This is a genomic window from Acidovorax sp. 56, assembly GCF_002749705.1.
Lineage (GTDB): Bacteria > Pseudomonadota > Gammaproteobacteria > Burkholderiales > Burkholderiaceae_C > Acidovorax.
Genome location: NZ_PEEV01000001.1, coordinates 172,091 through 285,485, shown reverse-complemented (window position 1 = coordinate 285,485; position 113,395 = coordinate 172,091). Strand labels below are relative to the sequence as shown.

Here is a 113,395-nt window from a genome sequence, read left to right as displayed (position 1 = left end):
GGTTGCCGTTTTTAAAGGCGAGGATCAGGTCGCGGTATTCCTGCGCAGACTGCAGCTGGTCGTTGGCGTCGATGGTGGAGGCGCGCGCGGGGCCGTCAAAGCCGCCCTTGGCCTGCTTGACGTTGGCCGCTGCGATGGCGCTGCGCACGTCTTCCAGCGTGAGGCCCAGGTTGGCCAGCGCGGTCGGGTTGGCCTGGATGCGCACCGCCGGGCGGCGCCCGCCCGCAATGGCCACCAAGCCGACGCCATTGACCTGCGAGAGCTTGGGCGCGAGGCGGTTTTCCACCAGGTCGTTCAAGCGAATGACGGGCAGCGAGGGCGAGGTGATGGCCAGCGTGAGCACAGGCGCATCGGCCGGGTTGACCTTGCTGTACAGCGGCGGCATGGGCAGGTCGCTGGGCAGCAGGTTGCTGCCCGCGTTGATGGCCGCCTGCACCTGCTGCTCGGCCACGTCCATCGACATATCCAGCGCAAAGCGCAGCGTGATGACCGAGGCCCCGCCCGAGCTGGTGGAGGACATTTGCGACAGGCCCGGCATCTGGCCAAACTGGCGCTCCAGCGGTGCGGTGACGTTGGACGTCATCACATCGGGGCTGGCGCCGGGGTAGAGCGTGGTGACCTGGATGGTGGGGTAGTCCACCTCCGGCAGTGCCGAGATGGGCAGCAGCCGGTAAGCCAGCAAGCCCGCGATGAGCAGCGCCACCATCAACAGCGAGGTGGCGATGGGGCGCAGGATGAAGAGGCGGGACAGGTTCATGGCGACAAGGGCAATGGTGGCAGCGGCAACAACTGGGCCTGCGCAGCGCGGTGAGGGAAGGCGCGCGACCGGTCAGTGCGAGGCCGCAGAGGCCGGAGCGGTGGCCGCCGAGGCCGGTGCACTGGCGCGGGATGCCCCGGTAGCCGGTGCAGCCGGTGCAGGGGCCGCAGCACCGCTGGCCGCCCCTTGCGGGCCTGCGGGCGCCTGTGCACGCCGGTTGCGGAAGAAGGCCCGGCGCTCTTCCTGCGACATCTTGGCAACCTGCTCACGCTCCTGCGGGGTCAGGCTGGCCATCAGGGCGGCGCGGCGGGCGCCCGCGTCCTGCGCAGCGGCGTCGGCACGGGTGGCCACGGCGGCGTCAATCACGGCCACCTTGGCGCCTTCGCGCAGGCGGTCAATGCCATCGGTCACCACCTGCTCGCCGTCTTGCAGCTCGCCCTCCACGCTCACGCGGTCGCCATCGGCCACGCCCACGCGGATGCGCCGCTGCGTCACGGTGCCATCGGGGCGCACCAGGTACACGTAGTTGTTTTGCACCGCCGTGCTGGGCACCGTGAGCACGTCCTTGAGCAGGTTGACCTGCAGCTTCACGTTGACGAACTGGTTGGGGAAGAGCAGGCCCTCTTCGTTGTCGAACGCCGCCTTGGCCTTGATGGTGCCGGTGGTGGCGTCGATGGCGTTGTCTACCGCGCCCAGGCGGCCCCGCGCCAGGCGCTGCTTCTGGTCGCGGTCCCACAGCTCCACCGGCAGGCTGGCGCCGCTGGCCAGCCGCTGGTTGATGGCGACCAGTTGGGCCTCAGGCACCGAAAACACTGCATCCATCGGACGCACCTGGTTGATGGTGACGATGCCCGTAGCGTCTGACGGGCCGACCACGTTGCCCCGGTCGGCCTGGCGCAGGCCCAGCCGCCCGCCGATGGGTGCGGTGATGCGGGTGTAGCTCAGCTGTAGCTTGGCCGCATCCACCTGGGCCTGGTCGGCAGCCACCGTGCCTTCCAGCTGGCGCACCAGGGCTTTTTGGGTGTCGACCTGCTGGCTGGCAATCGAGTCTTTGGCCAGCAGGTCCTGGTAGCGCTGCAAATCGAGCTGTGCGTTCTTGAGTTGGGCCTGGTCGCGCTGCAAGTTGCCTTGCACCTGCGTCAGCGTGGCATGGTAGCTGCGGGGGTCAATCTCGGCCAGCAGTTGCCCGGCTTTGACCTCGTCACCTTCTTTGAACTTGATGGACAGCAGCTCGCCACTGGCCTTGGCGCGCACCACAGCGGTGGCGCGGGCGCTCAAGGTGCCAATGGCGCTGACCATGACGCGCACATCCTGGCGCTGCACCACGCCCACCGACACGGGCTGCGCGCCCCCTGCCCCGCTGAACCGCCCCGGCGCCCGGGCCGCACCGGCAGCAGGGGTGCCAGCGGCAGGGGCCACAGGGGCTTGCTGCTGCTTCCACCACCAGCCGCCTGCACCGGCCAGTGCGACCAAGACCAGCAACACAAACCACCACAGGGCGCGACCAGTTTGGCGCGCAGCAGAAGGGAAACGGCGAAGGAAGGATTGGGCAGGCATGAAGGCGCAGCAAAGTGAAAACCGGAGCCGTATGGTAGCCACGCACTCCAATTTGCCCCCAGGCAGAGGGCTGGATTTACCAAGGCTTTACGAAGGCCCCGCATGCACGCGCGGGGCCTGCAGGGCTTCAGCGCTGAGAGGCCAGCAGCAGGCCGCCCGCCCCCATGAAGAAGCCGCCTGTGGCCTTGTTCAAACGCACCACCCCACGCGATGTGCGGATGAAGCGGCGAATCTGGCGCCCGCCGGTTGCATACACCGCCGTCGAGACAAATTCAGACATCAAATAGATAGAGCCCAGCACCAGAAACTGGGACGCTGCGGGCCGCGATGGGTCGATGAATTGCGGGAAGATGGCCGCAAACAGCACGATGGCCTTGGGATTGGTGATGCCCAGCAAAAACTCCTGGGAGATCAGGGCTTTGAGCTGGACGGGGGCCTGGGTTGGCGCCACCTCACCGTTGTCCAGCATTTGCAAGCCGCCAAATTCGCGGCTGCGCCAGGCGCGCCAACCCAGCCAGAACAGGTAACAAGCGCCCACCCATTTCACGACCGTGAAGGCGGTTTCAGACGCCAGCAGCATGGCGCCCAAGCCCACCGCAGACACGGTCAGAAAAATCGCAAACGCGGCCACACGCCCCAGCGTCGCAATCAACGCAGCGCCCACCCCGGCGCGAATGCCGTTGTTCAGGCCGCAAAAATTGTTGGGGCCGGGCGTGAGGGAGATGGCAATCGCCACCGGAACAAAAAGCAGGGCATCCATGCGGTAAATCTCCAGGAAGAGTCTGCCCACGATCACCCCGGGGCCGCGCACCGGTCTTTGCGGGATCGTAAACAGGCTCAGAGTGTAGGCCCGCGCACCCAGCCCTGCAGTGCGGGGACATTGTGGGCGGCGACGTGACCCACAGATCATTCGCGCGGGGGCAACTCCAGCACCTTTGCCCACCGCACCCCAGGCAAAGGCGCGTAGTGGGCCACCACCACGGCACGCTCGGCCCCCTGGCAACTGCGGCCCAGGGCCTGGGCCAAATAGACCACCGAGGGCTTATCCAACCCGGCAATAGGCTCGTCGATCAAGGTCAGCAGCGCCTGGCTGGCCAGGGCTGCGGCCATGCAGACCTTGCGGCGTGTGCCGGTGGACAGGGCGTAAAAGGTTTTGTCCAGATGCTCTGCCAGCGCAAAGCCCTGGATGTGCAGCGCCAGGGCGTCAGCATCCCAGCCAGGGTAGCGCCGGGCCTGGGCGTCCAGCCAGGCCTGTGCGGTCCATGGCTCGAGGGTGTCAGAGCGAGGGTCGGCGTGGAATACCTGGGCGCGATACGCCTCAGAAGACTGCCCTGCACTGATGCCATGCAGCGTGAGGCGCCCTTGCTGGGGCGTCAGCTCTCCCGCCAGCAAGCGCAGCAGGGTGGTCTTGCCCGTGCTTTCGTCCCCACACACCAGCACCAGACCGGCCCCAATGCGGGCTTGGAAGCCTGAAAAAACAGGGGCGCTGGGATAACCGAAATGCAGATCGTCGATGGACAACAAAGGGCTGGCGGATGGCATGGTGACAAGCAGATGAAGGTGGCGAGAGCCGGGGGTTGGGTGGCGCATTGTGCTCCGCCACCACCGCGACAAGCCGCACAATGCCTGCCCTAAGCGCCCGTTCCAGCCACCATTGCACCCCACCGACCATGACACTCAGCTACCTTGATTTTGACTACAGCGAAGACTATGAAGGCGTCGGCACCTTTGACGCTATGGCCAGTGTCAGTCCCCAGCAATGGCCGACATTGCAATCCGAGGTGGCCCAGGTGCTGACGTGGTGCCAACAGCAGTTCCCGCAAGGCCCGGCTCCCTTGGAAGACGGAGGCGACTGGGACTACGACCTGCAAGGCAGCGAGGAAACCGTTGCACCATTGGCGTTGCAATTCAACGCCGCTACAGGCGCCATTGAACGCAGGGCCGGAGCCCCAGGTGCGCCCCGCATCACCCTCACCCTGTCCATCAGCGGCAGCCCGTCGTTTTGCCAGGCCCTGCGCAGCGCGTTTGACCTTACGTAAAAGCGCTCGCAAACCCCCTTGAGGGCAAGGGGAAAAGCATCGGCGCAGCAGGCCCCGCGGCCCAAAGCTACAGTCCGAAACTTAACGGTTTTTAAATGACTGGAGAGTATCGATGCTGAAACGCCGCCAATTTCTGGGTGCCGGCCTGGGCGCATGCGCCTACGCCGCTGGCTCGTTTGTGCCTGTGTGGGCCCAAAACGCGCCGAACTTGGGTACCCCCGCACTGCCCTCGCCGGGCTTTCGCCGCACCAAGGTGGGCGATGCCGAAGTCATTGCTGTGATCGACGGCATTGCCCGGCGCCCGCTGGGTGAAGAGTTTGTCAAAAATGCTCCCTTGGCCGAAGTGCGCGCTCTGCTGGCGACACAGGGCCTGCCCACCGACTACATCGATGTGCCCTTCACCCCCTTTGTGGTGATCACAGGCGGGCACAAGGTGCTCATTGATACCGGGCTGGGCGATTTTGGTGGCCCTACCGCAGGCAAGTTGCTGGAGAACCTGCGCGCAGCGGGTGTGCCCGCATCTGACATCGACACCGTGCTGATCAGCCACTTCCATGGGGATCACATCAACGGTCTGCGCAACAAGGCAGGTGAGCTGGCGTTTCCAAAGGCCAAGGTGATGGTGCCTGCGGCTGAATACGCGTTCTGGATGGATGACGCCCGCATGGCCGCGGCCCCCGCTGGGCAAAAAGGGGCTTTCGAAAATGCACGCCGCACATTCAACGGCATGGCGCCGGACATGCTGGTGCAGTTCGCTGCGGGCAGCGAGGTGCTGCCGGGTGTCCGTTCTGTGGCGGCCTACGGTCACACCCCTGGGCACACGTTGTTTGAAGTGGCATCTGCCGGCCAGAACTTCTTTTACCTGGCCGACCTGACCAACGTGCCTGCCCTCTTCGCCCGCAACCCCGATTGGGCAGTGACCTTTGACATGGATGCCGAAGCGGCCCGCAAGGTACGCCGCGAAGTCTTTGCGCGGGTGACCGCGAGCAAGGCACTGGTGGGCGGATTCCACTTCCCGTTCCCGGCTTTTGGCAAGGTGGCCGCTTCGGGCAATGGGTTTGCCTTTGAGCCTGGCGTGTGATGACCTTGAGTCCCATGCTCCATCGGCCCACCCGGCGCACTCTGCTGGCGGCAGGCCTGGGCATGGGAGTCCTCCCCGCTTGGGCCGACGGCGATGTGCAGGCCCTGTTGCGGGCAGGCGGCGTGGTGATGGCATTTCGGCACGCCACTGCGCCTGGCACCTTCGATCCACCGCAGTTTCGCCTGGACGACTGCGGCACCCAGCGCAACCTGAGCGAGGCGGGGCGATCGCAGGCCCGGCGCATGGGTGACTGGTTTACGCAGCGCCAGTTGCAGCCAGCGCAAGTCAAATCCAGCCCTTGGTGCCGGTGCATCGACACTGCTGCACTGGCCTTCAGTCCACCCCAGGTTTGGAACGCATTGGGCTCCCCCCATGGGGCAGTGGAAACCACCAGCGCCAACCACTTGCGCGAACTGCGCGGTGCGCTGCAAATGGCGTCGCAGCGCACTGGGCAGTTCGAGGTTTGGGTGACCCACATGTTCGTTTTGCAAGACTTGGCCCAGACCAACACCCAGTCGGGCGAAGGGCTGGTGCTGCAAGCGCAGGCATCTGGTGCGGTGCGCGTCCTTGCGCGGCTGCAGATTGCATAGCACAGCGCGTGTATCCGAACCACTCACCGAAGACTTCAAATAGCGCTACTCAAAGGCACTGAAGCACGCGTGCGACAACCTTTTTTTGGTGGTGGCCCGCGACCTATGGCCTAATATCTGTTTTCCACCATTTTTCCAGAGACCTTCCATGGGCAACAAGATCGTTACCGAAGCAGACCGCAAGCGCACTCCCCGCCCCACGCCCGTGCCCGGCTACACATTGGCCACCCCAGGCCGTGGCCAGCGCGTGAGCCTGGAGCGCGGTGTTGCAACCCGCAGCAAGAAGAACCCTGGCAAGCGCTCCAAGAAGGGCGGCTAAAGCCTGCTGGGGTCCGTCGAGGGCCTCAGAACAAAAAAAGCCAACCGTTCGGTTGGCTTTTTTCATGGCCGATGCGCAACCGCCGTCACAGTGGAGCGGGTTGTGTCTCGGAGAACCCGCGAGCAGGCAGGACGATGTGGAATGACGCGCCTTTGGGTGACAAATTGCGGGCAAATATCTGCCCCCCCATGGCTTCGATGATTTTGCGGCAGATGGCCAGACCCAAGCCCGTACCGCCCGAGCCGTCCTTGGTTTTGCTGGACTGAACGAAGGCCTCAAAAATCGTCTCCAGCTCCGCCTCGGGCACCCCGGGGCCTTCGTCACGCACTTCCAGGTGCACCTGCCCTTGCGAATCCACGCGCCCCAGCAGCCTGATGGCCGAGCCTTGGGGCGAGAACTTGATGGCATTGGCCACCACGTTGCGAATGACCTGCTGCAACCGCAAAGGATCGACCTTGGCGACCAGGGGCAGGTCGGACATTTGCACGTGCATCGATTGTTGGTTGCGGGTGAGCAAAGGCTCCAGCTCCTGCACCACCGGGTGCACCAGCCCCCGCAAGTCGATGCGCTCCAGATGGAATGTGCCCACCGTGCTTTCGAGCTTGGAGACCTCCAGCAAATCATTGACCAGGGCCAGCATGCGCTGCCCGGCCGAGTGAATGTCTTCAAACATACCCGCCAGGCGCGGCTCCGCGCGTCCACGCAAGGCGCCCAGCTCAGCAAACCCCAGGATCGATTGCAAGGGGGTACGCAGTTCGTGGCTCATGTTGGCAACAAACTCGGACTTGGCCCGCGATGCCTCCTCGGCTGCTTGCCGGGCCTCCTGAGTGGCACGCTCGGCTTGACGGAATTCACTCACGTCCACAAAGATGGTGAGCACACCCGAGGCCTTGCTCTGCACATCGGGGATGACAGCCTTGATGACACGCGTTTCACGCCGCGCCCCATTGCCATGGAGCACCTTGGTCTCATAAAAGGTCTGCCCGCCGCAAGCCACCAATTGCCGGTTGTGCTCTTGCTCTTCCTGCGCTTCGTTGGCGGGTAAAAAGCCGCTCAACCGGCGCCCCACCACCATGGCCCGCTCCAGGCCTTTGTACTCTTCCCACGCACGGTTGACCTGCACCACCACCCCATCGGCCTGGGTGACCGCAATGGGCAATGGGTTGGTATCCAGCAGCAGGTTCTGAAACGCGATCTGCTCCTGTAAACGGCGCTGTGCGGCCCAGCGCTCGGTCACATTCACAGCGCTGCCGGCAAACCCCACAAAACGCCCTTCAGCCTGCAAGGCCACCAGGGCCACGTCGAACTGCAACTCACGCCCGTCACCCAGGCGGACCATGGCTTGGCAGTTTCGCACCCCTGCGGCGGCCAGCGGGTCCAAGGCGGCCGTGACGGCACTGCGGCTGGCGGGATCGACGATGTCTTGCAAGCGCTTGCCAATGGCCTGCTCGGCCGGGCTGCCGCTGAAAGCAAGCCAATGGGCATTGACGTAGGTGATGACCCCATGCACGTCGGTGCGGAAGATCAGCTCTTGCACGCTGCGCATCAGCACGCTCAGTTCGCGCTCGCTCTGGGCAATGCGCTGCTGCGCACGGTCTGCGGCCAGGCGGGCCGACTCACGCAGCCGCACCGTTCGCCAAATGGCAAAAGTAAGCCCAACCACCAGCAGCACCAGCACGCCGCCCACCCCCAACAATGCGCTGGCACTGTAAAACCAATTCCAGGCGGCATGGCTATACGACTCTTCCACAATCACCACCAGCGGCTTGGTGCCAGAGGTGCGAAACGCCAGGATTTGCCGCTCGCCCAGGGCGCCCTTGCCGATGTAAGAAGCATGCTCGCGCGCAGGCAGAAAATTGGTAAACACTGGGATGCTGCCCACGCTGGAACCCACCAGGCGTGCGCCTCCCCGAGACCCTGCCAGCACGCCGCCCCGGTAGGTGGTGATGACGGAGTCATAGCTTTCGGTCTCCAGCGTCAGGTACTGGAAGTTGGAGAACGCATCCGGATTGGCCAAGCCCACCAGCACCAGGGGCCGGCCAGCCTCGGTCACAAAAGACTGCAGCAGTGGAAGGAAGGCCAAGCCTTGGGGTACCTCTTGCGCGGCCCCTGCGGCACGTATGGCACCCAACCCACGGCCCATGATCAACGGCCCAATGCTGCTGCGCCCCACGGGGCCTCGCGGTCCGAGCTGGTCCATATTGATGCGCATGCCCGCTTCGCTGCCATTGGTGCCGGCGACCACATTGCCATGCACGTCCACCACAGCAATCGCTCGCAAAAAGGGCAAACCCAACAGCGCTTGGTTCAGCGCAGCCTGCATGCGCTCAGCGTCTGGTGCAGAGGCTCGCAAAACAGGAGATGCCGACAGCGCATCCAGCGCCATCTCACCCGACTCCAGCGTGCGCGTGGCTTGGTCTTCCAGCACCCGGGCCAGCAATGCTGCGTGGGCTTGGTCTGCGGCAATCGTGCTGCGAAAGTCACTCACCGCCAGCAAGACCACTGCCAGCAACGCGCCGAGCGCTGCCAGGGCCCCGCCCACCAGCACCAAGGTGCTGGCCTTCGACCACCGCCCCAGTGCAGTGGCAGAAGTGCTGGCAGGTGCGCATGTGCGGGCCATGCTTACCGCACCACGATCGGCCCCAGGCCATGGTTACCCGCCGCACGCTCCAGCCGTCCATCGCGTTTGATGCGGGCCACAAAATCGTCCACCGTGGCGAGCCACTTGGCGTCACCAGGCTTGACCGCGTAGGCGTAAGGAATCACCGAAAAGGGGGCGGGCGAGGTGATCAGGCGGGCCCAGTCTGCGTTGTCCAGCAAACGCCGGCTGTACGGATAGTCCGTCATGAACACATCCACCCGGCCAGCCACCAGCTCGCGCTCGCGGGTCGCGGGCAGCTTCACCCGCACCAGTTGCGCATGCTTGAGGCGCTGCTCCATGACGGGCTCCATGAAAGTGCCCGCCTGCACCGCCACCAGCACGCCGGGCTTGTCGATATCAGCCCACTGCCGTATGACCTGGTTGCTCTTGGTGGTGATGCCGTAGATGTCACTGCGCAAGTACGACTGGGTGAAGCGCAGCTTCTCGGCGCGCTGCTCTGTCACTCCAATCGCAAACATGGCCACGTCGCAGCGGTCTGCAGTGAGGTCCCCCACCAGTGCGGGAAAAGATGAATCCACATACTCCACGCGCACTTTCAGGTCGGACGCAAGCTGGGCAGACAACTCAATGTCTACGCCCCCCAGCTCCTGCGTGCGCGCATGGCGGTAGGTCACGCCGTAGTACTCGGGCCAGATGCACACCCGCACCACGCCACTGGCACTCACCCTCTCAAGCACCGTCTGCGCGTGGGCAGCCACAGCTGCCAGCAAGCTCCCGGCAACCACTGTGCAACGAAGCAACGATAAAAACCGCATGGCAATCGCTCTCAAAAGAGAAAGGAAATGATGAGGAGCCAACAGCACTCAGCCCCGATCGACAGGGACCCAGCGAAGCCGGGCGCGCAACCAGACCAAAGTGGTCGCACTCAACACGCAGGCAGTGATCCAAATCATGCTGCGGCCTCTATGCGGTAGATGGTTTCCAGCACTTGCAAGGTGCTGAAGGGCTTCATCAGGTAGTCGTCGGCACCGGCGGCCATGCCAGCCTCGCGATCACCGGCCTGCACGCGCGCTGTCAACAAAATCACTTTGGTGAAGCGGGTGGCGTGGTCGGCTTTGATTTGGCGGCACACTTCCAGCCCATTCAAGGTGCCGGGCATCATGATGTCCAGCAGCACGATGTCAGGACTGAGTTCCCGGCTCAAGGCCAACCCTGCATCACCAGTCGATGCTTCATGAATTTCGAATTCATCGAATTCCAGCGTCATCTTCAACAGTTTGCGAATGTCAGCATGGTCTTCAACGATCAGAATTTTTTTCATGGCATGCTCTTGCGAATTTTTTAACAATCGGCTCCACAGCGAAGCTGGTTGTCGCCAGGACCTATGCCCGACGTGGCGCAATCATATCAATCATTTGTATCAAATGCAAATCCTTTTAACGCGATAAAAAAAAGAGGAAAATGCGCAACTCATGAAATCTGAAAAAACTCCACCACCTTCTTTGGTACAGGATCACTACACCACCCTGGAAGTCGCCAGCATGCTGGGCCTGGCGGTGCGCTCGGTGCAGCTGATGGTGGACCGCAATGAACTGGAAGCCTGGAAGACCCCAGGCGGTCACCGGCGCATTTCGCGGGCCTCGGTTGAACAGTGGATCAATGCCCGCACAGGCGGCAGTGGCAAAACTGCTACGGTGCCGCAAGCAGCGGCGGATGGCAGCGCTCCAAGCGCGCCATCCACCCGCGCACGCGGCAGTGCCCAGATTCTGCTGATCGAGGACTCCATCCACTTCCAGAATCTGGTGACGCTGCTCGTCAATCAGCACTTTCCTGGCGCCGTGCTGCACACGGCCAACGATGGCATCACGGGGCTGGCCATGTACGGCCAGATTCAGCCCGACGTACTGATCGTGGACATCCTGTTGCCCGGCATTGACGGCGCCACCCTGATCACCACCCTGCGCTCGCACCCTCAATTTGCACGCAGCCGCCTGATCGTGGTGACCTCGCTGGACGAGCAGCAGCGAGAGCCTTACGCCTTTGCCTTGCAAGGCGTGACCGTCATCCACAAGCCCCAGCTGGTCGCAGAGCTGCCGGCCGCCTTGGCGCAAACCCTGCCAGCCAAAGCCGCATGAGCCACGCCGCAGCCCCCTGCGTTTTGCTGGTGGAGGACGACTCCTCCATCACCCGCTTTGTTGAGATGGCACTGGACCAGCTGCCCATTGAGTTGCTGACCTGCACCACCGTGCCTGCCGCCGTCGCGTTGCTGCAGCAACGCGATGTGAAGCTGGTCATCACCGATTTGATGCTGCCAGGCGAATCAGGCATCTCGCTGGTGAAGCGCATGGCAGCAGACCCCCTGCTGGGGCGCGATACGCGGGTGGCGGTGTTCAGCGCAGGCCTGACGCCTGCCGTAAAAGACCAGCTGGAGGACTTGAACCTCTGGCGCGTTTTGTCGAAACCCATTGCGGTGCAAGAGCTGGAAAACTGCGTGCGCGATGCACTGGCAACCCAGGACGCGGCAGACGCCTTGGCCCCAGCATCCGCTCCAGCGCCCTTTCCCCCACCGCCGGCGCCAACTCCCATCGACGCAGAGGGGTCCAGCGTGCCTTGCACGCCAGCAGAAAAACTGGCCATCACCACCCACTTTGGGGGCGATGCCCAGCTGTTCACCACCTACCGAGCCGCCTGCCTCAAGCAATTTGCCGCCGATGTACACACAGGGGACGCCGCTGCACAAGCGCAAGACTGGCCTGCCTTGCGCAGGCTGGCCCACAGCCTGGCCACCGTGCTGCTGACCTTGGGCCGTCCCGAAGACAGCCTGACCGCCCGCGCACTGGAAGACGCTGCAGCGGCCAATGCAGCACCCGCCTGCCTCACAGGCTGGGGCCAATTGCGCACCCGCCTGGGCACCAGCATCTGAAACGCAGCCCAGGCAGCGCCCATTCGCTGTCACCCACGGGATCAAGGGCGTGTGGACAAAGCGAGTAAAGCTGCTCCAATACGCCACCATGATCACCGTTCACCACCTCGAAACTTCGCGCTCGCAGCGCATCCTGTGGCTTCTGGAAGAGCTGGGGCTTCCGTACGAACTCAAGGTGTACCAGCGCGATCCGCGCACCAAGCTGGCGCCCCCGGAACTCAAGAAAATCCACCCCCTGGGCAAATCCCCGGTGATCACCGACGGGGATACCGTGGTGGCAGAGTCCGGGGCCATCATTGAATATTTGGTAGAGACCTACGCAGCGCAGGCCCCACAAGCCATGCCAACGCTGCAACCGGCCCTGGGCACGCCAGAGTATCGCCAATGCCGCTTCTGGATGCACTATGCGGAAGGCTCGCTGATGAACTGGCTGGTGATGAAGCTGGTGTTCATGAGCATCCCCAAGCAGCCCATGCCCTTTTTTGTGCGCCCCATCGCCAAGGCACTGTGCGGCACCGTGCAGCAAAAGCTGGTGGACCCGAATGTGGACACGGCCCTCGACTTCATGGAGGACCATCTGGCACAGCACCCCTGGTTTGCAGGCCCGCACCTCACCATGGCTGACTTTCAGATGAGCTTTGCGGTCGAGGCTGCGCTTTCTCGCGCCAAGCCGGGCAAGCCCCGCCCGCACCTGCTGGCCTACCAACAACGCATGCAGGCCCGCCCCGCCTACCAGCGTGGCATCGCCAAGGGCGGGCCCGTGGTGATGTCCAGCTAACTTTGAACAGGTTCTTAGCGCACCCCGCACACCAGCGCGCCTGCATCGTTGTGCAGCACTTCGCGCTCGTTCTTGGCCTGGGCCACGGCCATATCGCGGGGCAAGGTCACCCCGTTCTTGACGGCCAGGATCTCCGCCATCACGCTCACAGCGATCTCGGGTGGCGTCTTGCTGCCGATGTACACGCCGATAGGGCCACGCAAGCGCTGCAGTGACGCCTCTGTCTGCCCGAAGTGCTCCACCATGCGGGCGCGGCGCGCCTCGTTGTTGCGCCGGGAGCCAATGCCACCGATGTAAAACGCCTCAGAGGCCAAGGCCTCCAGCAAGGCCAGGTCGTCCAACTTGGGGTCGTGCGTGAGGGCCACCACGCAACTGCGCCGATCGGGCTTGAAAGCCGTCACCACGTCATCGGGCATGTCGTTCACCACCTTGGCGCCCGGCACATTCCAGCTGCCCCGGTATTCCTCACGCGGGTCGCACACCGTGACGGCAAAACCATTGAACAGCGCCATGGTGGCCAGGTACTCCGCCAATTGCCCCGCGCCGATGAGCAGCATGCGGTACTCGGGGCCAAAGGTGTTGGTGAGCTGCTGCGCGTCCACCGTCAGCTCGGCGGGCGCAGCAGCAGGCTGCAGGCTCACCGCCCCATCGGCCAGCTGCACGGTGCGTTGCACCAGCTGGCCCTGCTCCAGCTGCGCCACCAGCTGGCCCAGGCTTTGAGGCTGGGGGTCGTATTCCAGCAGCAGCTCCAGCGTGCCCCCACAGGGCAGGCCAAAGCGGTGCGCTTCGTCGGCGGTGATGCCGTATTTGACGAACGTGGGCGGGCCGCTGGGGATGGTGTGGGGCAAGCCCCGGTCAGCCCCGGCGGGCTGCGCATAGGCGCGGGTGTGGCGGTCGATCAGGTCGTCCTCAATGCACCCGCCAGACACGGAACCCACCACCGCCCCGGTCTCGCACAGCGCCATGATGGAGCCCACCGGCCTGGGGGAAGAACCCCAAGTGCGCACCACCGTGGCCAGCATGGCGCGCTGCCCGGCCACGCGCCAGCCCAGCAAAGTGCGCAGCACCATCACATCCAGGTTTTCCATACGGCCTCCGTCATCCACGCACTTGGCAACGCCGATCGCTCACTTGGCCAGCCAGAAAAGTGCCGCCATTCCCCCCGCGCCAATGGCCACCCACACCCAAGGGGGGAAAACACTGGGGGTGCTGGCGGCTGCCGCTGTAGGCAGCGCCTGCAGCGCATCGGGCTGGGTGGGGGTTTCCAGCATCACCGTGTCTTGCAACAGGGTGTCCTGGATCTGGGTGTCGGCGGCGTCTCGGGGGTAGCGGCGTTGCATTTCGTTGTCGAACCGTTTGAAAAAATCTTCCGCCATGGTCTTGGCGGCACCATCGATCAGCCGCTGGCCCAGCTGGGCAATCTTGCCGCCCACCGTGGCATGCACGGTGTAGTGCAGCTCACAGCTGGACTGCCCAGCGGCATCTGCGGGCAAGGGCACCAGCTTGACTTGCGCTTGGCCTTTGCCAAATCCGGCCACCCCACCCGAGCCATCGAAGGCAATGGTGTAGCTCTCGGGCGGCACGATGTCTGCCAGGGTGATCTTGCCGGCGAACTTGGCAGACACGGGCCCAATCTTGAGCGCCATGGCCACGGCGTACTGATTCTCGCCGCTGGCCTCTACCTTGTCGCAACCGGGGATGCATAGTTTGAGAACCTCAGGGTCATTGAGGGCATCCCAAGCCTGCTGCTGGCTGACGGCAAGGGTGCGGCTGGCTTGCATTTCCATGGTGGTTTCCTCTTGGTTTTTGGGCGGGTTGTTCTGAAATCGGTCACAGCCGCAGCACCCTGGCCAGGCTGGCCGCCAGGTCCTGCAGACGGCCCAGGTTGTGCACCGCCACCATGCCATGGGCCTGGCGATGCAGCTCGCTGGCACCCCGCGCCGTGGGGGCATAACCCTCGAAGCGCAGCAGGGGGTTGAGCCACAGCAGGCGGCCACCGTGGCGGCGCAGCCAGCCCAGCTCCTGCGCCAGCACCTCGGGCTCGCCCGTGTCCAGCCCGTCGCTGATCAGCAGCACCAGGGTGCGCCGCCCCACCAGGCGCCGGGCGTGCTGCTGCCGCAACTGCGCCAGGCTGTCGCCCATGCGAGTGCCACCTGCAAAGTCGTTGATGGCATGGCTGGCCACCTGCAGCATGGCGTCCGTGTCGGCCAGGCGGAACGCAGGCGTGAGGTCCGTCAGCCCCGTGCCAAACGCGAACACATCGCGCCGAACACTTGCGCCCATGTTGCGCGGCGCCGTGGCGGCATGCAAGAAGGCCAGCAGCAGCCGCGCATAGCGCTCCATGGAGCCCGACACATCCACCAGCACCAGCAGCGGCAAGGGTTGCTGGCGCCGCTGCAGCAGGGGCACGCGCAGCACCTCGCCACCGCTGCGCGCCGCCAGGTGCATAGCGCCCGGCCAGTGCGGGCGGTGGCCCCGTGCACCCGGCCGGGTGCGGCGGGCCGCGTAGTGCGGCAGGGGCAAGGGCACCTCGCGGGCCAGTCGCTCCACCAGCAGGTATTCGCTGGCGGAGAGCTGGTTGAAATCGGCCTGCCGCAGCCGTTGCAGGTCGCTGGCCGTCATGGCGGCGTCGAAGTCCACCTTGTCTTCTTCGCGCGGCGGCGGTGCATTGCGCGCGGCACGCACCGGGGCCAGTGCCTCGCTCACACGCGGGCGGCGCTTGGCGGGCTCGGCCTTGGACTCGGCGCTGGGCAGCATCTGTGCCAGCAGCTTCTGGGCCACGTTGGGGTTCTTGAAGTAGGCATCGAACAGCTCGCGGAACACCAGCCGGTCTTGCTCGCGGCTGACGAGCACGGCCTCCAGCGCGGCGCAAAAGTCCTCGCGCTGCAAGCCCACCAGCATCACGGCCTGCTGGGCCAGCGCCATGCGGGCGGCGTCCACGCGCACACCGGCGCGGCGCAAGGTGCGGCCAAAGCCGCTCAGGTTGTCGGCCAGTTTGCCCGTGCGGGCATCGCCGAGCTGGGAGATGGTTGCGCCTTGGGCCATGGCTGCGCCTTCACACCGCCTCAGGCTTCAGCGGGCTGCAGCAGCTGCGCCGCCATGTCGCGCGTGAGCGCCGCCACGTCTTCGCGCTGCTTGAACAAAATGCCTGCGGTGTCGGACACCACTTCGGGGTCCACCACGATGGTGTCGAGCGCGACCAGCGCCTTGGCCCATTCCACGCTTTCGGCAATGCCCGGCGCGCGCTGGAAGGCGTTGGCAAACGGCTGGCTGCGCAGGCGGCCCACAAAATCGGCCACCTGCTGGGCCAGCGCCGCGCTGGCGCCCGGCACCTGGGCACGCACGATGGCCAGCTCGCGTTCTCGCTCGGGGTAGTCCAGCCAGTGGTACAGGCAGCGGCGCTTGACGGCGTCGTGCAGGTCGCGCGTGCGGTTGCTGGTGAGGATGGTGACCGGTGTGGCCGTGGCGCGCACCGTGCCGATCTCGGGGATGCTGACCTGGTACTCGCCCAGGTATTCGAGCAGGAAGGCTTCGAAGGGCTCATCCGCCCGGTCCACCTCGTCAATCAATAGCACGGCGCCGGGCGCGGGCGCCTGCAGCGCTTGCAGCAAGGGGCGGCGGATCAGGTAGCGGTCTTGATAAACCTCGCGCTCCACCTGCGCCATGTCGGCACTGCCCTTGCCTTCGGCGGCGCGCATGTGCAGCAGTTGGGCCGCGTAGTTCCACTCGTACAGCGCCTCGCGCTGCTCCAGGCCGTCGTAGCACTGCAGGCGAATCAGGCTGCGCGCAAGCACTTCCGAGAGGGCTTTGGCCAGCGCGGTCTTGCCCACGCCGGGCTCGCCCTCAAGCAGCAGCGGGCGCTGGAGTTTGAGCGCCAGGAACACCGCCGTGGCCAGGCGCCGGTCGGCAAAGTAGCCCACGCTTTGCAGGGCTTGCACCAGGGCATCAACAGAGGCTGGGGAACTCATTGCTTCTCTTTTGATAGCTGCTTGCGCTTGATAGATAAGCGCTAGAGGCCAATTTGGCTATAAATCACTCTTCTCAATGCGGCGCCCTTGATCCTGCAAGCTCCGCCCGAACGGTTGACGCGGCCCGCGCCGCAGGCCGTAGGGTCGCCGCGCCCCCGGCTGCGTTGTCGGGTTACGCCCTTGCGGGCTAATCCGACCTACGGTGTTACGCGCCCTGCTCAACCAAGCATCTTCTGCACCGCCCGCTGGGTTTGCACGCTGATGAGGTTGGCGCGGTAGGCGGCACTCGCGTGGATGTCGCTGTTCAGGTCGCTGGCGTCGATCTGCACGGCAGCGGCGGCTTGTGGGGTGAAGCTCTGGTTGAGTGCAGCCTCCAGCCCGGCGTGGCGAAACACGCTGGTGGCCGCGCCAGTGATGGCCACGCGCACGCCGCCATCGGTCTGCGCCACAAACACGCCCACCAGCGAAAAGCGCGAAGCGGCCTGCTTGAACTTGAGGTACACCGCGCGCTTCGGGATCGGAAAGCGGATGGCGGTGATGATCTCGCCCTCCTCCAGCGCGGTGGTGTACATGCCGACGAAGAAGTCGTCGGCCTTGATTTCGCGCTGGTTGGTGATCACCGTGGCGCCCAGCCCGAGCACGGCACTGGGGTAGCAGGCCGCAGGGTCGTTGTTGGCCACCGAGCCGCCCAGCGTGCCGCGTGCGCGCACCTGGCGGTCGCCGATGTGGGCGGCCAGGTCGGCCAGCGCAGGGATGGCGGATTTCACATCCGCACTGGATGCCACGTCGGCATGGCGCGTCATGGCGCCAATGACCAGCGCGTTGCCCTCGCGGCGGATACCCGCCAGTTCGGCCACGCCGTTCAGGTCCACGATCTTCTCGGGGTTGGCCAGGCGCAGGCGCATGGACGGCAACAGGCTCTGCCCGCCCGCCAGCAGCTTGCCGCCCTGGGCGATGAGCTGCGCAGCCGCAGCAGTGGAGGAAGGAGCCTCGAAAGTAAATGCGTACATGGTCGATCTCCTTATGCCTTGGCGCTTTGGATGGCTTCCCACACGCGGTGGGGCGAGGCGGGCATGTCGAAGTCCTTCACGCCCAGCGGGCGCAGGGCGTCGAGCACGGCGTTGATGACGGCCGGTGGCGAGCCGATGGCCCCTGCCTCGCCGCAGCCCTTGGTGCCCAGCGGGTTGTGGGTGCAAGGGGTGCACACATGGCCCAGCTTGAACTCGGGGAAGTCGTCGGCGCGCGGCATGGCGTAGTCCATGAAGCTGCCGGTGAGCAGCTGGCCCGTCTCGCGGTCGTACACGCAGTTCTCCAGCAGCGCCTGGCCAATGCCCTGCACCAGGCCGCCATGCACCTGGCCTTCGACGATCATGGGGTTGATGATGGTGCCGAAGTCGTCCACGGCCGTGAACTTGTCCACGCGTGTGCTGCCGGTTGCGGGGTCGATTTCCACCTCGCAGATATAGGTGCCCGCAGGGAAGGTGAAGTTGGTTGGGTCGTAGAAGGCCGTTTCGTTGAGCCCCGGCTCCAGCTTGTCCAGCGGGTAGTTGTGCGGCACATAGGCCGTGAGCGCCACCTGGCCGAACGGGATCTTCTTGTCCGTGCCGCGCACGGTGAACTCGCCGCCGCTGAAGTCGATGTCGGCGTCGCTCGCTTCCATTAAATGCGCCGCGATCTTCTTGGCCTTGGCCTCGATCTTGTCCAGCGCCTTCATGATGGCCGCGCCGCCCACGCTGATGGAGCGCGAGCCATAGGTGCCCATGCCAAACGGCACGCGGCCCGTGTCGCCGTGCACGATGTCCACGTTCTCCACCGGAATGCCCAGGCGTGCGGCCACCACCTGCGCAAAGGTCGTCTCGTGCCCTTGGCCGTGGCTGTGCGATCCGGTAAACACCGTCACACTGCCCGTGGGGTGCACGCGCACCTCGCCGCATTCAAACAACCCGGCACGTGCGCCCAGGGCGCCTGCGATGTTGGACGGCGCAATGCCGCAGGCCTCGATGTAAGACGAATAGCCCAGGCCGCGCTTGAAGCCCTTGGCCTCGCTGGCCGCCTTGCGCGCCGCAAACCCGGCCACGTCGGCCAGCTGCTGCGCCTGCGTCATGCACGCGTGGTAGTCGCCAATGTCGTACTGCAGCGCCACCGGCGTCTGGTACGGAAAGCTGGTGATGAAGTTGCGCTTGCGGATCTCGTCCTGGCCCAGGCCCAGCTCCCACGCGCAGCGGGTGACCAGGCGCTCCAGCAGGTAGGTGGCCTCGGGCCGACCCGCGCCCCGGTAGGCATCCACCGGCGCGGTGTTGGTGAACCACGAATCCACCTCCACATAGACCTGCGGCGTGGTGTACTGCCCCGCCAGCAGCGTGGCATACAGGATGGTGGGCACAGCGCTGGCAAAGGTGCTCAGGTAGGCGCCCAGGTTGGCATCGGTGTGCACGCGCATGGCGAGGAACTTGCCGTCCTTGTCCATGGCCATTTCGGCGTGGCTGATGTGGTCGCGGCCATGCGCGTCCGACAGAAAGGACTCGCTGCGGTCGGCCACCCACTTGATGTTGCGGTTGAGCTTCTTGGCGGCCCAGGTCAGGCACACGTCCTCGGCGTACAGGTAGATCTTGGAGCCGAAGCCGCCGCCCACGTCGGGCGCAATCACGCGCACCTTGTGCTCGGGCAGGCCCATCACGAAGGCCGTCATCAGCAGGCGCTCGACGTGCGGGTTCTGGTTGCTCACGTACAGCGTGTACTCGTCATTGGCACGGCTGTAGCTGCCGATGGCCGCGCGCGGCTCCATCGCGTTGGGGATGAGCCGGTTGTTGATCAGGTCCAGCTGGGTGACATGGGCGGCGCCCGCAAAAGCGGCGTCCACCGCGCCCTTGTCGCCAATGGCCCATTTGAAGCAGTGGTTGTCGGGCGCAATGTCGTGCAGCGCCGCCCCCGCCACCGAGCCCGCAGCCGCATCGGCCACGTTGACCACGGCGGGCAGCACGTCGTAGTCCACCTCCACCAGCTCGGCCGCGTCGCGCGCCTGCTGCAGTGTCTGGGCCACGACCATGGCCACATGGTCGCCCACGTAGCGCACCTTGCCCTGCGCCAGGATGGGGTGGGGCGGCTCCTTCATAGGCTCGCCATTGGTGCTGGTGATGAGCCAGCCGCAGGGCAGGCCGTTGATGTTGTCGGCCGCCACGTCGGTGCCCACAAACACACCCAGCACGCCCGGTGCGGCCTTGGCCGCGCTGGTGTTGATGCTGTTGATGGCGGCATGGGCGTGCGGCGAGCGCACAAACACCGCATGGCTTTGAGCGGCCAGCACCACGTCGTCGGTGTACTGGCCCGCGCCGGTGAGGAAGCGGTAGTCCTCCTTGCGCTTGAGCGATTCGCCAATGTGCGGCAGCTTGGAAAAGTCGGATGCACCCATGGTTCTTCTCCTTTGTGTTTAAGCGGAAGCCATGGCCTTTTGGCCGACCTGCACTGCGCGCACGATGTTCTGGTAGCCCGTGCAGCGGCAGATGTTGCCTTCGAGCAGCTCGCGGATCTCGCCTTCGCTGGCGTTGGGGTGGTTCTTGCACAGGTCCACCGCGCTCATCACCATGCCGGGCGTGCAGAAGCCGCACTGCAGGCCGTGGCATTCCTTGAACGCCGCCTGCATGGGGTGCATGGTGCCGTCGGGGGCGGCCATGCCTTCGATGGTGGTCACCTCGGCCCCCTGGGCTTGCACGGCCAACATAGCGCAGGATTTGACGGCCTGGCCGTTGACGTGCACGGTGCACGCGCCGCACTGGCTGGTGTCGCAGCCCACATGGGTGCCGGTCAGCAGCAGGTGCTCTCGCAGCGCATGGACCAGCAGGGTGTTGGGAGGCACATCTACGCTGGCCGCACGGCCATTGACGGTGAACTGCACTTGCATCTGGCTGTCTCCTGGAGGGGGGTTGGCTGGATTCGCACACAGCATCTTGAAACGCCCCTGCCCCCGCCTCCCTAGGGAGAACCCTAGAAACGCCGAGCGCTGCACGGGATATTCTCAAAATGAAACATGCTGCACTGCACACCCGCCCAGCATGGAACGCCCTTGCCACCCAGCCTCGCACGCCCCCGCCTCCCGGCGCGCCGCAGGCCCTGCTCCGGGGACTTCGATGCTTGCTGCTTCCGATCCGCCATCCCACCGCCAGGCCCTGATCCAGAGGGCCCGGCAAAGCATGCTGCTGGGCGCGGGCGGCGAGGCGCCGCTGGAGCCGTGGATCACCCGCTCGTGGCAACGCTGCCTGGCGGCCGGTCTCAGCCCCGGCCAGCGCGTGGTGTTCGAGCCCATCACCGGCCCCACGCTGCGCCACCTGGCCGAGGAGAGCCATGCGCTGGTGCATGCAGCGCGCCCGGTGCTGGAGCAACTCACACGCGCCATCGCAGGCATGCGCTACTTCGCCATGCTCACCAACGCACGCGGCGTGGTGATCGATGTGCAAGGTGCCGTAGACCGCCAAGACCCACGCACCCGGCTGATCGGCCGCGTGGGGGTGGACCTGTCCGAAGCCGCCGTGGGCACCACCGCCATCGGAACGGCATTGAACGAGCTGGCGCCCGTCTGGCTGCACCGGGGCGAACACTTTTGCGACGACAACGGAGCCTATAGCTGCGCAGGTGCCCCGCTTTTTGACCCGGAAGGGCACTGCGTGGGCATGCTGGACTTGACGGGGGTGGACGTGCCCGAGCGGCCTGAACTGCGGCACCTGGTGGCGCGGTCTGCCCGAGCGATGGAAGACGCCCTGCTGCTGCAGCGCCCCCACAGCCTGCGCCTGCGCTTGAATTGGCCCGGCAGCCCGCTGGGGGGAGACAACGACGGCCTGGTGCTGCTGGACGCGGATGGCTACCTGCTCGGCAGCAACAGCACCGCCCGCCAGCTGATTCCCACGCCTTTGCAGCCGCCAGGCACGCGCATGCACTGCTCCGATGTGCTGGCCCTGCCCTGGGCCCAGCTGTTTGATGCAGCAGCGCGCCACCACCCTGCGCCGCTGGACTTGCCGCTGTGGTCAGGGCTGCGCTTGCATGCCCTGGCGCAGCGCCCCAGCGCCGCCGCACCCACCCCGCTGCGCGCGACGGAAGCCGCCCTGATCCACCAAGCAGTGCAAGACGCCCGTGGCAACGTGGCGCAGGCAGCACGCGCCCTGGGCATCAGCCGCGCCACGGTGTACCGCAAGCTGGGCAGGCATTAGGGCCCTCTGCATGCATCACCGCGGAGCGTGCGTCTGCGGCCTCGGGCAACCTGCGTTGTTGCCAAGCCTCGCCGCCCCTGCCGATCTGCAACGCTCACTTGCCGCCGTGGTGCGCAAAGCCCCCTGGGGCACCAAAGGTCAAAACAAAAACGGGCTCTTCTAGCGAATGCTAGTGACGCTTTAGTTTCCCATGGCCGCCGCCAGCACCAGCGCGGGCTGCAGCCCCTTGGGGCCTGATCGGTCCAACAGCCTGAACCACCCCAAATACGAATCAAGGTACTTCGTCGCAATACCCTTGAATCGTTGCAGCCACCCTCGCAGCCTGCTGACATAGGCATTGACGTTCTGCACATGCCAGGGCCCCTTTACCCGTTGGCCTTTGCTCACGTTCACCGCTTGGTGCTGCACTCCCAGAGCCCGCGCAGCGCTGGCCAGCGTGACGCTGCCATCGGTGCACAGGATGGCGTCTGGCGCCAGCAAGGGCTTGAGCGCCGCTTGCACACTCACCGCTTGGTTTGTTTGCAAGATGAAGTTTGCCGTTGCTCCAGCTCGGTCTCGCGCCATCAGCACCGGGGTGTACTCCGAGCCCTTGCAGCCCGCCAGCGCCCGACCACCACGTCTGCGAGGACGGCGCAGTAACCCCCTGTGTCCCTTGCAGGAGACCAGGAAGTAGGACTCATCTGCCTCGGCAATGCCCAGAAGTTGGCGTGCCTGCATATTCTTTGGGCAGGCCAGGAAGCGGTGGCGCCAGCGAAAGGCGGTGCTTTGCGCCACACCCAATCGCTGGGCTGTTTGGTTCAGTGAGAGCCCTTCGCCCAGGGCCTGTGCCTGGCCCATCCATTTATCCCGCAGATGCAGCCGCGCAAGCGGCGTGCCCGTCAGGGCGTTGAAGGTGCGCTTGCACTGTCGGCACTTGAAGCGTTGCAGCCCATTGGCCGAGCCGTTCTTGACGAGCCAGGAGCTGGCGCAGTGGGGGCAAGCCCGGCCATCGATGGCGTGCGCCTCAATGAGGGCACTGGCTTGGCTGCGATCCATCAGCGCCTGCAGGCAGCTTGCCAGTTGCTGGCACTGGTGGTGCGTCAGCTGGGGCAGGCTGTGGATCAAGCGCGTCATCTGTTGCTGTCGCATGGCCTTCTCCTGGGGCAGACGCTGGTGCGTCATGCTCAGGAGATGGGGGCGCAGCGCGCCTGTTAAAGACTCATCACTAGCATTCGCTAGAAGAGCCCAAAAACGACCTCCAGCGCTTATTCAACAAGCGCAAGCAGCTATTAAATAAATAGCACACCCAAGGCCGATCACCCCGCCACGGGTCACCTCTTTGCAGCCCTGCGGGACCGCCCCTGGTTGCCCCCAAACCCGCCGTGTGCCCGCAGTGCGCCCGCAGCACGTGACGCCACAGTGGATGCCTTTTGCGCCCAAGGGGCACTGGCACCGCACCACCTTGGCTGCGGTATCTTTGGCACCCAAAGACACACCAACAACAGGAAAGGGAGAACCATGCCACACCCTCTGGACCGCACCCACTGGCCGTGGTGCCAGCAGGCCAACACCGCCCACCCAGGCCGACCATGAAGCACCTGCTGCTTTTGCTGGCCATCGCCCTGGGGCTGTATGGCGCATGGCAACTGGCTGGCGCCTCTGCCCGCCAACGCACGCAGCGGCTGCTGCACACCCATGCGCGCCGCATTGCGGCCATCGTTGCACTGCTGCTGGCCCTGCTGGCACTGGCTTACTACCTGCCCGCCGTCCCCATTCTGTGAAGACCACCATGCCATCCATGAAAACCATCACCCGCCACCTGCGCACCCCTTTGCTGCTGGTTGCAGCCGCCTGGCTGAGTGCCTGCAGCCAGATCGACACCGGCAACGTCGGCGTAGAGCGCACGCTGGGCAAGGTCAGCCCTGAGGCGCTGCCCCCGGGCATTTACTTCACCCTGTTCAAGACGGTGGACGAGTTCACGGCCAAAGAGGTCAGCTTCTCGCTGGAAAACCTGACCCCGAAAAGCCGCGACAACCTGACCATGAAGGACGTGGACATCGACATCTATTACAAGACCACCCCCAGCGCGGTGCCCGGCCTGTTCACCAAGTACCAGGGCGACATGGTGCAGCACCGGCAAGTGGTGCGCGAGGGCACTGCAGACTACGTGATTGCCTACAGCCGCGTATCGCGCGAAGCCCGCGAGGCCATCTACAAGGCCATCGCCCAGCTGGACGCCACCACCATGCACACCAAGCGCACCGAGCTGGCCGAAATGGTGCGCGACGGGCTGCAAAAAGAGCTGGACGCCAACGACAAAGGCGCCTTCACCGTAACGGCCGTGAACGTGCGCAATCTGCTGACGGACCCCGCCATTGAAGCGGCCATACGCCAACGTGCCGAGACCGACCAGGCCATCGAGCGCAAGCGCAAAGAGGTGGAGCTGGCCAAGGCCGAAGCCGAGCGCCTGGTGGTGGAGGCCAAGGGCCAGGCCGAAGCCAACGAGATCATCAGCCGCTCGCTCACCCCGGCCCTCAAGGAGATCAAGCTGGCCGAGTTGCAGCGCGATGCGGCCATCGCCATCGCAGGCAAGGCGGGCAACACGGTGCTGCTCAATGGCGGCACGCCGTTGGTCAGTGTGGGCGGCAGCAAGTAACGAGGCGTGGCTTGCGGCGGGTGACGGCAGGCCCCGCACTCGCCCCGGGCCCGCAGTGAAGAGCCCCCGGCGCAAAAACTTCGACGGGCTCAGCTCAAAAAAATGGGGCCTGGGCAGCCTGAGGCATGCCAAAAATCAGAGAAAATTGGCCTCTAGCGCTTATGGAGCAAGCGCCACAAGCTATAAAATAGATAGCAAATCCATGACATGACATGCGTTTCACAGGCCCGACAGGGCCAGCACCACTGCCGTGTCTTCCACCACCAGCACCACCCGGCTGCCCACGCGCAAGCCACTGCCCGGCGCCGCAAAGCCCACCATCTGCACGCCCGTGGCACGGGTGCCCAGCATCAGCTCAGCGGCCACCTCGTCGCCCAAGGCACCGCGCACCACCCGCACCGCCTTGGCGGGCAGGCGGTAGGTGCTGGCGGGGGCCTGCGGCACGGGGGCGCCCGGCGCCGCCCGCTCTACCCGCACGGCGGTGGCCTTGCACAGCGCCTGCACCGCAAGGCCGGGTTGCAGGCCCAGCAACTCGGCGCTTTCGCGCGTGATGCGCGCGGCCAGAAAATCAGCGCCGTCGCTCCTGTCACTCTCGGGCGGCTCGCAGCCCCCCTCGCCCGCCGCAGCCAGGGCCAAGCCCAGGTGCACCAGCACAATTTGCCCATGCACTTGCAGGCCCTGCACCAGGCAAGGCCACTGGTTGCGCATGCTGGTGCGCACCGCCAAGCGGGCCACCGCACGGCCTGCATGGGGGTCGGCCTGCCAGCGTGCCAGCACGGCGCCACGCGCCTGGGCCATCGCATCGGCTGCGGTCAGCAGCTGCTGGCCCGCCTCGGTCAGCACCGCACCACCGCCGCCTGCCCCACCCACCGCGCGCTTGACCAGGGGGGTGCCCGCCAGATTGGTGAGGGTGTCCACCGCCTGCCACGCGGCCTTGTAGCTCACACCCACGGCTCGGGCAGCTTGCGAGATAGAGCCGCCCTGGCCAATCTGGCGCAGGATGTCGATGCGTTTGTCAGACAGCGCATGGCCCAGCGCGTCAGAGAGAGAAAGAGAAGCAGGCATGGGTCGATGATGCCTGAGCGCTGATTGCGCGCAGGCCTCTCCCGCAACTCATAAAGGCTTGCGCCGCGCCCCAGCCACGGGCTTCAAAGACTTCTGTTTGCGCTCCAGCGCCCCCGCCGCAGCGGCCTTGAGCAGCCGCTGGAACGACGGGCATTGCGCGTGGCTCTCGGCCGGGCAAGCCGCTGCGTGCCGCAGGCCATGGCTCATGGCCTTGAGGCGTTTGACCATCACATCGATTTCATCGGCCTTGGCCGAGAGCAATTGCCGGTCGATGCTGGGCTGGCCGCTGGGCAGGAACATGGAGCGGATCTCGTCCAGCGAGAACCCCGCCGACTGCCCCAGCGCAATCAATGCCAACTGCTCCAGCACCCCCGGGGCAAACCGGCGGCGCTCGCCCGGCTGGCCCACCGAACTCACCAACCCCTTTTCCTCGTAGTAGCGCAGCGTCGATGCCCGCAGGCCCGAGCGTTTGGCAACTTCCGAAATGTCCATGAAAAAACCTCTCAGAAATCTGTTGACTTCAAGTTGACTTGAACTTCTATAGTGAATTCATACCGTTCCTGCGTCAATGGTTTAAGGGGCTATTTATGGCTTTTCAATGGCAAGACTTTCCGCTCGCCCTGCTCATGGGCGTGGGCGCCACCGCCGTCATGGACACCTGGCTGGTGCTGCTGCGGCACCTGGGCGTGCCCATGCTCAACTTCGCGTTCATCGGCCGTTGGGTCGGGCATTTGCTGCAAGGCCGCATCGCCCATACCGCCATCGCCAAGGCGCCACCCATCTGGGGCGAGCTGGCCTGGGGCTGGTTCACGCACTACGCCGTGGGTGTGGGCTTTGCCGCCGTGCTGCTGGGCATGGTGGGCGCGGACTGGGTGCACCACCCCACCCTGCTGCCCGCGCTGGCCATGGGCGTTGTCACCGTGGCCGCGCCACTGCTGGTAATGCAACCGGCCATGGGCTCTGGCTTTGCCGCATCGCGCACGCCCACCCCACTCAAAAACTGCCTGCGCAGCCTGGCCAACCACACCGTGTTTGGCTTCGGCCTGTACCTGTCCGCGCTGGCCATCGGACTGGTTTCACGATGACCGCCATCACGCTCAACTCCCAGAAGCCCTTCAAGGAAATCACACCATGCAAAACATAGCCATCATTTTTCACAGCGCCCACGGCCACACCGCCCACATTGCGCAGCAGGTCTGCGAGGGTGCCCAAGGCGTTCCAGGCATCCAGGCCGAGCTGCTTCGGGCCGAAGACCTGGCCCTCAATCCAAATGCACTGCTGCGCTACGACGGCCTCATCCTCGGCTCGCCCACCTACCTGGGCGGGGTGTCCGGGCCGTTCAAAATCTTCATGGATGCCACTGGCGGCCTGTGGAAAACGCAGCAGCTCAAAAGCCGACTCGCGGCGGGCTTCACCGTGTCATCGCTGCCTGCGGGCGACAAGCAGTCCACCCTGCTGTCGATGTTTGTGTTTGCCATGCAGCACGGCATGGTGTGGGTGGGCAACCCCATCCTGCCTGAGCAGCATGCCGGTGTTCCCTATGACGAAGCCGCCAACCGGCTGGGCTCCTGGTCGGGCCTGATGGCGCAGGCAGGCCATGGCTCGCCCGCTGATGCGTTTGCCCCGGGCGATGTGAAAACGGCCCGGATGTTTGGCCACCATTTCGCAAAAACCCTGCAGCGCCTGGGGGCTGCGGCCACCCTGCAGCCACAAGATAAGGTCGCCGCATGATCCCCGCCCGCTATGGCCCCGTGCTGTTCAGCCTGATCCTGTCGGGCACCATGTCGCTGCTGGTGTCGGGCATTGCCACCTACCGCACGCTGCCGCTGCACCCGGGCTTTGCAGGCCTGTGGATGAACGCCTGGCTGAGCGGGTGGCTGTTCGCCTTCCCGGCGGTGATGCTGGCCGCGCCGCTGGCCCGCCGGGTAGTGGCCTGGCTCACCCGTCCAAACCCTGCAAAACCCAGCCCATAGCAATGCGCCCAGAAGGTGATTGCAGGCCAGTGCCTATACTCTCGCTATTCCATTAATGAATAGCGTTTTACGCAGCCACACCATGTTCCATCGCGTCGCGCCCCTGAACCGCCACCTTTTGTTGGCGGGGTTCACTTTCTCTGTGCTGCAGGCCGCGCACGCCGACACCGTCTCGGTTGCCGTGGCGGCCAACTTCACGGCCCCCATGCAGAAGATTGCGGCCGCCTTTGAAGCCGACACCGGCCACAAAGCCGAGCTGTCGTTCGGTGCCACGGGCAAGTTTTATGCGCAGATCACCAACGGTGCGCCGTTCCAGATCCTGCTGTCGGCCGACGACACCACCCCCACCAAGCTGGAGAAGGATGGCAAAGCCGTAGCCCAGACGCGCTTCACCTACGCCATCGGCACGCTGGTGCTGTGGAGTGCCCAGCCCGGCTATGTGGACGCCCAGGGCCAGGTCCTGCAGACCGGAGACTTCAAGCACCTGGCGCTGGCCAACCCCAAGCTGGCCCCCTACGGCCTGGCCGCCACGCAAGCCATGGACAAACTGGGGCTGACTGCCAAACTGCAACCGCGCTGGGTGCAGGGCGAGAACATTGCCCAGACCTACCAGTTTGTCGCCAGCGGCAATGCGCAGCTGGGCTTTGTGGCCTTGTCTCAGGTGATGGTGGACGGCAAGATCGCCCAGGGATCGGCATGGCAGGTGCCCGCACAACTGCACGACCCCATCCGCCAGGATGCTGCGCTGCTGTTGCCGGGCAAAAACAGCGCGGCGGCAGCGGCGCTGCTGAAGTACCTGCGCGGTGACAAGGCCCGCGCCATCATCCAGGCCTACGGCTATAGTTTCTAACCCGCCCTCCCCAGCCACCGCCCCGCTCCATGCCTTTTTCCAGCGCCGACCTTGCCGCCATTGGCCTCACGCTGCGGCTGGCGGGCACCACCATGGCGCTGCTGCTGGTGCTGGGCACACCACTGGCCTGGTGGCTGGCGCACACGCCCTCGCGCTGGCGCGGCGCCGTGTCGGCAGTGGTGGCCTTGCCACTGGTGTTGCCGCCCACAGTCATCGGCTTTTACCTGCTGGTGACGCTGGGGCCCAACGGAGCCCTCGGGCAGTTCACGCAATGGCTGGGGCTGGGCACCCTGCCCTTCACGTTTTGGGGCTTGGTGGTGGGCTCGCTCATCTATTCCCTGCCCTTTGCGGTGCAGCCACTGCAGCACGCGTTCGAGTCTGTCGGCAAGAAGCCCCTGGAGGCCGCCGCCACGCTGGGTGCGGGGCCGCTGGACCGCTTTTTTACCGTGGCGCTGCCGCTGGCACGGCCCGGGTTCATCACGGCCGCCATCCTGAGCTTTGCGCACACCGTGGGCGAGTTTGGCGTGGTGCTGATGCTGGGGGGCAATATCCCCGGCGTGACGCGCGTGGTGTCGGTGCAAATCTATGACCATGTGGAGGCGCTCGAGTATGTGCAGGCCCATTGGCTGGCAGGGGGCATGGTGCTGTTTTCGTTCGTGGTGCTGCTGGGCCTGAACCTCACCCGCCGCAAAGCCGCTGCAGCGTTTTGACCATGCAAAACCCCCACAGCCCTGCCACGGCTTCGCCCGCCCCGCCCATCGAAGTGCGCCTGCAACTGCAGCGCAGCGCCTTTGCGCTGGATGTAGACATGCAGCTGCCCGGGCGCGGCATCACCGCACTGTTCGGCCCCTCGGGCTGCGGCAAAACCACCTGCCTGCGCGCCATGGCGGGGCTGGAGCATGCGCCCCTGGGCTGGGTGCGGGTGCATGGCGAGGTGTGGCAAAACGATGGTGTGCAAGGCGCGCCCCGCATTTGGCGCCCCGCGCACCAGCGCGCGCTGGGCTATGTGTTTCAGGACTCGCAGCTGTTTGAGCACCTGGACGTGCGCGGCAACATTGGCTACGGCCTTCAGCGCAGCCCGGCCGCGCAGCGCAGGGTGGCGGTGGAACAACTGGTGGAGCTGCTCGGCATTGGCTCCCTGATGGAGCGCAAGCCCGCCACGCTGTCGGGCGGAGAGCGCCAGCGCGTGGCCATCGCACGGGCCCTGGCCACCAGCCCGCGCCTGCTGCTGATGGACGAGCCGCTGGCCGCGCTGGACGCCCAGCGCAAGGCCGAGGTGCTGCCCTACCTGGAGCGGCTGCACAGCGCGCTGGACATTCCGGTGGTGTACGTCAGCCATGCGCTGGACGAGGTTGCCCGGCTCGCCGAGCACATGGTGCTGCTGGAGGCGGGCCGCGTGCGCGCCAGTGGCCCCACGGCCGATCTGATTGCCCGGCTGGACCTGCCGCTGGCCCAAGGCGACGCCGCAGCCACCGTGGTCACCGGCACCGTCGCGCACCACGCGCCGCAGGACCACATCACCAGCGTTGCGTTTGCCGGGGGTGAGCTGCTGCTGGTCAGCCCCCAGCCCCGTGCGCCGGGCCAAACCGTCAAGCTGCGCGTGCAGGCCCGTGATGTGAGCCTGGCCCTGACCCCGCCGCAGGACAGCAGCATTCTCAACATCGTGCCCGCCACCGTGGCGGAGATGCGCGAAGACAGCCCAGGCCAGTGGATGGTGGCCCTGCTCGCTGGCGACACCCGCTTGCTGGCCCGCGTTACCCAGCGCTCGGCCCAGGCACTGCAGTTGCGGCCCGGGCTGCCCGTTTTCGCCCAAATCAAGGGCATCGCCATCGTGAACTGATGCCGGGCGGCAGGCGGCCTCGCCGCCGCTGCACAGCGGCTCGGAGCTGCCTCCGCGCCCAAACCCAACAGCCCCATGGGCCCCTCAAAAAGACCGGCGCTCTCGGCGCCACGGCCCGCCCGCGCGGTCAGCGCTTGGTCGGCATTTTGTGGATCCCTTAAAATGTCAACAAAATGTATCTTGAATGTTGCCCAGGCACCTCAATTGAAAGTCAATTGCATTCCCGTTGTACCTCAACCGTATGATGGCCGCATCAAACGAGGGTGAACAAAGGGTGGAAATAGTTTCGATCTGGCATGGCGCCACACAGGCGTTTGGGGTGGACTTTCCGCCACTCATGCACAGCCTGCTGTACTGGGGCTTTGCGTCGCTGGTCGTGCACGTGTGCCAGCGGCTGGTAGAGCACACCGCGTTTTCCGTGGACCCTTCAAGTCGGCGCATCAGCGCATCGCATGCGGCGTTGTGCACTGGCTGCATCGTCTGGGCACTGGATGTGGTGGGCCTGTTCATGTACTCCGAGCTGTCTCACCATACCCTGGAGCTGGGACCTGCGCTGGGCTGCTTGCTGGCCATGGTCTTCAGTGCACGGCTCACCATCCCTACGCTGAGCACCAGCACCAGCATTCGCCGCCTCATCCCTGCAGGCCTGGTGCTGGCACTGGGCATGCTGTCCGGGCACTTTTTGCTGGCCCGCAGCTACGTGGCCCATTTCTCCGAGGCCAATGGACTGGCCATTGCACTGGCCACAGCCACGGCCATCGGGGTGGCCTGCTACACCGCCATCCGGCACCGTGCGGGCAAGATGAGCGCACTAACGCACCGCTACAGCCCGCAAAGCTGGGGAGACAATTTGATCAGCGGTGGTGCCATCCTTGTGCTGCACTGGCTGCTGGTCAACTGCTTTCCCTTGAAGATGCCCGCGACCGGCAACCAGGCCAATGGTTTAGCGCTGTTGGCGGTGCTGCTCGTCTTCACCCTCGCGTTGGCTGTAGAGCAGTTCAGAAACATCCGCTCCGACCAGGTTCGCCAGCATCTGCAGCGGCTGGGTTTGTCGCTCATGCGCGTCACCCTGGCCCACCAGAAGCCGCCCGAGCACGACATCCAGCTGTCGCTGATTGCCGACCACCTGCCCCGGCTGCTCAACCGCAACAGCCTCACGCTGCACTTTCAGCCCATCGTCAACCTGTATGGCCCCCAGGTTCACTACGAAGCGCTGCTGCGCCTGAATGACCCGCTGCTGGGGCCCCTGAGCCCCGACGCTTTCTTTCTGGTGTGCGAGCTGCAGGGCAAAACCAGCCAGGTGGACCGGCTGGTTCTGGCCAATGCGCTGGACGCGGCCCAGGGCTGGCTGGCCCAAGGCATGCCCAGCAGCACGGTGTGCGTGAATGTGGCGCCCGTCACGCTGCTGGAGCCCGGCTTTGCCCAATGGCTGGGCGCCAAGCTCCAACGGCGCGGGCTGCCTTGGGGCATGCTGCAGCTGGAGCTGACAGAGCACGCCATCATTGCCTGCGGCGCGCACATGGTGCAGGCCATCAACGACCTGCGGACGCTGGGCGTTGGCGTGTTCATGGACGACTTTGGGGCCGGCTATTCATCGCTCGGTGTGCTCGCCGACCTGCCCATCAGTGGCATCAAGTGCGACCGGCTTTTTGTGCGCCAGCTACCACAAGACCCTCGCCGCCAGTCGCTGCTGCGCCATGTGGTGCGGCTGGCACGGGACCTGCAACTGGAGGTGGTCGTGGAAGGGGTGGAGACCGAGCAGGAACTGCAGTCCGTGCTGGAGAGCGGCATTGGCAATGTTCAGGGCTACTTCTTCAGCAAAGCCATGCCACCAGAGGCCGTGCCCCAGTGGCACAAAGCCTATCACCCCGCAGAGATCACGGTGCTGCCCCCGCGCCCCTCGGTCGCGATATCACCCTTCCTGGCGGCCCCGGCGCCCATGCCCTCCTGAGCTGCCTAGGGACCCTATGCACGAATCACCGCGCCGTGTGCATCTGCGGTCTCTGGCGGTCTGCGGCGTTGCAAATACTCGCAATAGCGATGGCTATTGCTGCGTTTTGCGCCTTGCAGCCCATCCCGATCCGCAGCGCACACTTGGCCAGCTCGATTCGAGCAGAGGATCCCTAGCAGTTAGAAAAGACGGCAAACAGAACGACCCTTGTGTCGCCCTGAACCGCAGGCCCATCCGGTCACAATTCTGGGCTGTCACCCAACCATCCCGACTTGAGCAGGAGCCCTCGATTGACCGCGATGAACGTCTTGGTGCTGGGCGGCTACGGCAACTTTGGCACCCGCATCTGCAAGGCACTGGCGGGCCATCCGCAAATCCACCTGCAAATCGCCGGGCGCCATGCCGGCAAAGCCCAGGCACTGGCAGACACACTGGGCGGTGGCGCTGAAGGTGTGGCACTGGACCACGAAGCCCCAAGCCTGGCAGCAAAGCTCAAGGCGCTGGGCGCAGGCCTGGTCATCCACACGGCAGGGCCCTTTCAAGCACAGGCCTATGGCGTGGCACTGGCCGCAGCGCAGGCTTGTGCCCATTACATCGACTTGGCCGACGGGCGCAGGTTTGTGTGTGATTTTCCAGCGGCGCTGCACAGCGCATTTGCCAGCGCTGGCCGCACAGCAGTGGCTGGCGCCAGCACCGTGCCCGCGCTGTCTTCGGCCGTGGTGGATGCGCTGAGCGCAGGCTGGCAAAGCATCGACACCATCGACATCTGCATCGCCCCCGCACAGCGGGCACCCCGGGGCGAGGCCACACTGGCCGCCGTGCTCAGCTATTGCGGCCTGCCCATCGCGGTGTGGGAAGACGGGCGCTGGCAGCACCGCCTGGGCTGGGCGCAGCCTACCCCCGTGCACTTTCTGCGCCTGCGGCCCCGCCGTGGCGCGGTGTGCGACATCCCTGACCTGGAGCTGTTCCCTGCACACTACCGGGTGGCACGGCGGGTGAGCTTCCGGGCGGCGCTGGAAGTGGGCCTGGCGCAAAGCGCCTTCAGTGTGCTGGCCAGGCTACGCCAATGGGGTTGGCTAAAGCAGCCAGAAAAACTGGCGGCGCTCATGCACCGTGGCGGCGGGCTGTTTGACGCACTGGGCACCCCGCTGGGCGGCATGGTGGTCCGCGTATCAGGGAGCAATGCGCAAGGCCAGCCCAGCCAATGCGCCTGGCACATTGCGGCAGACCACGACCATGGGCCGGAGATTCCGTGCATGGCCGCCATCTTGCTGGCGCGCCAGCTGGCCGAGGGACAACCGCTGCCGATCGGGGCCTGGACCAGCACCGGCCTGCTGCCGCTGGACGCCTTCGCCCCTGAATTTGCCAAATGGGGCATGCAGACCGATACCGTGGACGAAGCTGGCCCACATTGAACAGCGCATGGCACACCAAAAACTGACCTTCCCCATGCCCGCGCGGGCCGATCTGGCTTTTGATGCCTTTCACTACCACCACTGGCGTGCGCAGTGGGACCCGCTGGTCAGCCGCACCCACGTGCAAGATGGCGCCCCCTGCCCCAGCGTGGGCGCTATTTCTGAAAACACGGGGGCAGGCGCGCTGCGGGCCTTGTCCATGCGCACGCAGTTCGTCAGCTACGACAGGCCCATGCTGGCCGCCGCCAAGATGGTGGGGCGCTCGTTTCCGTTCACGCAGTGGGCAGCCTCCATGCGCCACCAGGCCGATGGCGCAGACCGCTCACAGCTCATCTACACCTACACCTTTGAGGTAGGCCCAGCCCCGCTGCGCTGGGTGCCAGTCCACTGAATCCTTGAAATCGACGGCGCGCCGGGGTTGCAGCGGGATGCACGGCAAGGCGCATGCTGCAGCCAAGGCTGGCCGCCATGGCAAAGCATGCAACGCAGCCGGGCGCCCACTGCAGCCCCGGCCCGCAGGGTGAGGGTCTGGCAAGGCCGCACTCGTCGTTGCCGTGCTCGCCGGGTGTCCAACCCGGCTGCGCCCGGCGCCTAGATTGCGGCCTTGCCAGACCCTCACGCACCGCTGATTTCAAGGATTCAGTGGACTAAAGCCCGTGGTGCACTGGGTGTTTGCACGCAAGACGAAGCAGCGCTTTGCACGGCTGGCGCAGTTTCTGGCCATCCATGCACAAGACATTGCAGCCTGGCAGCAGACCCAGCAGGCGTGCACGACCGCGACGGACCAGCCCTCGCCAACACCCTAGTGTCCCGAGTTGGGGGGTGAGGGCCTGGGCTGCCCCCATCCAGCGGCATCGCACTCGGGTTGTGCCGGGACAAGGCACGCCACCACCTGCGCACTATCATCCCGGCATGCTCATCGAGACTCTGGACACCGCGCGCGACCTGGGGCGCCTCAAGGAAATTCTGGGGGTGATGGTGCGCCACGGCTTTGGCGACACCGTGCGCCGCCTGGGCCTGGCCGACAAGCTCGAACGTGCGGGGCAAGCCCTGCACCGCCCCCACGCCGCAGACCTGGCCCGCATCGAGCCCCCGGTGCAGGTGCGCCTGGCCCTGGAAGAACTGGGCCCCACCTTCGTCAAGTTTGGACAAATTCTGGCGGGCCGTGCCGACCTGTTTGGCCCCGAATTCATCACCGAACTGGAGAAGCTGCACAGCCAGGTGCCCGCCGTGCCCTTTGAGGCGCTGCGCCCCCAACTGCGCGAAGACCTGGGCGGCGAGCCCGAAGCCGTGTTTGCCTGGTTCGACACGGTCCCCCTGGCCGCCGCCTCCATCGCCCAGGTGCACCGCGCACGGCTGCACGATGGCACCGAGGTCATCGTCAAGATCCGCAGGCCCGGCATTGCCGACACCATTGCCGCAGACCTGCGGTTGCTGCAGCGCCTGGCCGCCTTGGCCGAGGCCGAGCTGCCTGCCCTCAAGCCCTACCACCCGCAGCAACTGGTGCGCGAGTTTGCCCGGTCGCTGCGGCGCGAGCTGGACCTGGCGGGCGAATGCCGCCAGGCCGAACGCATTGCCGCCAACCTGCAGACCCTGCCCTGGATCACCGTGCCCCGCGTGTACTGGCACCACACCAGCGAGCGGGTCAACGTGCAGGACTTCATCGCAGGCACGCCCGGGGGGGCGCTGGATGCGCTGACGCCAGAGGCCGGGTTTAACCGCACCCTGCTGGCCCAGCGGGGTGCGCAGGCCGTGCTCAAGATGATTGTGCAAGACGGGGTGTTCCACGCCGACCCGCACCCCGGCAATGTGTTTTACCTGCCGGGCAACCAGATCGCCTTCATCGACTTTGGCATGGTGGGGCGCTTGTCGCAGCGGCGGCGCGACGAACTGCTGCAGCTGCTGCTGGGCTTGGTAGAGCAGCAGCCCCAGGCCGTGGCCGATGTGCTGCTGGACTGGACGGGCGATGGGCCGGGCACGCAACTGGGCCAGTTGGAAACCGAGATTGAAGCCTTTGTCGACCAATACCACGGCGTGCCGCTGGCGCAGCTCAGCCTGGGCCAGATGCTGGCCGACGTGACTGCCATCCTGCGCGAGCACCACCTGGGCCTGCCCTCGGACCTGGCCCTGCTCATCAAGGCCTTTATCTCGCTGGAGGGCATGGGCCGCAACCTCGACCCGGGCTTTCACATGGCGTCCGAGGCGCTGCCCCTACTGCAGCAAGTGGTCAAGGCCCGCTACCAGCCCAAGGCCGTTGCAACGCGCACCTGGCAAACGCTGCGGCGCACGCTGGCCACCGTGGAGCAGCTGCCCGACGACATCGCGCGCCTGCTGCGCAACGCCCGGCGCGGGCACTTGCAGGTGGGCATTGAACTGGCCCACCTCAAACGCGTGGGCGACCAGATCGACCGATCGGCCAACCGCCTGGCGATGGCGCTGGTGATCGCTGCGCTCATCATTGGCTCGTCCATCGTGATGACGGTGAAAGGCGGACCCACCCTGTTCGGCTTGCCGGCATTTGGATTTCTCGGCTTTTTTGGGGCAGTGGTGTGCGGGCTGTGGCTGGTGCGGGCCATCTGGCGCAGCAGCCACCACCGTGACGATGAGGCATAAGCGCCTGCGCCAAGCTGCGGTGGCCACCCAGGGCAGCGCAAACCCGGCTGCAGTCCCTTGCAGGAAAAAGACACACGCTGCACCCCACCAGGCTGGTGCAGCGTGTGCCGTACAAACCGCCTACGCCAAGCTGCGGCAAAGCGATTGAATCATCCCCACGCAGGGCGATTCAGGCCCCTTCAAGGCCGCCCAAAGCCCAGCCGCTGCAGCACGGCCTGTGCCGCTGGCTCGGTGAGCGACTGTGCAAACGCTTGGGCCTGCACCGGGGCATCTGTGCGCACCGCCAGGCCATAGGCGGCCCCCACCTGCAGCGTTGCCGGCAAGGGCACCACGCGCAGCGAAGGTACCTCGGCCTGGGCCGACACAGCGTTGGTGCAGTAGGTCAAAAACACATCGGCCTGGCGCTGCTCCATCACCCACGCGTAGGTGCCGCGCCCTGCCGGTGGCTTGGGCGAATCGGCCGCCCCCGTGAGCTTGAGCGCCTTGGCATCGAGCACCGCGTAGGCCCCTGGCTGCACCGCATCGGCCTTGCGGAAAAAGGCCCAGGCATAGTCGCCCGAGGGGTCTGCCTTGGGGGTGGAGGTGCCCAGCCGCACCTCACTGCGCAGCAGGGTGGGCAGCAAGGTGTCTGGCGCGGCATTGACGTGGGGCCCTGTCAGCGCACACAGGGCATTGCGTGTGAAGACGACGACAGGCTGCCAGCCCCCTTGGGAGGCCAGGCGCTGCGGGTGCTCGGTGTCCGCTGAAGCGAACACTTGGGCGGGCTCCCCCTGCTCGATGCGCTCGCGCAGCAAGCCAGATGCACCGAACGTGAGCCGCACGGGCTGGCCCGTGCGTGCTTCGTGGTTCCGCGCAATGTCAGTGAGCGCTTCGCGCAAGCTGCCTGCGGCGTAGACCGCAATGGGCTGCGCGTCAGCCATCGGTGCCTTGGAAGCTGGTGCGGAACATCCTGCCATTCCCAACATCAAGGCAGCCAGCGCAACGCGCGCAGACCCTACCGAGGCTGTGCTGCGGCTGGACAGGGGCTTGCATATGGGCATGGCAGATCACTTGGCTGCGTTGGGGAAGAACAATTGCTCGCCACCGATCTTGTAGGCAGCAATCACGTTCTGCCCGGCGGGTGACACCACCCAGTCCACAAACTTCTGCGCGTCTTGCGCCTTGACGTGGGCATGCTTGGCGGGGTTCACCACCATCACGCCATATTGGTTGAACAGGCGGGTATCGCCCTCGACCAGCACGGCCAGGTCAGCGCGGTTCTTGAAGTTGAGCCAGGTGCCCCGGTCGGCCAACACGTAGGCACCGCTGGAGGCGGCAATGTTCAGCGCCGGGCCCATGCCGCAGCCGCATTCCTTGTAGCCGCTGCCCTTGCTGGCCTCGGCGCCTGCCAGTTTCCAGTAGCGCAGTTCGGCAGCGTGCGTGCCGCTCTTGTCACCGCGCGAGACGAATTCGCCGTTGGAGGTGGCCAGCTTCTTGAGCGCTTCGACAATGTCCTTGCCCTTGGTGCCCACGGGGTCGGCCTTGGGGCCCACCAGAATGAAGTCGTTGTACATGACCGGGTAGCGCTTGACGGCCCAGCCATCGGCCACAAACTTTTCTTCAGCCGCCTGGTCGTGCACAAAGAGCACGTCCGCATCGCCGCGGCGGGCGGTGTCCAGCGCCTGGCCGGTGCCCAGGGCCACCACCTTCACATCCAGGCCACTGGCCTTTTTGAACTCAGGCAACAGGTGCGAGAACAGGCCCGACTGCTCGGTCGAGGTGGTGGAGGCCATGGTGATGGACTGCGCCGACGCGGCACCGCACGCTACCAAAATCATAGCTGCTAGCGCTTTATGGACGGGCGCCAGAGCACCAAAAACCTTGAAATTCTTCATACCAACTCTCCTTTGACAAACAAACGGGCGGCCTCTGGCAAGGGGCCATTGAAAAAGTCATGCACCGGCAGATCGGCCACCAGGCGCCCATGCTCCAGGTACACCACCCGGCTGGCCAGGCGCTTAACCTGCCCCAGGTTGTGGCTGCTGAACACCATGGTCACGGGCTGCGCGCTGGCGCGCATGGCGTGGCCTGGTTCGTGGCCAAGGTCATGGCTCAGAGCAAACTCGGCCATCAAGGCTTCCACCTCGCGCTTGGCATGCGGGTCCAGGCTGGAGGTGGGCTCGTCCAGCAGCAACACCTCGGCGCGCAGGGCCCAGGCGCGGGCCAGGGCCACACGCTGCTGCTGGCCGCCCGACAAGGTGCGGGCGTTTTGCAAGGCGATGGACTGCAGCCCTACGCGGTGCAACGCTGCCAGCGCTTGCGCGCGTGCATCGGCCCAGCGGCTGCCACGCAGCCACAGCGCCAGCGCCACGTTGTTTTGCGCGCTGGTGCGCAGCATGTGGGGGCGCTGGAACAGCATGGCCTGCTGACGCGCGGGCGCCGTGTGGCAGTGCCCGGCGCTGGCGGGCACCAGGCCGTGCAGCACGCGCAGCAGCGTGCTCTTGCCACTGCCATTGGCGCCCACCAGGGCCACACGCTCGCCCGGGGCAATGCGCAGCGTCACACCCGTCAGTACATGTACACGGCCAAAGCGCACGTCCACCGCCTGCAAATCCATGAGGGGCGCGGCCACAGGGGATGCCATGGCGTCCAGGGGCAAGTCGGCCATCACGCGGCCACTCCTACAGGCAGATCGGTGCTGGCACCGTCCACCCGCTCGCGCCAGCGCCGCAGCAGCGCAATCACCATGTTCAACGCCAGCACCACCGCCAGCAAGATCAAGCCCAGCGCCAGTGCCAGGGGCAGGTCACCCTTGCTGGTCTCCAGCGCAATGGCCGTAGTCATCACGCGGGTAAAGCCATCGATGTTGCCGCCCACGATCATCACGGCACCCACTTCAGAGATGGCGCGGCCAAACGAGGCCAACAGCACCGTGAGCAAGGCGTAGCGCTCATCCCAGGCCAGCAGCAGGCTGCGCAGCAACGGCCCAGCGCCCAGCGATCGCAGTTGCTCGCCATGGGCACGGTCGGCATCCTCCACCACCTGCCGCGTCAGCGCCGTGGCCACCGGCAGCACCAGCAGCGCCTGGGCCAGCACCATGGCCTTGAAGCCGAACAACCAGCCCCAGCTGCCCAGCGGCCCGCTGCGCGACAGCAGCAAATACACCACCAGTCCCACCACCACTGAGGGCACGGCCAGCAAGGTGTTGAGCACCGCCAGCACCGCGCCGCGCCCGGCAAAGCGCGCCACACCCAGCCAGGCGCCCAGCACCAAGCCCGCACCACAAGCCAACAGGCTGGCGGTGGCGCTGACAGACAGGGATCGGCCGACAATGGTCCACAAAGCGGGGTCGGCAGAGAAAGTGAGTTGCAGCGCTGTGTTCGCGCTTTCGGTAACTGTGGACATGGATTCGACTATCGTATGCACCCAGCCAATCTCCAGCGATATGAAATCCTGTGCATAGGATCCAACTCCACTACACCTTGAGCCGCGATGCGGGCGACGCCCAGATCCGCAACCCCTTGCCCGAAATGCTGGAGGCCGTGGCGCAGCAGGGGTCCATCTCTGCCGCAGCGCGCACGCTGGGCATGTCGTACCGCCATGTCTGGGGCGCCCTCAAGCGGTGGGAAGAGCAACTGGGCGGCGAGCTGATCATCTGGGGCAAGGGCCAGTCCGCCCAGCTCAGCGAGTTCGGCACCAAGCTGCTGTGGGCCGAGCGCCAGGCCCAGGCCCGCCTGGCGCCGCAAATCGCAGCCCTGCACGCCGACCTGGAGCGCGCCTTTGCCGTGGCCTTTGACGACAGTGCCCATGTGCTAACCATGTACGCCAGCCACGACGACGCGCTGGCCACCCTGCGTGCCCACGCGGCCACGCCCGGCGAGTCAGGGGCGCTGCATCTGGACATCCGCTTCACTGGCAGCGTGGACGCCATACGGGCGCTGAACGAGGGCCGCTGCACGCTGGCGGGTTTTCATACATTGGAGCAACCCGCAGCCAGCTCACTGGCCGCCCGCACCTACAAGCCGCTGCTGCAACCGGGCCTGCACAAGATCATTGGCTTTGCCAAGCGCACGCAAGGGCTGATCGTGGCCAAGGGCAATCCGCTGGGCCTGCAGTCGTTGGCCGATGTGGCCCGCACCGGCGCGCGCTTTGTGAACCGGCCCCTGGGCAGTGGCACCCGCGTGCTGCTGGAAGACCAACTGGCCCTGGCGGGCCTGACCGGGCAGCACATCACGGGCTTTGACCACGATGAGCCCTCGCACACGGCCGTGGCACAGGCGGTGGTGGCCGGGGCTGCAGACGCAGGCCTGGGCATCGAGATGGCGGCCCGCGCACGCGGGCTGGATTTTGTGCCGCTGGTGGACGAGCGCTACCACCTGGCCTGCCTCAAATCGAGCCTGGAGCAACCGGCGACACGGGCGCTGCGCGCATTGCTGCTGTCGCCCGCATGGCAACTGCACATGGCCCAACTGCCCGGCTACACGCCCATGCGCAGCGGCGAGGTTCTGGCGATGAGCAGCGTGCTGCCGTGGTGGCAATTTGCGGGTCCCAAACGCACTTCAACGCCTAGGAAGAAACCCTAATTGCTACACTTTTAGTAGCTAAAGAACCAATACAGCCATAGGGATAACACCGTCACGCAGCTGTCAGACTCGGCTTACAGTGCTCCGTAGAATCGCGCCGTTGTAAAAGTTCGTGCACCCTTTCGCCCTACCGAGACGAAAGGCCAGCGCGATGTCGGCAAAGCCTTTTTATTGGAGACACCATGCAGGCTCTATTGAAGTTATCCAGGGGGATCGACTGGCTTAACACCCAGGTCGGTAAATACGTGGTCTGGCTGATCTTGGCCTCCACGGTCATCAGCGGTGTGAACGCCGTGGTGCGCAAGGCGTTCAACATCAGCTCCAACGCGTTCCTGGAAGTGCAGTGGTATTTGTTTGCTGCCTCGTTCCTGCTCGCTGCGGGCTACACCCTCTTGCAAGGCGAGCACGTCAAGGTGGACGTGGTCTCCAGCCGCTTCTCCAAGCGCACCCAGATTTGGATCGACGTGTTTGGCTACATCGCCTTCCTCACGCCCATGTGCTTTGCGGCTCTTTGGTATGGCATTCCCTTCTTCACCCGCGCACTGGCCTCTGGCGAGATGTCCAGTAACGCAGGCGGCCTGATCCGCTGGCCCGTGTACCTGATGATCCCCATGGGCTTCAGCCTGCTGTGGCTGCAAGGCGTGTCTGAGCTGATCAAGCGCTTGGCGTTCCTCAAAGGCCTGATCGACGACCCCACCTCCAAGAAGGCAGAAAAGACAGCCGAAGAAGAGCTGGCCGAATCCATCCGCAACTTGGCCGAAGCCGCCAAGGGCAACGGCAAGAACAAGGCCGAGGCCCATTGAACGGCCCCACAAGCGGAGACATACACCATGGAATTCATTGCACACAACCTCGCCCCCATCATGTTTGCGGGGCTCATCTGTTTCTTGCTGGTGGGCTTTCCTGTGGCCTTCAGCCTGGGCGCCTGCGGCCTGTTTTTCGCCTTCATCGGGATTGAGCTGAACGTCTTGCCCGAAGCCCTGCTGCAAGCTGTGCCGCTGCGCATGTTCGGCATCATGCAAAACGACACGCTGCTGGCCATTCCGTTCTTCACGCTCATGGGGCTGATCCTGGAGCGAAGCGGCATGGCTGAAGACTTGCTGGACACCATTGGCCAACTGTTTGGCCCCATCCGCGGTGGTCTGGCGCTGGCCGTGATCTTTGTGGGCGCACTGCTGGCCGCCACAACCGGGGTGGTGGCGGCGTCAGTGATCTCGATGGGCCTGATCTCTTTGCCCATCATGCTGCGATACGGCTACGACCGGCGCCTGGCAGCGGGGGTGATTGCCGCCTCCGGTACGTTGGCTCAGATCATTCCACCATCGCTGGTGCTCATCATCATTGCCGACCAACTGGGCCGCAGCGTGGGCGACATGTACAAGGGTGCGTTTGCGCCTGGCCTGATGCTCACGGGCTTTTACGCCCTCTACGTGATCTTGCTGGCAGTGTTCAAGCCACAGTGGGTGCCTGCCCTGCCCCCCGAAGCACGCACCCTGCGTGAAGACAATGGCAAGAACGGCCTGCCCTCGTTGCTGGCTCTGACCGCTGTCTGCACGGCCGCCTCTGTCTACGTGGCCAAAAACATGCCAGCCCTGCACACATGGTGGTCTGGCGAAGTGGTGGAAAAGGTTGCACTGGATGAGACCATCGTGGTGTCCATGTGCTTTGGCGTGGCTTTGGCCTTCGTGGCCGCCAGCATCAACAAGATCACCCGCCTGGGCCTGCTCTCGCGCGTCGCAGAACGTGTGACCTTTGTCCTGATTCCACCGCTGCTGCTGATCTTCCTGGTGCTGGGCACCATCTTCCTGGGTGTGGCCACGCCGACCGAAGGCGGCGCCATGGGCGCCCTGGGCGCCACCATCATGGCCATCCTGCGAGGCCGCTTGAGCATGAGCCTGCTGACCCAGGCAGTGCACACCACGACCAAGCTGTCATGCTTTGTGGTGTTCATTCTGGTGGGCGCCACCATCTTTGGTCTGACCTTCCAGGGCGTGGACGGCCCGCTGTGGGTGGAGCATTTGCTGTCAGGCCTGCCAGGTGGCCAATTGGGCTTCCTGATCGTCGTGAACATCATGGTGTTCTTCCTGGCGTTCTTCCTGGACTTCTTTGAGTTGTCCTTCATCGTGGTGCCCTTGCTGGCCCCCGTAGCCCACAAGCTGGGGATTGACCTGATCTGGTTTGGCGTGCTGCTGGCCATCAACATGCAAACCTCGTTCATGCACCCACCGTTCGGGTTTGCGCTGTTCTACCTGCGCAGCGTAGCCCCTGCCAAGGAGTACATGGACAAGGTCACCAAGAAGATGATCGCCCCGGTGACCACGCCGCAGATCTACTGGGGTGCCATCCCCTTCCTGATCATTCAGCTGACCATGGTGGGATTGGTCATCGCCTTCCCAGGCATCGTCTCCAGCGGTTTGGACAAAGAAGAGGTCTATGACCTGGACAAGGTGCGCATGGAAATGGAAGCCACCATGCCTGACGCCATGCCCGAAGCCGCAGACCCCACTGCAGGCATGGAAGGCTCGGCCGGCACCGAACCCGCAGCATCCGCTCCAGCAGATGACCCACTGAAGGCCCTGCAAGACTCTCTGGAACAAGAGAAGAAGTAAGGCGCAACGAAAAGGGCGCTACCCAAACACCAGCGCCCATTCAAGCCCCCGAGCCCCGGCAGACACTGCGTCTGCCGGGGCTTTTTTGCGTATGGCATCCAACGGCGCATCACTCAGCCCCAACAGCACCCACAGGCTGCAACACCGCCATCCTGTGGGACATCACCTGCAGATAAAAATTGCTCAACACCTCCAGCCCGTGCGCTCCACACCAGGGCTGGAGCCCCCCCCTACTGAAGGCACTGTTGCATTGCCCCATCCACCGACGCTCCCTCAAGCGCCACTCACGGCCTTCCCAAGTCAGCGCACTGATAGTCCATTGCGCCCACCTGGGTCAGGACAACAGGACATAAAAAAAACCCACTGGCACGGAGTGCCAGTGGGTTCGGGGGCATCGGCATGCAGGGCTCAAAGCCCTGCAGCACCAGCAACCGTCAGATCTTTTGCGACGACATAAAGGTGTCGTAGCGGGCTTCGGCGAAGCGGAACCACAGGATCTGGTCACGCTGGAAGGTGCGCATGGCCGCGTAGATCTTCTTCCACTCAGGGCTCTTGGCATCGTTCTCGGCAAACACTTCCATCGAAGCCTTGAACGAGGCGTCCATCACGGCTTGCGAGAAAGGCAGCACCTTGGTCTTGGCAGCCACCAGTTGCTTGAGCGCAGTGGGGTTCAATGCATCGTACTTGGCCAGCATGTCGTTGTGGGCAACAGCCGATGCGGCTTCGATGATGGCCTGGAACTCGGAAGAGACGCCTTCAAAAGCCTTCTTGTTGATGAAGAAGTCCACCTCAGGACCGCCTTCCCACCAGCCGGGGTAGTAGTAGAAGGGAGCCACCTTGTTGAAGCCCAGCTTCTGGTCATCGTAGGGGCCGATCCACTCGGCGGCGTCAATCGTGCCCTTTTCGAGCGATTGGTAAATTTCGCCACCAGGAATGCTCTGGGGCACAGCACCCAGCTTCTGCATCACCTCGCCCACCAAACCGCCACCCAAGCGCATCTTCAAGCCCTTGAAGTCGGCGGGGGACTTGATTTCCTTGCGGAACCAGCCGCCCATCTGCGTGCCGGTGTTGCCGCCAGCAAAGCTGACCATGTTGTACCCGGCGTAGAACTCGTTCATGAGCTTGCGGCCATTGCCGTGCATCATCCAGGCGTCCATCTGGCGTGCATTGAAGCCGAAGGGGATCGCCGAGCCCAGCGCGAACGCAGGGTTCTTGCCGTAGAAGTAGTAAGGCACCGAGTGGCACATTTCCACAGTGCCTTGCTGCACGCCGTCCACAACGCCAAAGGGAGGCATCAGTTCGCCACCTGCATGCACGGAGATTTCAAACTTGCCGCCCGACATGGCCTTGACGGCCTTGGCAAACACGTCAGCGCCACCAAAGATGGTGTCCAGCGACTTGGGGAAGCTGGAAGCCAGGCGCCAACGAACGGCCGCTTGCGCGTGGACAGCGGGCGCAGCACCTGCGGCCAGCACGCCGGCAATGCCTGCGCGTTTGATGATGGAACGACGATCCATGAGGTTCTCTCCGATATTTGATTGCAAAACCCAGCATGCACGCGCGATACGCAGCCGTGCCGAGGACTTGTTTCAGCCGCATTCATTGTAGGAATATGGCCACCCCAGGCTTTGGGGGTTTTCCCGCGAAAAAGCCCCTGCTGCGAGGGGCTTTCAGGGTTCTGCAAGCAAGCTGGCGCCGCGCTGTCAGGGCGCTGCAGAAAAGGGCGCACTGAGAGCATTCCAGGCACAAAAAAAGGGGCCTGATGAACGGCCCCTGTCCATATGACCCAGGGGGTAGAACAAGGCACTCAGCCCCAGGGTCGCAAGGCTCCCGTCAGAAGAACCGCTTTTCGATCGCGGCGCGAATCCCCACAGCGTCCAGGCCTTGCAACGACAGCAGCTTGGCCGGGTCGCCGTGTTCGATGAACACATCGGGCAGGCCCAGTTGCAGCACAGGCAGCGTGATGCCAGCGGCGTTGAGCGCCTCGGTCACGGCGCTGCCTGCACCGCCCATGATGGAGCCCTCCTCCAGAGTGACGAGCGCATCGTGGCGCGAGGCCACGTCCAGCAGCAAGTCCACATCCACTGGCTTGGCCCAGCGCATGTTGACCACCGTGGCGTCAAGCACTTCGGCGGCTTCCAGCGCGGGGTACAGCAAGGTGCCAAACGCCAGGATGGCAATGCGCGGTGGGTTGCCTGCGGCCAGTCCCGAGCGCTCACGGCGCACCTCGCCCTTGCCAAAGGGCAGCCCCTCCAACGTAGCCAGGGGGGCCACGCCCGCGCCGCTGCCACGGGGGTAGCGCACGGCCACCGGGTGGTCTTGCTCAAAAGCGCTGCTGAGCAGCTGGCGGCATTCGCGTTCGTCGGCCGGGCAGGCCATGCTCATGTTGGGAATGCAGCGCACAAACGGAATATCGTAGGCGCCCGCATGCGTCGCGCCGTCGGCGCCCACCAGCCCAGCGCGGTCCAGTGCAAACACCACAGGCAGGTTTTGCAACGCCACGTCGTGGATGAGCTGGTCGTAGCCGCGCTGCAAGAAGGTGGAGTAGATGGCCACCACGGGCTTGACGCCTTCGCAGGCCATGCCTGCAGCAAAGGTCACCGCGTGCTGCTCGGCAATGCCCACGTCGTAGTAGCGATCGGGAAAGCGCTTTTCAAACTCCACCATGCCCGAGCCTTCGCGCATGGCGGGGGTGATGCCTACCAGGCGCTCGTCTTGCGCGGCCATGTCGCACAGCCACTGGCCAAACACCTGCGTGAAGGTCTGCTTGGGTGCGGACGTGCTTTTGACCAAGCCCACGGCGGGGTCGAACTTGCCAGGGCCGTGGTAGGCCACAGGGTCGGCCTCGGCCAGCTTGTAGCCCTGGCCCTTTTTGGTGACCACGTGCAGGAACTGCGGGCCTTTGAGGCCCTTGATGTTCTCCAGTGTGGGGATGAGCGAGTCAAGATCGTGCCCGTCGATGGGGCCGATGTAGTTGAAGCCGAACTTCTCGAACAGGGTGGCGGGCACCACCATGCCCTTGGCCTGCTGCTCAAAGCGCTTGGCCAGCTCCAGCAGCGGCGGCACGGGGCGCAGCACGGTCTTGCCCACGTTCTTGGCGGCGGCATAGAACTGGCCGCTCATCAGCTGCGCCAAGTACCGGTTGAGTGCGCCCACGGGGGGGCTGATGCTCATGTCGTTGTCGTTCAGGATGACAAGCAGGTTGGCATCGGTCACGCCGCCGTTGTTCAGGGCTTCAAAGGCCATGCCCGCCGTCATGGCGCCGTCGCCAATGATGGCCACCGCACGGCGGCTTTCGCCCTTGCGCTTGGCCGCCATGGCCATGCCCAGTGCGGCAGAAATGCTGGTGCTGGAGTGCGCAGTGCCAAAGGTGTCGTAAGGGCTTTCGGCCCGCTGCGGAAAGCCCGAGATGCCCCCCAGCTGGCGCAAGGTGGCCATGCGGTCGCGCCGCCCGGTCAGGATTTTGTGGGGGTAGGTCTGGTGGCCCACATCCCACACCAGCCGATCTTCAGGGGTGTTGAAAACGTGGTGCAGGGCCACGGTGAGCTCTACGGTGCCCAGGTTGGAGCTAAGGTGCCCGCCGGTTTGCGACACGCTCTCCAGCACAAAGCCGCGCAATTCTGTGGCCAGCACCTTGAGGTCTGCCCGTGACAGCTTGCGCACATCCGCCGGGTCGTTGATGGTTTGCAGCAGGGGGAAGGAGGTCGTGGCCATTTACTATTATTTTGATAGCTTCCAGCGCTTTATCTATAAGCGCCAGGGGCTGATTGAATACATATTCCAGGCGACATGCAGGGTGGGCCGCAGCGTCGCCCGGTCAGTGCGATCGGCGCACCACCATGTCGGCCAGGGCCGCCAGGGCACGCGCGTCGGGCAAACCACTGTCTGCCAGCGCTGCATGGGCGGCGGCCAGCAACTCGCTGGCGTAGGCCTGCGCTGCAGCCAGCCCCAACAGCGACACATAGGTGGGCTTGTCGCTGGCAGCGTCCTTGCCTGCCGTTTTGCCCAGCGTGGCCGAGTCGGCAATCACGTCCAGGATATCGTCGACCACCTGAAACGCCAGCCCCACGGCTGCACCGTAGGCTTGCAAGGCCGCTTTGGCCTGGGGCGGCACGCAGGCGCAGGCGGCGCCCATCATGACGCTGCCCTCCAGCAAAGCCCCTGTCTTGAGGCGGTGCATCTCGCGCAGTTGGTCTTCGGTCAACGCCAGCCCCACGCTGGCCAGGTCAATCGCCTGCCCACCGGCCATGCCGGCAGAGCCAGCCGCATGCGCCAGTTGGCGGCACAGGCTGGCCTGCACAGCACCCGGAATGCGCTCATCGTCAGGCGTGAGCAGCTCAAAGGCAAAGGCCTGCAGCGCATCGCCTGCGAGCAGGGCCTGGGCCTCGCCAAACTGCACATGCACCGTGGGCTTGCCACGGCGCAGCACGTCGTTGTCCATGCAGGGCATGTCGTCGTGCACCAGCGAGTAAGCGTGAATCAGTTCCACCGCGCAGGCTGCACGCAAGGCGGCTTCGTCAGCACCGCTGCGCTCGGCAGCACCCCAAGTGCTCTGGCGCGCACTAAGTGCGGCCTCGTACGCAGCCATCACCAGCAGCGGACGCAGGCGCTTGCCACCGTCCAGCACTGCGTAGCGCATGGCATCGCCCAGCCCGGCCGGGGCACCCTGCCCCACCCAGCGCGACAGGGCTTGCTCCACGCACTCCAGGTGTTCCCGGCTCCAGCTTCCCAGGTCCCACGCGGCGCTCATTCTTGCCCCCAAGCCTGCAGGCTGCCTTCGTCCAGCACCTTGATCTGGTCTTGCACCGCATCAAGCCGCTTGCGGCAAAACGCCAGCAGCACAGCGCCGCGCTGGTAGCCCGCCAGCATCTGGTCCAGGGGCATCTGGCCCGATTCGATGCGGGTGACCAATTGCTCCAGCTCTTCCAACGCAGCTTCGTAGCTGGTGGGCTCTTGGGGCAGTTCGGTCTTGGGGGTGGCCTTGGGCATGGGCTTGTGGGCAGTGCGCGCAGATGAAAACGGGCGATTTTAGGCGCAGCCTCTACACCGAGACAGACTACAGGGCCGTTTATTGCAAATCACGGCCCGCCACGCCATCGCAAAAACTGCCAAGACCCTGTCCTCGATCAATTCTCAATACACGTAAGGGGGCTGCGGGAATAACCCCACCGCCTATAATCCCATTCCCGTCAAGCCGGCTACCCACCCTAGCCGGTTTCTTTTTTTCCCCAGATGCGCATTCTGCGCACCTCCCGCACTTTCTCCCTGTGGGGAGTCTTTAGGTCAGGTCACCCATGTCTGATTTAAGTCTTCAACTGCAGCAGGCCGCGAGCCAACTACCAGTTTCAAGCTACTTTGACGATGCGCTGCTCCAGCGCGAGCTGGACACCATCTTCCAGCGCGGGCCCCGTTATCTGGGGCACCAATTGTCTGTGCCCAATGCGGGCGACTACTACGCACTGCCCCAGGAGGGCGAGGGCCGCGCGCTGGTGCGCAACGCCCAGGGCGGGATTGAACTCATCTCCAACGTGTGCCGCCACCGCCAGGCGGTCATGCTCAAGGGCAAGGGCTCCTTGCACACACAGCAAAAAGGCAGCGCGGGCGGCAACATCGTGTGCCCATTGCACCGCTGGACCTACAGCCCCAAGGGCGAGTTGCTGGGCGCGCCGCATTTTGCGCACGACCCCTGCCTGAACCTCAACAACTACAAGCTGCGCGAATGGAACGGTCTTCTGTTTGAAGACAACGGCTACGACGTGGCCGCAGACCTGGCTCAAATGGGCCCGCAGGCCGATTTGAGCTTTGAGGGCTATGTGCTGGACCATGTGGAGCTGCACGAGTGCAACTACAACTGGAAGACCTTCATCGAGGTCTATCTGGAGGACTACCACGTCGGCCCCTTCCACCCCGGCCTGGGCAGCTTCGTCACTTGCGACGACCTGCGCTGGGAGTTTGGCAAGAACTACTCGGTGCAGACCGTGGGCGTGGCCAACCGCCTGGGCAAGGCCGGCAGCCCCGTGTATGAGCGCTGGCACGAAGCCCTGCTGGCCTACCGCAATGGCGAGCCGCCCAAGCACGGCGCCATCTGGCTCACGCTGTACCCGCACATCATGGTGGAGTGGTACCCGCATGTGCTCACCGTGTCCACGCTGCACCCCATCAGCCCGACCAAGACACTGAACATGGTGGAGTTCTATTACCCCGAAGAAATCGCAGCGTTCGAGCGCGAATTCGTCGAGGCGCAGAAGGCCGCCTACATGGAGACTTGCATCGAGGACGACGAGATCGGCGAGCGCATGGACGCCGGCCGCAAGGCCTTGCTGGAACGCGGCGACAACGAGGTCGGCCCCTACCAGAGCCCCATGGAAGACGGCATGCAGCACTTTCACGAGTGGTACCGCCAGACCATGGGCGATGCGGGCCCCAAAGGCTGAAACAACGCCTTCGGCACAAAGCCCTGAATACGATGGCAAAACAGCGCCAATAGAACGGACGGCTGTGAATTGCTCTCATTAGAATAGCTGCCAGCGCTGGATCAACCAGCCTTGGCGGCTATTTTTACTTCAACCCTCTGAACAGGTTCACCCTCGATGCAAGCCCTCTGGATGGTGTTGGCCGCTTTCCTTTTTGCCAGCATGGGGGTGTGCGTGAAGATGGCATCGGCCCACTTCAACGCGGCAGAGCTGGTGTGCTACCGGGGCTTCATCGGCATCGCCATCCTGTGGCTGCTCGCCCGCTCGCAACGGGTGTCCCTGGCCACCCAATACCCTGGCATGCACGCCTGGCGCAGCCTGGTGGGCGTGGTGTCTTTGGGGGCGTGGTTCTACTCCATCGGTAAATTGCCCCTGGCCACGGCCATGACGCTCAACTACATGAGCAGCGTGTGGATTGCCGCATTTCTGGTGGGCGGCGCACTGATTGCATGGCGCCCCTCAGCCACCTCCCCACGGCCCGCCTTTCAGGGCTCGCTGGTGGTCACGGTGCTCACCGGGTTCGTTGGCGTCGTGCTCATGCTGCGCCCCAGCCTGGACCAAAACCAGGCGTTCGCAGGGCTCATTGGCCTCATCTCTGGCATGACGGCTGCCTTCGCCTACATGCAGGTGATGGCGCTGTCGCGCTTGGGCGAGCCTGAGTCGCGCACGGTCTTTTACTTTGCCGTGGGGTCTGCCGCCGCCGGGGGGCTGGCCTTGCTGTTCACCGGCACCTCGGCCTGGCCGGGGTGGCCCGCCCTGTGGCTGCTGCCCATTGGGGTGCTGGCCGCAGGCGGGCAGCTGTGCATGACGCGCGCCTACGCCACCGCCAAAACCCCACGCGGCACGCTGGTGGTGGCCAACCTGCAGTATTCCGGCATCGTGTTTGCCGCCATCTACAGCGTGGTGCTGTTCAATGACCAGATCCCAACCATTGGATGGGTGGGAATGGTGTTGATTGTGGGCAGCGGTATCGTGGCGACCGTGCTGCGTGCGCGTGCCGCCCCCGACAGCCCAGCGGAAGAACATTAGGAGCGGCTAACAAAACTCAGCGAAGCGGTGATGGCCAGGCGCTGCGTCGCAGGCAGTACGAGTAGTACGACAAGACGCAGCAACGACGCCAGAAGAGTTTTATTAGCCGCTTTAAAGTGCCACCCATGGAGCCTTTGCCAATGACCTACACCACCCTCATCACCCCCACCGAATTGCAAGCCCTGCAGGCCAGCGGCCAGCCATTGATGGTGTTTGACTGCAGCTTTGAGCTGATGCAGCCATCGGCCGGGGCGCAGGCGTTTGCGCAGGCGCACATCCCCGGCGCGGTGTACGCCGACCTGGACAAGCACCTGAGCGCCAAGCACGGTGCACCGGGCGCCCACGGCACACTGGTGGCCCAAGAGGCAGACCAGCCTGCCTCTGGCGGGCGCCACCCCCTGCCCAGCCGCGAACGCTTTGCGACGTGGCTGTCGAGCGTGGGCTTTGCCAATGGCATGCAGGCCGTGGTGTACGACCGCAACGGCGCCAACTACTGCGGGCGCCTGTGGTGGATGCTCAAGTGGGCGGGCCACGATGCCGTGGCCGTGCTCGACGGCGGCCTGCAAGCCTGGCAAGCCGAAGGCGGCGCAGTGACCAGCGACGACGAGCCCAGCCATTTTCAAAGCCACTTTGTACTAAAGGAGCCTCTGCGCCGCCTGGTCACAGCCACTGAGGTGCTACAAAACCTGCAGCAACCTGGGCAGACCGTGGTGGACGCACGGGGCGCGCCGCGCTACCGGGGCGAGGTGGAACCGCTGGACCCGGTGGCGGGCCACATTCCGGGTGCGCTGAACCGGCCCTTTGGCGACAACCTGGGGCCTGACGGCCGCTTCAAGCCTGCCGCCGTGCTGCGTGCGGAGTTTGAAACGCTGCTGGCAGGCCGCGCGCCAGGCTCTGTGGTGCACCAGTGCGGCAGCGGCGTGAGCGCGGTGCCCAATGTGCTGGCCATGGAAGTCGCCGGACTCGGAAAAACATCACTTTTTGCGGGCAGCTGGAGCGAGTGGTGCAGTGATTCCACCCGCCCTGTTGAACGCGGATAAACACACCGGACATGGTTGCAACAAGTTGTTAGCAGCACGCATTTACCTGGGGAGAAGGCCTTCTGGCCTTAGGTTCGTGTAAGGCAAATTCCTACAAAGCCCACCCCTAAACCAGACACGCAGCACAGTCAAAAACGGACTTAATTTTTGATTGGGGCGGTTTCACAATCCATTTCAACGGATCACGCAAAACATGCAAGCCGCATGCAACGCAAGACCCGGGACTGGAAAAAAGGAAGCCGCCATGACCAACGAACAAATCCTCGCCGAAATCCGCGAAGCCAACCTCACTTACCTGATGCTGGCCCAGAACCTGATTCGCCAGGACAAGGCCGAAGCCGTGTTCCGCTTGGGCATGAACGAAGAAGCCGCTGACATTCTGGCCTCGCTGTCTGCCGCCCAGGTGCTCAAGCTGGCTTCACGCAACACGCTGCTGTGCAGCTTCCGTGTGGACGACAACCTGGTGTGGAGCTTGCTGACCAACCACACCGCCAAGAAGGTGGGCAACGAAGCCACCAACACCTTGCACGCCAACATCCTCATGGCCAGCCGCGTGTCGGAAGTGCTCTGAGCACTGACCACCGCCGCTTCTGCCCCCAGCCCCTCACGAAAGCCCGCCATGTCCGCACCCGCCGCCACCGTCAAAAGCGTACTGAATGAATCCAAGCAGATCGAACGCGCTGCCATGCTCATCCAGATGGGTGCCCGCATGCAGGTGCTGGAGTCGGAAACCACGCTGTCGTACGAACGCCTGATTCGCCTGTACAAAGAAATCGCTGGCAAGTCGCCATCCAAGGGCCAGTTGCCCTTCTCCACCGACTGGTTTCTGACGTGGCAAGAAAACATCCACAGCTCGCTGTTCCTGAACATCTACGAATACCTGTCCAAGGGCGTGGACCTGGACGCTGTGGAACTGCTGACCAAAGCCTATCGCCTGTACAACGAGCAAGTGGCCACCGCCGAGATCGAGCCCCTGCTGTCTTTCACCCGCGCCTGGCGCCTGGTGAAGTTTGTGGACGCAGGCATGCTCACGCGCACCAAGTGCAGCCAGTGCAGCGGCCAGTTTGTGACCGAGTTGTATGAAAACCGCCATTTCACCTGCGGCCTGTGCAACCCCCCTGCACGCGCAGGCAAGAGCAAGACGGCTGGCGCCTTGATGCTGCACTGAAGCGCACGCATTCTTTCCAATAAAAATAGCTGCCAGCGTTTGATTTACAAGCGCTTGCAGCTATTATTTTTATAGCACATCATTACACCAAGAGGTGCTCCAGGTGCTCGCATGGCATCAGCGCCAGCAGCACCGGGCCACCCATCCACCCCGTCAGTAGCGCAACGCTCCGTTGGCCAGCAGCACGCGCACGTTGTCTTCCATGGGCAGCGAATAATCGTGCGCCGCCACCACGGCATTGCCCGCCGGGGTGACCAGCTTCAGGCTGATGTACAGCGCGGTGGCAGACGCAGCATAGGTACCCACCACCACGGCCTGCGCATCGTGGCTTTGGCTGACCTCTCGCACCTCGCGCGACAGCAGCAACTCACCCTGCTCACGCTGCAGCGCCACGCTGTCGCGCAGCTTCAGCTCCACCACGCGCAGTCCCCGCTGCACCATGCGCCCCGCGATCTGTTCTGAAAAAATGCGCCCCAGGCGCGACGACTCTGTGACCCGGTCCACATTGACCAAGGTGCCCACCATGATGGGGTGCTGCGCGTCCAGCGGCGCCTGCGCCAGCAAGGCATCCACCGCCCGGTGGTTGGCCTCGATCAGGTTGGTGGGAAACCACGCTGCCCCAGGCCTGTCGCCGTAGTAAAAGCTGCTGCATGCAGACAAGCCCCCCACGGTGAGTGCGGTGGCGACCACCCGGGCCGTGCTGAGGAAATGTCGGCGATTCATGGCTAGGCGCTCAAGGTTTGCTCGGAAGGTTGCGGGGGGATCAATACGGAGTCAAAGGCACAGCTGTATTGATAGGCGCCACCACGCGCCAGCTCTTGAGGGGCACGGGCTGCGCAGGCGGCGTCGGCTCTTTGGCTTGGTACAGCACAGCATCGGCGTCTTCGATGTAGTACACGTCGGCGGTGCGGGCCAGGTAGCGGTCAGCATTCTCCAGCGACGTGGTGATCAACACCTCGGTGCGTGTCGGGCCTCCGCTGGCTCCCCCTTCGGTGAGGTAACTGGTGGCATCGGCCAGCAGCGCCATCGCGCCCAGGCTGCCCGCCACCGAGGCCGCGGCGGGCGGCGCATGCACCAAGTCACGCGCCACGGCAATGCCCAGGGCCAGCCGAGTCACCGGCATTGGGGCACGGTTCAGGTTCATGGTGGCTGCCGGGTGCTGCACCACCTGCGTCTCCACCACCAGTTGCACCCCAGACGGCTGGGTCGACAGCGCCACGCCACGGTCCAGCAAGCGGGTGCTCAGCAGCTTGCGAAAGCCCTGGTTGAAGGATGCATCGCTCACGGTAGAGACATGGATGGGGTACTCCCCTGGCGGCCATTGGCGGATTTTGTCGGCAATGCGCCCCGCCACATCGTCGGCCAGCACATCCCAGTGGTGCACCGCCCGCGCCTTTTTCTGGTCGCTGGCGGGGTAGTTGTCGGCCCGTGGCACATCCAACGAGGAACAGCCCGCCAGCGCCAAGGTGGCGGCAAGTGCCAGCACAGGGCGCCAGCTCCAGTGGTGTGCGCGCAGGAAGTTCATAAAGCAGCAATCGTTCAAGTCAGGCTTGCAGGAATCGTAGCGCCAAGCCCCCAGGCCCATTGGCCGAATAAGGAGGGAGAAAGCCGCCAGACACGCCGGACGCACGTTGCGGTGTCACATTGATCTCAGCTTGCCGGAAGACAAATTTCGGCAAATATGATACAAATGGCAATGTTTTTCAAATTGCTCGCAGATTACAAACAGCTTTGGGCTGGCATCGGCAGCATGTACCAGGATGAGGGCGTGCAGGCCGGAAAAATCCGGGCCGAGCACCTCAGCGCCGTGATGCGGCTCACCCCCTATGCCATGGCCGCCAATGTGGGCAGTGCGTCGCTGGTGTTGTGGGCATTGCGCAGCCAACATGGGCCCGGCTTGTACCTGTGGTTCCTGGCCCTGGTGGCCGTCGCTGTGGCCGCAGTCCACCGCTGGGCGCAGCGCCGTGGCAAGCCTTTGCACACGGCTTCACTGCGCGCCGTCAGGCGTGCAACGCTGCAGGCCAGTGCGCTGGCCTGCCTGTGGTCTTTGCTGCCCATTTGCTGGTTCTCTACGGCATCCCCAGGACAACAGCTGGTCATTGCCACACTGTTCACGGGCATGCTGAGCGCTGGCACCTTTGTTCTGAACCCCTTGCCCAAAGCCAGCGTGGCCTACGCGTGCATCTTTTCGACGGCAGCGTGGTGGGCCTTGTGGAGCTCTGCAGACCCCATGATGGCGGGTGTCGCTGTGCTGCTCGGGTTTTACGCGCCCATGAACGTGGTGGGTGCGCTCTCGACCTGGCGCAAAGCCACAGCCTTGCTCATTTCGCGCAGTGAGGCCATTCGGCAAGAACAATTGCTGGCCGTGGTGTTCCAAGACTTTGAGCAAAGTGCCAACGAGGCGCTGTGGGAAATCGGCGCCGATGGCAGGCTGGCCCAGGCATCGGCACGGCTGAGCAGCTTGCTGCGACTGCCAAACGCGCATGCGGCAAACATCGCCTTGCCCCAGTGGATTGCGCAGCATTGCACAACGGACCCAACGGCATTTGCCCAGGCCTTGCACAAGCAAGCCCCCTTCCACAGCTTGCCCATCGCCCTGAGCGTGAACGGAGAGCCATTCCACCTGGCCTTCACCGGTAAACCCATCAAGGACGAATGGGGCCATATCTGCGGCTGGCGGGGTGTGGCGGCGGACAAAACATCCATCGTGCACGCGCAACAGCAACTGGAGCGATTAGCCCACAGCGACTCGCTGACCCAGTTGGCCAATCGCTTCTTCATGCACCACGCCATCGCCCAGGAGATGCGCGCCCACCGGCATGGGGCCCTGTTGCTGATTGATCTGGACTACTTCAAATCCATCAATGACAGCCTGGGACATTCTGTGGGCGACGCGGTGCTGCAGAAGGTGGCCCAGCGCCTGCAATCCATCACCGGGGGCGAGCATCTGGTCGCTCGGCTCGGGGGGGATGAATTCGCCGTGCTGCTGCGGCAAACCCCGGTGGCTGTGGGCTTTCTACCCTATGTCCAAGAACAAGCGGACGCTTTGGTGACTGCACTGAACCAGCCATTGTCTGTGGATGGAAGGCGCCTGCGCATTGGCGCCAGCATGGGCGTCGCACTTTTTGAGCCAGGCTCTACCGATGTCGATGCACTGCTGGTGCAAGCCGACACGGCGCTGTACGAAGCCAAAGACCAGGGGCGCGGCAGGTATACGGTCTACACACTGCAGATGGGCGAGAGAACCCAGCGCAAAGCCCGGCTGGAAAACGACCTACGCGAGGCCATTCAACGGCAGGAGCTGAGCCTGCATTGGCAGCCGCTGATCGAGATCAAGTCAGGCCAGATCGCCGGCGTAGAGGCTTTGCTGCGCTGGCAACACCCCACGCTGGGGCCCATCAGCCCTGCAGAATTCATCGCAATCGCAGAGCAGTCAGGCGCCATTGACGCACTGGGCGACTGGGTGCTGCGCAACGCCTGCGACGCGGCCGTAAGAGAGCCTGCCCTGGCGGGGCTGGACATTTCCATCAATGTGTCCACCCTGCAACTGCGCGAGGCCGACTTCGTTTCCCAGGTGCAGGCCGCCCTTGAACACTCGGGCCTTCCCCCACAGCGATTGGCGCTGGAAATCACAGAATCCATCTTTATCGAGGATGCGCCCCGGGCACTGCAGCAGTTGCATGCACTGCAAGCGCTGGGTGTGCGCATTGCACTGGACGACTTTGGCACGGGCTACTCGTCCCTGAGCTACCTGAGCCAGTTCCCTTTTCACACCCTCAAGATCGATCGCAGCTTTGTCCAAAAAGCCGTTGAGCAAACCAGCGGCCAGACCATTGTGAGGAGCATCGTGCAAATGGCATCGGCACTAGGCATGCGCACAGTGGCCGAGGGCGTGGAGACGCAGGCCCAGTGGGCCATGCTCAGCAGCATGGGCGCGACACAGGCCCAGGGCTATCTGCTCTCACGGCCCTGCACGCTGCAAGGGTTGCAGCAGTTCAGAGGTCAATGGCGAGCGAATGAACACCACGCGGCACCATCAGCCCCCACTTGAAGCCCGCATAGCCCCTATTCAATGCTTATTGAATCCAAGGCTTCACGCGCCACTCAAACTCCGCCAAGTGCCGCAGGCCAGGCCGAGCACAAAACAAACAGCCCACGTGGGCCAAAGACCTACGTGGGCTGCAAGGTGCTAACGCAAGGAATCAGGTGGGCTGGGCACCGGCTCAACCGGCACCGCCCCACTCACTCACTGGCGTCGCTGCGGCATCTGGCGCATGGCCAGCAACCCCAACAAGGCGGCCATCAAGATCAGCGCCCACTCAGACAAGGTTGGAATGCTCGCTGGTGTGAGCACCGCAATGGGTGTGCTGGCAGAGGCCGAGTTGTTGGTGGGGTCGGTATCACCCACGGCATCGACCAACGCCGTGTTGACCAGCGGACTGGCCCCCGTGTAGGGCGTGTTCAAACGCGCGTTGATGTTGAACACCACCGAAGCACCCACGGCCAACGTACCGACAGGACAGGTGACCGTGCCCGAAGCCTCCAGGCAACCTGGCGCCGAGACAAAGGACAAGCCTGCAGGCAGCACGTCCTGCATCTGGGCACTGGTGCTGACCTGGGGGCCGTTGTTGCGCACGGTGATGATGTAGTTCACCAGATCACCCGCCTTCACGGGGCTGGTCGGCCCTGTCTTGGTGATGCCAAGGTCTGTGGGCAGGGCCGCCGCATTGCGCCGTGCCGTGGTCGACTCATCCACCGAATTGTTGAGCGTCTGGGTTTCGGTTTCGTCCACAGACACCGTGGCGCGATTGAAGGCCGTGCCGCTGGTGGCACCCAGCTGGGTCAAGGTCTGGGCCCGCATCTTGTAGGTCACCGTTGCCGATTGCCCGGCATCCAGCCCCGCAAACGTGCAGCGCAGCACTCCACTGGTCACACCAACTGTGGGCTGGGTGCAGGAGCCCCCGTTGCTCACCGTGAGCGCGCCTTCGTAGCTGAAGGTGGCCGTGGGCGTGGAGCCAGGTGCTGGGAAGGTATCCACCACGACGGGATTCGTCGCATAGGACGGGCCACTGTTGGTGATAGTGACCGTGTAGGTCGTTTCGTCACCCAGGTTCACCGGGTCTGAACTGTCGGTCTTGTTGATCAACACGTCCAACTGTGCTGGAGTCACCGGGGTGGTGGTGGTGGCCGAGTTGTTGGCGGTGTTGTCTTCAGCGGTTGTGGTGGTTACCGCAACCGCGTTCACCAAATTGCCCCCGACGGCAGACAGCAGCGGACGCACTTTGTAGGTGACAGTTTGCTGAGAACCCGAGTTAATGCTGCCCCAGGTGCAACTGAGCGTTCCACCCACCGCCCCAACGGTCGGCGTCGTGCAGACGCCAGAACCAGAAGCCGTTGCGCTGATGAAGGTCGCGTTGGTCGGCAGCGTGTCCACAAGGTTGACAGCTTGAGCGGTCGAGGGGCCGTCGTTTGTCACGGTGGCCACATAGGTCAGCGGCGCGCCGGCCGGGATAGTGGTAGGACTGGCGGACTTGGCCACCCGAATGTCTACCTTGGCAGTGACGGTGCTGGTGACCGAGGCGCTGTTGTTGGTGCGGTCAGGGTCACCCACGCTCAGCGACGTGATGGATGCCGTGTTGCTGCGACTGCCCGTGGTGGCAATACTGGGGCGAACCACCACAGTCACCGTAGCGGTCGCTCCAGCGACCATGGTTCCCAGGTCGCACACCATATTTTGCGAGGTGCCACCGATAGGCGTTACCGTGCAAGTGCCTTGCGACGGGGTCATCGACTGCACGGCGCCAGCACTCACCAGACTGCTCAGCGTATCGGTCAAACGCACATCGTTTGAAACGGCCGGGCCGTTGTTAATGGCAGTGATCACATAAGTGAGGTTTTCGCCCGCAGCCACCGTAGCGGGGCTAGCGGTTTTAGACACGACTTGAAGATCGGCCTGGGTTGCCGTGGCGGAGACTGCAACGCTGCTGCAGTCATTCGCGGCGTTGTTGTCCACGGGGCTCGTGCCGCTCAGTGCAACGCAAGCCGTGTTGGAGCGGGCTCCTGCCGTGGGCTGCAAAACAGCCAGGGTAATGACCGGCGCGTCCGTGTTTGCAAGCAGCGGCCTTGGGCGCGTACAAGAAACCGATGCGGCGTCCATTGGAAAACCTGCGCTGGGCGAGCAAGTCCAACCGGAACCCGATGGGGCCGCTGTCAATGACACACCCGAGGGCAAGGCGTCCGTCACGGTAATGGTCCGCCCTGCGGAAATAGCCAATGGCCCCAAATTGCTGACAGCCAAAGAGTAGGTATATGCCTGATTCGGCACCACCGGGTTCAGGCTGGCTGTTTTGACCAAGCGCAGGTCGGCATCGTTGGTCGATGTGACGCTGGCGCTGTCGGAATTGTTGGTCGTGTTGCTGTCGGTCTCAGGAATGGAAATGGTTGCGGTGTTGTTGATCGCACCCGCTGCGGTTGCCGTGGCCACCAGGGTAATCACCGGCATATTGGTAAAATTGCCGCCGGTGTATGGGCCTGGGCGCGTGCAAGTCACGACCTGACCTGCTGCGCCGCAAGTCCAGCCACTGCCCGTGGCAGAGACAAAGGTCAAGCTAGCAGGCAAGGTGTCTGTCACCGTAATGACGCCGGAGCCCGATGCCCCAGGAGCCTCGCCGCCTTCATGGCGGGGTGTGATGGTGTATGTCACGTCGCTGCCCTGCGCCACATTGAGGGGCGATGCACTGATGGAGACAGACACGTCCGATCCCGACGCAGAGGTCACAGTGACGGTCGCAGTGTTGTTCGCCATGTCGCTGTCGGGCATCGCAGACGCATCCGCCTTGGAGGCCGCCGCACTGAACGATGCGGTCACCGCGCCCGCCACGTTGGCCACGGCAGAGATGGTCAGGTTGCCCGACGCTGCGCCGTTGGCCAGGCTGCCAGAGCGCGTGCAAGTGATAGAGCCCGAGCTCAGCGGATAGCCGCCAGAGGGCGTACAGCCCCAGCCGGAGCCGGTTGGCGTGCTGGTAATGGAAGAGCCCGTGGGCACTGCAAACGTCACCGTGACAGCACCACCCGCGGGCACGTCGTCTGGCCCTTGGTTGGCCACCCCGACGGTGTAGCTGTAACCCTGACCTGCGGCCACATTGGCAGAGGAGGAAGCGGCAGTCACGGCAAGGTTGGAAGCCGCCAGCGCCGTCGTATTCTGGACGCTGTTGGTGTTGTTGCTGCTGTTCGAATCCGCCGTCGTGGCACCTGACGTTACCCGGTTGGTGTACACGCCAGCCACCGGCAAGCGCACCCGAACCGTGACGGTTTCAGAGCTTGTAAAAGCGATGTCACCAATCGAGCAGTTGACAACCCCACCGGCGGGAGCGGCACAGCTGCCCTTCGTGGTGTTCACGTCTACAAAGGTGGAGCCAGAAGGAAGTGTGTCGGCCAGCGTCACACCCTGCGCAAGGTTGGGGCCGTTGTTGTCCAGACGCAATGTGTAAGTGAAAACACCACCCGCTGGACCCGGGTCTGGCGAATCCGAATGGTTGACAACAATGTCCGCAGATTGCGCCAACGCCAGCGCTGGCATCCACACCGCGCACAGCGCCAAGGCCTCGGCCCCGGAGCGCATCCGCGCCCATCTCCCTTGCAAATATGTCATGAGTTCCCCTCTGAAGTCCAAACAGCTATCTCGTGAGCCGCGGATTCTAGGGAGCCTCAAAAATATCAAATGCAAACTAAAGTCAACAGGGAAAACGCAAAAGTCAACCTGCTGTTAACTGAAACAAGGTACAAATAATTACAATTCAACAAGACCAGAGAACACTCTTCACAGCACCATAAATCAACAAAAGATAGCTATCTTTTTCGAAGCAATAGCACTCCACAATTGCAAACAACGCTGCACGGTCAGACACAATTTTTCTCAAAGGGTGGAGGGATTGCAACACTCCAGATGCACGCCCGCCAAAGTCAGCGAATGCACGCTTACTCTTGCTGAATTCGCATGAATGAAGGCAGAAGGTGCCACCGCATCGTGTGAAGGACCACAGCGTCCATTGGCCAAAAAAAGCGGGCCCAGGGCCCGCTTAGTTCTGCAAGCTGTGCCTTGCACACAGCAACTGAGCACACACAGCTTCAGCCCGTATTCCGCAACCCTGCGGCAATGCCGTTGATGGAGATGTGAATCCCGGTCTGCACCCGCTCATCGCCCTGCCCGGCACGCCAGCGGCGCACCAGCTCGACCTGCAGATGGTGCAGCGGATCGATGTACGGAAAACGGTGCTTGATGGAGCGCGCCAGCGCCGTGTTGTGCGTCAGGCGCTGCTTGTCGCCCGTGATGCGGGTCAGCGCCTCGGCCGTGCGCTGCCATTCGGCCTCGATGGCGGTGAAAACCTTCTTGCGCAGGCGCGCATCCGTCACCAGCTCGCTGTAGCGCGAAGCCAGGGCCAGGTCGCTTTTGGCCAGCACCATGTCCATGTTGGACAACAGGGTGCGGAAAAACGGCCACTGTCGGTACATCTTCTGCAGCAGCGCCAGCTGGGCCTTGGGGTCCTTGCCTTCGGTGTTGATGAAGGCTTCGACCGCCGAGCCAAAACCAAACCAGCCCGGTAGCGTAAGGCGGCACTGACCCCAGCTGAAGCCCCAGGGGATGGCGCGCAGGTCCTCAATCTTCTGGCTGGCCTTGCGCGACGCGGGGCGCGAGCCGATGTTGAGTTCGGCGATCTCACGGATGGGCGTGGAGTTGAAGAAGTAATCGGTAAAGCCAGGCGTCTCGTACACCAACGCACGGTAGCTGCCCATGCTGGCCAGCGAGAGCTGCGCGGCGGCGTCCAGAAAGGCCTTGGTCGCAGGCTTGGTGGGCTGCAGCAACGTGGCTTCGAGCGTAGCGGCGACCAGGGTTTCCAGATTGCGGCGGCCGATCTCGGGGTTGGCGTATTTGGAGGCAATGACCTCGCCCTGCTCCGTCAGACGGATCTGCCCGCGCACGGTGCCGGGGGGCTGAGCCAGGATGGCCTGGTAGCTGGGGCCACCGCCCCGGCCCACAGTGCCGCCCCGGCCATGGAACATGCGCAGCTGGATGCCATGGCTGGTGGCGAGTTCATCGAAGAGTTCGACGAGGGCAATCTCAGCGCGGTACAGCTCCCAGTTGCTGGTGAAGATGCCGCCGTCCTTGTTGCTGTCGCTGTAGCCCAGCATGATGTCCTGCTCGCCGCCACTGCGCTGCACCAGCGCGGCCACGCCCGGCAGGCTGTAGAACTCGCGCATGATGGGCGCGGCGTTGCGCAAGTCTTCGATGGTCTCGAACAGGGGCACCACGATGAGGTGGTTCTTCGATTCGGCATCGAGTGTGCCGTTCATCAGCCCCACTTCCTTTTGCAGCAACAGCACTTCCAGCAGGTCGCTCACCGTTTCGGTGTGGCTGATGATGTAGTGGCGGATGGCCTCGTGGCCAAAACGCTCGCGCATCACCCGGGCCGTCTCAAAGATGGCCAGCTCGCCCTGGGCGTGGGCGGAATACTCGGCACCCACCACGCGCAATGGGCGCGCGTCGTTGAGCAGCTTGATCAGCAATGCGCGCTTGGCGGCCTCTTGCAGGCCCGCGTAGTTAGGCTCGATGCGCGCCTTGGCCAGCAGCTCGGCCACCACTTCTTCGTGTTTGTCAGAGCTTTGGCGCAAGTCCACCGTGGCCAGGTGGAAGCCAAACACCTGCACGGCTCGGATCAGCGGATGCAGGCGCTCGGCGGCCAGGGCTTCGCCATGGTGGGCCTTCAATGACGCTTCGATCACCCGCAGGTCGGCCAAAAACTCCTCCGCGCTGGCATAGGCGTTTTGCGGCACCACGGCATGGCGTGCGGCCTCGCCACCGGTCAGGTCCTTGAGCGATGCCGCCAACCGCGCATAGATGCCCGTGAGCGCCCGGCGGTAAGGCTCGTCCACACGGTGCTCGTTGGTATCGGGCGAGCGCAGTGCCAGGGCCTCCATCTCGGCCGACACCTGCACCAGGCGGGCCGACAGCGACAACTCGCCCCCCAGGTAGTGCACTTCGGTCAGGTAGTGGCGCAGGGCCACTTCGGCCTGGCGGCCCAAGGCGTATTGCAGGGTCTGCGCGGTGACATTGGGATTGCCGTCGCGGTCGCCCCCAATCCACTGGCCCATGCGCAAGAAGCTGTGCACGGGGTACTGGCCCAGTTCAGCTTCCAGGTCGGCGTAGATCTTGGGGATCTCGCGCAAGAAGGTCGCTTCGTAATAAGAGAGCGCGTTCTCGATCTCGTCGGCCACGGTCAACTTGCTGTAACGCAGCAGGCGGGTTTGCCACAACTGGGCCACGCGGGCGCGCAGCAGGGCCTCGTTGGCGGCCAGTTCGCGCGGCGTGAGCGCGTCCTTGGCACTGTTGTAGAGTTGGGCGCGCACCTGGATGTCGTCCCGCGTCGCGAGCAATTGCGCAATGTCGCGCTCTGCGTCGAGGATGCTCTTGCGCTGCACCTCGGTGGGGTGGGCGGTGAGCACCGGCGCCACGTAGCTGCTGGCCAGGGTCTGCGCAATCGCTTTGGGGGCAATGCCCGCCCAGCGCAGGCGCGACAGGGCCACTTCGATGCTGCCCTCTTGCGTGTCGCCCGCGCGCTCGTGCACGGCACGGCGGCGGATGTGGTGGCGGTCTTCGGCCAGGTTGGCCAGGTGGCTGAAGTAGGTGAAGGCGCGGATCACGCTCACCGTCTGGTCGCCCGACAGGGACTTGAGCAGCTTCTTGAGCGCGCGGTCGGCCTCCTGGTCGGCATCGCGGCGAAAGGCCACCGAGAGCTTGCGCACCTGCTCGACCAACTCATAGGCGTCGACCCCCTCTTGCTCGCGGATCACGTCGCCCAAAATACGCCCCAGCAGGCGAATATCGTCAATCAGGGGCTGGTCCTTGTCGGATCGTTTCATGCGCGAGGGTCTCCGGAGATTGAAAAGAGGCGCCTCGCCAGCGCCACCCCCACAAGGGACACGCGCCAGATCAAGGTCACCGATGCGGGCGCATGCTAGCATCGCCCGCCGCTGAATGATTACAAACAGGTTACGAACTTGAGCCCCCAAAAAGACGCCCCCCACGCTCCGCCGCTTCGCGGGTCGCTGCCCCCCCAAGGGGGGAGCCTTTCGCCTTGGGGCGGCCCGGCGGCGAAAGCCCCCTCCACCATCGTCATCGCAACCCGCGAAAGCCGCCTGGCGCTGTGGCAGGCAGAGCATGTGCAAGCGCTTTTGCGCGCAAAGGGCCACTCGGTGGAACTGCTGGGCATGACCACCAAGGGCGACCAGATCCTCGACCGCTCGCTCAGCAAGGTGGGCGGCAAGGGCCTGTTTGTGAAAGAACTGGAAGTGGCGCTGGAAGAAGGCCGCGCGCACATTGCCGTGCACTCGCTCAAGGACGTGCCCATGGAGCTGCCCGAAGGCTTTGCCCTGGCCTGCGTGATGGAGCGCGAAGACCCCCGCGATGCCTTTGTCTCCCCCCGCTACGCCAGCTTGGACGAATTGCCCCAGGGCGCTGTGGTGGGCACCTCCAGCCTGCGCCGCCAGGTGCTGCTGCAGGCCCTGCGGCCCGACCTGAGGATTGAACCCCTGCGCGGCAACCTGGACACCCGCCTGCGCAAGCTGGACGAAGGCCAGTACGACGCCATTGTGCTGGCAGCAGCAGGCCTCAAACGGCTGGAGCTGGGTGCGCGCATCCGCGCCACGTTCGAACCCACCGCCATGCTGCCCGCAGCCGGCCAGGGCGCGCTGGGCATTGAAGTGCGCAGTGACCGGCAAGACCTGATCGACGCCTTGGCCCCCTTGGCCCACAAGCCCACCTGGCTGACCGTGACCGCCGAGCGCGCAGTGAGCCGCGCCATGGGCGGCAGCTGCTCCATGCCCCTGGCAGCACATGGCACCCTGGCAGGCGACACCCTGCAACTGGATGCCGCCTGGGGCGACACCGAAGGCCAAGCCCCATTGGTGCGCGCCAGCGCCACCGCCCGGGTAACCACGCTGGCCGAAGCCGATGCCCTGGGCCTGGCCATTGCCCAGCGACTGCGCGACGGTGGAGCCCAAGGCGCCACGCCCCGTGCAACGGCCTGAAACCCGCAGGCCACAGCCTTGACCGCCGCGGCCCCCCAGGTCATCGTCACCCGCCCCGCGCGCGAGGCTGCGCACTGGGTACAGCAATTCACCCAACGGGGCATTGCCGCTGCAGCCCTGCCCCTGATCCATGTCGGCCCAGCCGCAGATCCGGTCCTTGTGCAAGCGCTGCATCAGGCCCGTGCGCGCTTGGGCGACTACCGCGCCGCCATGTTCGTCAGCGGCAACGCGGCGCTGTATTTTTTTGAACAAAATATGGCCCTAGCGCTTTCCAATCAAGCGCTAGAAGCTATCAAAACAAGAGCATGGTCACCCGGCCCGGGAACTGCAAGGGTGCTGCTGGAAGCAGGATTCCCCACCGAGCGCATCGACGGCCCTGCGCCCGATGCACCGCAATTTGACTCCGAAGCCCTGTGGCAACAAGTCCACCCCCAGGTGCAGCCAGGCGACCGCATCCTGATCGTGCGCGGGCGCTCTGCCGGGGTGCATGAAAGCCAGGGCTCGGGCCGCGACTGGCTGGCCCGCCAGATCGAAGCCGCAGGCGCCCAGGTGGACTTCGTGGTGGCGTACGAGCGCGGAGCCCCCCACCTGTCGGCCCAAGACCTGGACCTGGCCCGGCAAGCCGCCCACAACGGATCCCTCTGGCTGCTCAGCAGCTCTGAGGCGGTGGCCCATCTCGCGGCCGCCCTGCCCCAGCAAAACTGGCGCACAGCGCGCGCACTGGCCACGCACCCCCGCATCGCCCAGGCTGCACGCGACGCCGGGTTTGGCGAGGTGCGGGAATGCCGCCCAGCCTTCGCAGACGTGGTGGCCTCGATAGAATCGGGCGCATGAGTTCTGTGCCCCCCACTGATCTGCCGCAGCCCCCTGCGCCCGCAGCTCCAGCCGCATCCCATCCAGGCCCGGCAGCGCCCCCTGTTGCCGCCCACACACGCCCCAGCGGCACGGCGGGCATCGGCTTGGCCAACCTGCTGCTGGGGGCCGTGGCCGCTGCGGCACTGACCAGCAGCGTCCTGCTGTGGCAAAAGCTCAGCAGCATTCAAGAGCAACTGGCCCGGCAATCGGCCGACTCGGGCACGTTGGCCATCGAGGCCCGCACCATCGCCCGCCAGGCAGAAGACCAGGTGCGCGAGACCGCTGCCCGACTCTCGGTGGCCGAAGCCCGGGTGAGCGAAGTCGCCCTGCAACGCAGCCAACTGGAAGAGTTGATGCAAAGCCTGTCGCGCTCACGCGACGAAAACCTGGTGGTGGACATTGAATCGGCCATTCGGCTGGCGCAGCAACAGGCCCAGCTCACCGGCGGCCTGGAGCCCCTGGTCGCCACCCTGAAAACCGCCAACCAACGCATTGACCGGGCAGCCCAGCCCCGACTGGCCCCCCTGCAAAGGGCCATTGCGCGCGACCTGGACCGGCTGACCCGCGCCACCGTGACCGACACCGCAGGCCTGCTGGGCCGCCTGGACGACTTGGTGCGTCAGGTGGATGAACTGCCCGTGCTCAACGCCGTGGCACAGGCGCCCGCCACCCGCAAAGCAGCCACCCCAGCCAGCAGCACAGGCACCGCCGAAGACCCTGCCATGCCGTGGTGGCAAGCCGCACTGCAGCGCAGTTGGGAAGTGGTGCGCGACGAAGCCCGTGGGCTGGTGCGCGTCAGCCGCATCGACCAGCCCGAGGCCATTTTGCTGGCACCCGAGCAAACTTTTTTCCTGCGCGAAAACCTCAAACTCAAGTTGCTCAACGCCCGGCTGGGCGTGCTGGCACGGCAGTTTGACTCTGCCCGCGCAGACCTGACGGCCGCCACGGCCGCACTGAACAAGTACTTCGACCCCGCATCCCGCCGCACCCAAAACGCAGCCACCATGCTGCAGCAAGCCCAGCAGCACATGAAGGCCGCCGAGCTGCCCCGGCTGGACGAAACCCTCTCTGCACTGGCCACGGCCGCAGCGGGGCGATGAGATGACGCACCCTGAGTCGCTTTTGAAGGTCCAGGACGCTCGCGGAGCATTGGAAAACTGATATGCGTGCAGCTCTTTGGCTTTTGGCTCTATTTGGCGTTGCCGTAGCGGCCGCGCTGTTTGCAGGAAACAACCAGGGCACCATCACCCTGTATTGGCCCCCTCACCGCGTCGACCTGTCGCTCAACTTGGTCGTGTTGCTGCTGGTGGGCGGGTTCACCACCGTGTACGCCGCGTTGCGGGCGCTGGCCGCATTGCTGGAGTTGCCGCACCAGGCACGCCGCTGGCGCGTGCAGCAAAAAGAGCGCGCCATGCACCACGCGTTGCTCGATGCCCTCACGCACATGCTGGCGGGGCGTTTTCTGCGCTCTCGCAAATCGGCGCTGGCATCCCTCTCCCAAGAAAGCGCGTTGCAGGCGGCGGGTGAGCCCGTCCCTCACGGCAAGCAGTTGCGTGCCTTGGCGCACCTGATTGCCGCCGAATCGTCCCACGCCCTGCAAGACCGAGCTACCCGCGAAAGCCATCTGCAAAACGCCCTGGAAGAAGCCCCCGTGCGCGGCAACGGCCAAGAGCAAGAACTACGTGAAGGCGCCCAGATCCGCGCGGCGCGCTGGAGCCTGGACGACCGCGACCCCCAGGTCACCCTGGAGCGCCTGGCCGCCCTGCCCCAAGGCGCCGCCCGCCGCACGCTGGCCCTGCGTATCAAGCTCAAGGCCACACGCCAGGCTCGCCAAACCCGCGAGGCCCTCGACACAGCCCGCTTGCTAGGCAAGCACCGCGCCTTCTCTGCAGGAGCGGCGCAAAGCATTGTGCGCGGCCTGGCCACAGAATTGATCCAGTCGGCGCACGACCCGGTGCAACTGGTGCAAATCTGGGCCTCGCTGGAAAACACCGAGCGCAACATGCCCGAGCTGGCCGTGCAAGCCGCCCAGCGCCTGGCCCATCTGGGTGGCGATGCCAACCAGGTGCGCGCCTGGCTGCTGCCCGTGTGGGAGCGGATGGTGGACCTGCCAGAGGGCTTGCCCGAGGGGTTGGCACTCAAGCTGATCCGCTCGCTGGAAGACGGGTTGGACACCATCGATGCAGGCTGGCTGGCCCGCATCGAAGCCGCCCAGCAATCCAACCCGCGCGATGCCCGCCTGCAGTACCTCGCAGGCATGGCCTGCCTAAAGCGGCAGCTGTGGGGCAAAGCCCAGCAATTGCTGACCCAGGCCAGCTCCCACCTGCATGATGCCCCCCTGCGCGCCAGCGCATGGCGACACTTGGCCGAGTTGGCAGAGCAGCGTGGCGATGCAGACGCCGCCTCCCAAGCCTGGAAAGCAGCTGCGCTGCAGCACTGAGCACAGCCCTGCGCTGGAGGCTAACAGCAACCACCGCAGGCCTCCCAGCCAACCCATCCAGAGCCCACCGCACGCGCAGCGGTGATGCTCAACACCCAGAGCACTAGAGCCGGAACCGCTCTTTGTGCACGTCTCTGCCCCCATGGCGCCATGACCCGCGTCAAGACGAGACGGCGACAACAAGTCACATGCGCCCCTCAAACATTGGGGAACTTTGAGCGCAAAAGCCTTATCAATTCAGTTTTTTTGAATCAAGGCATCAATCCACCTGAAACTGCCACAGGGGCGCTCTTCCTAAACTGCAGGCATTGCACCCAATGCACCGGCCGCAGCACCCAAAGGGCGGCCCCGTTCAACAACCCCTTCCACCCAACTGCCCATGTCTTCCACCCCTCACCCTGTGAGCCCTCGCCCCGCCCGGTATTCCGGCGTCGCCATCCTGCTGCACTGGGTGCTTGGCATTGCTCTGATTGCCATCTTCGGCCTGGGCCTGTACATGACCGGCTTGCCCTTCTCGCCCCAGCGCCTGAAGCTCTACAACTGGCACAAATGGGCCGGGGTGGCCATTCTGGCCCTGTCGCTGCTGCGCCTCGTGTGGCGCGCCACCCATCGCCCCCCCGCACTGCCCCGCGCCATGGAGCAGGCCATGCCCGGTTGGCAAAAAGTGGCCCACCATGCCACCCACCATCTGCTGTATGTGCTGTTCATTGCCGTGCCGCTGATCGGCTGGGCCTACAGCTCGGCCGCAGGGTTTCCCATCGTGTTTCTGGGCCTGTGGCAACTGCCTGACTTTGTGCCCGTGAGCAAGGAACTGGCCGCGGCCATCAAGCCCTGGCACGAGATCTCAGCGTTTGCCATGGCGGGCCTCGTCCTGCTGCATGTCGCAGCCGCCCTCAAGCACCAGATCATTGACCGCGACGGCCTGCTGCAGCGCATGCTGCCCGGCCCACGCTGAGCCCCCACACCCCTGCAGCCCCACTGCGCTGCGCACCTTTTCCGCACCAAGGAGTTTTCATGAAGATTGCAAGCATTGTGTCCGCCATCACCCTGGGCACCGCCTTGTTGACACCCGCCGCCTGGGCCCAGCAAAAACTGGACACCGCCCACAGCGAAGTCCAATTCACCGCCCGCCAAATGGGTGTGCCCCTGGACGGCCAGTTCAAGAAATTTGACGCCCAGGTGGCCTTCGATCCCGCCAAGCTGGCTGCCAGCAAGATCACCTTCAGCGTGGACACCGGCAGCGCCACCCTGGGCTCCAAGGAAACCGATGCAGAGCTGCCCAAGGCCGTGTGGTTCAACGTACCCAAGTTCCCGCAAGCCACCTTTGAATCGAGCAGCATCAAGGCCCTGGGCGGCGGCAAGTTTGAAGTGGCCGGCAAGCTCACCATCAAAGGCAATGCGGTCAACGTCGTAGCCCCCGTCACGCTCACCCAAAGCGGAGCAGTGACCACGGCCACCGGCACCCTGCCCATCAAACGCCTGGCATTCAAGATTGGCGAAAACGAGTGGGCAGACACCTCCATGGTGGCCGACGACGTTCAAGTCAAGTTCAAGCTGGCGCTGACCGGCGTGGCCAAGCTCTGAGGCGCAATCGCCTTCAGACCCTTCCGTTTTCTCTCCCTGCGATCTTTTCTTTCAACCTCTGGTTTTTCAGGAGCCTTTCATGCGCAAATCCCTCTTCGCCTTGGCCGCCGTCGCCGCTTTGTTTGCCGGTGCTGCACAGGCCGAATCCGCCAACTACGCGATCGATCCCACCCACACCTTTGTGACGTTTGAAATCAGCCACTTTGGTGCTGCTGTGAACCGCGCCCGCTTCGACAAGAAGGAAGGCTCCGTGCAATTTGACCGCGCCGGCAAGAGCGGCAAGGTCGAGATCAGCTTCGACGCCACCTCGGTCAACTCCGGCACCCCCGCATTCGACAAGCACCTGCAAAGCGCTGACCTGTTCAACGCCGCGGCCCACCCCACCATCAAGTTTGTCTCGGACAAGTTCAGCTTCAAAGGCGACAACGTGAGTGAAGTGACTGGCCAGCTGACCCTGCTGGGCAAGACAGCTCCCATCACGCTGAAGGCCAACCAGTTCGCCTGCTACCAAAGCCCCATGCTCAAGCGCGAAGTGTGCGGCGGCGACTTTGAGGCCACCATCGACCGCACCCAGTGGGGCATGAACTACGGCGTGGATTGGGGCTTTGCCAAGAACGTGCGCCTGGTCGTGCAAGTGGAAGCCGTGAAGCAGTAATTCACGCCCCGGCATTCATCCGAAGCCACCGCTGCGCATGCCGCAGCGGTGGCTTTTTTACGCCTACCGCCTCTCTGAAATTATTTTTAAGTAAATCAATTATGAATAGTAGAATTTGATCCACATTCAGGAGACGCCAGATGACCGCCCCCAGCACCCCAGCGCCAACCACCGCCTTGCCCCCACCGGCCGCCGTCCAGCAGCTGCACCACTACGCCTACAAGGCCCGTGATGCCGAGGAAACCCGTCACTTCTACGAAGACATCCTGGGCCTGCCGCTGTACCACATCATCCAAAGCGACTACGTGCCCAGCACGGGCGAGTACTGCCCCTACACGCACTTCTTTTTTCGCCTGCAGGACGGCTCGTTCATCGCGTTTTTTGACCTGGGTGACGACGTGAAGCCCGAGCCCTCGCCGAACACGCCGCTGTGGGTGAACCACATCGCCTTTCGCGTCAACACCGTGCAAGAGCTGGAGAACACCAAGGCCCGCCTGCAAGCCCACGGCGTGGAAGTGCTGGGCGTGACCGACCATCACATATTCAAAAGCATTTACTTTTTCGACCCCAACGGCATCCGCCTGGAACTGGCGGCGCAGGTAGCCAACGAAGAACAGATGGCCAAGGACAGCACCGTGGCTCATGCCCGATTGAATGAGTGGACGGAGCGCAAGAAGCAGTGGCGCAAGGAACGGGCGGAAGGCAATGCGGCGGCGCCGTTGAAGCCGCAGCAGAACGATCGGCCGGAGTTTGTGCGCGGCTGACACTACTGCGGGGTTGGGCTACAGCCACAGTTTTCACGTGTAGCTACAAACAAAATTTAACAATGATTCACAATCAAGGTCTCTGAACCATTGCATAAATTTCCAATGCGAAACCCAGCGACACAATTCTGTCTTTCTCACCAAAAATTTTGGGCCGTTGCAGGTTCAGCGACGCTGCTTACAGCGCTGGTTGGCTGCGGTGGAGGGTCTGGCGGAGGTGACCCCACTCCGTCTTTGATACAGGTAGATCCAGTGAAGGTCGACGCAAGCTACGGAACCGACGGCTCCGCGAAATTCAATGGGCTTGTCCCCGTCGCTGTGGCGATGCAGCCAGATGGGAAACTCTTGATAACGGGTTCGCGACGGACAGCCCCGCTCCCAGCGGTCAACTCCGGTGGTCAACCAGCACGCGAAGTCGTCGTGCGCAGATTGACAGCCAACGGGGCAACCGATACGAGCTTTGGAAACAATGGCGAAGTTAGCTTCACCGTCAAAGGCAGCGACGCTCCTGCAGATATCAAGTTGCAAAAAAACGGCCGTATCGTCGTTGCTGTGCTCGCAGGAGAGCCATGTGTCTTTAAAGCCTATAGTCCTAACGTGCCTTGCGTAAATGCAGCTGGGACTGTTGCATTGCGAAGCAGTAATCTGGTGGCACTGACAGCGACAGGCCAACTGGACCGCACCTTTGGCCAGAATGGGGTTGCTGAGAAAGCGACTGATCAGAGCAGCAGCCAACTCTCGTTGGCAGTGGCCAGCGATGACAGCCTGCTACTTCTGGAGTCAAATGTAACTACTACGTTACTCGCCCAGTATTTTGCCAACCGTCTGGATCGAGTGACAGCCGATGGCATTGTGGAAAACTTAGCCACACAGCCCTCCTCTCAAAAGTCCTGCGACGATAGAAACGGAACTGCACTGTTAATTCAAAATAGCGGGCGAATTGTGACAGGGGGCAATAGCCGATCAACTGGCCTGTGTATTACCGAACACGATCCGAAAACAGCATGGCAGACGAAAGTAGCCTGGCCCAAGTTCAACGGCTCCTACAGACTCTCCTCTTTGAAATCCACGTCAGATGATGGATTTGTCGCAGTGGGAATCAATTGCGGTAGTGGCGACTGCCAACTTGGGATGGCTCGCTACCAAGCCAATGCGGAACAACAGACTTCGTATGGAAAAGAAGGTTTTGCATACTTGTCGATCCCGCAAGGCACGACCATTGCGTCCACGCTGGTTTTGTCAGATGACAGCGTGATCGTTCTTGCAAACAGAGCCGAATACGACGCGACTGGCACCAGCCCAAAATTTGGCGCAGTATGGGCGCGCATTAGTCCGCAGGGCGAGCCTGTCAAAGACTTTGGCACGCAGGGGGTGCTTACCACACCACTTTCCACCCTACGACCCACGCATTTTGTGCCTGACTCGCAAGGTCGGTGGCTGATCTTGAGCTTGGAAGGACAAGCTAATGACAGCAACGCCACCTTTCTCGTTCAACGTGTGGTAGGACACAGCAAGCCCTGAAGGCATAGCTCCTAGCCATTCAGAATCTCCCGCAAGTGATTCCCCGTGCCCCTCACTTGCGGGAGCCAGTCCAATACCAGATCGCCACAGTCTAATAACACTTGGGCGACGCTTAAAACCGTGCCACCCAACACCCCTTTATTGGTGAGCCACTTCGCATTTCGCGCCAACTCCACTCAATGAGTGGAACACCCGAAAGGGGTAATGGCGCAAGAAGGGTTCTGAAGGCAAGGTGGCTGCGCCGTTGAAGCCGCAGCAGAATGACCGGCCGGAGTTTGTGCGCGATTAACAAACGGTGCGGGCAGCAGCGATAACTTCTCGAAACAGAACGAAAGTTCAATATTAGTTCACAATGTTTTCGTTTCTAACAGCATTGAAAACCTCCCATGCGTATTGCGTACACCCTGCCGTCTATAGCCATACGAACCGTTTTTTCCACCGCTGGCCTGCTCGTTTTTCTGACCGCATGCGGAGGCGGTGGATCAGGTAACTCGACCCCAACGGTGCCGACAAGTAACCCGCTCAAATTGGATACAACTTACGGCGCTGGAGGGACTGCTCAAGTCAATTGGCCAGTTCCGTCCGCTTTGGTACTGCAATCCGATGGCAAGTTAATTTTGGCGGGATCACGACAAACAGCACCGCTACCGGCCGGTAGCTGGACAGGGCGCACCGCCCGTGAAGTATTCGCCATCCGGTTGACTGCGAACGGTGCACTAGACACCACGTTCGGGACCAACGGGGAAGTAAAGATTTCCATACTAGGTAGCGACACGCCAAGCGATATTAAATTGCAAAAAAACGGGCGCATCCTAGTCGCAGTCAATGCGGCCCAGCCGTGTTCCGTTCAAGAGCATTCACTCACCGCACCCTGCCTCACATCTGCTGGTTCGAACGCCAAGTATTCCAGCCAATTGATAGCACTTACGCAGGAGGGTGCGATCGATAAAACGTTTGGCGAGAGCGGCGTGGCATCCACTGCTGCAAGCCGCAACCCCGAGTCCCTTTCACTTGCCGTCCATAGTGATCAACGCATTTTCCTGCTGCGTTCAACCGGGTATGAACTGATAGGGCTGAGTGAATATGGCCGCGTTTTAGATATGTTCTCTGCAGATGGCGTGTTAGCTCAAAAAACTACCACAGCCAATTCAGCGTCTGAATGTTTGGCCTCCGGCACTTCGTTGCTCATTCAAAACTCAGGCAGGATTGTGTCGGCGGGAACGCGAGGCGGGACCACTTACACGGATCCTGCAGAACACCCAGGGGTCTGCATTGCGACGCATTCCCAAGACACCGGTGAGCAGACTTCAAACACTTGGACTAAATTGGGTGGCAACTTGGGGTTTCGGTCGCTCCAACCGACATCTGAAGGCGGCTTCATGTCCATTGGTACCGTTTGCGATGCCAACAATGACAGTTGCCAACTGGGCGTCGCCCGTTACGGCACTGAAGGCACATTGCAATCGTCCTTCGGGACTAGCGGCATTGGCAAAATCGGGCTACCGGCGAGAACAAACCTCCAGTCTGCTGTACCGCTGCCGGACGACAGTCTGATGGTCTTAGGCAGTCGCGTCGTGTATGGGGAAAATTTCAGCAACCCCCAGGCAGGTGCGGTGTGGGTGCGCATGAAAGCCAATGGGTCTGCTGATACTGATTTCGGTACTGGAGGGGTCTTTACAGGCCCCCTCTCCAACCAATCACCCATTCGCTTACTTCCCGACGCGCAAGGGCGTTGGTTAATGATCAGTTATGACGCCCTGACTGCCGGACCGACCAGTTTCCAAATACAGCGTTTGAGCGGATGGAGTCAGCCATAAGTCACCCGTGGCGCAATGGAGACTGCAATCAGTTCATCGACCCTGCTACGCCGTCACGGGCAGCACTTGCAAACATCTCCATTGCAGATTTGAAAAGGGCGTCGCAGGGCTGCTGATGCTGCCTGCGTGGTGCTCTGATTCATTCCTTGCTCTCAAGCCACCTGGCGGTCAGCTGAAACACATAACCAGCTGCGAATCTACGGAATACGAACGTCGCTCTACGCGGCTTTCGCCACATGGAATAGCCACCGCGAAAACGCCTGAAGCACCGGCGACTGCTCCGGCGCATTCGGACTGACCAGGTAATAGCCGCGCTCGCCGCGCAACGGTTTTTGGCAAGCCACCACCAGATCGCCACTGGCCAATTCGGCCTCGATCAACATGGGCGGCATGAGCGCCACGCCCATGCCATGGGTGGCTGCCACCGCCAGCATGGAGAACAATTCGTAGCGCGGGCCGTCCAATGCGCGGGGGGCGTCCACTCCCATCGCATCAAACCACTGCCGCCAGGCGTATGGGCGTGTGCTTTGCTGCAGCAAGGGCAAGTCAGCGAGGGCTTCGGCGGCTACGGGCTGGTGGGCTCGGCCCCGGCCTCTGGGCGCTGTGGACTCCAGCAGGCGCGGGCTGCACACGGGCAAGACCTCTTCGTGCATCAGCAACTGGGCCTGCACGCCGGGCCAATTGGCAACCTGCTCGGACGTTCCTGCATACAAGGCGGCATCGAAGGTAGTGTCGGCAAACAGAAAAGGCCGCGTCTGCGTATCGATGTGCACCACGATGTCGGGGCGCACCTGCGCCAACTGCGGCAGGCGCGGTATCAGCCAGCGGGTGGCGAACGTGGGCACTGCCGCCAGCGACAGCGTGCCGCCCTCGCCCTGGTGGGCCATCACATCGAGCGTGTCGCGCTCCAGCCCCTGCAGCCAGCGCGCCACCTGGCGGCCATAGTGTGCGCCGGCGGGCGTGAGCACCACGCCGTGGCGTGTGCGGCGAAAGAGCTGCACGCCCAAAAACTCCTCCAGCGCCTGGATCTGGCGCGAAACGGCGCTTTGGGTGAGCGAGAGTTCCTGCGCGGCGCGGGTGTAGCTCTCGTGGCGGGCGGCGACTTCAAAACAGGCCAGTGCCTGGGTCGATGGAATGTTGCGGCGCATGATGAAGAGGAACTTGTAGTTGACCTTTCCACCATGGAGCGGTGGCCGGCAAGTATTCCATACATTCCATAAACGCATGTCTGGATGAAAAGAACTCGCTTGCGGGGCGCCACGCCACAACCTACGATGCACCCCAGACCCGTTTCTTTTCACGCTTCTTTCGACTTGGAGACACACATGGCCAACGCCGCTTTTCAATGGGATGACCCGTTCCTCCTGAGCCAGCAACTGACCGACGACGAGCGCGCCATCCGCGACGCCGCCGCCGCCTATTGCCAGGACAAGCTGGCACCTCGCGTGCTCGACGCCTTCCGCCACGAGAAGATGGACGTGAGCATCTTTCGCGAGATGGGCGAAGTGGGCCTCTTGGGGCCCACCATCCCCGAGCAGTACGGCGGCCCCGGCCTGTCGTACGTGGCCTATGGCCTGATCGCCCGCGAAGTCGAGCGCGTGGACTCGGGCTACCGCTCGATGGCAAGCGTGCAGTCGTCGCTGGTGATGGTGCCCATCCATGAATTCGGCACCGAAGCGCAAAAGCAGAAGTACCTGCCCAAGCTCGCCACCGGCGAGTGGATTGGCTGCTTCGGCCTGACCGAGCCCGACCACGGCTCCGACCCCGGCAGCATGGCCACGCGCGCCTACAAGGTCGATGGCGGCTACAAGCTCAAGGGCAGCAAGATGTGGATCACCAACAGCCCCGTGGCCGACGTGTTCGTCGTCTGGGCCAAGGAAGTGTCCGAAGGCGGTGCCGTGGGCCCCATCCGCGGCTTTGTGCTGGAAAAGGGCTGGAAGGGCCTGACGGCCCCCGCCATCCACGGCAAGGTGGGCCTGCGCGCCTCCATCACCGGCGAGATCGTGATGGACGATGTGTTCGTGCCCGAAGAAAACGCGTTTCCTGAAGTGCAGGGCCTGAAGGGCCCCTTTACCTGCCTGAACAGCGCGCGCTACGGCATCGCCTGGGGCGCCCTGGGTGCGGCCGAGTTCTGCTGGCACACCGCCCGCCAGTACACGCTGGACCGCAAGCAGTTCGGCCGCCCCCTGGCTGCCAACCAGCTGATCCAGAAGAAGCTGGCCGACATGCAGACCGAGATCGCCATCGGCCTGCAGGCCTGCCTGCAGTTCGGCCGCATGAAGGACGCGGGCACGGCCAGCGTGGAAGGCACATCCATCATCAAGCGCAACAGCTGCGGCAAGGCCCTGGACATTGCCCGCCTGGCGCGCGACATGATGGGCGGCAACGGCATCAGCGACGAGTTTGGCGTGGCCCGCCACCTGGTGAACCTGGAAGTGGTGAACACGTATGAAGGCACGCACGATGTGCATGCGCTGATCCTGGGGCGTGCGCAGACGGGGATTGCAGCGTTTTCGTGACATCACCCTGAGGCGCTACGCGCCTTCCCCCCTTCTCTCAGCTTAGCCGGGAAGGGGGACGACACCCTCGCTGCGGGGCGGCCCTTGCTCGGCGTCCCTGGCATGGAGACACGCCCACCTCACCCCTCATGCCAATCTCACACGTTTTTGGACTCTAACGCTTTATATACAAGCGCTAGCAGCTATCAATTTTATAGTTCACTAACCCCATGACCACACCCATCCCCAACGCAGGCGCCCTCGCAGGCATCAAGGTGCTCGACCTCTCCCGCGTGCTGGCCGGGCCGTGGTGCACGCAGATCCTGGCCGACCTGGGCGCGGACGTGGTCAAGGTGGAGCGCCCCGGTGTGGGCGACGACACACGCCAGTGGGGCCCGCCCTTTTTGAAGGATGCCGAGGGCAACGACACCAACCAGGCCAGCTACTACACCGCCTGCAACCGCAACAAGCGCTCCGTCACCATCGACATGGCCTCACCCGAGGGCCAGGCGCTCATCCGGCAGATGGCGCAAGAGGCGGACATCGTGGTGGAGAACTTCAAGGTCGGTGGCCTCAAGCAATACGGCCTGGACCACGAGAGCCTGCGCGCGCTCAACCCGCGCCTCATCTACTGCTCGGTCACCGGCTTCGGGCAAGACGGGCCGTACGCCGAGCGCGCAGGCTATGACCTGATGGTGCAGGCCATGACGGGCCTGATGAGCATCACGGGCCAGGCCGACACCGAACCCGGCGGCGGCCCCATGCGCGTGGGCGTGGCCGTGATCGACCTGTTCACCGGTCTGTACGCCAGCAACGCCATTCTGGCCGCGCTGCATGTGCGCGACAACGCCACCAGCGGCACGGGCCAGGGCCAGCACATCGACATGGCGCTGCTCGACGTGGGCATGGCCGTGCTGGCCAACCAGGCCTCGGGCTTCCTGGCTACGGGCAAGGCGCCTGGGCGCATGGGCAACAGCCACCCCAGTCTCGCGCCCTACCAGGACTTTGCGACCGCCGACGGCAACATGCTGCTGGCCATTGGCAACGACGGCCAGTTCCAGCGCTTTTGCGCCGCCGCAGGCCAGCCCCAGTGGGCCAGCGACCCGCGCTATGCCACCAACACGCTGCGCGTGCAAAACCGCACCGACCTGATCCCCGCCATGGAGGCCGTGACGCGCACCCGTACCACCGCCGACTGGATCGCCCTGCTGGAAGACAAGGCCGTGCCCTGCGGCCCCATCAACACCATTGCCCAAGCGTTTGACGACGCGCAAGTGCAGGCGCGCGGCCTGGCCGTATCGTTGCCACGGTGGAAGGATGGCGAGGCAGGCGATGGCGTGCAACAGATCACCGGCGTGGCCAGCCCGCTGCGCCTGTCGGCCACACCGCCGGTGTTGCGCAACGCGCCTCCGGCCCTGGGCCAGCACACCGACGAGGTGCTGCGTGAACTGGGGTTGGATGACGCGCGCATTGCAGCGCTGCGGGCCACCAAAGCCATTTGACCGGTTCCGCTTCACCGCTGGACGGCTTGAAGCAACGCCAAACGCTCAGGGCGGCTTGCGCCACCCAGCGGCGCTGCCACAGCGCCCGCCAAGTGGTGTGGCCACTCTGACAACCCCCAGGGCGCACAGGCGCCCTTTGCTGCGATTCCCTGCGCCAGCCTGTGCTGCCCGCCACGTATAACAAGGAGACAACACCATGATCCGTCGCACCGCCCTGTCCCTGGGCGTCCTCGCACTCGCCAGCACCGCCGCTGTTATCGGCACAGCCGCACACGCCCAAACCGCTTGGCCCACCAAGCCAATTCGCCTGCTGGTGCCATTTGCCGCCGGGGGTACGACCGACCTGGTGGCCCGCACCATTGCCGAGCCCCTGGGCCGCGAACTGGGCCAGCCTGTGGTGGTGGAAAACAAGGGCGGCGGTGGCGGCAGCATCGGCGCCGCAGAAACAGCCCGCGCCACCCCCGACGGCTACAACCTGGGCGTGGCCACGGTGTCCACCACCGCCACCAACCCGGCCATCAACCCCAAGATTCCGTACAACGTGGCCACCGACTTCACGCCCATCGTGAACATTGCGGCCACCCCCAACGTGATTGCCGCCAACCCCAAGCTGCCGTTTCACGACTACAAGGGCATGCTGGCCACCATCAAGAAAGAGCCTGGCAAATACGCCTATGCCTCGCCTGGCAACGGCAGCATCACCCACCTGATGATGGAGATGTTCAAGCTGGACACCCAGACTTTCATGGTGCACGTGCCCTACCGAGGGTCCGGCCCTGCGCTGACCGACGCGGTGGCCGGCCAGGTGCCGCTGATTTTTGACAACCTGCCCTCCGCCCTGCCCTTCATCAAGGAAAAGCGCCTGGTCGCCCTGGTGGTGGCGGCGCCGCAGCGCGTGGCCGCCTTGCCCGATGTGCCCACCTTCAAAGAGGTGGGCCTGGAGCAAGTCAACCGCATGGCCTATTACGGCATCGTGGGCCCCAAAGGCCTGCCCAAGGACATCGTGGACAAGGTGAACGCGGCCATGCGCAAGGTGGTGCAAGACCCCGCTATCCGCAAACGCATTGAGGAGACGGGCTCGATCATCATGGCTGACACCCCGGAAACCTTTGCCAAACAAATGCGTGAAGAACTGGCCGTCTACAAAGACGTGGTGGCCAAGCAAAAGCTGACCATGGACTGAACACCTGCGCCCACCTGGGCACCTTCAGGCCTTGGGCATTTGCCCCTCTGAGCCCCGCCCTGTGCGGGGCTTTTTCTTGGGCAAGTCACTTCGCACAGCAGCGCCCTGCGATTGCAGCCACCGCCACCCACCCGCTCAGTTAGCTCTTCCCAAACGCCAGATAAATTTTAATAATTGTGATATTTGTGACAATGGTGATAATAGACAGCACACACCGAACCCCTGTCGCACTGCCGCTTTCCGATTGCCAAGCCGGACTCCGTGTCCACGAAAGGATGTTCCATGAAACTCAGTGTCAAGCTCCCACTCGCATTCGTGACTGCGCTGCTGCTGCTCATGATGGCTGCGCTGTTCGGCATCCAGCAGCTCAACCAGGCTCTGAACGTGTACGAAACCACGGTGGCCCACAACTACGAGCACGAGCGGCGGGCTGCCACCATGCTGCAAGACTTCAAAGTGCAGGTGCAAGAGTGGAAGAACGTGCTGCTGCGCGGAAAGGACGCCGCCCAACGCGACCGCTACTGGGCAGCCTTTCAAAAGCAGGAAAAAGCCGTGGCCCAGGCCGCCAGCCAGCTGCAAAGCGACCTGCCCAGCGGCCCGGCGCTGGACAAAGTGCGGGCCTTCAGTCAGGCGCACGAACGCATGGGCGCGGCCTACCGCAAGGGCTACGAGGCCTTTCAGGCCGCAGACAACGATGCCCAGGCAGGGGATAAAGCCGTGCAGGGCATGGACCGGGAGCCCTCGCAACTGCTGGACCAGGCGGGCGACCTGATTGCCCAGGCCAGCGCGGAGGTGGCCAAAGCGGCGGGCCAACGGGCCACTCAGGCCAACACCATCAGCCTGCTGGTGATGCTGGTGGTGTGCGCGGCCAGCGTGGTGGGGGCACTGGCGTTCAGCCGCTCGGTGGTGCGCCCCATTGGGCAGGCGGTGCAGGTGTCACAGGCCGTGGCCAAGGGCGACCTGACGGCCGCCAACCCGTCGCGCGGCAAGGATGAGATCGCACAATTGCTCAACGCCCTGCACGATATGCAAGGCAGCCTGGCCCAGGTGGTGCAGCGCGTGCGCACCAACGCCCACAGCGTGGCCGGTGCCAGCGCCGAGATTGCCACGGGCAACAACGACCTCTCCATGCGCACCGAGCAGCAAGCCAGCGCGCTGGAGCAAACCTCAGCCTCGATGGAGGAGCTCAACTCCACCGTGCAGGCCAACGCCGACAACGCGCGCCAGGCCAGCCAGCTGGCAGTGAATGCATCCTCGGTGGCAGTGCAAGGCGGCAACGTGGTGGCCGAGGTGGTCAGCACCATGCGCGGCATCAACGACAGCAGCAAGAAGATTGCCGACATCATTGGCGTGATCGACGGCATCGCCTTCCAGACCAACATCCTGGCCCTGAACGCGGCCGTGGAAGCCGCACGCGCGGGCGAGCAAGGCCGGGGCTTTGCGGTGGTGGCCAGCGAGGTGCGCAGCCTGGCCCAGCGCAGCGCCCAAGCCGCCAAAGAGATCAAGGGGTTGATCCACACCAGCGTGGAGCGGGTGGAGCAAGGCTCGGCGCTGGTTGATCAGGCGGGCACCACCATGACCGAAGTGGTGGCCTCCATCCGCCGCGTGACGGACATCGTGGCCGAGATCAGCGCCGCCAGCAGCGAGCAGAGCCAGGGTGTGAGCCAGGTGGGCGAGGCCATCACCCAGATGGACCAGGTCACCCAGCAGAACGCCGCCTTGGTCGAGGAAAGCGCTGCCGCAGCCGACAGCCTCAGGGTGCAAGCGCAGCAACTGGTGGAGGCCGTGGCGGTGTTCCGCCTGTCAGCGCACGATGCCGACACGCGCGCTCTGGCAGGCCCCGCAGGCAGCCTGCAATTGGCGGCAGGCTGACCACGCGCTGCTAGCACAGGTCACAAAGGCCACTCACAAAATCGCGCCCGGCTGCTCCCCGCGCTCGTACACCACGTGGGCGCGGCCCACGATCAAGGGGTCGAGCGTGCCCAGGCGTGCCAGGTCTTTGGCGGCATAGGGCAACTTGTGCAGCACGTAGCGCATCGCGTTCAGGCGTGCGCGCTTTTTGCAGTCGCTCTTGATCACCGTCCAGGGCGCATCGGCCGTGTCGGTGTCGCAAAACATGGCCTCTTTGGCGCGGGTGTAGTCGTCCCATTTGTCCAGCGATGCGGTGTCGATGGGGCTGAGCTTCCACTGCTTGAGCGGGTGCGCCTCGCGCTCCTTGAAGCGGCGGCGTTGCTCCTTTTGGCTGACCGAGAACCAGAACTTGATCACATGCACGCCGCTGCGCACCAGGTGGCGCTCAAACTCTGGCGCCTGGCGCATGAACTCGCTGTACTCGGCATCCGAGCAAAAGCCCATCACACGCTCCACGCCTGCGCGGTTGTACCAGCTGCGGTCAAACATCACGATCTCGCCCTGCGTCGGCAGGTGCTGCACATAGCGCTGAAAGTACCACTGGCCGCGCTCGGTCTCGGTGGGCTTTTGCAGCGCCACCACGCGCGCACCACGGGGGTTGAGGTGCTCCATGAAGCGCTTGATGGTGCCGCCCTTGCCCGCCGCATCGCGCCCCTCGAACAAGATCACCACGCGCTGTCCGGTCTCCTTCACCCAGGCCTGCAGCTTGAGCAGCTCCACCTGCAGCCGAAACTTCTCGCGCTCGTAGGTCGAGCGGCGCAACAGGTTGCGGTAAGGGTAGGCCCCCCGGCGCCAGTCGCGGGCCAGCTCCTCGTCGGGGTTGACGCCATCGGCATCTCCGTCGCCACTGGCCTCACGGCCCACATGCTGGCGCAGGGCCTCGTGCAACGCCTCCAGGTCGTCTTGCGATGCACCCTCCAGCAGCGCCCGCAGGCTGGCAATGCGCTGCTGGGTGGATTGGGTGGCGTCATCGCTGCTGAGCAAGGACAACACCGCTGCCGTCTGCTGCCCCTGCGCAGCCTGCACCGCTTGCTGCGCCACATGCCGGGCCAGCGTGGCGGGCTGCAGGCTGGGTGGCACATCCCCCCGTGCCACCGTGCGCACGGCGCGGGGTGGGGCCTTCACCACAGCCCCCGTCGCAGCGCTTGCGCGCCGGCGTGTGGAGGGCGCCGCGGCCTCCACATTGCCCAAAGGGCTGGAAGAAATCGAAGGGCTGGCCGAAGCGGATGGGGTGGTGGGAGCACGGCGTGATGTCATGGCAAGGTCTCCGGTTGGGTGCCCCTGGGGGCTACGCTGCAGACTGCATGAACTTCAAGGGCCATTCAGCAAGCGTCGCAGCGCACCTGGGTGCACGTCACAAAATCGTCAAAAACCCCATTCTTGCGCGCAGGGCTCGCAGCGATTTGACAGACATCAAGGCGGTTTGCAATAGCCAGCCATGCCCTGCAGCGAGCTTGAAGCGGGGCCGCCCTGTCTATATAAAAACACAGCCTAGCGCTTGATATACAAGCGTTATAAGCTATATTTTTAATAGCAAACCAATCACTCGCGGCCTGGCTCCACCAGGGCGCCCAGGTTGTCCAGCGTGGCCAGGCAGGCCTGGGCCACTTCAACGCCCTTCTTCACGAAGTGCTCGCGGTAAAAGCGCAGGTGGTCCTCGTGCTCGTGAAAGTCGCGGGGGGTGAGCACGGCAGACAACACGGGCACTTCGGTGTCCAGTTGCACACGCATCATCCCGTCGATCACGGCAGAGGTCACAAACTCGTGGCGGTAGATGCCACCGTTCACCACCAAAGCGCAAGCCACGATGGCATCGTAGCGCCCGCTGCGCGCCAGCTTTTTGGCCAGCAGCGGTATCTCGAAGGCGCCAGGCACCTCGTAGTGCACCACCTGGCTGGGCGACAAGCCACTGCGAGCGAACTCGGCCACCGCAGCATCGCGGGCCTGGTGAACGATGTCCCGATGCCAGTTGGCGCAGAGGATGGCCACGCGCTCGTTGCGGGGCACTGCGCTGGTGCGGCCCAACTCGGCGTTGGCGGCTGCGGCATGGGAATGGAAGGACTGATTCATGGACTTATCTCGTTGCGAAGAAAGGGTTACCAGAATCAGGGCGCGCGCGAACAAAGACCCCCGTGCAGCAAAAGGCACCCGCGCACAGCCCCGCCTGCATGGCACAGCCCACCTGCCCCGCTCCAAAAAGAGCACAGCAAGCCGACCACTGCCACGCGCGCAGCACCACACACGGGCACCCCACTGAACGTAAGAACCTGTTCAAAGTCTTTTTGGAGTTGCACAAGTGCCTTGCCGGGATGGGCTGCTAGGCGCAGCGCGCAGCCAATAGCCCGTGCTATTGGCAAGCGTTGCAACAACGCAGACCACCCGGCAAGACACTTGCCCTACGGGTTGGAGTGAAATCGGGCGCTTGGACGCCCCGGCTGCTTGCATGGGCACGAGCCCATGCGGCGCATCCAAGGCATCCACTCATCCCGATTGCACTCCAATGCAATCTCCAAAAAGACTTTGAACAGGCTCTAAGGCCCATGGCTTCGCGATCTCTTTCATCCGGACTGTGACCGTCGGCTCTGGCATCGCACCAGATCTGCTGACCCTGCGGGGTGGTTCTTCCAGAAGGAGGAACGGCCCTGCAGGCGCTCGCGGGCTCCTGCAACCTTGTCAGGCCACAGATACCGCCGGTGGGGAATTTCACCCCGCCCTGAGAACGCTGCCGGGCGTGAAAAGGCTCCAAGCCCGGCGCAGGCGATTCTAGGCCCACCCAGCCATGCCGTTGCCGTCGACCGCTTTGCCCACGTTGCCCACTCTGGCAGTGCGATTTTTCAGGGCTGCGTGGTCAAGCGCTGCTGTGCATGCCTCACCGGGGCCGCTCAAAGCCGCCCTCCGCCCAAGCAGCGGCACTGGCAACCGTGAGCTTGAAGGTGGGCGGCACACGCACGCGCCCCAGCTCTTCGCCCAGTTCATCCTCCGCGCTCAGGGTGGCCGTGGCGCCCTCTTCGTCCGGCACGATGGCCAGGGCCACGCGCAGGCGCTGGCCTTGCACGGTGACGTGCACGCTCTTGTTGAGCTGGGCATGCAACTGCTGCTCGTGGCGGCGAATCACCTCGCTGGCGGTTTTGACCAGGGTGTTGAAGGCCGACACATCCAGGGGCTTAGGGTTCTTCTTGTCGCGCCCCATGGTCCAAGGCCCCACCAGGGCGGGCTCGGCCTCGCCTTGCAGCGTCATCGCCACGGCCCAGCCGTCGTCGTCTTCGTTTTTGACGACACGCGCCGTCCAGCGGCCGTCGCTCCAAAGGCGTGGTTCCTGAACAGCGTCGGTCGTGTCGTGGGTGTCTTGCATGGGCGGGGCGAAAAAGGCCAAGGAGGCGAAGGAGGGGCGCAGAGCATAACGGCTCAGGGCACCTTGCACTGAAAGCTGCGATTCAGAGCCACCGAACAGGGCCATTGCACCGTCAAGCACAGCCCTTGCCTGCAGCCATCGACCTGTTTTTCAATAACTGTTCGTTATTGATCGGGGCGCTCAAAAACCGTCCATTGGACGGCTGGCCGCCTCGCGCAGAACGTCCATGAAGGCCTGCGCGGCCGGTGTCGGCGGCTCGCCCAGCCGGGTGATCAGGCCATAGTCGGGCATACGGTCCGGCAGCTCCACAGGGATGCGGGCCAGCAGGCCTTTGTTCACGTATTTTTCGACCAGCGCGGCGGGCTGCAGCGACAGCATGTCGGTGGTGTGCATCAGCTCCAGCGCAAACAAAAAAGAAGGCGTCTCGACCACGCCCGAGGTGGGTGCCAGGCCAGCGCTGCCAAAGATATCGTCCGACACCTTGCGCACGGCGGTAGAGGCGGGGTACAGAATCCAGGGCCAATGGGCCAGCTCGGTCAAGGCCAGGTCCACCGTGCCGCGCAAAGGGTGGTGCAGCCCGGCCACCACCTGCAGTGGCTCGGCAGACAGGCGCTCGTAATGGAACTGGCTGCGCTGCGCCTCGTCCGTGAAACGGCCGATCATCAGGTCGATCTTTCGTTCGGCCAGCCACACCACCAGTTGGTCGCTGCTCTGCTCCAGAATTTTGAGCACCAGCAAAGGCCGCAGGCGCTGGATTTCAGCCACCGACGCCACCAGCAAATGGGCTGCGGAGCCGGTGATGGCGCCAATCGACAAGTGGCCGTGCCCGCCTTGCTTGAGGGCATTGAATTCGTCCACAAACTGGCGCTGGCCGTCGAGCACAGCGCTGGCATAGCGCAGGGTAAAAAGCCCCAGCTCGTTGGGCCGCATGCCGCGCGACAAGCGGTCAAACAAACGCGCCTCCAGGATCTCCTCGATGTCCATCAGGATCTTGGTGGCCGCAGGCTGGGTGACGTGCATCTGCTCGGCCGTCAAACGCAGGTTGCGGGTGCGCCCGAGGATGTCCAGAAACTGCAAATGCCGAAACCGCAGCCGCGCACAAGCCTGTGCCAAAGACAAGGGTTTACCCGGAAAAACGTCTGTACCCATAACCATTTGGAATGGATCGTAGCAAAAAATTCAGTAGACCCATGCGGGGGCCAGACCTACCCTTCGGCCTGCGTCACTGACGGGCCTACAAAGGAACCGCAGGGCGTGGGCGGCACACCTGCCGCGACACAGCCATACCAACGGAGACAAACATGAAGTTCAAATCCCTCGCCCTGGCCGCCACCGTGCTGGCCGCTTTGGCCGCCCCGGTGTCCGCGCAAATCAAAGAGCATGTGTTCAAGGTAGGCATCGGCCTGAGCGAAGACCACCCCCAGGCACTGGCCGTCAAGCACTTTGCCGAAAAACTGGCCGCCAAGAGCGGCGGCAAGATGAATGCCAAGCTGTTTGCCAGCGGCTCGCTGGGCAACGACGTGAGCATGACATCGGCCTTGCGCGGCGGCACGCTGGAGATGACGGTGCCGGACTCCTCCACGCTGATGTCGCTGATCAAGCCCTTTGGCGTGCTGAACCTGCCCCTGACCTTCAACAACGAGCAAGAAGCCGACGCCGTGCTGGACGGCCCCTTTGGCCAGAAGCTGCTGGCCAAGCTGCCCGAAAAGGGCCTGGTCGGCCTGGGCTACTGGGAAAACGGCTTTCGCCATGTGACCAACTCGCGCCGCCCCATCAACAAGGCGGACGACCTGGCAGGCCTGAAGCTGCGCGTGATCCAAAGCCCCCTGTTCCTGGACACCTTCAACGCCCTGGGCACCAACGCCACGCCCATGCCCTTCACCGAGCTATACACCGCCATGGAACAAGCTGCGGTGGACGGGCAAGAGAACCCGCCCGCCACCATCCTGACCAGCAAGTTCTACGAAGTGCAAAAGCACCTGGTGCTCTCGCGCCACATGTACAGCGCCTGGGTGCTGCTCATGTCCAAGAAGACCTGGGACGGCCTCTCGGCCCAAGAGCAAAAAATCGTGCAGGAAGCGGCCCGCGAAGCCACGTTGTTTGAGCGCAAGTCCATCCGCGCCTTGAGTGAAACCGCCCTGGGCGACCTCAAGAAGGTGGGCATGCAAATCACCGAGCTGCCAGCGGCCGAACAGGCCAAGCTGCGCGCCAAGCTGCAACCGGTGCTGGCCAAGTACGGCCGGGAGTTTGGTGAGGAAACCACCAACGAGCTGATGAGCGAACTGGCCAAGGTGCGCGGCACGGCAGCCACTGCTGCCAAGTAAGCCACAGGCGCGCCAGGGGCACGCCAAGTGCGTGCCCTTGCACCTTGCACCATGCACCATGCACCATGCACCCGTCTGGTGCCATCCATCGCTTTCGTTCATCCGCACCCGTTTTCGCCACAGGGACCGACATGCCAAAGACACCCCGCCGCCCCTTTCGCTCCCGCGACTGGTTTGCCGACCCTGAGCGCTCGGACATGACCGCGCTGTACCTGGAGCGGTTCATGAACTACGGGCTCACGCCCGAAGAACTGCGCTCAGGCCGGCCCATCATTGGCATTGCACAAACGGGCAGTGACTTGTCGCCTTGCAACCGCATCCACGTCGACTTGGCGCGCCGCGTGCGCGAGGGCATCCGCGACGCAGGGGGCATTCCCATGGAATTCCCTGTGCATCCCATCTTTGAGAACTGCCGTCGTCCCACGGCGGCGCTGGACCGCAACCTGGCCTACCTGGGCCTGGTGGAGACGCTGTACGGCTACCCCATTGATGCCGTGGTGCTAACCACAGGCTGCGACAAGACCACCCCTGCGGGCGTGATGGCGGCCAGCACGGTGGACATTCCGGCCATCGTGCTCTCCGGCGGCCCCATGCTGGACGGCTGGCACAACGGCGAGTTGGTGGGCTCAGGCACCGTCATCTGGCGCAGCCGCCGTCAGCTGGCCGCAGGGGAGATTGACGAAGAGGAATTTTTGCAGCGCGCCTGCAGCAGTGCCCCCTCTGCCGGGCACTGCAACACCATGGGCACGGCATCGACCATGAACGCCGTGGCCGAAGCCCTGGGCCTGTCGCTGCCTGGCTGCGCGGCCATTCCGGCGCCTTACCGAGAGCGGGGCCAGATGGCGTATGAGACCGGGCGCCGCATTGTCGAGATGGCCTATGAAGACCTGCGCCCTTCGCGCATCCTGACGCGCGAGAGCTTTCTCAATGCGCTGTCGGTGGTGAGCGTGGCCGGGGGATCGAGCAACGCACAGGTGCACATCATGGCCATGGCGCGCCACGCGGGCGTGGTGCTGGAGGCCAAGGACTGGACCGAGCACGCCTACGACCTGCCCCTGCTGCTGAACATGCAGCCCGCAGGCCAGTTTCTGGGCGAGCGCTTTTTCCGCGCCGGTGGTGTGCCTGCATTGATGTGGGAGTTGCAGCAAGCCGGGCGCCTGCACAACGACTGCGCCAGCGTGACGGGCCGCACAGTGGGCGACAACCTGCAAGGCCGCGAAACCCGCGACCGCGAGGTGATTCGCCCATTTGATCGGCCGTTGCTGCAAAAGGCCGGCTTCCTGGTGCTCAGCGGCAACCTGTTTGACTTTGGCATTTTGAAGACCTCCGTGATCTCCGAGGCCTTCCGCGCCCGCTACCTGAGCCGCCCAGGCCAGGAGGGCACTTTTGAAGCCCGCGCCGTGGTGTTTGAAGGCGCAGACGACTACCACGCCCGCATCAACGACCCGGCACTGAACATCGACGAAGGCTGCATCCTGGTGATGCGCGGCGCGGGGCCCATTGGCTGGCCAGGATCGGCCGAGGTGGTCAACATGCAACCGCCCGATGCACTGATCCAGCGCGGCATCAACACCCTGCCCACCCTGGGCGATGGTAGGCAATCGGGCACGGCAGACAGCCCGTCCATCCTGAACGTGTCGCCAGAGAGTGCTGTGGGCGGAGGCCTGAGCTGGCTGCAAAGCGGCGACACCATCCGCATCGACCTGAACACGGGCCGCTGCGATGCGCTGGTGGCGCCCGAAGAGGTCGCACGCCGCCGCCGCGAGCTGCCCGCGCCCCCTATCCCCAAGAGCCAGTCTCCGTGGGAAGCGCTCTACCGCGAAAAGACGGGCCAACTGGTGGATGGCGCGACGCTGGACTTCGCGCTGCAGTTCCAGCGCATCTCTGAAAACACCCCACGCCACAACCACTGAGCCCGGCACTGCACAGCGCAACCACGCCAACCAAGGCGTGCGCTGCGCAAGCGGCAATTTGACACCGTAAAGGACATTCCATGACCACCACAACAGCGGCCACCATGGCCGGTGCGGACAAACACGCCCCTACACCAGCCCACCCGAGTCCCTCCATTGCGCAAGTGCTGCCCACCGACGGCCTGCAAGGCACCTTGGTGGGCCGTGTGTGGGCCCCCGGAGCCATCCCCGGGCCCGCCGTGGTCGCCCTGCGGCCCGAAGGTGTGTTCGACCTGACCGAACACTACCCCACCATGAGCACCCTGCTGGACCAAGCCCAGCCCGCACAGGCGGTGCAAGACACGCCGGGCCAGTGGCTTTGCAGTGTGGAGGACCTCGTTCAGAACAGCTTGCCTGGCCAGCACAACGCTGGCGCGCCCTGGCTGCTGGCCCCCTGCGATCTGCAGGTGGTCAAAGCCGCTGGCGTCACCTTTGCCGCGAGCCTGATTGAGCGGGTGATTGAGGAACAGGCCCGGGGCGACGCCAGCCGCGCGCAGGGGCTCAGAAGCCAGGTGATCGGACTGATTGGCGAAAGCCTGGCAGACATCCGCCCCGGCTCGCCCCAAGCCATGGCGCTGAAAGCACTGCTGCAGGAAAAAGGCCTGTGGTCACAGTACCTGGAGGTGGGCATTGGCCCCGATGCCGAGGTGTTCACCAAGGCGCCCGTGCTGGCCTCGGTGGGCTGCGGCCAGGACATCGGCATCCGCGCCGATTCGGCCTGGAACAACCCCGAGCCCGAGGTGGTGCTGGCGGTGAATGGACGCGGCGACATCGTGGGCGCCACGCTGGGCAACGATGTGAACCTGCGCGACATTGAAGGCCGCAGCGCACTGCTGCTGGGCAAGGCCAAGGACAACAACGCATCGTGCGCATTAGGGCCATTCATCCGCCTGTTCGATGCGGGCTTTGGCCTGGACCAAGTGCGCAACGAAACCGTGCACTTGCACGTGGCCGGGGCGGACGGCTTTGAGCTGCGTGGCATCAACACCATGGCCAGCATCAGCCGCGACCCGGCCGATCTGGTGGCGCAGACGCTGGCGGCACACCAGTACCCCGACGGGTTCATGCTGTTCCTCGGCACGCTGTTTGCACCCATTGAAGACCGCGACCAGCCCGGCAGCGGCTTCACGCACAAGCTGGGCGATGTGGTCACCATCCAGAGTGCATGGCTGGGCGGCCTGCACAACCGCGTGACGCACAGCGAGACGGCTACGCCCTGGCAGTTTGGTCTGCGCGCCTTCATCAACAACCTGGCACAGCGCGGCCTGTTGCGCAACGCCAGTTTGTGACTCGGCCCAAAGTGCCGCCTTCCCAAAAATGAATGGCCCCGCCATCACGGAGACATCCCCATGCTGACCTCTTTCATTGACCGGTGCTGCCGCTGCATCAACCTGCTGATCGCCCTGGCCCTTGCGGTGATGGTGCTGCTGGTGTTTGGCAACGTGGTGCTGCGTTACGCCTTCAACTCCGGCATTTCGGTCAGCGAAGAGCTGTCGCGCTGGCTGTTTGTTTGGATCACGTTCCTCGGGGCCATCGTGGCGGTGCGCGAGCATGGCCACCTGGGCACCGACATGCTGCTCACCAAGCTACCGCCCGTTGGCCAGCGCATCTGCCTGGTGGCCAGCTACGGGCTGATGCTGTTTTGCACCTGGCTGCTGTTCAGTGGGGCCCTGGCCCAGGCGCGCATCAACCTGGATGTGGAAGCGCCGGTGACGGGTGCCTCCATGGCCATCTTCTATGCATCGGGCGTGGTGTTTGCCGTGGTGTCCGGCCTCTTGCTGCTGATGGACCTCTGGCGCCTTCTGTCGGGCCAGATCAGAGACGACGAGCTGGTGCAAGTCACCGAATCGGAAGACCTGGCCTCGATCGAAGACCTGCACCTCGATCGCACCGGCGCACCCCACAAGTAATCCGCCCAGGAGACCTACCCATGACTGTTTTCATCTTCCTTGGCTCCCTGCTGGCGGCCATGGCCATTGGCGTGCCCATCGCCTACGCTCTGCTGGTGTCTGGTGCGGCACTGATGTGGCACCTGGACCTGTTTGACGCGCAGATCCTGGCCCAGAACGTCATCAACGGCGCAGACTCGTTCCCGCTGCTGGCGGTGCCGTTCTTCATGCTGGCGGGCGAGATCATGAACGTGGGCGGCTTGTCCCAGCGCATTGTCAAGCTCGCGCTGACGCTGGTGGGGCACAAGCGCGGCGGGCTGGGGTTTGTGGCCATTTTGGCGGCCTGCATGCTGGCCGCACTGTCGGGCTCTGCCGTGGCCGACACGGCGGCGCTGGCGGCCCTGCTGCTACCCATGATGGTGAAGGCCGGACACGACAAGGCGCGCGCCGGGGGGCTGATTGCCTCGGCGGGCATCATTGCGCCCGTCATTCCACCGTCCATCGGGTTCGTGGTGTTTGGCGTGGCCGCCAACGTGTCGATCAGCAAGCTGTTTCTGGCGGGTATCGTGCCCGGCTTGATGATGGGGCTGGCCATTGCCGTGGCCTGGTATTGGGTATCGCAGCGCGAAAACATCACGCCGCCCCCCAAGGCATCCACCGCAGAAAAGCTGCAGGCGCTCAAGGAGTCCACCTGGGCGCTGTTTCTGCCCGTGATCGTGATCGTGGGCCTGAAGATGGGCGTGTTCACCCCCACCGAGGCAGCGGCCGTGGCGGCGGTGTACGCCCTGCTGGTGGCCACCCTGGTCTACCGAGAACTGCACTGGCGCGAGCTCACGGCCGTTTTTGTGAGCGCGGCCAAGACGACGGCGGTGATCATGTTCCTGGTGGCTGCAGCCATGGTGAGCGCCTGGCTCATCACGGTGGCCGACATCCCCCGGCAACTGATTGACATCCTCAAGCCACTGATCGACTCACCGATGCTGCTGATGATTGCCATCATGCTGCTGGTGATGGCCGTGGGCACCGCCATGGACATGACGCCCACGATCCTAATCATGACGCCAGTGCTGATGCCCGTGGTCAAGGCCGCAGGCATCGACCCCGTGTACTTCGGCGTGCTGTTCATCATGAACAACGCCATCGGGCTGATCACGCCCCCCGTGGGAACGGTGCTGAACGTGGTGGCTGGGGTCGGAAAGATGCGGATGGACGAGGTCACCCGGGGCGTCATCCCTTTCATGGCGGCCCAGTTCGCAGTGATGTTCCTGATGGTGCTGTTCCCCGCCATCGTGCTGGTGCCTATGCGCTGGTTCACGGGCTAGGCGTTTGCACACCACGACCCACCGTCTACCTCACACGGCCTCTCTTCGGAGCCCCTCATGGAATCGAACACCTTGCACCACGCGACCGAGACCCGTCTGCCGCTAGAGACATTGCTGGCGGCCTTGGGTCCATCGGCCGTGCTCTGGGGGGCGGACATCCCCGAGCGCAACCACAACGATTACAGCGGCCTGCAGCCCAGCCCGCCGCTGGCGGTGGTGCGCCCTGCCGACACGGCGGGCGTGGCAACCGCTTTGCGCATCTGCCACGCCCACGGCGTGCCTGTGGTGCCCCAGGGCGGAATGACCGGGCTGTGCGGTGGTGCCCGGGCAGCGCCTGGCCAGGTGGCTTTGTCCTTGGAGCGCCTCGTCGGCATAGAGGAGCTGGATGCCGCTGCAGCCACCATGACGGTGCTGGCAGGGACGCCGCTGGAAGCCATTCAGCAGGCCGCCACTGCTGCCGGATTTTTCTGCCCGCTGGACCTGGGGGCTCGCGGCTCGTGTGCCATTGGCGGCAACCTGGCCACCAATGCCGGTGGCAACCGTGTGATCCGCTACGGCATGGCCCGCGAGATGGTGCTGGGTATTGAAGTGGTGCTGCCCGACGGCACCGTAGTGACCAGCCTCAACAAGATGATCAAGAACAATGCGGGGTTTGACCTCAAACACCTGTTCATCGGCAGCGAGGGCACGCTGGGCATCATTACCCGCGTGGTGCTCAAGCTGTTTCCACAGCCTGCCTCGACCATGATGGCCGTCTGCGCGCTGCGCAGCTATGCCGATGTGCTGGCGCTGCTGAACTCCGCCCGCCAGAACATGGGGCCACTGCTATCGGCCTTTGAGGTCATGTGGCCTGACTACTGGCAATTTGCCATGCGCCACGCGCCTGGGGTGCGCAACCCGTTCCCAGGCGACGAGACCAACTACGGGGCCTATGTGCTGGTGGAAGCACTGGGCACCGACCCGGTTCAAGATGCGCCACGCTTTGAGCGCTGGCTGGAGGGACTGATGGACACAGGCGCGGTGCCCAATGCTGCGTTGGCACAGTCGCTGGCCGATGGCAAGGCGTTCTGGCGCATCCGCGACGCCAGTGGCGAACTGCACCCTGTGTGGCCGCAGCACCTGGCCTTTGATGTGGGGCTGCCCGTGGCACGCATGGACGAATACGCCAGCCGCTGCAGACAAGCCCTGCAAGCGCAGTTCCCGGGGGTGCAGTCGCTGTTCTATGGCCACATTGGTGACGGCAACCTGCACATCATCGTGTACCAGCCCGCAGCCGACTCACAGCCCAAGGACCAGGTCAATGCCCTGGTGTATGGCCTGGTGCGAGAGTACGGCGGCACGGTCTCTGCAGAGCATGGCATCGGCACCCTCAAACGCGAGTGGCTGGGGCACGCACGCGCCCCCGAAGAGATCGCGCTGATGCGGCTCATCAAGAACGCCATCGACCCCAAGGCGCTGCTCAACCCCGGCAAGGTTCTTTGACTCTTATCCACCGCTCGCACCACCACGCCATGACCACACTTCGACTTGCCAACAAAACCGCTTTTGTCACCTCTGCAGGCCAAGGCATAGGCCGCGCCACCGCCGTCGCTTTTGCAGCCCAGGGCGCACGCGTGATCGCCACCGATATCAATGCCCAGGCGCTCGCCACGCTCCAGGACGACATTGGCTGCACAGTGCACACCTTGGATGTCACCGACCCACTGGCCATCGCAGCGGTGGCGCAGTCTGCGGGCCCCATACAGGTGCTGTTCAACGGTGCCGGGTTTGTGCACGCAGGCAGCGTGCTGGACTGCACCGAAGACGAATGGGCTTTTGCGTTCGAGCTGAACGTGCGCTCGCAATTTCGCACCATCAAGGCCTTCCTGCCCGGCATGCTGGCCCAAGGTGGCGGCTCCATCATCAACGTGGCGTCGGTCGCAGGCAGCATCAAAGGGGCACCCAACCGGTTTGTCTACGGCACCACCAAGGCGGCCATCGTCGGCCTGACCAAATCCGTGGCCGCCGACTTTGTGGCCCAAGGCATTCGCTGCAACGCCATTTGCCCAGGCACCGTGCTGTCACCCTCGCTGCAAGAGCGCATCAATGCCCAGGCCCTCGCCACAGGCCAAAGCTTGGCGCAGGTAGAGTCCGGATTTGTCGAACGCCAGCCCATGGGCCGCCTGGGGCGCGCCGAAGAAATTGCCGCGCTGGCCGTGTACCTCGCCAGCGATGAGTCGTCCTTCACCACAGGCACCACCCAGATCATCGACGGCGGTTGGTCCAATTAAATGGAATTGAATTAACAAGGAGACATGGAATGAAACTACTGCGCCACGGCCCCAAGGGGCAAGAGAAGCCCGCCCTGCTGCACACCGACGGCACGGTACGCGACCTTAGCGCCGTCCTGCCCGACATCGGCCCCAGTACCTTGTCACCAAGCGGCATGGCCGCACTGGCCAGTCTGGACGCATCCACCCTGCCAGTGGTGGAGCCCGGTCGCCTGGCCGTGCCCTGGACAGGCATGCGCAAATTCATTGCCATTGGCCTGAACTACGCAGACCACGCGGCGGAAGCCAACATGCCCATCCCGCAGGAACCCATCGTTTTCACCAAAACCGTGGATTGCGCCGTGGGCTGCAACCACCCGGTGGTGCTGCCGCAGGGCTCCGTCAAGACCGACTGGGAAGTGGAGCTGGGCGTCGTCATCGGCACCCGTGCGCGCTATGTGAGCGAAGCCGATGCGTTGAAGCATGTGGCGGGCTACTGCACCATCAACGATATTTCCGAGCGCGAGTACCAGCTCGAACGCGGCGGCACCTGGGACAAGGGCAAGGGCTGCGACACCTTTGGCCCCATTGGCCCTTGGTTGGTCAGCGCAGAGGAAGTTGGCGATCCGCAAAACCTGGCGATGTGGCTGGACGTGAATGGCGAGCGCCAGCAAACCGGCAGCACCCGTACCATGATTTTTACGGTGGCTCAGCTCGTCAGCTACCTCAGCCGCTTCATGACCCTGGAGCCCGGAGACCTCATCACCACAGGCACCCCGCCGGGTGTGGGCATGGGCAAAAAGCCCGCACCCCAGTTTTTGAAACCTGGCGATGTCATTACCCTCGGCATCGAAAAGCTGGGCGACCAACGCCAGACGGTTTTCGCCTGGGACCCTCAGCTCATTGATGGCTGAGCCCCCCCGCCGCGTGATAGCCCAGCGCTGATACCGGCGTTGGGCGCATCGAACCGGTCTGCGCGCACGGGCTTTTGCCCCTGCCGCGCAGGGGGTCGAAAGCGGAAACTGCGCGAAATGATGCGTAAACGCTACGCCCTTACGCATTGACGAGCATTTTCAGGAGCGCTGCCACGGCCTTTCAGCCCCCGAGATACAGGGGCGGCACCAGCCAAACGCAGGTTATTGGGGTTAAGCCTGAAAATTTCCCCCCCAACGCACCCCGAACTGCTTCTAGAATTTGTAAACGTGCGTATCAGCGCGAAGGACACCGACCATGAAAGCAGTTCAGCAAGAAATCGACGAACGGACCAACCTCACCAGCACGAACAAGTTCGAGCTGCTGTTGTTCCGACTGGGTATTGACAGTGCGCTGGGCAAATCAGAGCTGTTCGGGATCAATGTGTTCAAGATCCGCGAGATCGTGGCCATGCCCAGCATCACGCCCATCGCCGGAACCACCGCCCATTCGTTGGGAGTGGTCAACCTGCGCGGCCAGGTGATCCCGGTGCTGGACTTGCCCTCCATCGTGGGCTGCAAGCCCCAAACGGGGCTCAACATCATGTTGGTGACTGAATACGCGCGCACCACGCAAGCCTTTGCGGTCGAATCGGTGGAGGACATCGTTCGCCTCGACTGGAAGCAAGTGCTGTCAGCCGAGACCAGCGGCGCCGCAGGCAAGCTGGTCACCAGCATTGCACGCCTGGATGGCAACACCGATGAGTCCCGCCTGGCCCAGGTGCTGGATGTGGAAGCCATTTTGCAAATGGTCTCGCCCTCCGATGGTCATGAAGTCACGGAAGAGAAAGTGGGCGCCAAGCTCAAACTCAAGCCTGGCACCATCATCCTCGCAGCGGATGACTCCTTCGTGGCCCGTTCACTCATCGAGCAGGAACTGAAGGTCCTCCAAGCACCGTACGAGATGGTCAAGTCCGGCAAAGAAGCCTGGGACCGGCTCAATGCCATTGCCAAGGCCGCAGAAGCCGAGGGCAAGTCTGTTACAGACCGTGTGGCCATGGTGCTGACCGACCTAGAAATGCCCGAAATGGACGGGTTCACCCTCACCCGCAACATCAAGCAAGACGCTCGCTTCAGCGGCCTGCCCGTGGTGATTCACTCCTCGCTGTCTGGCTCGGCCAACGAAGACCACGTCCGCAGCGTGGGCGCGGACGGCTACGTCGCCAAGTTTGTGGCCGAAGACTTGGCCGAAACCATTCGGCGCGTTCTCCCCCGCTGATGACGTTTACCGTCCCCGGCAATGCAGGGGACGGATCGACACGGCCATCCGACCACGAGCATTCGCAGCTTGTGGTCCCGGGTGAAGATTGGCTGGCAAAACGAAGCGGCCCTGGCCGGACGCCACGTCGAGGGCAGTACAAGCTGTACGACAAGACGGGACAACAACCCCAGGGGAGTTTGGTGAGCTGCATTCAACCCGCTTGGGCGCGTGCTTTCACCCCCTGACACGGACAAGGCCGTCGCTCACGACAGCGCCCCTACGGCATGGCGCTGACTGCCTCTACCGCACAGCCGGAAGGCTCAGCGTGCTCAAAACCCCAGCCCCGTCAACCAAAACGGGGCCCCAGGCGTCATGGTGTGATACACCGCCACTGCAAGCCATCGCACCAGTCGCGGCCTAGACTCAGGCACACGGGGCACGCAGCCTGCTCCAAAGGGATCCACCCATGAAACCATCCATCAGCCGATTCGCAGGTGCTTTTGCGCTGTGCGCAGGGCTGGCCGCCTGCACCACCGTGCCGGGAGACCCCTATTACGAGGCACCCTACTACCCGGTGTACCAACCCCAACCGGTGTACATCTACAACCAGCCCCCGCTGATTCGCCCCTACCCGGTGGCACCACCCCCTCCTGTTTACTATGGACGCCCCTACGACGATGACCGCCGGGGCTGGAACCACCCGCCTGCGGCCAATGACCGTTGGCGCGACAGAGACAATGGCCGTGATCGAGACAACGCCCGCGACAGAGACCGTGCCGATCGCGACCGCAGAGACCGGGAAGACAGAGAGCGCCACGACCGGGAAGCCCAGCGGGGACGCCCCCCTGAACGCGTTCAGCCGCCACCTCCACCGCCCGCGCAAAGCCCGGACAGGGTATGGCGCGATGCCCGGCCACCAAGCCAAGGCCAGTCTGCCGAGGACAATCGCGGCCGAGGCTCCAGGCCTTCAGACCCGGCAAACCGCTGACTACCTGCGCCGCCCACTCCAACCCGGAACAATGCCATGCCTTACCGCCTGAAGCCCCTGTGGAAATGGCCCGCCGCAGCGGTACTTTGTGCCTGCAGTGCCCTGCCTGCATTCAGCCAAGTCATTCGCTGCACCGACGCCAAGACCGGACAAGTCACCTACACCGACGGCAAGTGCGCAACGGGTGCCGCTGCCCACGAGGTGGAAGCCAAACGCACAGCGGAGGAAATTGAGCAGGAGCGGCGCTCTGCCGAGCGGGCGTTAGAGCTCAAACAACAGCGGCAGCAAGCCGAAAGCGCAGCAGCCAGTGCGCAAAGCCAGCGCGAGGTGGAACAAGAGCGCCTGCGCGCCGCACGGGCCGCCGCAGCAGCCCCCCTGCCCAAGGACTACGCCAGTTCACCCGAATGCGCCAAATCGCGCAGGAACCTGGAGCTGGTGTCGACCGGCCTGTCTCGCTCCAACTACGACCAGGAGATGCGCATTGAAGCGGCACAACGGCAAATGGACCTGGACTGCTTGGGGCCGCAAGGCTATGCGGAGCTGGAGCGCGCCCGGGCCGCCCAACCCCGCGTCGTGGTCACTCCGCAGCGACGCCCGGCCTACCCCACGCCGGCTCCGGCACCCCAGCAGCCTTACCTGACGACCTGCAGCAACTTCTACTGCATCGACAACACCGGGGCGCGCTACCCACGGTCAGGCCCCGGCCAGTTCCCCGGCAACGGTGGCGTGTGCAAATCCAAAGGCGGGCAGGCCCCCTGCTGACAGCCCCACACCGTCCAAGCCCCCGAGATGTGACCTCAAGCAGCAGGGCGTGCTGACAACCCCGTTGCAACATCCGGAAACTGCAGCCGCAAGCCCAGCTCCTGCACCATGCGCTGGTTGTCCAGGCGGCGCGATTCGCTCATAAAGCTCAGCAGCACCAGCGGCAGCTGCTCCTTGGCCGCGCTGCGCGCAATGCGGGGTGGGCGGGGTAGCCCGTACAGGTCCGCAGCCAAATCAAAATAGTCACCCATTCGCAGGTGGTGCCCGTCGCTCACGTTGTACACCCGCTGGGCACGCCCTCGCCACAGCGCCGCCATGCAGGCCCGGGCCAAGTCATCGGCATGGATGTGGTTGGTGAAGACATCATCAGCGGCCTCCAGTACGGGTGTGCCTTTGAGCAACCGGGCCCGGGGCGTGCCCCCCTCGCGGTCTGGCGCATAAATGCCGGGAATGCGCAAAATGCTGGCACGCACACCCGCACGCCCCAGGTGGCGCACAGCCGCCTCGGCATCCACCCGCCGCTGGGCACGGGGTGTGGAGGGCGCCAGCAAACGCTCCTCGCGCACCAGCGCTCCGGCGCAGTCGCCGTACACGCCGCTGGTCGATGCGTACACCAGCGATGCGGGCAAGCGGCGCATTCGCAGCACGCGGCCCAGGGCCTGGGTGCGGGGGTCGCGCCACCAGGCATCGCGTCCTCCGCCTTCTGTAGGCGGTGGTGCCAGATGCAACACCCGCGTGGCAACGCCTGCCAGGCGCCGCAAGCTCGCTGCATCATCCAGATTTCCCAGCACCGGGGTTGCCCCCAACTGGCGCAGTGCGACGCGGCGGTCTGGGCTGGAAGTCAGGGCCATAACCCGCATGCGCCCAGCCCCTGCCCCCTGTGCCAAGTTGCGGGCCACACGGCTGCCAACATCGCCACAGCCCACGATCAACAATCGCTCACGGCGAAAACGGGCAGGCAAGGCGCCCAGGGCACTGGACAAAGCCACGGTACTCATGATTTCTTTCGGGGGAACAAGCAGAAAAAGTTCAATGGTCAAACAGGCGGCCCACAGGCTCTGAAGCCCACAGCGCCAGGGCCAAACCCCTGCGGCGCACTGAGCAAACGCAATGCAAAGCCGTTCGGCTCAGCACGCCTTCAGTTTCTGCGGGCAAAATTGGCGCCATTCGCATAAGCCCCCGAGGATACCCACAACATGACGCGACCCGACGACGCTGCTGGCGCCGCATTCCAGATCTCTGTAACGCCCAGCGGGCGCACCTTCCAAAGCCAAGGCGATGAAACCATCCTGGCCGCAGCCATCCGCAGCGGCGTAGGCCTGCCCTACGGCTGCAAAGACGGCGCCTGTGGCTCCTGCAAGTGCAAAAAGACCAGCGGCTCCGTCACCCACACCGATCACCAGGCCAAGGCACTGAGCGCGGAAGAAGAGGCTGCCGGTTTTGTGCTGACCTGCTGTGCGCGGCCGCTGTCCGATGTGGTGCTGGAGTCGCGCCAGGTGACCGATGAAAGTGCCTACCCCATCAAGAAAATGCCGGTGCGTGTCTCCTCGCTGGAAAAACAGTCCCACGATGTGATGCGGATTCGCCTGCAACTGCCTGCGGCAGACACTGTCCGCTACCACGCAGGGCAATACGTGGAGTTCATCCTGCGCGACGGGGCCCGCCGGGCCTATTCCATGGCCAATGCACCGCACACGCAAGAGGCAGCCGCAGGCATTGAGCTGCACATCCGCCACCTGCCGGGCGGCAAGTTCACCGACCATGTGTTCGGCGCGATGAAAGAGAAAGAAATCCTGCGGATCGAGGGCCCCTTTGGCAGCTTCTTCCTTCGCGAAGACTCTGACAAACCCATCGTGCTGCTGGCTTCGGGAACAGGCTTTGCCCCCATCAAGGCCTTGATCGAGCACATGCAAGCCAAGGCCATCACCCGCCCCACCACGCTGTACTGGGGTGGCCGCCGCCCCGAAGACCTGTACATGCACCAGTGGGTGTTGGAACAAGCCGCGCACATGCCACACCTGCGCTATGTGCCCGTGGTGTCCGACGCCCAGCCGCAAGACGGATGGACCGGCCGCACAGGCTTTGTGCACCAGGCCGTGCTGGATGATTTTGCCGACCTCTCGGGCCACCAGGTGTACGCCTGCGGCGCGCCCATCGTGGTCGAATCGGCGCGCACAGCGTACAGCGCCCAGCGGGGGCTGCCTGCTGACGAGTTTTACGCAGACTCTTTCACCTCCGAAGCGGACAAGCACGGCCCTTCTGCGTGACGACGGCACTGCGCTGGCAGCCCCACGCAGCCCAAAGGGCTGCCTTTGGCCCTCTATGAAAAGGTTCTCGGCGCCCAGGCAGTTTTCTTTTTTGCAACAATCACGCCATGAACCGCAGAAACCTCCTCATTGCCAGTGCGGCAGTCACCGCCGCCTTTTCCACCCCGCTGGCCTTGTCGCAAGACGCCGGGCAGCCCATTCGGCTGATCGTGCCTTATGCACCGGGTGGCCCGATCGACGTGACCGCACGGGCACTGGCAGAGCGTGTGCGCGACTCGCTGGGCACCGTGATCATTGATAACAAGGGGGGTGCAGGCGGCAACATCGGCGCAGACGCCATTGCCAAAGCGTCTCCCGACGGGCTGACCATCGGCATTGCCGCCACGGCCACCCACGCCGTCAACCCCTGGCTCTACACCCGGATGCCCTTTGACGCGGGCAAAGACTTCACGGCCATCACGCAGATGGTGCGCGTGCCCAATGTGCTGGTGATGAACGCCGCCAAAGCGGAGCAACTCAAGATCCACACCCTGGCAGACCTCATCGCCTACGCCAAGGCCAATCCCGCCAAGCTCAACTACGGCAGCGGCGGCAACGGCAGCGCGGGCCATCTGGCCGGAGAAATGTTCAAGCAGCGCGCCAACATCTTTGCGCTGCACATTCCCTATCGCGGGGCCAACCCCGCACAGCTGGCGCTTTTGGCAGGCGAGGTGGACTTCAACATCGACAACCTGGCTGCCGCGGCGCCCAACATCCGCTCAGGCAAGCTCAAGGCGCTGGCTGTAACGTCCCTGGAGGCCTCTTCGGCACTGCCCGGCGTGCCCCCCATGGCCAATACCTTCAAGGGGTTCTCCATCGACACCTGGTGGGGCCTGGTGGCCCCCAAGGGCACACCCAAGCCCGTGATCGACAAGCTCAACAAGGCCTTTGTGGCTGCGCTGCAGGCCCCTGAGACCAAAACCCGTTTTGGCGCCCTGCTGGCCGAGCCTGTGGCCACCACACCGCAACAGTTTGAGAGCTTCATGGCCAACGAGCGCGCCAGGTACCAGGAAGTGGTCAAGCTCTCGGGCGCCAAGGTCGATTAAGAGGAAAATAAGCTGCAGCGCTTTCCCATCAAGCGCTAGCAGCTACTTTTTTGATAGCAAATCAGCCGCCCAGGCTTTTGGCAGTCGCTCAATGCGCTGGTCTGCCACGGCCTGCAAGGCAGCCTCGCTCACCAGCGTGGGCGACACTTCGGCCAGCGGCCGCAGCACGAAGGCGCGCTCGGCCATGCGTGGGTGCGGCACGGTGAGGGTGGGGGTGTCCAGCTCGGCGTTGCCATAGCGCAGGATGTCCAAGTCCAGCGTGCGCGGGGCGTTGCGGTAGGGCCGCTCGCGGCCAGCGCCCTGCTCTATCGATTGCAGGCGCTGCAGCACCTCCAGCGCAGGCAGAATGGTGCGCAGCAAGGCCACAGCGTTCAAGTAGTCTGGGCCGCCCGCATCGATCGGTGCACTGGCGTACAAGGCCGAAACATTGACCAGCCGCGTGTCTGGCCAACGGGCCATGGCCTGCAAGGCCTCGTGCAGCGCCTGCTCGCGCTCACCCAGGTTAGCGCCCAGGCCCACCCAGACATCCACAGGCGCCATCGCGCTCATTCGCTGATGGCTGGGGCGGTATCCCCGCCCGCGCCACCCGGCTTGCGGCGACGACGGCGGCGTTTTTTGGGAACTGACCCGTCTTCAGCAGGCTCCGGCAGATCGGCTGCTGCGGCATCGGCCGTGGCAGCGGCTCTAGCAGCGGGCTTTTTGGGCACGCGGCGCACCACGGGTTGTTGTGCTTGCTGCTGGGCTTTGAGACGGGCCTTTTGCTCTTCGCGGGCCTGGTCCAGCAGGTCTTCACGGCGCTCATCGTCTGCCGTCTGGAAGTCTTGCCACCACTCGGCCAGTGCCTCTTCCACCTCGCCAATGTCGGCGCGCAAACGCATGAAGTCAAAGCCTGCGCGGAAGCGGGGCTGCATCACCATGCCAAACGGCGTGTTACCCACGCGCTTTTCAAAGCGAGGTTGCATGACCCAGATTTCGCGCATGTCGGCGGCCAGCTTGCCACGGCCAGACACGTCGCCAATGCGCCGCTCAAACACCTCGTCAATGGAGTCTTGCAGCGCAGGCAAAGCATGTTCACGCCGCCCCATGCGGTCTTCCCAGCCCTTGCGCACATCTTCCCACAGCACACAGGCCAGCAAAAAGCTGGGGGCCACGGGTTTGCCTTCGTTCACGCGGCGGTCGGTGTCCACCAGTGCGGCTTTGACAAACGGGCTGTCGGCACGCTCCACCGCCACGTCAAGCAGCGGGTAGATGCCCTTGGCCATGCCCAGCTTGCGCAGCTGCTCGATGGTGGCAATGGCGTGGCCGGTTTGCAGCAGCTTGAGCATTTCGTCAAACATGCGGCTTTGGGGCACATCGGCCAGCAAGGTTTGCGACTGCACCAGGGGCGCGGCGGTCTTGGCTTCGATAAAGAAGCCCAGCTGGCTGAGTTTGGCGGCAAAGCGCACCGCGCGGATGATGCGCACCGGGTCTTCGCGGTAGCGCGTGGCGGGGTCGCCAATCATGCGCAGGGTCTTCTTCTTGGCGTCCTGAATGCCCTTGTGGTAGTCCACCACCACCTGGGTTTCCGGGTCGTAGTACATGGCGTTGACGGTGAAGTCGCGGCGGGTGGCGTCTTCGTCTTGCGGGCCCCACACGTTGTCACGCAGCACACGGCCGCTGGCGTCCACCGCATGCTGCATGCCCGACAGCTGGGCCTTGCTGGTCTTTTCGTTGCCGCTGACCTGGCCTGCAGCCGAGTTATCGAGGTAGGCGCGGAAGGTGGAGACCTCGATCACCTCATGCTCGCGCCCCCGGCCATGCACCACGTGCACGATGCGAAAGCGCTTGCCAATGATGAAGGCGCGGCGAAACAGCGCCTTGACCTGCTCAGGCGTGGCATTGGTGGCCACGTCAAAGTCCTTGGGGCGCAGGCCCAGCAGCAAGTCCCGCACCGCGCCGCCCACGATGTAGGCCTCAAAGCCCGCGTCCTTGAGGGTGTGCACCACATCGGCCGCCCGCCGGTCCACCAGCTCGGGGTTGATGCCGTGCACGGACGCGGGCACCTCTTCGCGCTTGCCAAAATGGGGCTTGCCGCCAGAGGTGCCGGGCGTCGATTTGCCCAGCAGTTTGTCGATGAACTTCTTGATCATGGGTATGCAGTAAACAGGTGAATGGGCGCTGTGGGGCAGCCTTCAGGCAGCAGCAGGGGCGCCTGTAGCGGCAGCGGATGCGTCTGCCGAAAACAGGTCCAGTATGCGCCAGCCGCGCTCTTGCGCCAGGGCGCGCAGGCGCGGGTCGGGGTTGGTGGCCACGGGGTGGTTGACTTTTTCCAGCAGCGGCACGTCGTTCATCGAATCGCTGTAGAAGGTGCTGTCCACATCGGCCCAAGTGAGCTGGCGCGCAGCCAGCCATTGTTCCATGCGCAGCACCTTGCCTTGGCGCATGGTTGGTATGCCGTCAATTTCGCCCGTGTACCAGCCGTTGGCGTCGCGGGCCAGTTGCACGGCCAGCAACTCTTGCACGCCCAGCGCCTGGGCGATGGGGCGGGTCACGAACTCGTTGGTGGCCGTGACGATGACCACTTGGTCGCCGGCGGCCTCGTGCTGGCGGATCAAATCGAGCGCCTGGGGGCGAATGGCCGGGCCAATCACCTCGCGCATGAATTGCTGGTGCGCCGTGGCCGCCGCATCGGCACCCCGAAGGCGCACGGCTTCGGTGGCAAAGCGCACGTAGTCGTGCACGTTGAGCGTTCCAGCCTGGTAGTGGGCGTAAAACTCATCGTTGCGACGCGCAAATTCCACCGGGTCGTTCCAGCCGATGCGGATGGTGAACTCGCCCCACTCGTAGTCCGAGTCGAGCGGCAGCAGCGTGTGGTCCAGGTCGAAAAGTGCCAAGCGAAGGCGGCTTCTTTGCATTTCAATCATTCAATAAGTTGCGCTGCGTGAGCGATTGCAAAAACTGTCGCGGCCCAAACCCAGCGGTCGCCGCGCAAGGGCCGCCCCGCCGCAGAGGCGGCGCTTTGCTGGCGTGCGCTGGCCGCTCAGGGGGTTGTCCCTCATTGTTCATTCCGATTCGAGCATGGCCTTGAGCAGCGGAATGGTGATGGCGCGCTGGGTGCGCAGCGCAAAGGCATCCAGTTGGTCCAGCAATTGCATCAGGCTGCCCAGATCCCGCGAGAAACGCTTGAGCATGAAGTCCATGACCTCGTCGCCCAGGAACACGCCCCGTGCGTCGGCCTCCTGGCGCAGCACCGCGCGGCGGGCGGTTTCATCGAGCAACTGCAGCTGAAACACATGGCCCCAGCCCATGCGGCTGCGCAGATCGTCGCGCAGCGGCAGGTCGGCCGGGGGCAAATCGCCAGCCGCAAGCACCCAGCGCTGGCCGCCCGTGGCCGGGTTGATGGCATTCACAAACCAGTTGAAGGCACTGGCCTGCTGCGCAGTGTTGTAAAGATGCACTTCGTCCATCACCACGGCCGCCCAGCGTTCGTCAAAGTCTGGCGGGTTGGCCACGGAGGCGTCCATCCAGCCCACGCTGGCGCCCTGCTCGTGCAGGGCTTCGCACACGGCCTTGAGCAAATGGGTTTTGCCGCTACCCGCCTCGCCCCACAAATAGGTGGGCACCGGTGAGCGCGTGCTTTGGCTGCTGCCCTCACCCGCCCACAGGCGCAAGTGTTGCAAAGCAGCATCATTGGGGCCTGCATAGAAGCTCGACAGCGTCGGCCCGGTGACCAGGCCGATATCCAGCGCCAGCTGCTTCATGGCAGCAGCCTGCTGGGCGACATGCTGGAGCGAGAAGAAAAAGCGTAGAACTGCATGGGCTCCAGAGAGAACAGAGAGAAAACAGGACAGTATGGAAGGGTTGCGGCGGGGTGGTCAGCGCGCAGCCCGTAAAATCTGGGCAAATTTTAGTCTGCTGCGCACGCTGGTCCGTGCTTACCCTGCCATGAGCAACTCTGCCGCTACCCCTACCCCCCTGTCCTACAAAGACGCTGGCGTTGACATCGACGCCGGTGACGCCCTTGTCGAGCGCATCAAGCCCCTGGCCAAAAAAACCATGCGCGAAGGCGTGCTGGCAGGCATTGGCGGCTTTGGCGCCCTGTTTGAAGTGCCCAAGCGCTACAAGGAACCCGTGCTGGTCAGCGGCACCGACGGCGTGGGCACCAAGCTCAAGCTGGCGTTTGAATGGAACATGCACGACACCGTGGGCATCGACCTGGTGGCCATGAGCGTGAACGACGTGCTGGTGCAAGGCGCCGAGCCCCTGTTCTTCCTCGACTACTTTGCCTGCGGCAAGCTCGATGTGGACACGGCCGCTGCCGTGGTGGGCGGCATTGCCAAGGGCTGCGAGTTGTCTGGCTGCGCACTGATTGGCGGCGAAACCGCCGAAATGCCCGGCATGTACCCCGCTGGCGAATACGACCTGGCCGGTTTTGCCGTGGGCGCGGTCGAAAAATCCAAAATCCTGACCGGCCAAACCGTGCAGCCCGGCGACGTCGTGCTGGGGCTGGCCAGCCACGGCGTGCATTCCAACGGCTTCAGCCTGGTGCGCAAGTGCATTGACCGCGCCGAAGCCGCTGGCACCGTGCCCGCCACGCTGGACGGCAAGCCCTTCAAGCAAGCCATCATGGAGCCCACCCGCCTGTACGTGAAGAACGTGCTGGCCGCGCTGGCCCAGCACCCCATCAAGGCCCTGGCCCACATCACCGGCGGCGGCCTGCTGGAGAACATTCCCCGCGTGCTGCCCGAAGGCACTGCAGCCCACCTGACCAAGGGCAGCTGGCCCCAGACCGAGCTGTTTGCCTGGCTGCAAAAGACCGCAGGCATCGACGACATCGAGATGAACCGCACCTTCAACAACGGCATTGGCATGGTGGTGGTGGTTGATGCCGCCAACGCTGAGGCCACAGCCGCCACGCTGCGCGCTGCAGGCGAGCAGGTCTACACCATCGGCGCCATTGCGCCGCGCGGCGAAGGTGCCGCCGTGGTCGTTGGCTGATCTGCAGCACGCGCATGGCGCAGCACCAGCCCCCAGCCCTCCCGCCTGAGTCGCCCTCGGCAGCGCTCACCAGCTACACCGCACCGTCGCAGCCCCTGTGGGCTGCGCGCTCGGGCATTGTGTTGGCCAGCTACCTGCTGATGGCCTCTGCCTTGCTGCTGGTGATGTGGCGCGGGCTGCTGCCCGGGCTGCTGTGCGTGTGCCTGGGCTTCTTGCTCACCCGCGCCCTCACGGGCTGGCTCACGGCCGGGTTGCACCGCCTGCAAGGCGCCAATGCGGCGCAGCGCGGCACGCCCCGCGCCGCCCAGGTGGTGGCCGCCGCCGTGGTCATGCTCATGCCCCTGGCATTGCTGGCGGCCGGGCTCACCCACTCGCGCGGGTACCTGGTCGATGCACCGCAGCAATACCGCGAGCTGCTCACCTACATGGCCCGCACAGTGCTGGAACTGCGCCTGAAGCTACCCGCCGATATGGCCGCCCACCTGCCCGAAGGCGCGGCAGAAATCCAGCGCATCATCGCCAGCTACCTGGGCGCCAAGGCGGGCGCACTGGCCATGGCCGGGCGCGCGTGGCTGGGCAGCGTGCTGTTTGCCTATGTGGGCCTGCTCATCGGCTCCCTGGCGGCGGTGCGCACCTCCAAAGCCTCCCTGGGGCCACTCGCCCAGCAGCTCGCCCAGCGCATCACGCTGTTTGGCGAGGCGTTCCGGCAAATCGTGGCCGCCCAGTTCTGGATTGCGGCGTTCAACACGCTGCTGACCGCGCTCTTCCTGCTGTTTGTGCTGCCTTTCTGGGGCATGGCCCTGCCCTACACCCCGGTGCTCATCACCCTCACGTTTATCGCGGGGCTGGTGCCCATCGTGGGCAACTTGCTGTGCAACGTGGTGATGACCATCGTAGGCCTGTCGGTGTCCCCCATGGCAGCCGCCGCCTGCCTGGGCTTTCTGATCCTGATCCACAAGGCCGAATACGTCATCAACGCCAAGGTGGTGGGCCAGCGCACCCAGATGGGCGTGTGGGAGTTGCTGAGTGTGATGTTTGTGGCCGAGGCCATTTTTGGCCCGGCCGGGCTGGTGGCGGCGCCCTTGTTTTACGCCTACCTCAAAAAAGAGCTGGTCGCTGCACGGCTGGTTTGATTCGCCCGCCCACTCCATTCAAAATTGATAGCGCCTTGCGCTTATTCAACGAGCACCAGAGGCATATTTAGCCCCAAATTCCCAAGACCCTGCTCTAAGCCAGGCGCCCAAACTGCCTTGCGACAAAAGCCCAGGCCAGTGCTGACGCGTCAGGCCCCGCCGGGTCGCTGTGGGGCAAGCCTGGGGCCCCGCCGCTCCAGGCGTGGCCCAGCCCGGTGATCTCCCGCACCGACACCACCACCTGACCGTGGGCCTTGAACTCCATGGCCTGCATGGGGTAGCGCTGGCCCCGGCGCAGGGTGCGCGATGCCGTCGCCCGTGCGCCCGCAGCACTGGCCCACAGCACCGCCGTGGCGGCGGCATTGCGCACCGAGACAACGCCATCGGCATCGCCATGCAGGATGAGCAGCGGCGGCAGGGACTGGCGATCTGCCGCAACCCCATCGCCAACGCCCCCCAAGCCGCCCGCAGGCAGCGGAGCCTGTGCGATCGGCAAATGTGCATCGCGGCTGCCACGCATGGCGGCCACGGCGGTGGCGGCGGATTCAGCCGTGCCTGGGGCCACCCCGGAGTGCATGACCACCGCGCAAAAGCGCGATGGGTAGCGCGCCGCCAGCAGCGCAGCCATGCTGCCGCCAGCAGACAAGCCCGCCACAGCCACACGCTCCAGATCCACCGGATGGCGGCGCGCAACCTGGTCTACAGCGGCCAGCAAGGTGGCGGCCTCGGCATCGGCCTTGCCACTGCGGCGGTCGTACCAGTTCCAGCAACCATGGGCATTGGCCACACGCTCTTGCTCGGGGTACAGCACCAAAAAACGCTTGCGCGCCGCCAGGCGGTTCATGCGCGAGCTGGCAGCCAGGTCGCGCCCCGTTTGCCCGCAGCCATGCAACATGACCAGCAACGGAAACGACTCCCCCGGGGCTGGCGCCAACCCCGCAGGCACAAAAAGATGGAAGCGCCGCGCCCCTGCCGGGCCGGGGGCAATCCCCGCCAACCACTCGGAAGACGCACCTGCCAGCGGGGTGCTGCGCCTGGGCGCCGCCCGCGCCGCTTTGCGGGCCACAGCGCCACCCTGCGCAGGCGCGTGTTTCTTGCCCTTCACAGGCTTGGCCACGCGCACCAACGCCGCCAGGTTGCGTCGGTAAGCGCGGGTGAGCGCCGCCAACGAAAACAGACTGCTTTTGTGAGGCATGGGGGCAATGGCTCCAGAAAACAAGGGAAAACCCTGATCACCATAGCAGGTATTGGCCCAAGCCTTGATTTACGGCAGGTTGCAAACCACGCCAGCAAGGCACGGGCCCGGTGCGCGGCTCCTACATAGCCCGCTCATGTCCCACAAAAGCCCCAAAAAGACTACACACAGATTTTTCTATGTATGTCCTGATTTGATCGAAACTCGTCCAACCTTGAACTGACGGCGGGCTGTAGCGCTTTCAAAATAAGCGCATATCCACCCACTTGCAAAAGGCTGTTCCATGAAAACTTGTCTGATAGTGATTGATGTCCAGGAATCGTTTCGGCACCGCCCGTTTTTCACAGAAACAGGCCTGCCCGCCTACCTGGCTGCACAAAATGCCTTGATCGAGGGCTGCATCGCCCAGGGCATTCCCGTGGTGCGGGTGTTTCACTCCGAAGGGCCAGAGACGGCCGCCAATCCCTTCTCGCAGACTTCCGGCCACGTGAGCCCCCTGAAGGGCCTTGCGGACTTTGATGCTGCAGCCACCTTCACCAAGTCGCGCCATAGCGCGCTGGTGGGTACGGGCCTGGATGTGTGGCTGACACGCCATGGGATTCAGAACCTCATCATCAGCGGCATCCGCACCGAGCAATGCTGCGAAACCACCACCCGCCACGCCTCTGACCTGGGCTGGAACGTGGACTATGTGCTGGACGCCACCCACACCTGGGACATGGTGCAGCTCGACGGCCAGACGCTGGCGGCCGCCGACATCAAAACCCGCACCGCGACCGTGCTGCAAGGCCGCTTTGCCACGCTGTGCACGGTGGATGAGGCACTTGCACGGGCCCAGTCTGCCGCCTTGACCGGGGTGCACGCATGAGCCACCCCCTGAACATCGCCATCTTGGTGTTTGACGATGTGGAAGCCCTGGACCTGGGCGGCCCCTATGAAGTCTTCACCACGGCCACCCGCATGCACCAACGCGCGCAGCCCGGTGCAGCCCCGGCCTTCAGCGTGCAATGCGTGGCCCGTACCCTGGATGCCATACGCGCCCGCGCTGGGCTGCGGGTGTTGCCAGATGCCGACTTTGCCAGCGCGGCAGCGCCTGATGTGCTGGTCGTGCCGGGCGGCGTGGTCGACACCGCCGCCGCATGCCCCGCCACGCGCCAGTGGGTGGCACAGGCCGCCCAGAGCGCCAGCATCACCGCGTCGGTGTGCACCGGGGCGTTCATTCTGGCGGCGGCCGGTGTGCTGCGTGAGGGGCCCGTCACCACCCACTGGGAAGACATTGGCGATCTGCGCGCGCAGTTTCCACAACTCACCGTGCAAGAGCATGTGCGCTGGGTCGATCAGGGGCGGCTGGTCACCTCGGCGGGCATCAGCGCAGGCATCGACATGAGCCTGCACCTGGTCAGCCGCTTGCTGAGCCCCGCCCTGGCCGAGCGCACAGCCCGTCAAATGGACACGCCCTGGAACCCTACGCCTTAAACCACGCCGCCCACCGCCAGGCGGCGCCAGCTGCATGGCGGGTGGGCCAAAATAAGCGATGCCAGAAACACACCCCATCCATGTCTACTTTGCCCTGTTGCCAGGCAGCCTGGTGCTCGACTGGGCGGGCCCTGCCGAGGCACTGCGCATTGCCAACCAGGCGCTGGTGGCACAAGGGCAGCCTGCGCGGTTTGTGCAGCACTTCATCAGCCCCACGCCGCAGTCTGTGACCTCGGTGGGGGCCATGCTGACCGGCTTGGCGCCGCTGCCCACCCCCCTGGCGCAACCCGCCTGGGTGGTGCTGGTGGGCTTGGCGGGGCAGCGCATTGACGTGGACAACCCCGAGGCACGCGCCTTGCTGCACTGGCTGCGCGGCCTGCGGCTGGCGGCGGGGCAGCTGGAGCTGGTGACCGTGTGCGCTGGTGCCGTGCTGGCGGCGCACGCGGGCTTGCTCAGCGGCCGCCGTGCCACCACACACCACCTGCACCTGGGCGAGCTGGCGCAAGTGGACCCGCGCTGCGACGTGGCCGCCAACCGCGTGTTTGTGGCCGATGGCCCGGTGCACAGCAGCGCCGGGGTGACCACGGGCATCGACCTGCTGCTGCACCGCATCAGCGAAACCTGCAGCCCCGCGCTGGCCGCCCAGGTGGCGCAGGCCATGGTGGTGGCCCTGCGCCGTGGGCCCAACGACCCGGAGTTCTCGCCCTTTCTGCACCACCGCAACCACTTGCACCCCGCCCTGCACCGCGTGCAGGATGCCATCGGGCAGCAGCCCCAGTCGCCGTGGAATGTGCCCGCCATGGCCGAGGTGGCCCACACCTCGCCCAGGCACCTGACCCGTTTGTTTCTGGAGCACGCAGGCATTGCGCCGCTGCAGTACCTGCGCCGCATCCGCCTGGCCACCGCCGAGGCAGCCCTACAGTCGGGTCGCAACGTCACCCAGGCCGCAGAGTTGGCAGGGTTCAGCTCAGACACGCAGTTGCGGCGGGCCTGGCACCAGTTTGGCCGCAGCGGCACGCCATCGCAGTCCGGCGGCAGTGTGCACGGGCACTGATGCGGACCTTTGCCCAGCCAGGTGGGATAGGTGCCATTTCAGCCCCTAGCGCCCGATAAATAAGCGCCAGAAGCTACCAAAAAAGGAGCAAAAACACCCTGCAGACTGGCTCACAACTTCGCCCACACCTTCTCGTCAGTACGCCTCGGGCACGTACATGGAGGCAGGCACCGGCTGGCGCAGGTATTCAGGGTTGCGCACCCGGTCTGGCAGCACCACGGGGGCGTGGGGCACCTCCTGGTAAGGCAACTGGCCCAGCAGGTGGGCAATGCAGTTGAGGCGGGCCTTTTTCTTGTCGACCGCCTGCACCACCCACCAGGGCGCTTCGGGGATGTGGGTGCGCTCCAGCATCGTTTCTTTGGCCTTGGTGTAGGCCTCCCAGCGCACACGGCTTTCCAGGTCCATGGGGCTGAGCTTCCACTGCTTGAGCGGGTCATGGATGCGCCCCAGAAAGCGCAGGTGCTGCTCCTCATCGGTGATGGAGAACCAGTATTTGACCAGCGTGATGCCCGAGCGCACGAGCATTCTTTCAAAGTCAGGCACGGTGCGGAAAAACTCTTCGTACTCGTCGTCAGAGCAAAAGCCCATCACCCGCTCAACGCCCGCGCGGTTGTACCAGCTGCGGTCAAACAGCACCATCTCACCGGCCGCCGGCAGGTGCGCCACATAGCGCTGAAAGTACCACTGCGTGCGCTCACGGTCATTGGGCGCAGGCAGTGCGGCCACGCGGGCCACGCGCGGGTTCAGCCGCTGGGTGATGCGCTTGATGACGCCGCCCTTGCCCGCCGCGTCGCGGCCTTCAAACAAGATCACCACCTTCTGGCGACTGTGCTGCACCCAGTCTTGCAGCTTGACCAGCTCACCCTGCAGGCGAAACAGCTCTTTGAAGTAACGCTGGCGCTCCAGCTTGTCCGTGGCCACCAGGTCGCCCTCTTCGTCCACGTTGCGGTCCTCGATCTCCAGCTCCAACTCTTCGTCGTAGCTGTCGATCAGATCATTGGCGATGCGCTGCATCAGGTCCTGGGCGTCGAACGGGGCGTTCTGGAGCATAGTGGTCAGAAGTGCAAAAAAGATGGCGCCGATGCTGCCCAGCCCCGGTGACAAAGTGATGACAGCCACGGAAAAGTCATGAAAAAGTCACACAACCGCCGCAACATCACAGGCTGTCCTCAGCACCTCCGTTCTTTGTTTTCGCCCTCCCCTCTTCATGACTGCACCCCTTGCCAGCACGGCACCCCATGGCGGCTACGGAGGCGATACCGCAGGCCTGATCTGTGGCTATCTGATGCAAGACGGCGGCCACCACGCCCGCCCCCTGGACAGCACCGAGGCCGTGCAGTGGCTGGACG

At 64.2% G+C, this 113,395-nt stretch carries 103 protein-coding genes, 1 pseudogene and 1 riboswitch (2 of these 105 cut by a window edge); of the genes and pseudogenes, 63 read left to right on the top strand and 41 right to left on the bottom strand.

Annotation, left to right across the window (positions count from 1 at the left end):
* The 4 genes from CLU88_RS01210 to CLU88_RS01195 all read right to left on the bottom strand — a co-directional run.
* Positions 1-757 carry the 5' end (the start) of an MdtB/MuxB family multidrug efflux RND transporter permease subunit gene (locus CLU88_RS01210; protein WP_099655034.1) on the bottom strand. Its footprint begins 2,351 nt before the window's first position, so the window shows 757 of its 3,108 coding nt (coding positions 1-757); it begins with the start codon at positions 755-757; its stop codon lies beyond the left edge, outside the window.
* Positions 758-829: 72 nt separating this feature from the next.
* A complete protein-coding gene (locus tag CLU88_RS01205; protein ID WP_099655033.1) occupies positions 830-2,314 on the bottom strand; it encodes an MdtA/MuxA family multidrug efflux RND transporter periplasmic adaptor subunit in 1,485 nt (494 codons plus the stop codon).
* 127 nt (positions 2,315-2,441) lie between these two features.
* Complete coding sequence (locus CLU88_RS01200) at positions 2,442-3,074, bottom strand: LysE family translocator (RefSeq protein ID WP_099658550.1); 633 nt, start codon at positions 3,072-3,074, stop codon at positions 2,442-2,444.
* 146 nt (positions 3,075-3,220) lie between these two features.
* Positions 3,221-3,856, bottom strand: coding sequence for an ATP-binding cassette domain-containing protein (locus CLU88_RS01195; protein ID WP_099655032.1), 636 nt, complete (start codon positions 3,854-3,856; stop codon positions 3,221-3,223).
* 128 nt (positions 3,857-3,984) lie between these two features.
* On the opposite strand from CLU88_RS01195, the gene CLU88_RS01190 reads away from it, so the two are divergent.
* The 4 genes from CLU88_RS01190 (at position 3,985) to CLU88_RS23035 (ending at position 6,343) form a co-directional block, all read left to right on the top strand.
* Positions 3,985-4,353 (top strand): hypothetical protein, encoded by a 369-nt coding sequence (locus tag CLU88_RS01190; protein WP_099655031.1) that lies wholly within the window; start codon positions 3,985-3,987, stop codon positions 4,351-4,353.
* Positions 4,354-4,465: 112 nt separating this feature from the next.
* Positions 4,466-5,434 carry an MBL fold metallo-hydrolase gene (locus tag CLU88_RS01185; RefSeq protein ID WP_099655030.1) on the top strand — a complete coding sequence of 323 codons (969 nt, stop codon included), beginning with the start codon at positions 4,466-4,468 and terminating at the stop codon, positions 5,432-5,434.
* Positions 5,434-6,024, top strand: coding sequence for a histidine phosphatase family protein (locus CLU88_RS01180; RefSeq protein ID WP_099655029.1), 591 nt, complete (start codon positions 5,434-5,436; stop codon positions 6,022-6,024). Before CLU88_RS01185 ends, CLU88_RS01180 begins: the two co-directional genes overlap by 1 nt.
* Positions 6,025-6,172: 148 nt before the next feature.
* Entirely contained in the window at positions 6,173-6,343 is a 171-nt protein-coding gene (locus tag CLU88_RS23035) for a hypothetical protein (protein WP_162995995.1), read from the top strand.
* 85 nt (positions 6,344-6,428) lie between these two features.
* Here CLU88_RS23035 and CLU88_RS01175 read toward each other — a convergent pair whose 3' ends face one another.
* The 3 genes from CLU88_RS01175 to CLU88_RS01165 all read right to left on the bottom strand — a co-directional run bounded on the left by CLU88_RS01175 (position 6,429) and on the right by CLU88_RS01165 (position 10,266).
* Positions 6,429-8,963, bottom strand: coding sequence for an ATP-binding protein (locus CLU88_RS01175; RefSeq protein WP_099655028.1), 2,535 nt, complete (start codon positions 8,961-8,963; stop codon positions 6,429-6,431).
* A 2-nt stretch (positions 8,964-8,965) separates the two neighbouring features.
* A complete protein-coding gene (locus CLU88_RS01170; protein ID WP_099655027.1) occupies positions 8,966-9,760 on the bottom strand; it encodes an ABC transporter substrate-binding protein in 795 nt (264 codons plus the stop codon).
* Positions 9,761-9,894: 134 nt separating this feature from the next.
* The gene (locus CLU88_RS01165) at positions 9,895-10,266 is read right to left on the bottom strand and encodes a response regulator transcription factor (protein WP_099655026.1); all 372 of its coding nucleotides are present in this window, start codon (positions 10,264-10,266) and stop codon (positions 9,895-9,897) included.
* Between the two features lie 151 nt (positions 10,267-10,417).
* Here CLU88_RS01165 and CLU88_RS01160 point away from each other — a divergent pair, with 151 nt between their 5' ends.
* From CLU88_RS01160 to CLU88_RS01150, 3 genes are all read left to right on the top strand, one after another.
* Positions 10,418-11,080: a response regulator gene (locus CLU88_RS01160; protein WP_099655025.1), complete on the top strand. Its 663-nt coding sequence runs from the start codon at positions 10,418-10,420 to the stop codon at positions 11,078-11,080.
* A complete protein-coding gene (locus CLU88_RS01155; RefSeq protein ID WP_099655024.1) occupies positions 11,077-11,868 on the top strand; it encodes a two-component system response regulator in 792 nt (263 codons plus the stop codon). The genes CLU88_RS01160 and CLU88_RS01155 overlap by 4 nt, the downstream gene beginning before the upstream one ends.
* Positions 11,869-11,956: 88 nt before the next feature.
* Entirely contained in the window at positions 11,957-12,646 is a 690-nt protein-coding gene (locus CLU88_RS01150) for a glutathione S-transferase family protein (protein WP_099655023.1), read from the top strand.
* Between the two features lie 14 nt (positions 12,647-12,660).
* On the opposite strand, the gene CLU88_RS01145 is transcribed toward CLU88_RS01150, so the two are convergent.
* The 7 genes from CLU88_RS01145 to CLU88_RS01115 all read right to left on the bottom strand — a co-directional run bounded on the left by CLU88_RS01145 (position 12,661) and on the right by CLU88_RS01115 (position 20,512).
* Positions 12,661-13,734, bottom strand: a complete 1,074-nt coding sequence (locus CLU88_RS01145; RefSeq protein WP_099655022.1) for an XdhC family protein — start codon at positions 13,732-13,734, stop codon at positions 12,661-12,663.
* Positions 13,735-13,773: 39 nt separating this feature from the next.
* Positions 13,774-14,433, bottom strand: a complete 660-nt coding sequence (locus CLU88_RS01140) for a CoxG family protein (protein WP_099655021.1) — start codon at positions 14,431-14,433, stop codon at positions 13,774-13,776.
* A gap of 43 nt (positions 14,434-14,476) precedes the next feature.
* Positions 14,477-15,691 (bottom strand): VWA domain-containing protein, encoded by a 1,215-nt coding sequence (locus CLU88_RS01135; RefSeq protein ID WP_099655020.1) that lies wholly within the window; start codon positions 15,689-15,691, stop codon positions 14,477-14,479.
* A 20-nt stretch (positions 15,692-15,711) separates the two neighbouring features.
* Entirely contained in the window at positions 15,712-16,614 is a 903-nt protein-coding gene (locus tag CLU88_RS01130) for a MoxR family ATPase (protein ID WP_099655019.1), read from the bottom strand.
* Positions 16,615-16,832: 218 nt separating this feature from the next.
* A complete protein-coding gene (locus CLU88_RS01125) occupies positions 16,833-17,624 on the bottom strand; it encodes a xanthine dehydrogenase family protein subunit M (RefSeq protein ID WP_099655018.1) in 792 nt (263 codons plus the stop codon).
* A gap of 11 nt (positions 17,625-17,635) precedes the next feature.
* A complete protein-coding gene (locus tag CLU88_RS01120) occupies positions 17,636-20,023 on the bottom strand; it encodes a xanthine dehydrogenase family protein molybdopterin-binding subunit (RefSeq protein ID WP_099655017.1) in 2,388 nt (795 codons plus the stop codon).
* 18 nt (positions 20,024-20,041) lie between these two features.
* Positions 20,042-20,512 (bottom strand): (2Fe-2S)-binding protein, encoded by a 471-nt coding sequence (locus CLU88_RS01115; protein WP_099655016.1) that lies wholly within the window; start codon positions 20,510-20,512, stop codon positions 20,042-20,044.
* A gap of 226 nt (positions 20,513-20,738) precedes the next feature.
* On the opposite strand from CLU88_RS01115, the gene CLU88_RS01110 reads away from it, so the two are divergent.
* Complete coding sequence (locus tag CLU88_RS01110; protein WP_099655015.1) at positions 20,739-21,812, top strand: sigma-54-dependent Fis family transcriptional regulator; 1,074 nt, start codon at positions 20,739-20,741, stop codon at positions 21,810-21,812.
* 180 nt (positions 21,813-21,992) lie between these two features.
* Here the strand turns inward: CLU88_RS01110 and CLU88_RS01105 are convergent, their stop codons facing one another.
* On the bottom strand, positions 21,993-22,940 hold the full coding sequence (locus CLU88_RS01105) for an IS1595 family transposase (protein ID WP_099658549.1): 948 nt from the start codon (positions 22,938-22,940) through the stop codon (positions 21,993-21,995).
* A 440-nt stretch (positions 22,941-23,380) separates the two neighbouring features.
* Between CLU88_RS01105 and CLU88_RS22940 the strand changes: the two genes are divergently transcribed.
* Together CLU88_RS22940 and CLU88_RS01100 are read left to right on the top strand one after the other, a co-directional pair.
* On the top strand, positions 23,381-23,572 hold the full coding sequence (locus CLU88_RS22940) for a hypothetical protein (protein ID WP_158235568.1): 192 nt from the start codon (positions 23,381-23,383) through the stop codon (positions 23,570-23,572).
* A gap of 8 nt (positions 23,573-23,580) precedes the next feature.
* On the top strand, positions 23,581-24,447 hold the full coding sequence (locus tag CLU88_RS01100; RefSeq protein WP_158235567.1) for an SPFH domain-containing protein: 867 nt from the start codon (positions 23,581-23,583) through the stop codon (positions 24,445-24,447).
* A gap of 219 nt (positions 24,448-24,666) precedes the next feature.
* Here CLU88_RS01100 and CLU88_RS01095 read toward each other — a convergent pair whose 3' ends face one another.
* Positions 24,667-25,512, bottom strand: a complete 846-nt coding sequence (locus CLU88_RS01095) for a TOBE domain-containing protein (protein WP_099655013.1) — start codon at positions 25,510-25,512, stop codon at positions 24,667-24,669.
* A gap of 48 nt (positions 25,513-25,560) precedes the next feature.
* Complete coding sequence (locus tag CLU88_RS01090; protein WP_099655012.1) at positions 25,561-26,004, bottom strand: helix-turn-helix domain-containing protein; 444 nt, start codon at positions 26,002-26,004, stop codon at positions 25,561-25,563.
* A 95-nt stretch (positions 26,005-26,099) separates the two neighbouring features.
* Between CLU88_RS01090 and CLU88_RS01085 the strand changes: the two genes are divergently transcribed.
* The 10 genes from CLU88_RS01085 (at position 26,100) to CLU88_RS01040 (ending at position 36,154) form a co-directional block, all read left to right on the top strand.
* Positions 26,100-26,597, top strand: a complete 498-nt coding sequence (locus CLU88_RS01085; RefSeq protein ID WP_099655011.1) for a DUF2938 domain-containing protein — start codon at positions 26,100-26,102, stop codon at positions 26,595-26,597.
* Positions 26,598-26,643: 46 nt separating this feature from the next.
* On the top strand, positions 26,644-27,243 hold the full coding sequence (locus tag CLU88_RS01080) for a flavodoxin family protein (RefSeq protein WP_099655010.1): 600 nt from the start codon (positions 26,644-26,646) through the stop codon (positions 27,241-27,243).
* Positions 27,240-27,485: a DUF2798 domain-containing protein gene (locus CLU88_RS01075; protein ID WP_099655009.1), complete on the top strand. Its 246-nt coding sequence runs from the start codon at positions 27,240-27,242 to the stop codon at positions 27,483-27,485. The genes CLU88_RS01080 and CLU88_RS01075 overlap by 4 nt, the downstream gene beginning before the upstream one ends.
* Before the next feature lie 82 nt (positions 27,486-27,567).
* Positions 27,568-28,335 carry a molybdate ABC transporter substrate-binding protein gene (gene modA, locus CLU88_RS01070; protein ID WP_099655008.1) on the top strand — a complete coding sequence of 256 codons (768 nt, stop codon included), beginning with the start codon at positions 27,568-27,570 and terminating at the stop codon, positions 28,333-28,335.
* A gap of 29 nt (positions 28,336-28,364) precedes the next feature.
* Entirely contained in the window at positions 28,365-29,045 is a 681-nt protein-coding gene (modB, locus tag CLU88_RS01065; RefSeq protein ID WP_099655007.1) for a molybdate ABC transporter permease subunit, read from the top strand.
* Between the two features lie 2 nt (positions 29,046-29,047).
* Positions 29,048-30,175, top strand: coding sequence for a molybdenum ABC transporter ATP-binding protein (modC, locus tag CLU88_RS01060; protein WP_099655006.1), 1,128 nt, complete (start codon positions 29,048-29,050; stop codon positions 30,173-30,175).
* Positions 30,176-30,416: 241 nt separating this feature from the next.
* Entirely contained in the window at positions 30,417-32,126 is a 1,710-nt protein-coding gene (locus CLU88_RS01055) for an EAL domain-containing protein (protein ID WP_233205334.1), read from the top strand.
* 299 nt (positions 32,127-32,425) lie between these two features.
* Complete coding sequence (locus CLU88_RS01050; protein WP_099655005.1) at positions 32,426-33,541, top strand: saccharopine dehydrogenase family protein; 1,116 nt, start codon at positions 32,426-32,428, stop codon at positions 33,539-33,541.
* A gap of 7 nt (positions 33,542-33,548) precedes the next feature.
* A complete protein-coding gene (locus CLU88_RS01045) occupies positions 33,549-33,932 on the top strand; it encodes an SRPBCC family protein (protein ID WP_143225920.1) in 384 nt (127 codons plus the stop codon).
* Between the two features lie 521 nt (positions 33,933-34,453).
* Positions 34,454-36,154, top strand: a complete 1,701-nt coding sequence (locus CLU88_RS01040) for an AarF/ABC1/UbiB kinase family protein (protein ID WP_099655004.1) — start codon at positions 34,454-34,456, stop codon at positions 36,152-36,154.
* A gap of 179 nt (positions 36,155-36,333) precedes the next feature.
* Here the strand turns inward: CLU88_RS01040 and CLU88_RS01035 are convergent, their stop codons facing one another.
* From CLU88_RS01035 to CLU88_RS01020, 4 genes are all read right to left on the bottom strand, one after another.
* A complete protein-coding gene (locus CLU88_RS01035) occupies positions 36,334-37,074 on the bottom strand; it encodes a molybdate ABC transporter substrate-binding protein (protein ID WP_233205333.1) in 741 nt (246 codons plus the stop codon).
* A 126-nt stretch (positions 37,075-37,200) separates the two neighbouring features.
* Complete coding sequence (locus CLU88_RS01030) at positions 37,201-38,028, bottom strand: extracellular solute-binding protein (RefSeq protein ID WP_099655003.1); 828 nt, start codon at positions 38,026-38,028, stop codon at positions 37,201-37,203.
* A complete protein-coding gene (locus CLU88_RS01025; RefSeq protein ID WP_369827574.1) occupies positions 38,025-38,801 on the bottom strand; it encodes an ATP-binding cassette domain-containing protein in 777 nt (258 codons plus the stop codon). The genes CLU88_RS01030 and CLU88_RS01025 overlap by 4 nt, the downstream gene beginning before the upstream one ends.
* Positions 38,801-39,538 carry an ABC transporter permease gene (locus CLU88_RS01020; protein ID WP_099655002.1) on the bottom strand — a complete coding sequence of 246 codons (738 nt, stop codon included), beginning with the start codon at positions 39,536-39,538 and terminating at the stop codon, positions 38,801-38,803. The genes CLU88_RS01025 and CLU88_RS01020 overlap by 1 nt, the downstream gene beginning before the upstream one ends.
* Before the next feature lie 50 nt (positions 39,539-39,588).
* On the opposite strand from CLU88_RS01020, the gene CLU88_RS01015 reads away from it, so the two are divergent.
* The 3 genes from CLU88_RS01015 (at position 39,589) to CLU88_RS01005 (ending at position 43,325) form a co-directional block, all read left to right on the top strand.
* Positions 39,589-40,716, top strand: coding sequence for a substrate-binding domain-containing protein (locus CLU88_RS01015; protein ID WP_099655001.1), 1,128 nt, complete (start codon positions 39,589-39,591; stop codon positions 40,714-40,716).
* Between the two features lie 182 nt (positions 40,717-40,898).
* On the top strand, positions 40,899-41,519 hold the full coding sequence (locus tag CLU88_RS01010; protein WP_099655000.1) for a TRAP transporter small permease subunit: 621 nt from the start codon (positions 40,899-40,901) through the stop codon (positions 41,517-41,519).
* Between the two features lie 27 nt (positions 41,520-41,546).
* On the top strand, positions 41,547-43,325 hold the full coding sequence (locus tag CLU88_RS01005) for a TRAP transporter large permease subunit (RefSeq protein WP_099654999.1): 1,779 nt from the start codon (positions 41,547-41,549) through the stop codon (positions 43,323-43,325).
* Positions 43,326-43,759: 434 nt separating this feature from the next.
* Here the strand turns inward: CLU88_RS01005 and CLU88_RS01000 are convergent, their stop codons facing one another.
* From CLU88_RS01000 to xseB, 4 genes are all read right to left on the bottom strand, one after another.
* Positions 43,760-44,842: a TRAP transporter substrate-binding protein gene (locus tag CLU88_RS01000; RefSeq protein ID WP_099654998.1), complete on the bottom strand. Its 1,083-nt coding sequence runs from the start codon at positions 44,840-44,842 to the stop codon at positions 43,760-43,762.
* A gap of 316 nt (positions 44,843-45,158) precedes the next feature.
* Positions 45,159-47,039: a 1-deoxy-D-xylulose-5-phosphate synthase gene (dxs, locus tag CLU88_RS00995; protein ID WP_099654997.1), complete on the bottom strand. Its 1,881-nt coding sequence runs from the start codon at positions 47,037-47,039 to the stop codon at positions 45,159-45,161.
* A 103-nt stretch (positions 47,040-47,142) separates the two neighbouring features.
* Entirely contained in the window at positions 47,143-48,075 is a 933-nt protein-coding gene (locus CLU88_RS00990; protein ID WP_099654996.1) for a polyprenyl synthetase family protein, read from the bottom strand.
* Entirely contained in the window at positions 48,072-48,314 is a 243-nt protein-coding gene (gene xseB / locus CLU88_RS00985) for an exodeoxyribonuclease VII small subunit (RefSeq protein ID WP_099654995.1), read from the bottom strand. Before xseB ends, CLU88_RS00990 begins: the two co-directional genes overlap by 4 nt.
* Positions 48,315-48,619: 305 nt before the next feature.
* Between xseB and CLU88_RS00980 the strand changes: the two genes are divergently transcribed.
* From CLU88_RS00980 to flhC, 5 genes are all read left to right on the top strand, one after another.
* A complete protein-coding gene (locus tag CLU88_RS00980) occupies positions 48,620-49,759 on the top strand; it encodes an aromatic ring-hydroxylating dioxygenase subunit alpha (protein WP_099654994.1) in 1,140 nt (379 codons plus the stop codon).
* A gap of 156 nt (positions 49,760-49,915) precedes the next feature.
* Complete coding sequence (locus CLU88_RS00975; protein WP_099654993.1) at positions 49,916-50,827, top strand: DMT family transporter; 912 nt, start codon at positions 49,916-49,918, stop codon at positions 50,825-50,827.
* 140 nt (positions 50,828-50,967) lie between these two features.
* Positions 50,968-51,867 (top strand): sulfurtransferase, encoded by a 900-nt coding sequence (locus CLU88_RS00970; RefSeq protein ID WP_099654992.1) that lies wholly within the window; start codon positions 50,968-50,970, stop codon positions 51,865-51,867.
* A 244-nt stretch (positions 51,868-52,111) separates the two neighbouring features.
* Complete coding sequence (gene flhD, locus CLU88_RS00965) at positions 52,112-52,438, top strand: flagellar transcriptional regulator FlhD (RefSeq protein ID WP_099654991.1); 327 nt, start codon at positions 52,112-52,114, stop codon at positions 52,436-52,438.
* 48 nt (positions 52,439-52,486) lie between these two features.
* On the top strand, positions 52,487-53,035 hold the full coding sequence (flhC, locus tag CLU88_RS00960) for a flagellar transcriptional regulator FlhC (protein ID WP_099654990.1): 549 nt from the start codon (positions 52,487-52,489) through the stop codon (positions 53,033-53,035).
* A 153-nt stretch (positions 53,036-53,188) separates the two neighbouring features.
* Here flhC and CLU88_RS00955 read toward each other — a convergent pair whose 3' ends face one another.
* The gene (locus CLU88_RS00955; RefSeq protein WP_158235566.1) at positions 53,189-53,758 is read right to left on the bottom strand and encodes a FlgO family outer membrane protein; all 570 of its coding nucleotides are present in this window, start codon (positions 53,756-53,758) and stop codon (positions 53,189-53,191) included.
* 40 nt (positions 53,759-53,798) lie between these two features.
* The gene (locus CLU88_RS00950) at positions 53,799-54,560 is read right to left on the bottom strand and encodes a hypothetical protein (protein WP_099658544.1); all 762 of its coding nucleotides are present in this window, start codon (positions 54,558-54,560) and stop codon (positions 53,799-53,801) included.
* A 225-nt stretch (positions 54,561-54,785) separates the two neighbouring features.
* On the opposite strand from CLU88_RS00950, the gene CLU88_RS00945 reads away from it, so the two are divergent.
* On the top strand, positions 54,786-57,086 hold the full coding sequence (locus tag CLU88_RS00945) for a bifunctional diguanylate cyclase/phosphodiesterase (protein ID WP_158235565.1): 2,301 nt from the start codon (positions 54,786-54,788) through the stop codon (positions 57,084-57,086).
* Positions 57,087-57,281: 195 nt separating this feature from the next.
* On the opposite strand, the gene CLU88_RS00940 is transcribed toward CLU88_RS00945, so the two are convergent.
* Together CLU88_RS00940 and ppc are read right to left on the bottom strand one after the other, a co-directional pair.
* Complete coding sequence (locus tag CLU88_RS00940) at positions 57,282-60,686, bottom strand: IPTL-CTERM sorting domain-containing protein (protein WP_099654988.1); 3,405 nt, start codon at positions 60,684-60,686, stop codon at positions 57,282-57,284.
* A gap of 476 nt (positions 60,687-61,162) precedes the next feature.
* Positions 61,163-63,952, bottom strand: coding sequence for a phosphoenolpyruvate carboxylase (ppc, locus tag CLU88_RS00935; RefSeq protein ID WP_099654987.1), 2,790 nt, complete (start codon positions 63,950-63,952; stop codon positions 61,163-61,165).
* Positions 63,953-64,201: 249 nt separating this feature from the next.
* Between ppc and hemC the strand changes: the two genes are divergently transcribed.
* From hemC to CLU88_RS00880, 11 genes and pseudogenes are all read left to right on the top strand, one after another.
* Positions 64,202-65,119 (top strand): hydroxymethylbilane synthase, encoded by a 918-nt coding sequence (gene hemC, locus CLU88_RS00930; protein ID WP_233205560.1) that lies wholly within the window; start codon positions 64,202-64,204, stop codon positions 65,117-65,119.
* 18 nt (positions 65,120-65,137) lie between these two features.
* Positions 65,138-65,953, top strand: a complete 816-nt coding sequence (locus CLU88_RS00925; protein WP_099654986.1) for a uroporphyrinogen-III synthase — start codon at positions 65,138-65,140, stop codon at positions 65,951-65,953.
* Positions 65,950-67,074 carry a uroporphyrinogen-III C-methyltransferase gene (locus tag CLU88_RS00920; RefSeq protein WP_099654985.1) on the top strand — a complete coding sequence of 375 codons (1,125 nt, stop codon included), beginning with the start codon at positions 65,950-65,952 and terminating at the stop codon, positions 67,072-67,074. The genes CLU88_RS00925 and CLU88_RS00920 overlap by 4 nt, the downstream gene beginning before the upstream one ends.
* 62 nt (positions 67,075-67,136) lie before the next feature.
* Complete coding sequence (locus CLU88_RS00915) at positions 67,137-68,414, top strand: heme biosynthesis protein HemY (RefSeq protein ID WP_099654984.1); 1,278 nt, start codon at positions 67,137-67,139, stop codon at positions 68,412-68,414.
* 379 nt (positions 68,415-68,793) lie between these two features.
* Entirely contained in the window at positions 68,794-69,369 is a 576-nt protein-coding gene (locus CLU88_RS00910; protein ID WP_199173395.1) for a cytochrome b, read from the top strand.
* Positions 69,370-69,428: 59 nt separating this feature from the next.
* Positions 69,429-69,998, top strand: a complete 570-nt coding sequence (locus tag CLU88_RS00905; RefSeq protein WP_099654982.1) for a YceI family protein — start codon at positions 69,429-69,431, stop codon at positions 69,996-69,998.
* A 79-nt stretch (positions 69,999-70,077) separates the two neighbouring features.
* Positions 70,078-70,653: a YceI family protein gene (locus CLU88_RS00900; RefSeq protein WP_099654981.1), complete on the top strand. Its 576-nt coding sequence runs from the start codon at positions 70,078-70,080 to the stop codon at positions 70,651-70,653.
* 140 nt (positions 70,654-70,793) lie between these two features.
* A complete protein-coding gene (locus tag CLU88_RS00895) occupies positions 70,794-71,417 on the top strand; it encodes a VOC family protein (RefSeq protein WP_099654980.1) in 624 nt (207 codons plus the stop codon).
* A gap of 252 nt (positions 71,418-71,669) precedes the next feature.
* Positions 71,670-72,938 (top strand): hypothetical protein, encoded by a 1,269-nt coding sequence (locus tag CLU88_RS00890; protein WP_158235564.1) that lies wholly within the window; start codon positions 71,670-71,672, stop codon positions 72,936-72,938.
* 172 nt (positions 72,939-73,110) lie between these two features.
* Positions 73,111-73,227 (top strand): annotated as a pseudogene (locus tag CLU88_RS23165) (VOC family protein); the annotation flags it as partial.
* A 97-nt stretch (positions 73,228-73,324) separates the two neighbouring features.
* The gene (locus tag CLU88_RS00880) at positions 73,325-74,755 is read left to right on the top strand and encodes a delta-60 repeat domain-containing protein (RefSeq protein WP_099654978.1); all 1,431 of its coding nucleotides are present in this window, start codon (positions 73,325-73,327) and stop codon (positions 74,753-74,755) included.
* A 218-nt stretch (positions 74,756-74,973) separates the two neighbouring features.
* On the opposite strand, the gene CLU88_RS00875 is transcribed toward CLU88_RS00880, so the two are convergent.
* Positions 74,974-75,903 (bottom strand): LysR family transcriptional regulator, encoded by a 930-nt coding sequence (locus CLU88_RS00875; RefSeq protein WP_099654977.1) that lies wholly within the window; start codon positions 75,901-75,903, stop codon positions 74,974-74,976.
* Positions 75,904-76,080: 177 nt separating this feature from the next.
* Here CLU88_RS00875 and CLU88_RS00870 point away from each other — a divergent pair, with 177 nt between their 5' ends.
* From CLU88_RS00870 to CLU88_RS00855, 4 genes are all read left to right on the top strand, one after another.
* Positions 76,081-77,274, top strand: a complete 1,194-nt coding sequence (locus CLU88_RS00870; RefSeq protein WP_099654976.1) for an acyl-CoA dehydrogenase — start codon at positions 76,081-76,083, stop codon at positions 77,272-77,274.
* Between the two features lie 209 nt (positions 77,275-77,483).
* Complete coding sequence (locus CLU88_RS00865) at positions 77,484-78,755, top strand: CaiB/BaiF CoA-transferase family protein (protein WP_099654975.1); 1,272 nt, start codon at positions 77,484-77,486, stop codon at positions 78,753-78,755.
* Between the two features lie 196 nt (positions 78,756-78,951).
* Positions 78,952-79,938, top strand: a complete 987-nt coding sequence (locus CLU88_RS00860; protein ID WP_099654974.1) for a tripartite tricarboxylate transporter substrate binding protein BugE — start codon at positions 78,952-78,954, stop codon at positions 79,936-79,938.
* 282 nt (positions 79,939-80,220) lie between these two features.
* Positions 80,221-81,810 (top strand): methyl-accepting chemotaxis protein, encoded by a 1,590-nt coding sequence (locus tag CLU88_RS00855; protein ID WP_099654973.1) that lies wholly within the window; start codon positions 80,221-80,223, stop codon positions 81,808-81,810.
* A 33-nt stretch (positions 81,811-81,843) separates the two neighbouring features.
* On the opposite strand, the gene ppk2 (CLU88_RS00850) is transcribed toward CLU88_RS00855, so the two are convergent.
* The 4 genes from ppk2 (CLU88_RS00850) to CLU88_RS00830 all read right to left on the bottom strand — a co-directional run bounded on the left by ppk2 (CLU88_RS00850) (position 81,844) and on the right by CLU88_RS00830 (position 86,350).
* Entirely contained in the window at positions 81,844-83,106 is a 1,263-nt protein-coding gene (ppk2, locus tag CLU88_RS00850; RefSeq protein ID WP_099654972.1) for a polyphosphate kinase 2, read from the bottom strand.
* Between the two features lie 285 nt (positions 83,107-83,391).
* Positions 83,392-83,919, bottom strand: a complete 528-nt coding sequence (locus tag CLU88_RS00845) for a 6,7-dimethyl-8-ribityllumazine synthase (protein WP_099654971.1) — start codon at positions 83,917-83,919, stop codon at positions 83,392-83,394.
* A 476-nt stretch (positions 83,920-84,395) separates the two neighbouring features.
* A riboswitch (FMN riboswitch) is annotated at positions 84,396-84,574 on the bottom strand.
* A gap of 144 nt (positions 84,575-84,718) precedes the next feature.
* Positions 84,719-85,201 (bottom strand): hypothetical protein, encoded by a 483-nt coding sequence (locus tag CLU88_RS00835; RefSeq protein WP_099658542.1) that lies wholly within the window; start codon positions 85,199-85,201, stop codon positions 84,719-84,721.
* 180 nt (positions 85,202-85,381) lie between these two features.
* Positions 85,382-86,350: a LysR family transcriptional regulator gene (locus CLU88_RS00830; protein WP_099654970.1), complete on the bottom strand. Its 969-nt coding sequence runs from the start codon at positions 86,348-86,350 to the stop codon at positions 85,382-85,384.
* Positions 86,351-86,502: 152 nt separating this feature from the next.
* On the opposite strand from CLU88_RS00830, the gene CLU88_RS00825 reads away from it, so the two are divergent.
* From CLU88_RS00825 to CLU88_RS00775, 11 genes are all read left to right on the top strand, one after another.
* Positions 86,503-87,525, top strand: a complete 1,023-nt coding sequence (locus tag CLU88_RS00825; protein WP_099654969.1) for a TRAP transporter substrate-binding protein — start codon at positions 86,503-86,505, stop codon at positions 87,523-87,525.
* A 131-nt stretch (positions 87,526-87,656) separates the two neighbouring features.
* On the top strand, positions 87,657-89,438 hold the full coding sequence (locus CLU88_RS00820; RefSeq protein WP_099654968.1) for an IlvD/Edd family dehydratase: 1,782 nt from the start codon (positions 87,657-87,659) through the stop codon (positions 89,436-89,438).
* An 80-nt stretch (positions 89,439-89,518) separates the two neighbouring features.
* Positions 89,519-90,766 (top strand): fumarylacetoacetate hydrolase family protein, encoded by a 1,248-nt coding sequence (locus CLU88_RS00815; RefSeq protein WP_369827573.1) that lies wholly within the window; start codon positions 89,519-89,521, stop codon positions 90,764-90,766.
* 60 nt (positions 90,767-90,826) lie between these two features.
* Complete coding sequence (locus CLU88_RS00810) at positions 90,827-91,387, top strand: TRAP transporter small permease (RefSeq protein WP_099654967.1); 561 nt, start codon at positions 90,827-90,829, stop codon at positions 91,385-91,387.
* Between the two features lie 20 nt (positions 91,388-91,407).
* Positions 91,408-92,688, top strand: coding sequence for a TRAP transporter large permease subunit (locus tag CLU88_RS00805; protein ID WP_099654966.1), 1,281 nt, complete (start codon positions 91,408-91,410; stop codon positions 92,686-92,688).
* Between the two features lie 57 nt (positions 92,689-92,745).
* A complete protein-coding gene (locus CLU88_RS00800) occupies positions 92,746-94,170 on the top strand; it encodes an FAD-binding oxidoreductase (RefSeq protein ID WP_099654965.1) in 1,425 nt (474 codons plus the stop codon).
* A 29-nt stretch (positions 94,171-94,199) separates the two neighbouring features.
* Positions 94,200-94,958 carry an SDR family oxidoreductase gene (locus CLU88_RS00795; protein ID WP_099654964.1) on the top strand — a complete coding sequence of 253 codons (759 nt, stop codon included), beginning with the start codon at positions 94,200-94,202 and terminating at the stop codon, positions 94,956-94,958.
* 29 nt (positions 94,959-94,987) lie between these two features.
* The gene (locus tag CLU88_RS00790; protein ID WP_099654963.1) at positions 94,988-95,851 is read left to right on the top strand and encodes a fumarylacetoacetate hydrolase family protein; all 864 of its coding nucleotides are present in this window, start codon (positions 94,988-94,990) and stop codon (positions 95,849-95,851) included.
* Between the two features lie 316 nt (positions 95,852-96,167).
* Positions 96,168-97,127 (top strand): chemotaxis protein, encoded by a 960-nt coding sequence (locus CLU88_RS00785; RefSeq protein WP_099654962.1) that lies wholly within the window; start codon positions 96,168-96,170, stop codon positions 97,125-97,127.
* 448 nt (positions 97,128-97,575) lie between these two features.
* Positions 97,576-98,097 carry a hypothetical protein gene (locus CLU88_RS22635; RefSeq protein ID WP_143225919.1) on the top strand — a complete coding sequence of 174 codons (522 nt, stop codon included), beginning with the start codon at positions 97,576-97,578 and terminating at the stop codon, positions 98,095-98,097.
* Between the two features lie 36 nt (positions 98,098-98,133).
* Entirely contained in the window at positions 98,134-98,859 is a 726-nt protein-coding gene (locus CLU88_RS00775; RefSeq protein WP_099654960.1) for a DUF4124 domain-containing protein, read from the top strand.
* A gap of 35 nt (positions 98,860-98,894) precedes the next feature.
* Here CLU88_RS00775 and CLU88_RS00770 read toward each other — a convergent pair whose 3' ends face one another.
* Positions 98,895-99,857: an SDR family oxidoreductase gene (locus CLU88_RS00770; protein WP_099654959.1), complete on the bottom strand. Its 963-nt coding sequence runs from the start codon at positions 99,855-99,857 to the stop codon at positions 98,895-98,897.
* 198 nt (positions 99,858-100,055) lie between these two features.
* Here CLU88_RS00770 and CLU88_RS00765 point away from each other — a divergent pair, with 198 nt between their 5' ends.
* Together CLU88_RS00765 and CLU88_RS00760 are read left to right on the top strand one after the other, a co-directional pair.
* Positions 100,056-101,126: a CDP-6-deoxy-delta-3,4-glucoseen reductase gene (locus CLU88_RS00765; protein WP_099654958.1), complete on the top strand. Its 1,071-nt coding sequence runs from the start codon at positions 100,056-100,058 to the stop codon at positions 101,124-101,126.
* Between the two features lie 107 nt (positions 101,127-101,233).
* Positions 101,234-102,211 carry a tripartite tricarboxylate transporter substrate binding protein gene (locus tag CLU88_RS00760; protein WP_099654957.1) on the top strand — a complete coding sequence of 326 codons (978 nt, stop codon included), beginning with the start codon at positions 101,234-101,236 and terminating at the stop codon, positions 102,209-102,211.
* Positions 102,212-102,253: 42 nt separating this feature from the next.
* Here the strand turns inward: CLU88_RS00760 and folK are convergent, their stop codons facing one another.
* The 4 genes from folK to hda all read right to left on the bottom strand — a co-directional run bounded on the left by folK (position 102,254) and on the right by hda (position 105,951).
* The gene (folK, locus tag CLU88_RS00755) at positions 102,254-102,760 is read right to left on the bottom strand and encodes a 2-amino-4-hydroxy-6-hydroxymethyldihydropteridine diphosphokinase (RefSeq protein ID WP_099654956.1); all 507 of its coding nucleotides are present in this window, start codon (positions 102,758-102,760) and stop codon (positions 102,254-102,256) included.
* Complete coding sequence (gene pcnB, locus CLU88_RS00750; protein ID WP_099654955.1) at positions 102,757-104,340, bottom strand: polynucleotide adenylyltransferase PcnB; 1,584 nt, start codon at positions 104,338-104,340, stop codon at positions 102,757-102,759. Before pcnB ends, folK begins: the two co-directional genes overlap by 4 nt.
* A 42-nt stretch (positions 104,341-104,382) precedes the next feature.
* Positions 104,383-105,105 carry an HAD family hydrolase gene (locus CLU88_RS00745; protein ID WP_369827572.1) on the bottom strand — a complete coding sequence of 241 codons (723 nt, stop codon included), beginning with the start codon at positions 105,103-105,105 and terminating at the stop codon, positions 104,383-104,385.
* A 147-nt stretch (positions 105,106-105,252) separates the two neighbouring features.
* Positions 105,253-105,951 (bottom strand): DnaA regulatory inactivator Hda, encoded by a 699-nt coding sequence (gene hda, locus CLU88_RS00740; RefSeq protein WP_099654953.1) that lies wholly within the window; start codon positions 105,949-105,951, stop codon positions 105,253-105,255.
* Positions 105,952-106,135: 184 nt separating this feature from the next.
* Between hda and purM the strand changes: the two genes are divergently transcribed.
* Both purM and CLU88_RS00730 read left to right on the top strand, forming a co-directional pair.
* The gene (gene purM, locus CLU88_RS00735) at positions 106,136-107,188 is read left to right on the top strand and encodes a phosphoribosylformylglycinamidine cyclo-ligase (protein WP_099654952.1); all 1,053 of its coding nucleotides are present in this window, start codon (positions 106,136-106,138) and stop codon (positions 107,186-107,188) included.
* A gap of 14 nt (positions 107,189-107,202) precedes the next feature.
* Positions 107,203-108,321, top strand: a complete 1,119-nt coding sequence (locus tag CLU88_RS00730; RefSeq protein ID WP_099654951.1) for an AI-2E family transporter — start codon at positions 107,203-107,205, stop codon at positions 108,319-108,321.
* A gap of 94 nt (positions 108,322-108,415) precedes the next feature.
* Here the strand turns inward: CLU88_RS00730 and CLU88_RS00725 are convergent, their stop codons facing one another.
* Positions 108,416-109,516, bottom strand: coding sequence for a PHB depolymerase family esterase (locus tag CLU88_RS00725; RefSeq protein WP_099658540.1), 1,101 nt, complete (start codon positions 109,514-109,516; stop codon positions 108,416-108,418).
* A 283-nt stretch (positions 109,517-109,799) separates the two neighbouring features.
* On the opposite strand from CLU88_RS00725, the gene CLU88_RS00720 reads away from it, so the two are divergent.
* The 3 genes from CLU88_RS00720 to CLU88_RS00710 are packed head-to-tail and all read left to right on the top strand — an operon-like array spanning position 109,800 to position 112,046.
* A complete protein-coding gene (locus CLU88_RS00720) occupies positions 109,800-110,384 on the top strand; it encodes a cysteine hydrolase family protein (protein ID WP_099654950.1) in 585 nt (194 codons plus the stop codon).
* Positions 110,381-110,992, top strand: coding sequence for a DJ-1/PfpI family protein (locus CLU88_RS00715; RefSeq protein WP_099654949.1), 612 nt, complete (start codon positions 110,381-110,383; stop codon positions 110,990-110,992). Before CLU88_RS00720 ends, CLU88_RS00715 begins: the two co-directional genes overlap by 4 nt.
* Before the next feature lie 58 nt (positions 110,993-111,050).
* On the top strand, positions 111,051-112,046 hold the full coding sequence (locus CLU88_RS00710) for a GlxA family transcriptional regulator (RefSeq protein WP_099654948.1): 996 nt from the start codon (positions 111,051-111,053) through the stop codon (positions 112,044-112,046).
* 135 nt (positions 112,047-112,181) lie between these two features.
* Here CLU88_RS00710 and ppk2 (CLU88_RS00705) read toward each other — a convergent pair whose 3' ends face one another.
* Entirely contained in the window at positions 112,182-113,096 is a 915-nt protein-coding gene (ppk2, locus tag CLU88_RS00705) for a polyphosphate kinase 2 (RefSeq protein WP_099658539.1), read from the bottom strand.
* A gap of 157 nt (positions 113,097-113,253) precedes the next feature.
* Between ppk2 (CLU88_RS00705) and CLU88_RS00700 the strand changes: the two genes are divergently transcribed.
* On the top strand, positions 113,254-113,395 hold the 5' end (the start) of the coding sequence (locus tag CLU88_RS00700) for a transporter (RefSeq protein WP_233205331.1). It continues 938 nt past the right edge of the window; only the first 142 of its 1,080 coding nucleotides appear in the window; it begins with the start codon at positions 113,254-113,256; the stop codon falls past the right edge of the window.

Excerpts from the sequence above, each read along its gene's own strand:
- CLU88_RS01205 (WP_099655033.1), bottom strand. The coding sequence starts at position 2,314 with ATGCCTGCCCAATCCTTCCTTCGCCGTTTCCCTTCTGCTGCGCGCCAA.
- CLU88_RS01200 (WP_099658550.1), bottom strand. The coding sequence starts at position 3,074 with ATGGATGCCCTGCTTTTTGTTCCGGTGGCGATTGCCATCTCCCTCACG.
- CLU88_RS01195 (WP_099655032.1), bottom strand. The coding sequence starts at position 3,856 with ATGCCATCCGCCAGCCCTTTGTTGTCCATCGACGATCTGCATTTCGGT.
- CLU88_RS01190 (WP_099655031.1), top strand. The coding sequence starts at position 3,985 with ATGACACTCAGCTACCTTGATTTTGACTACAGCGAAGACTATGAAGGC.
- CLU88_RS01185 (WP_099655030.1), top strand. The coding sequence starts at position 4,466 with ATGCTGAAACGCCGCCAATTTCTGGGTGCCGGCCTGGGCGCATGCGCC.
- CLU88_RS01180 (WP_099655029.1), top strand. The coding sequence starts at position 5,434 with ATGACCTTGAGTCCCATGCTCCATCGGCCCACCCGGCGCACTCTGCTG.
- CLU88_RS23035 (WP_162995995.1), top strand. The coding sequence starts at position 6,173 with ATGGGCAACAAGATCGTTACCGAAGCAGACCGCAAGCGCACTCCCCGC.
- CLU88_RS01175 (WP_099655028.1), bottom strand. The coding sequence starts at position 8,963 with ATGGCCCGCACATGCGCACCTGCCAGCACTTCTGCCACTGCACTGGGG.
- CLU88_RS01170 (WP_099655027.1), bottom strand. The coding sequence starts at position 9,760 with ATGCGGTTTTTATCGTTGCTTCGTTGCACAGTGGTTGCCGGGAGCTTG.
- CLU88_RS01165 (WP_099655026.1), bottom strand. The coding sequence starts at position 10,266 with ATGAAAAAAATTCTGATCGTTGAAGACCATGCTGACATTCGCAAACTG.
- CLU88_RS01160 (WP_099655025.1), top strand. The coding sequence starts at position 10,418 with ATGAAATCTGAAAAAACTCCACCACCTTCTTTGGTACAGGATCACTAC.
- CLU88_RS01155 (WP_099655024.1), top strand. The coding sequence starts at position 11,077 with ATGAGCCACGCCGCAGCCCCCTGCGTTTTGCTGGTGGAGGACGACTCC.
- CLU88_RS01150 (WP_099655023.1), top strand. The coding sequence starts at position 11,957 with ATGATCACCGTTCACCACCTCGAAACTTCGCGCTCGCAGCGCATCCTG.
- CLU88_RS01145 (WP_099655022.1), bottom strand. The coding sequence starts at position 13,734 with ATGGAAAACCTGGATGTGATGGTGCTGCGCACTTTGCTGGGCTGGCGC.
- CLU88_RS01140 (WP_099655021.1), bottom strand. The coding sequence starts at position 14,433 with ATGGAAATGCAAGCCAGCCGCACCCTTGCCGTCAGCCAGCAGCAGGCT.
- CLU88_RS01135 (WP_099655020.1), bottom strand. The coding sequence starts at position 15,691 with ATGGCCCAAGGCGCAACCATCTCCCAGCTCGGCGATGCCCGCACGGGC.
- CLU88_RS01130 (WP_099655019.1), bottom strand. The coding sequence starts at position 16,614 with ATGAGTTCCCCAGCCTCTGTTGATGCCCTGGTGCAAGCCCTGCAAAGC.
- CLU88_RS01125 (WP_099655018.1), bottom strand. The coding sequence starts at position 17,624 with ATGTACGCATTTACTTTCGAGGCTCCTTCCTCCACTGCTGCGGCTGCG.
- CLU88_RS01120 (WP_099655017.1), bottom strand. The coding sequence starts at position 20,023 with ATGGGTGCATCCGACTTTTCCAAGCTGCCGCACATTGGCGAATCGCTC.
- CLU88_RS01115 (WP_099655016.1), bottom strand. The coding sequence starts at position 20,512 with ATGCAAGTGCAGTTCACCGTCAATGGCCGTGCGGCCAGCGTAGATGTG.
- CLU88_RS01110 (WP_099655015.1), top strand. The coding sequence starts at position 20,739 with ATGCTTGCTGCTTCCGATCCGCCATCCCACCGCCAGGCCCTGATCCAG.
- CLU88_RS01105 (WP_099658549.1), bottom strand. The coding sequence starts at position 22,940 with ATGCGACAGCAACAGATGACGCGCTTGATCCACAGCCTGCCCCAGCTG.
- CLU88_RS22940 (WP_158235568.1), top strand. The coding sequence starts at position 23,381 with ATGAAGCACCTGCTGCTTTTGCTGGCCATCGCCCTGGGGCTGTATGGC.
- CLU88_RS01100 (WP_158235567.1), top strand. The coding sequence starts at position 23,581 with ATGCCATCCATGAAAACCATCACCCGCCACCTGCGCACCCCTTTGCTG.
- CLU88_RS01095 (WP_099655013.1), bottom strand. The coding sequence starts at position 25,512 with ATGCCTGCTTCTCTTTCTCTCTCTGACGCGCTGGGCCATGCGCTGTCT.
- CLU88_RS01090 (WP_099655012.1), bottom strand. The coding sequence starts at position 26,004 with ATGGACATTTCGGAAGTTGCCAAACGCTCGGGCCTGCGGGCATCGACG.
- CLU88_RS01085 (WP_099655011.1), top strand. The coding sequence starts at position 26,100 with ATGGCTTTTCAATGGCAAGACTTTCCGCTCGCCCTGCTCATGGGCGTG.
- CLU88_RS01080 (WP_099655010.1), top strand. The coding sequence starts at position 26,644 with ATGCAAAACATAGCCATCATTTTTCACAGCGCCCACGGCCACACCGCC.
- CLU88_RS01075 (WP_099655009.1), top strand. The coding sequence starts at position 27,240 with ATGATCCCCGCCCGCTATGGCCCCGTGCTGTTCAGCCTGATCCTGTCG.
- modA (WP_099655008.1), top strand. The coding sequence starts at position 27,568 with ATGTTCCATCGCGTCGCGCCCCTGAACCGCCACCTTTTGTTGGCGGGG.
- modB (WP_099655007.1), top strand. The coding sequence starts at position 28,365 with ATGCCTTTTTCCAGCGCCGACCTTGCCGCCATTGGCCTCACGCTGCGG.
- modC (WP_099655006.1), top strand. The coding sequence starts at position 29,048 with ATGCAAAACCCCCACAGCCCTGCCACGGCTTCGCCCGCCCCGCCCATC.
- CLU88_RS01055 (WP_233205334.1), top strand. The coding sequence starts at position 30,417 with ATGATGGCCGCATCAAACGAGGGTGAACAAAGGGTGGAAATAGTTTCG.
- CLU88_RS01050 (WP_099655005.1), top strand. The coding sequence starts at position 32,426 with ATGAACGTCTTGGTGCTGGGCGGCTACGGCAACTTTGGCACCCGCATC.
- CLU88_RS01045 (WP_143225920.1), top strand. The coding sequence starts at position 33,549 with ATGGCACACCAAAAACTGACCTTCCCCATGCCCGCGCGGGCCGATCTG.
- CLU88_RS01040 (WP_099655004.1), top strand. The coding sequence starts at position 34,454 with ATGCTCATCGAGACTCTGGACACCGCGCGCGACCTGGGGCGCCTCAAG.
- CLU88_RS01035 (WP_233205333.1), bottom strand. The coding sequence starts at position 37,074 with ATGGCTGACGCGCAGCCCATTGCGGTCTACGCCGCAGGCAGCTTGCGC.
- CLU88_RS01030 (WP_099655003.1), bottom strand. The coding sequence starts at position 38,028 with ATGAAGAATTTCAAGGTTTTTGGTGCTCTGGCGCCCGTCCATAAAGCG.
- CLU88_RS01025 (WP_369827574.1), bottom strand. The coding sequence starts at position 38,801 with ATGGCCGACTTGCCCCTGGACGCCATGGCATCCCCTGTGGCCGCGCCC.
- CLU88_RS01020 (WP_099655002.1), bottom strand. The coding sequence starts at position 39,538 with ATGTCCACAGTTACCGAAAGCGCGAACACAGCGCTGCAACTCACTTTC.
- CLU88_RS01010 (WP_099655000.1), top strand. The coding sequence starts at position 40,899 with ATGCAGGCTCTATTGAAGTTATCCAGGGGGATCGACTGGCTTAACACC.
- CLU88_RS01005 (WP_099654999.1), top strand. The coding sequence starts at position 41,547 with ATGGAATTCATTGCACACAACCTCGCCCCCATCATGTTTGCGGGGCTC.
- CLU88_RS01000 (WP_099654998.1), bottom strand. The coding sequence starts at position 44,842 with ATGGATCGTCGTTCCATCATCAAACGCGCAGGCATTGCCGGCGTGCTG.
- dxs (WP_099654997.1), bottom strand. The coding sequence starts at position 47,039 with ATGGCCACGACCTCCTTCCCCCTGCTGCAAACCATCAACGACCCGGCG.
- CLU88_RS00990 (WP_099654996.1), bottom strand. The coding sequence starts at position 48,075 with ATGAGCGCCGCGTGGGACCTGGGAAGCTGGAGCCGGGAACACCTGGAG.
- xseB (WP_099654995.1), bottom strand. The coding sequence starts at position 48,314 with ATGCCCAAGGCCACCCCCAAGACCGAACTGCCCCAAGAGCCCACCAGC.
- CLU88_RS00980 (WP_099654994.1), top strand. The coding sequence starts at position 48,620 with ATGTCTGATTTAAGTCTTCAACTGCAGCAGGCCGCGAGCCAACTACCA.
- CLU88_RS00975 (WP_099654993.1), top strand. The coding sequence starts at position 49,916 with ATGCAAGCCCTCTGGATGGTGTTGGCCGCTTTCCTTTTTGCCAGCATG.
- CLU88_RS00970 (WP_099654992.1), top strand. The coding sequence starts at position 50,968 with ATGACCTACACCACCCTCATCACCCCCACCGAATTGCAAGCCCTGCAG.
- flhD (WP_099654991.1), top strand. The coding sequence starts at position 52,112 with ATGACCAACGAACAAATCCTCGCCGAAATCCGCGAAGCCAACCTCACT.
- flhC (WP_099654990.1), top strand. The coding sequence starts at position 52,487 with ATGTCCGCACCCGCCGCCACCGTCAAAAGCGTACTGAATGAATCCAAG.
- CLU88_RS00955 (WP_158235566.1), bottom strand. The coding sequence starts at position 53,758 with ATGAATCGCCGACATTTCCTCAGCACGGCCCGGGTGGTCGCCACCGCA.
- CLU88_RS00950 (WP_099658544.1), bottom strand. The coding sequence starts at position 54,560 with ATGAACTTCCTGCGCGCACACCACTGGAGCTGGCGCCCTGTGCTGGCA.
- CLU88_RS00945 (WP_158235565.1), top strand. The coding sequence starts at position 54,786 with ATGTACCAGGATGAGGGCGTGCAGGCCGGAAAAATCCGGGCCGAGCAC.
- CLU88_RS00940 (WP_099654988.1), bottom strand. The coding sequence starts at position 60,686 with ATGACATATTTGCAAGGGAGATGGGCGCGGATGCGCTCCGGGGCCGAG.
- ppc (WP_099654987.1), bottom strand. The coding sequence starts at position 63,952 with ATGAAACGATCCGACAAGGACCAGCCCCTGATTGACGATATTCGCCTG.
- CLU88_RS00920 (WP_099654985.1), top strand. The coding sequence starts at position 65,950 with ATGAGTTCTGTGCCCCCCACTGATCTGCCGCAGCCCCCTGCGCCCGCA.
- CLU88_RS00915 (WP_099654984.1), top strand. The coding sequence starts at position 67,137 with ATGCGTGCAGCTCTTTGGCTTTTGGCTCTATTTGGCGTTGCCGTAGCG.
- CLU88_RS00910 (WP_199173395.1), top strand. The coding sequence starts at position 68,794 with ATGTCTTCCACCCCTCACCCTGTGAGCCCTCGCCCCGCCCGGTATTCC.
- CLU88_RS00905 (WP_099654982.1), top strand. The coding sequence starts at position 69,429 with ATGAAGATTGCAAGCATTGTGTCCGCCATCACCCTGGGCACCGCCTTG.
- CLU88_RS00900 (WP_099654981.1), top strand. The coding sequence starts at position 70,078 with ATGCGCAAATCCCTCTTCGCCTTGGCCGCCGTCGCCGCTTTGTTTGCC.
- CLU88_RS00895 (WP_099654980.1), top strand. The coding sequence starts at position 70,794 with ATGACCGCCCCCAGCACCCCAGCGCCAACCACCGCCTTGCCCCCACCG.
- CLU88_RS00880 (WP_099654978.1), top strand. The coding sequence starts at position 73,325 with ATGCGTATTGCGTACACCCTGCCGTCTATAGCCATACGAACCGTTTTT.
- CLU88_RS00875 (WP_099654977.1), bottom strand. The coding sequence starts at position 75,903 with ATGCGCCGCAACATTCCATCGACCCAGGCACTGGCCTGTTTTGAAGTC.
- CLU88_RS00870 (WP_099654976.1), top strand. The coding sequence starts at position 76,081 with ATGGCCAACGCCGCTTTTCAATGGGATGACCCGTTCCTCCTGAGCCAG.
- CLU88_RS00865 (WP_099654975.1), top strand. The coding sequence starts at position 77,484 with ATGACCACACCCATCCCCAACGCAGGCGCCCTCGCAGGCATCAAGGTG.
- CLU88_RS00860 (WP_099654974.1), top strand. The coding sequence starts at position 78,952 with ATGATCCGTCGCACCGCCCTGTCCCTGGGCGTCCTCGCACTCGCCAGC.
- CLU88_RS00855 (WP_099654973.1), top strand. The coding sequence starts at position 80,221 with ATGAAACTCAGTGTCAAGCTCCCACTCGCATTCGTGACTGCGCTGCTG.
- ppk2 (WP_099654972.1), bottom strand. The coding sequence starts at position 83,106 with ATGACATCACGCCGTGCTCCCACCACCCCATCCGCTTCGGCCAGCCCT.
- CLU88_RS00845 (WP_099654971.1), bottom strand. The coding sequence starts at position 83,919 with ATGAATCAGTCCTTCCATTCCCATGCCGCAGCCGCCAACGCCGAGTTG.
- CLU88_RS00835 (WP_099658542.1), bottom strand. The coding sequence starts at position 85,201 with ATGCAAGACACCCACGACACGACCGACGCTGTTCAGGAACCACGCCTT.
- CLU88_RS00830 (WP_099654970.1), bottom strand. The coding sequence starts at position 86,350 with ATGGGTACAGACGTTTTTCCGGGTAAACCCTTGTCTTTGGCACAGGCT.
- CLU88_RS00825 (WP_099654969.1), top strand. The coding sequence starts at position 86,503 with ATGAAGTTCAAATCCCTCGCCCTGGCCGCCACCGTGCTGGCCGCTTTG.
- CLU88_RS00820 (WP_099654968.1), top strand. The coding sequence starts at position 87,657 with ATGCCAAAGACACCCCGCCGCCCCTTTCGCTCCCGCGACTGGTTTGCC.
- CLU88_RS00815 (WP_369827573.1), top strand. The coding sequence starts at position 89,519 with ATGACCACCACAACAGCGGCCACCATGGCCGGTGCGGACAAACACGCC.
- CLU88_RS00810 (WP_099654967.1), top strand. The coding sequence starts at position 90,827 with ATGCTGACCTCTTTCATTGACCGGTGCTGCCGCTGCATCAACCTGCTG.
- CLU88_RS00805 (WP_099654966.1), top strand. The coding sequence starts at position 91,408 with ATGACTGTTTTCATCTTCCTTGGCTCCCTGCTGGCGGCCATGGCCATT.
- CLU88_RS00800 (WP_099654965.1), top strand. The coding sequence starts at position 92,746 with ATGGAATCGAACACCTTGCACCACGCGACCGAGACCCGTCTGCCGCTA.
- CLU88_RS00795 (WP_099654964.1), top strand. The coding sequence starts at position 94,200 with ATGACCACACTTCGACTTGCCAACAAAACCGCTTTTGTCACCTCTGCA.
- CLU88_RS00790 (WP_099654963.1), top strand. The coding sequence starts at position 94,988 with ATGAAACTACTGCGCCACGGCCCCAAGGGGCAAGAGAAGCCCGCCCTG.
- CLU88_RS00785 (WP_099654962.1), top strand. The coding sequence starts at position 96,168 with ATGAAAGCAGTTCAGCAAGAAATCGACGAACGGACCAACCTCACCAGC.
- CLU88_RS22635 (WP_143225919.1), top strand. The coding sequence starts at position 97,576 with ATGAAACCATCCATCAGCCGATTCGCAGGTGCTTTTGCGCTGTGCGCA.
- CLU88_RS00775 (WP_099654960.1), top strand. The coding sequence starts at position 98,134 with ATGCCTTACCGCCTGAAGCCCCTGTGGAAATGGCCCGCCGCAGCGGTA.
- CLU88_RS00770 (WP_099654959.1), bottom strand. The coding sequence starts at position 99,857 with ATGAGTACCGTGGCTTTGTCCAGTGCCCTGGGCGCCTTGCCTGCCCGT.
- CLU88_RS00765 (WP_099654958.1), top strand. The coding sequence starts at position 100,056 with ATGACGCGACCCGACGACGCTGCTGGCGCCGCATTCCAGATCTCTGTA.
- CLU88_RS00760 (WP_099654957.1), top strand. The coding sequence starts at position 101,234 with ATGAACCGCAGAAACCTCCTCATTGCCAGTGCGGCAGTCACCGCCGCC.
- folK (WP_099654956.1), bottom strand. The coding sequence starts at position 102,760 with ATGAGCGCGATGGCGCCTGTGGATGTCTGGGTGGGCCTGGGCGCTAAC.
- pcnB (WP_099654955.1), bottom strand. The coding sequence starts at position 104,340 with ATGATCAAGAAGTTCATCGACAAACTGCTGGGCAAATCGACGCCCGGC.
- CLU88_RS00745 (WP_369827572.1), bottom strand. The coding sequence starts at position 105,105 with ATGCAAAGAAGCCGCCTTCGCTTGGCACTTTTCGACCTGGACCACACG.
- hda (WP_099654953.1), bottom strand. The coding sequence starts at position 105,951 with ATGAAGCAGCTGGCGCTGGATATCGGCCTGGTCACCGGGCCGACGCTG.
- purM (WP_099654952.1), top strand. The coding sequence starts at position 106,136 with ATGAGCAACTCTGCCGCTACCCCTACCCCCCTGTCCTACAAAGACGCT.
- CLU88_RS00730 (WP_099654951.1), top strand. The coding sequence starts at position 107,203 with ATGGCGCAGCACCAGCCCCCAGCCCTCCCGCCTGAGTCGCCCTCGGCA.
- CLU88_RS00725 (WP_099658540.1), bottom strand. The coding sequence starts at position 109,516 with ATGCCTCACAAAAGCAGTCTGTTTTCGTTGGCGGCGCTCACCCGCGCT.
- CLU88_RS00720 (WP_099654950.1), top strand. The coding sequence starts at position 109,800 with ATGAAAACTTGTCTGATAGTGATTGATGTCCAGGAATCGTTTCGGCAC.
- CLU88_RS00715 (WP_099654949.1), top strand. The coding sequence starts at position 110,381 with ATGAGCCACCCCCTGAACATCGCCATCTTGGTGTTTGACGATGTGGAA.
- CLU88_RS00710 (WP_099654948.1), top strand. The coding sequence starts at position 111,051 with ATGCCAGAAACACACCCCATCCATGTCTACTTTGCCCTGTTGCCAGGC.
- ppk2 (WP_099658539.1), bottom strand. The coding sequence starts at position 113,096 with ATGCTCCAGAACGCCCCGTTCGACGCCCAGGACCTGATGCAGCGCATC.